We start from the raw sequence: 115,343 nt of genomic DNA on the forward strand, positions 1-115,343 counted from the left end.
ACCAGTTTGTCCGGGCGGTCTCTGGCCTTCTTGACGAACACTGAGCGCGCGATGGTGATGCTGCTCGAAGAAGGGCGATCCCGGCGAGCATGCCGTGGACCCCGGGGCTCAGGGAGCGAGCGACGGGTTCGTCCTCTCCAACGGGCAGGACAACGAATACCCGGATGAGGACACCGTCCCCATCCGTGAGGCGTTCAGGCTCGTGAAGCAGATCGTTGATACGGGATCCTGGCCGACGGACGCGCGCTGGGTGGTCGATCACTGAGTGGGCTATCGCCGTGCCCAGACAGGGATGGCGGCGAGGTGGAGTGCGGCCTGGTGGGCGATGGCGAGATTGTCGGTTCGCACGGCCAGCCCGCGCCACTGCTTGAACCGGTTGATGCATCGCTCGACCGCGTTGCGCTGCTTGTATGCCTCGGAGTCGAAGGCTGGTGGGCGACCGCCGGCGCGGCCTTGCCGCAGGCGGTGGCTGATCTGGTCGGAAGGCTGGGGGATGACAGCGCGGATCCCGCGTCGGCGGAGAGAGGCCGAGGTGCGCCGGACGCTCACCGGCCTGGACCTCGATCCGGCGATCCGGCGATCCGGCGATCCGGACCGAGGTGGCGACGGAAGGCGACCGCGTCGGCGTTCCCCTGTCGCCGAAGGGCAACGGCTTCGACCCGCAGGACTGCGTGATCGCCCGCGTGGGCGCCGGCGCCACCGAGGTATGGGCGCCGCCCCGGATCCAGCGGATGCCCGGAGAGGGGGGCTGCGACATCAGCTACGCCCTGAACGCCGTACCGCCACCGCATTGAGCACGGTACTTGCCCGCGACGGGCGCCCATGGCTCCCGCGCGCGTTCCCCCCGGCCGAACTGTGGCGTCCCACCACGGCTCAGCAGGCGATGGTGCCCCTGCGCAGCGCGTGGCCGCCCGTGTTGCTGTCGTCGGACCAGTACACGGGCTTGGTGCCGGCGACGCACTCGTCGGCGCCGGCCACGGCGAAGCCCTCGTTGTTGAGGTCGGGCATGCCGCTCGGGCGCTGGTAGGAGGCGGTGGGGGCGAAGGTGCCGGCGCTGCCGATCTTCATGGTCTTGTGCAGACCGCCGCAGGTGTCGTCGCAGACCATCCACAGCCGGGCGGCCTGCGGCTCCCACTGGAGCTCCATCACGCCGGCCATGCCACTGGCGATGGTGGCGACGCGGGTGGCGGCGCCACTGTCCTGGAGGACGTACGCGTGGACCGCGCCGGTGCCCTCCACGCCGAGGAGGAAGACACCGCCGGTGTGCGCGCCGTACCGGTTCGGGTCATAGGCCGCGCCGGTCGACTCGTCCTTGAATCCGGCCGCGACGAGGGTGGTGTCGGGGATCCAGGTGATCGCCTCGAAGCCGAGGTTGGAGCCCACGGCCGGCAGACCGGCGGTCAGGTTCCACTCCTTCGTGGCGGTCAGGGTGCTGCCGGTGCCGGTGGCGACCTCGTAGCGGAGCACGGACAGGCGGCTGGTGCCGGAGGCGTCGCCGTTGCGCTCGGTCGCGACGTACGCGCCGCCTGCGGCGCCGGCGGCGGTCAGGGTGACGGCCTCGCCGTCGGGGCTGCCGCTCCCACCGGGGTAGCGCAGCGACTTGCCGGAGGTCCAGCCGTTGGCGGTGTCCGGCCGCCAGCCGCCGGAGCCGTCGCGGACCAGGCGCCACAGCTTGCCGGAGTTCTGGGCGGCCCAGAGGACGGAGCCCTCCTGGTACAGGCCACTGAGGTCCTCGCCGAAGACGTCGGCCCCGTCGGCCGTCGTCACCGAGCTGCCGCCGGGCCAGGGCACCGGGTTCGTACCACCGCCGGAACCGCAGTCGTTAGGCGCGCCCAGCGTCAAAGCCGCCTTCCCGAAAGACCCCGTGCCGTCGGGGCAGCGCGACCAGGACGGGGCGGAGTGGGCGCTCCAGCTGAAGCTGTCGACGAGGGTGCTGCCGCCCGGCAGGTAGAGGCGGGCCTTGTCACTGGAACCGAGACCGAACGCCGCGGCCACGTCGAACGCGCGCGCCGTCCCCGGAGCGAGCGTCGCCCCCGCCGGAACCGTGAAGGTGTGGCTCGAGTCGTCGTCCTTGAGGACCCAGCCTGAGATGTCGACCGCGGCCGCGCCCTTGTTGAACAGCTCGATCGAGTCGTCGACGCTGCCGGTCGTCACCACCTCGTTGATACGGATGTCGTCCACCGGAGCGGCGTGCGCGGCCGGTGCGGCCAGCGTCGCGGCGGCGAGCAGCGTGGCACCGGCGACGGCGAGGCGGATCGGGGCGAGGCGGCGACGCCCCCGGGGAGCACGAACTTCGAGCACGGAGTGTCCGTCCTGAGAGAGTGGCGAAGGGCGTCACGAGACTCACGCCCGCCGCCGAACGCCGGTCGGCGTCGGACCCGTTGTCGCATGAACGCCCGTCGAACGACAGGCCGCACGCCACGGCCCGCCCCGGCATCGGGTCGGGCCGTGGCGGGCCTCGTCGGCTACGCCGGGTCGATACGGGTGATGTCGCCGCCCAGCGCGAGGACGTACAGCTCGCCCGCGCGGCCTTCCACGAACGAGATGACCTCGCCCCCGTTGACGACGAGGTCGTTCACCCCGGTCACCCTGCCGTTCTTCAGCGCGAGGGAGCGGATGGTGCCGTCGCAGTAGTCGCTGAACACGTACTGCCCCCTGAGGGCCGGGATCGCGCTCCCCCGGTAGACGAACCCGCCGGTCACCGCGCAGCCGAGTCCGGTGCGGGCGTACTCGTGGATCGGGCGCACGTGGTTCGCCGGCTCGGTGCCGCCCCGGAAGGGGTGGTTGCCCTCCATCTGGGACCAGCCGTAGTTCTCGCCTCCCTTGCTCCTCGCGGGCGCCCGGTCGATCTCCTCCCAGTCGTTCTGGCCGACGTCGCCGATCAGCAGGTCACCCGTGCGCGAGTCGAAGGAGAACCGCCACGGGTTGCGCAGCCCGTACGCCCAGATCTCATCCCTCGCGTTCGGGTCGCCGACGAAGGGGTTGTCCGGGGGGATCGCGTACGGCGTGCCTCCGCGCGGGTCGATCCGCAGCAGCTTGCCGAGCAGCGTGTCGAGGTTCTGCCCGTTGCCGTGCGGGTCGCCGCCCGCGCCTCCGTCCCCGAACGCGATGTAGAGGTATCCGTCGGGACCGAACTTGATGTCGCCGCCGTTGTGGTTCGCGTACGGCTGCGTCTGGGTGAGGACGGTACGCCGGCTCTCCGGCCGGATCTTGCCCTTCCGTACGGCGAACTCGTCGACGGTGCTGGTTCCTTCGAGATTCGTGTACGAGATGTAGAGGTGCGCGCGTGCGTTGTCGAACGCGATGCCGAGGAGGCCGCGTTCACCGTCGGTGGTGGTCTCGGCGGAGATGTCGAGCACCGGCTCACCGAGCCCTTGGGAGCCCAACACCCTTACGGTGCCGGCCCGTTCGGCGATCCAGACCGTGCCGCCAGGACCGGCGGCACCGGCGATCGGATTGCGCGCCGTGGCGACACGGGTGAGCGAGATCTTCGCGACTTTCGCGGCCTCGGCGGCCGTTGCGGCCTCAGCGGCCGTAGCGACCTTCGCGACCGGCTGCCGGGCGTCACCACCCTCCGCGGAGGCCGTGGCGAGAGCGAGGAAGGTGACGAGACCGAGGGTGCAGATGATGGCCGAGCTTCTCGTGCGAACGTTCACCGTGATCCTCCTGGAGGCGGCGAATGGGGGGAACCCGGCTGCTCGGGGCAGTGTGAGGGTCGGCGTCGCCCGCGCCAGCACGCAACCGGGGTGGGGGAATGGGGTGTACCGCTGGCCACGGAGGAGACTACTGGGACTCACGCAATTGGTATAGGCCAAGCGCGCCCCCGTACGGGCGACGGGGGCGCGCGACGGCGGATCCGGGTCCCCGGATCAGGCCTGCGGGCGGGTGGCCGTGACGATGTAGTAGTCGAGGTTGCGCTGCTCGTAGGCCTTCAGGAAGTTGCGCGGCCAGGTTCCCGGCTTCCACTGGTCCGACAGCCAGCGGTCCCAGCCCTGCCACACCTCCGGCCCGATGGACACGGCCCGCGCGTCCGTCAGGCCCGCCCGGGTGAACGCGTCGGTCACGAGCGTGACGGGACGCGCGATGTCCAGCCCGTCGGCGAACGTCTCCAGGTACGACGCGAGCCGCGCTCCGTGGTCCGGGTCGTCGTCCGGGGTGAAGAAGCTCGCGACGACCACCCGACCGCCGGGCCGCAGCACCCGGGCCGCCTCCCGGGTGAAGGCGATCATGTCGTCGAAGTGCTGGGCGGCCTCGACGCTGTAGACGCAGTCGAACTCGCCGTCACCGAACGGCATCTCCTCCGCCGCACCGCGGACGAACCGGAGCGCCGACGGCGAGGTCTCCAGCAGATCCGCATTCGCCCGGCGGGCGCGGTCCAGCTGCTGCGGATGGATGTCCATACCGGTCACCCGCTCCGGCCGGTATTCGCGCAGGGCGAGCGCGCAGCCGACACCGAGCCCACAGCCGACCTCGACGATCTGCCGACCGGCGAGCGGACCGGCGGCGTCGAGCACCTGCCGGTACATGTCCTCCTGGCTGCGGACCCGGTCGTCGACCGTGAGCGGTCCGGCGAGGTCGATCGAGTGCCAGTACCCGAAGTTGATGAACCCCCCGGCGAACACCGGGACCGAGCTGAGGTCGGCCGGACCGTACGTCTCCCGAACAGCGGCCCGCATTTCCACCGGTTCCACCACCCGCGTCACCTCCGCGAACAGTCTGACGTCCGGACCCACCCCTGTCGACGGCGCCCCGCCCCACTCGACCCGAAAGGGCGCACGTGCCGAGGCACGCGCCGGGGGCGCGCGGGGCGGAGACCCGCGCCTCACCCCTCGCTGAGAGGTCGATCCTCGCGTCGTCGAGTGGTAGCCCCCGGCGTCAACGATCGGGGTGATCACGTTCCGCACCGCCTGGGACCGGTGCCGAGGTAGCCTCCCGCCCTGCCGGGACCGGTGCCGAGATACGCCTCCCGCACCGCCGGGTCCGCGTGGATCTCGGCCGGCGCCCCTTCGGCGAGAACCCGGCCGAGGTCGAGCACCACGACGCGTGAGCACAGCTCCATCACGAAGGCCACGTTGTGCTCGACGAGCAGCACCGCGCAGTTCTCCTCGTCCGCCATATGCCGTATGACGGCGGCGAGTCCGCGACGCTCCTCGGCAGTCGTCCCGGATGCGGGCTCGTCCAGGAACAGGACACGGGGCGGATCGGCGAGCGCGCGGGCCACCTCGACCATGCGCGCCTGTCCGACGGGCAAGCCGCCCGCGTACGAGCCGGCGAGCGCGTCGAGCCCGCACTCATGGAGCACGGCGGCGGCCCGCTCCCGATGGCATGGACGAAGGTCGCCCACTGGGATCTGCTTCAGCAGCACCTGTACGACGCGGAGCTGCCCCTGGACGTAAGGGCTGCGGGTTCCCTGGTGCTGATGTTCGGCCAGCACCTCAGCCGCATCGTCGCCCTGGCCACCGGGCACCTGGGCCAGGCCGGCGGTCACGTCACTCTGCGTTTCGACGACACCCCGATCCGCCGTCCCGGTCCACTCGCTGCCCTGCTCAAGCGGGTCGTCGACGAACAGCCGAGGCACGGCTGGAACGCCAATGCCCCCAGAACCTTGGCTCTTCCCGGTAAACGGCCAGGCGCCCACCGTTCCACGGTCCCGATCGCGCGTGCTCTCACCGCACACGGAATCCTGTGCTCCGTCAACCTCCTGGACGCCTGTGACGAAGACCTCGCCAACCAGACCTCCGGCTCTCTTCGACATCACCCCCGGTCCGGACGGCAACATGTGGTTCACCGAATACAACAGCCACAAGATCGGGAAGATCACCCCGGCCGGGGCCGTCACCGCGTACCGGTGCCCACCGCGGGCTCGCGCCCGGACCAGATCACCACCGGCCCGACGGCAAGATGTGGTCCCACTTCAGCACCACCAAGATCGGCAAGGCCACCACCAGCAGTTTCGTCGACGAGGTCAGCGAGACAGTCCAGCTGGCCCGGACGTCGCGTCGCTTCTTCGATCCGCCCGACAGGGATCAGGCCGTCGAGGACGTCGACGACGAACTGGGACGCGGGGCATGGCTTCGAACTCGTCTCGTGAGTCGTCGTTCAGCACCGTGTGCGGATCAGGTGACGGATGCTCAGCGATGGCTGGGCCCGCCGGTCAGTCGATGCCTTCGATGATGCGGAAGTCGCGCTCGACGCCGTCGGGGAGGGCCACCAGCGCCTTCTGGTATGCCTCGCTCTCGTATGCCGCGACGGCCTGTTCAAAGCTGTCGAACTCGATCAGAACGACGCGTTGCGTGATTCCGGCCTCGTGGGCGACGACTCGACCGCCACGGGACGGGATCCGGGACAGGACGCGCCCGCCCCCAGCCTGGACAGCCGGACCGGCCAGCTTGTCGTAGACAGTCAGCCTCTCAGGGTCGGAAATGGCGGGGTAGACACTGACCCAGTAGCCCTTAGCCATGGAAACCTCCTGTGTTGGGCCGGACACGTCCGACTTCGAATTGACACTCAGATCGATCGATCCCGGCGACGGGTACTGCGGTCAGTTGAATCGTCATAATGCGCAGGTTAGGGCTTGATGTGCGGTCGAGGGAAAGACCGGTACGGGATAGACTCAGAACGGATCGTTATCAATCGGCAGGGAGGGCACGTGGCGCCGGATACGGTGAGCCTGCGGTACTTCCTGGTGCTGGCGGAGGAGTTGAACTTCACCCGCGCGGCCGCACGGATCGGTATCGCACAGCCCGCACTCAGCACCCGGATGCGCCGATTGGAGGCGGAACTCGGTACGGCCCTGCTGGTCCGCAACACGCGCAGCGTCGTATTGACCACGGCCGGTGCAGCTTTGGCGGAGTCCGCGCCGCCCGCGCTGGCGGCGCTGGACCGGGCATGGGACACCGCCCGGAGCGCGGCGGCCGGTGAACTGGGCACGCTGCGCATCGGATACAGCCTCAGCGCCGGGGCCGAGACGACACCGGCCCTGGTGGACAGACTGATTCGCGGCAACAGCGGACTCGAGGTCGGCGCGGTCCCGATGGCGACACCGGAGATCTCCCCCGCGGTCGCCGACGGCCGCATCGATGCCGGGATCACCCGCGGTGAACAGCCGGGCCGTGGCGTGCGCCGGTTCCTGCTGCGGCGTATGCGCGTCGGGGTCCAGCTGGCGCAGCACCATCCGCTGGCCGAACACCCGGAGATCGAGATCGCCGACGCGGCCGCGTATCCGCTGCGACTCCCGGACCGTGCGGCCAACCCCGTGATCCACGATCAGCTGTCCGCACTGTTCCGAGACACCCGACCACACCCCCGATTCCACACGCCCGCAGTCGCTTTCGACATGTCTCAGCGCGACCTGCGCGACGGGGTCACCCTTGCCCCGGCCGGAGAAGCCGCGGTCACGGCACAACCGGCCGGTCTCACCTGGCGACCGCTGCGGGGCGCGCCCAGCCTGACGATCCACCTGGTCCTCCCACGCGAGCAGTCGCCGCTACACCGCCGCATCCGTGCCGTCGCCAAAACCCTGGCGCACGAGCTGCACTGGCTGCCGGACTGACGCGCAAGAGGTCAAGCGAGACGGACGCCTGCGGTGGCGAGGCCGAAGACCTTGCGCCCGGCGGACTTCGCGGTGATGACGACGGCGGTCTTGCTGAATATCCGACACGACCTCGCTACGCCGGCGGATCAGCATCCGATGACGGCCCCGGGTCCGGTCCGAGTCGTACGCCGCGGCGACGTCCTCGCCCAGCCCGAGATCTCGGCGGATACCGCGCCTTCGCCGACCCCGAACCGGACAAGCACGGGCAACCGTCGGGAACGCCCGCCGTCAACGGCATCCATGACGTCGGTCAATGCTTAACGCCAACCACCGTTCCATTGCTCCCCGAGGCCGGAAATGGCCACGCTCCTGAGACAGAAGCATGGCCATCGGCGTGAGAATGAGCAGAGAGCCGCAGGCCACAGCGTCGGCATGTGACGCGCGTTCTGAGATCCCACAGCTCCCAGGTTATGCAGACCCGCCCCGTGATCGCACGCCCTACGGCTACCCGGTGACGCGTACCCGGAGCTCGTACGGCGCCCCGCTGCTTATCGCCTGTGCCTGCTCGACCAGGTCGGATCCGGTGAAGCCGAGGAGCGCACGGTCGGCGGCCGCACGGAGCAGGGGCACGATCTCGGCGACCGGCCGGCCCCGGTGCGTACGGGCGAGGGCAGCGTACGCCTGCTGGTGGACGTCCGCCGCAGCCATCAGCTCCACACCGTTCACCTGGAAGGTCTGACATACAGCCTCGCCGCCGAATGGCTCACCGAGCGCCATCGCCGCTGGCCGTACTCCGGCAACCCTCACCTGCTGGTCAGCCAGCAGACCGCGCTGGATGCCAATCACCCGAGCGTCGTCGTCAGCACCCTGAAGGGAGCATGCCCATCACTGGAGCTGTCTCTGTGGCAACTACGCGAGGACCGCATCCTCGACGAAGCCCGCCTCTCGGCGGATCCCCTCCGCCTGATGCGGCTGTTCGGGATCAGTACCGGCGCCGCGATGCGCTACGTCGCTGCCGCACATCCGGAAAGGTGTGTCCGGCCCCTTCGTTGAGCACCGCTTTCGAGTAGGTGGCCTGCCCGCTGACCTGCTGCCCTTGTCGGCTTACTCCTCTGAGTGCTCCGCCAAGTACAGGTATACGTCCACCACTCGGTAATCGATCAAGAGGCATCCCCCGGCTCGGGGGCGCCCTCGGCGGGGTGACCGGAGGTGGCGATGAAGAACACGCCCGCCGGATCCTCCATGAGCACCCCTTCCGTCACCAGCGTCTTCAAGCGGCCCCGGGTGGTCTCCACCCGGGCAGCCGTCGACACGTCCTCCCCGATCGCCTCGGCGATGGCCCGGGCACGCATCTTCCTGCCGGACGTCGCCAGCAGGGTGACTGCCCCGCGCCGGGCCTCCTCCGTGTCAACGGGCCCCGGCGTGCTGCGGTCCCAGCCCGTGACGACGGCTTCGGCATCCTCTTCTTCGCCTCCGGCGGCGCCGCCGTCCGGCCCCGTCCCATCAGCCCCGGGATCGACAGGCTCTTCCTCCGGCCCTGGGCAGGGGGCGGGATCCTCCACGAAGAGCTGTTGCAAGATCGCACGAGCGTCAGCGACGCGCTGCAGGTTCGCCTCCACCGCGTCCTGGCGCCGACTGATCTCGGCGGACTCCTTGTCCAGGACCTCCGCCTCGGCGCGCAGAGCGCGCTCCTTCCGGTCCAGCAGCTCGAACTCGGACACTCCGACCGTTTCCCGCCCTCCTCCGGAGCGACCGGCAGGCAACCGCCCACCCGGCCTCAGCACACGGTAGAGACCCGAAGGGCAGCAGCACGCAGCATGTTCAGAGATGACCGCAAACGCCACAATCACTCGGCCTTCAGTCCAGCCGTGCTCCACCGGAGAGCGGTACTGATTCCCGCGATGAGCACAGCAGGGTTTCGACGAGCCTGTGCCAGCGCAGGGGCGGGGGTGTGCACAACCGAGTTCCTTCACGTCGTTCTCGGGTGGGCGGGCCAGGGGAGCAGGCGGGGAGCAGAAGCGGGTACGCCCCCGGGGAGCGGACTCCCAGGGGCGTACGCCGTGCCGAAGACTCAGCTTTCGCCGTTCCACGACCGCCACAGATCCGAGTACGGTCCGCCCGCGCCGACCAACTCGTCGTGGGTGCCCAGCTCGACGATGCGGCCGGACTCCATGACGGCGATGCGATCGGCGTCGTGTGCGGTCTGCAGCCGGTGGGCGATGGCGATGACGGTGCGGTCCGACCGGACGGCGGCCACTGCCCGCTCCGCCTGCCGGGCCGTCGTCGGGTCGAGCAGCGACGTGGCCTCGTCCAGGATCAGGGTGTGCGGGTCCGCCAGATGCACCCTGGCCAGGGTGAGCTGCTGTGCCTGGGCGGCCTCCAGTTCGACTCCGCCTGAGCCCAGCGGGGTGTCCAGGCCCTCCGGCAGTTCGGCCACCCAGTCCGCTTCCACTGACCTCAGGGCCGCGAGGACGGCCTCGTCGTCGGCTTCGGGCGCGGCCATGGTCATGTTGTCGCGAAGGGTGCCCATGAACACGTGGTGCTGTTGCGTGATGAGGACGATGCGGTTGCCCAGTTCGCCCGCCGCGGCCTGGTCGGCGACGGGCACGCCGCCGACCAGGACGTGGCCGGTGTCAGGGACGTCCACACCGGACAGCAACTTGCCGAGGGTGGACTTGCCGGCTCCTGACCGGCCGACCACCGCCAGCCGTTCACCGGGACGGACCAGCAGCTCTACGTCCTTGAGGATCTCGTGCCCGGGGACGTAGGAATACCCCACGCCCTTGACCTCGATGAGGTCGTCCACAGGGGCCGACACAGGAGCGTCAGCTGTGTGCGACACCAGCCCGACACCCTTGATGCGGGCGAACGAGGCGCCGCTGCGCTGCAGTTGTTCGACCCAGATGAGCATCTGGTTGAGCGGGTCGACCAGCTGCCACATGTACAGGCTGCCCGCCACTACGACTCCCAGGGAGATCGCGCCGTTGAGGTAGCCGAACCCGCCCACGAGCAGGATGAGCGCCATGGGCAGCGTGTGCGCGAACTCGGTGACCGGGAACAGCACCGTCCGTAGGGAGAGGGTGCGCATGCCGGCGCGGTAGGTGGTGTCGATGGCCTTGTCGAGGGTGCTGTTCTGCAGTTCGCGCAGCCCGTAGGCCTCGACGGTACGGGCGCCGTGCGCGGTGGAGTTGAGGATCTCGGAGACATCGCCGGCGGCCGCTCCCTCGGCGAGGTAGGCGTCGCGGGAGCGCGCGAGGTACCAGCGGCTCACGCCCCACACGAGTGGCAGTCCCACGACCGAGCAGAGACCGAGCAGCGGGTCGAGGAGGAAGACCGCGGCGAAGATGAACACGACCTGGATGCCGGAGATGAACATGTCCGGAGCCGCATTGCGCAGCGTGGCCGCGACGGTCGAGACGTCCAGGGTGGTACGGGTGACCAGATCACCGGTGCTCGCCTCGTCCGCGACACGCCCCGGCAGCGAGAGGGTGCGGTCGACGACCTCCTCGCGGAGCCTGGCGAGCGCGCGCTCGCCGAAGCGATGGGAGAGAGCTCGCGCATAGCGCGACAACACCAATCGGGCCGCCGAGAAGCCCAGCACCGCCGCGGCCAGTCCGTCGACTGCGGAGACGGACAGGTCACCGGACTCGACCCTGGTCACTATGCGGCCGAGGAGCCAGGGACCGGCCGCGCCGGCAAGCGCGGCAAGGCACGTCAGCAGCAGCATCGCGCAGACGGCGCCCGAGTCGTCCCTCAACAGCTGCCAGCCGGCCTGGCGAACCGTCCTGGCATCGGCGATCGGCAGGCGGGGCGTCTTGTTGGACCTGCTCATCGGGACTGTCCTTCCACGGGCTGTGCCACGGCGGCTTCGCCAGGGATCTCGGTGCTGCCGCGGAACACCAGTGCCGCGTATCCCGGCTGGTCGGCGAGGAGCTCTCCGTGCGTACCGGTCGCCTGCACCTTTCCGTTCACGAGGTAGGCGACGTCGTCGGCCTGGCCGAGCACGAGCGGCGATGTGCTGACGACGAGGGTGGTCCGCCCGTGCCGGTGCGCTGCCACCCGGGCGGCAACGGTCGCCTCCGTGTGCGCGTCCAATGCCGACGTCGGTTCTACGAGCAGGAGCACTGCCGGATCCGCGAGCAGGGCCCGCGTCAGCTGCAGCCGCTGGCGCTGTCCTCCCGAGACGTTGCGGGCCTGATTCTCCAGGCGGGTGTCGAGCCTGTCGGGGAGCGCGTCGATGATGTCCTCCGCTGCGGCGGCGTGCAGCGCCCGCCGGATGTCCTCGTCGCAGCGGCCGGTGCTGCCGGAGACGACGGAACGCAGGGGGCCCGGGAACATATAGGCATCGTTGTCCGTGAGCAGAATGTGCCGCCTGAGAGCCGTGCGGTCCCAGTCGGACAGCTTGAGGTCCCCCCAGGAGGCCTCGGAGTCCGTGTAGCCGGCCAGCCGGTCCACCACGGCGCGCGGCTCGTCGGGACGGGCACCGACCAGAGCCGTCACTTTCCCCGGGGCCACCACCAGGCCCGATACAGGGTCGTGCAGCAGGCCGGGAGCGGCTGGGGGGGCGAGCCGGGTCCGGTGCTCCTCGGGAGCCGGCGCGAGCGCCAGGATGTCGACCACCCTCCGTGCGGAGACGAGCCCGCGCGGCAGGTCATCCGCCCCTTCGATCAAGGATGAGACGGGTACCAACAGAGCGGCAACATATCCGTAGACCGCCACCAGCTCACCTACGGTGATGGCTCCACTGGCCGCCATCCGCGCGCTGATCCACGTCACCACGGCAAGGAAGGCCATGGGCAGGCACGCGGTGAGTGCCTGGACCCAGCTGGTGATGGCAGCGACGCGGTATCCGAGGGGGACCAGAGCCTGGGAGCGTTCCCGGTACCGCCCGGCGAACAGGGGCTTGCCGCCGATCCCGTTGAGGACGCTCAGGCCGGCCACCATGTCGCCGGCGAGAGAGGTCAGAGCACCCTGGTCCTCCCGGTAGCGGCTTTCGGCGCCGTGCAGCTTTCCCAGCAAAGGGCCGACGGTCAGGGCCAGGGCCGGGGCGCCGAGAAGGACCACCACGGCGATGACGGCCGAGATCCGGACCAGCAGGACTGCAGTTGCGGCATACGCGATGACCGCACCTACGCCGGGTCCGGTGATGGTCAGCGTCTGGGCGATCCTGCTGATGTCGCCGACTTGGAGGTGTGTGAGCTCACCCGCAGACACCTGTCGGGGCAGCGCCGACCCCAGCCGGGTGACGTGGCGCGTGACGACCTGGACCGTCCGGTAGGCCGCGTCCACACGGATGCGCGTCATGGTGCGGTGCCGCAGGATGCCGAGGATCGCTGTCCCGGCCCCGGTGACGACCACGGCTCCGATCCAGAGGAGCAGCATCCCGGTGTCCCGCGCCTTGAGCCCCTCGTCGATCGTCTTCGACAACAGGTACGGCGGAAGCATGAGCGCACACATCCACGTACTGCCCCATAGGGTGCCGAGCAGTACCCGCCTGTACTGACTTGTCGTCAGCCACCACAGGAACCGCAGCGGGCTCCGATGATCCGGCAGGCCCGGGGACTCGTAAGGAACCCGGCGCGCGCCTTCGGGCAGGTCTGGTCCATGTATCATCTCGGCCGTCCTTGCGTGGGATCGAGGGGCGTCAGCGAATGATCCGGCTGCGGTACTGCATGCGCCGTACGCAAGAAAATGCCATACGGCCGAAGGGCCATACGATGTGAGGTCCCAATGCGCCAACGAAGGTGACAACGTCGAGCCCTTCGCCTCGGCGTATCGCCATCCGCTCGGCCTCATCGGGTAAGCCGGAGCGAGGTTCCTGGCCGAGTGCGTCGACTGACTGCAGTTTGTTGGGGAACGATCACTCGCCCCACGGGAAAAGATCTTCACAGGGGCGAGTAGCGCCTGGTCAGACACACTCGTGAACGCCCGGAAGTCGCCCGGAAGTCGACCGGAGATGCGACACCGCACACCGCCCCGGCGGACAGGAACAGCCCGACTGGATCGCCCTGCTGACGGCCGCCGCCCAACTCGCCGGCCAACTGCAGGCACTGGCAGACGACCTGGTGGAGGACTACGTCGAGCGCTGCCGGATGCACGGCAACTCGTGGACAGACATCGGCACCGCCCTGGGTGTGACCCGGCAGGCGGTCCAGCAACGCTTCCATGCACCTCACAAGCGCTACAGCCCCGAGATGACGACCGACGACCTCCGCCAGGCGATGGTCCACGTCAAGCGGGCAGCAGTGCACCACCGCAACAACGACATCGGCACCGAGCACCTGCTCTGGGGACTGACCGCAGAGGACAACAGCGCCACCCGACTCCTGCAGACCGTCGGCGTGTCACCGGAGGCGGTCCACCAATCCGTTGGAAACCGGCTGAACATGGGAGCTTCCCAGGCGGCCGAACGGATCGCCTGGACCCCTCACTCCCGTAAGGCCATCGACATCGCGGAGGCACGGTCAGAGCAGCACGGATCTGACCGCATCGACTGCGAGGATCTGCTGATCGGCCTTGCCCGGGTTGGCCGCGGAGTGGCCGCCACCGTCCTGACCGAGGTCGGCTTCGACCCGGCAACCCTCGACCTCGCGCCTGTCGATACCTGAGCCGAGCAGAGCCCGGGAGAAGTAAGTCGTACAGCCGCGGTGCGGGCCGGAACCCGGACGCCAGCCTCCCCAGAAGCGGAGCCAACGCGCGGGTTCTTGGCGGCCCGGCTCCAGGATTCTGCGAACTCACGCGCTTCGAACAGGGCGAAGGCGGACCGGGACCCGGCCGAGTGGATGCCGCCGCTGCCCGACGCCCACTGCCGCTACATCGGCGAGTGGACCACGACGAAGCTGCGCTGGGGCCTGGCCGCCGACCAGGCGGAGGCGGACGCGCTGACGGTGAACGCGGAGGCCTGCGAGACCACCGTCGTCCACTACACCCCCGCCCCGTAGCGGGGAACGCGGCCCGGGCTTGCCGAAGGCAGCGGAGGTCCCGGGCCGGGGCTAACTGATCGTTTCAGAATGGATTGAGCTGCAGGTCTTGTGCTTGGCGATGTTGGTCAGCAGGGTGTCCAGGGTGCGTGTTGATCTTGTCCATGCCGCTCTGTGGGAGCGGCTGGCCCCACTGCTGCCGCCTGCTCCCGAGCGACGCCGTCGCCACCCCGGGCGGCTGCGTGTTCCAGACCGGGTGGCACTCGCTGGCGTCATGTACGTGCTGCGGACTGGTGTCGCGTGGCGTGACGTCCCGGCGGAGACGGTGGGCTGCTCCGGTGCGAAGGCCTGGCGCCGACTGCGGGACTGGACCGAGGCCGGCGTCTGGCCGTCTGCACGCGGCCTTGCTGGTCGAGCTGCGCCGTGCCGGCTTGATGGACCTGGACGACTGCTCCGTGGACGGGTCACACGTCCGAGCTCTCAGGGGGGGATCACGTCGGCCCCTCACCCGTGGACCGCGCGCGGCCAGGCTCGAAGCACCACCTGATCGTCGACCGTCATGGAACCCCACTTGCCGTCACCCTCACCGGTGGCAACCGGCACGACGTCACCCAGCTCATGCCGCTACTGGACGCCATCCCATCGATCCGGGGACTACGAGGGCCTCCGCGCCGCAAGCCCCGGCGCCTGTACGCCGACCGGGGCTATGACTTCGACAAGTACCGCCGCCTGTTGTGGAAGCGTGGCATCAAACCCGTGATCGCGCGACGCGGCGTCGCCCACGGCTCCGGACTGGGCAAGGTGCGCTGGGTGGTCGCGCGCACCTTCGCCTGGCTGCACCAGTTCAAACGCCTCCGAACCCGCTACGAACGACGCGCCGATCTCCACCGGAGCCTGCTTGAACTGGCCTGCAGCCTGATATGTCTGCGCCGGCTCCAGAGGACGGTCAATCGCTGTGCCAGTAGCGGAGACGGGCCTCAGGCCCGTTGATACGCACCATGCAGTCCTTGAGGAGCTGCAACGGAGGCTGCCGGCCGTCAACCGGAGCCAGCGTGAGCCCCAAATCCTGCAACGGCTTGGCCAGGGCGACGAACCTGAACCCATCTGGGTCAGGGCCCCTGTAGGCCGCCCATGCCTCGAACAACGACCTCACGCTCTCCCAGCCCGGTCCCGGGGTGAAGCGCGCCAGGAAGAACGGCTGATCACAGCCGTACTCACTGAGCTCACCGACCAGGACATCTCCCCGCAAGAGCTGCCACCGCGTCATCTGGTGCCCCCGTCCCCCACCGTCCAGTCGAGTTCGCATCTTCGCAGCGCGTAACTCTCTGGCCAAGCACTTCATTCAAAACGATCAGTAAGTCGGCGTGCCGCCGGTCGGTCGCGCCCAGGAGCTCAGCCAGGATGTAGGGCGGCACCTCCCCGCGGGCTCGGCCCGCCTCACGGTCGACCAGCCCGAGCTGGAGGCCCTGGAGGTGTATGCGGAAGCGTGCGAGACCACCGTCGTCACCCACACCGCGGCACCGTGACGGCTGTGCCCGGGCAGTCCGCGGGTGCGGTCTGCCCGGGCACATGTCCGATCAGAGCCAGGCCGGTCCCAAGCAGGTCGCACGGGGCGGCCAAGCCGTTTCACGGGCGGATCAGAAGGCGGTGGCGCCTTTCAGAGCCCACCAAGATCCGTTGTAGTTGTCGACCTTGCGCAGGCCGCCGGTGGCGAGTCCTTGGTACTGGTAGAGCGAGAAGCCGTCGGACGCTTCCAGGTCGGGTCGTCCGTCGCCGGAGGTGTCGCCGACGCCGAGGATGTGGTCCATGGAGTTCCAGCCGCCGGTGCCGATGAGCTTGCGGGTGCCGAGAGTCCGGGTCGAGGTGCCGGGGTAGAGCCACAGCTTCCCTGTGGCCTTCTCCCGGGCAACGAGGTCGGCCCGGCCGTCGCCGGTCATGTCACCAGCGCCGACGAGGGCGTTCATGCCGTTCCAGCCGCCGGTGCCGATGAGCTTGCGCGCGCCGAGGCCCCCGCTGCTGGTGCCCGGGTACAGCCACAGCTTGCCGGAGGCCTTCTCCACGCCGAGAAGGTCGGAGCGGCCGTCGCCGGACAGGTCGCCGAACGCGGCGAGCAGGCCCATGGTGTTCCAGCCGCCGGTGCCGATGAGCTTGCGCGCGCCGAGGCCCCCGCTGCCGGTGCCCGGGTACAGCCACAGCTTGCCGGAGGCCTTCTCACGGACGATCACGTCCTCGCGGCCGTCGCGACTGAAGTCACCGTGCCGCACGAGGGCGTTCATGGCGTTCCAGCCGCCGGAGCCGATAAGACGCCCGGTGCCGTTGCCGGGCATGAACCACAGGCGCCCGGCCTCGTCGCGCAGTACGGCGTCTGCCCGCCGGTCGCCGTTCATGTCGCCGAACCCGCCCGCCTTCGGCGACGTCGCCGTCTCCCAGTAGGGATACGGCTCCGACTCGCACTCGCGCAGCGTGGGCACGATCTTGATAGAGCTGGTCTCAGCGCTACCGCCGGTGGTCGGATAGTCCTGAGAGGGGGTATCCCATGAGTACCCGCCCGCGAGTCCGTAGTTCTGCTGGTCATACATGCAGACGTTCAAGCCGGTGCGGTTGTATCGCATCCGGATCTTGTTGTCCCAGCTCCCCAGCGTGGACACGCTCGTCCTCGTCTTGAACATCGAGCCCGTACCGTCGCTGTTTGCCCAGGCACAGAAGTAGCCCGTGGGGCAGTCGCTGATCGCCGCCTGCGCGGGCGTCGCGCCCGCCGCGAGCAGACCCAGCGATGTGAGCCCCAGCGTCGTGGCCAACGCGGCCGCGCGCTGAGGCAGAGTGTTGCGCATAGATTCCCTCCCTACACGGCACGGAGAAGAGTCTCGACGTGCCGCGCCAGGAAGATATCGCGGCCTACGGACAGCTGATCAAGCGCCCCGGAAGTGGTCACCGGCTTTGTGACCGCGTCGTCCACCAGTCGGCGACTGGGCGCGGCCTGGGGGCTGGCTGACGCCCGCCGATGCGGCCGGCAAGCTCTGCCCCCTCCCCGAGTACGACTCGAACCGTGTCAGTGGCAGGGGGGATGCTTTCCGCATGACGACCCAGGATGAGTACCCGATCTCCGGTCAGGCCGAGGTTGGCCGACTGCCTGATCCGCGTTCCGTGATCGAGAGCATCGACTGGGCTGCGCTCGAGCATGCATACGGGTCGGCGCATGACACGCCGCTGCGCCTGGTTCAACTGTTGGACGAGGACCCGGAGGTTCAAGCGGGAGCGCTGGGGCTGCTGGACATGTCTGTCCTGCACCAGGAGTCCTTGTACAGCGCGACGGCGCCGGCCGCGCTGTACGTAGCCGCTGTGCTGAACGGCCCCCGCACTCTGGCCTACCACGAGAACTACTCGGCCTGAGATGGCCGGCCTCGGCCACTGCGTGCTGCCTTGCTGGAATGGCTGTGCCAGATCGCGGATTCGGCAGCCTACGGCGAGACCACCGAAAAGGAGGACGGCAACGATCCGGGCGCCACGGATGCGGTCCGCTCAGTCCGCGGCACGATCCACGATGCCGTCTGTGCCCGCCTCCTGGCCCCGGACCCCACCGTCCGAGAGGCAGCCCTCAGCGCCACCGCCGCGCTCCTTCAATCACCCGAACTCGCCGGTCGAATATCCGGAACCACCCAGATCCTCCGGCGGCTACTCGACGTGAGCGCCGGGCGCCGCGAACGCGCCAGCACCATTCTGACCATCGGCGCCTGGGGCGAGGACACCACCTGCTGGCTCGCCGACCCCGACCCCGCCATCCGTGCCTGCGCTGCTCTGTCACCGGGATGCGCCGGCAACACCAGGGCGACCCAGACCATCCTCCACGCGCTGCTCGACCCTGCAGCCATTGACTCCTGGTTCCCCGAACCCAGCGCCGTCGACCCTTGGGCCGGGGACCCGCTGCCACACGTCGAAGGCCGCCTGCGACGTGCCCTTCTCTCCGCGGCCATCGAACGCGCTGCCGACTTCGAGGAACTCCTGCCGCCGCCATGGCCTCCGTACCGCTCTGCAGCAACCTCACCATCGCCGAAGACTGGGGACCGCTGCTCGCCGCGGCATTCCCTTCCGGCTATGACCAGGGTGCCAAGCTCACTCTGGCCCAGCACCGTTACCTGGGCGTTCTCGCCGACCGTGACGTGTGCTGGCGATACACCCAGCACGTCACGTCGTGGTTCGACGACCTCGACCTTCCCGCAGACCGGAATGCCATCAGGGCACTCCTGGGCCGGCCTCAGCCACACCAGTAGGGATGCCGGCTCTGTCCCCTCAATCACCAGCGCCAGGTAGGAATACCGCACGGTTCGAATGACGCCCCCCACCAGCTGGCGCGAGCGCCTGGAACCCGGCGCGCCGGGAGGCCTACGCCGATGACCAGGACGCATCCGCTTCTCTCGTCGCGGTCACCGACCGGGTCAACCAAGCGAAGGCAGACCGCGACCCGGCCGAGTGGATGCCGCCGCCCCCCGACACGCACTGCCGTACGTCGGCGAGTGGGTCGCGACGAAACTCCGTTGGGGCCTCGCTGCAGACCAGGCCGAGGCCGACGCGCTGACCGTGTACGCCGAGACGTGCGAGACCACCGTCGTGTACTACACCCCGCCCCGTAGCGGTCACCAGTGGCTGATCCGCCGAACCCAGATGTCGATGACCCGGGCGAACGACAGCGCGCTGCGGCATTGACAGGTTCGGTGACGACTCGGTCGACTTCGGCGTACACGCTCTACGCGCCGGGTCCGACGGATCCGGCGTACACGCTCTACGCGCCGGGTCCGACGGATCCGGCGTACACGCTCTACGCGCCGGGTCCGACGGATCGCCGCCGGTGTGGCCCCACAGTCTCCGCGCAGGTCTTGTGCGACGGTACGCCGTCCTCGTCACGCAGATTCGTGGCGACCGAGCATTACCGGCACGGTCGCTACTCGGACGACCAGTGGACGCTCGACCACCAGTCCAGCAAATGTTCATCGGAGCGGTCGTCCGGTCCCGGTTGCCGAGGAATCGCAGGAGCTCCGGCCGTTGGGCCCTCAGGACGCGGCACGGGCTGCGGGAGTGTGGCCTGCACAGTCGGCCACACCCTGACCGGACGGGCGGGTGCGCTCGGCTGGATCGGGATCGGCGGCATCATGGCGACGGGTTCGACGGGGCGGCTGGTCGCGGCCTGGACGAGCGTGCCGGTCTGGATCCACGACCGCGGCCCCACGCTCGTACGCACCTCGACGTCCGCGGCAGATCCATCATTCTCGGCCGTACGGACGATCCGCTCCTGATATGCCTGTACGGCGTCCGAAGGGTTCCGCCGTACCACCCCGGGCGCGGGATGCCAGCCGGTACCGTTGAGGCAGAAGTCAGTACACGGGGGTCTGATATGCGTGTGCCTCTTGAGGCTGGGCTGGTCCGGATCTGGGACGGTGACGAGCCTGTCGGAGCCGGCTTTCTTGCCGGCCCCCGGCACTTGGTGTCGGCCGCGCACGTGGTCGCCGGAGTTCTCGGGCTATCCGCCACCGAGCCCCCACCCGAGGGGGCCTCGGTCAGTCTTGATTTCCCGCTGCTGGCTCCCGGCAGACGGCAGCTCGCCGACATCGTCGCCTGGCGGCCTCCCGTGCCGGGGCAAGGGATGGACGTCGTCGGGCTGCTGTTGCGGGAGCCACCGCCTACGGACGCCCGTCCGCTCGTCCTGAGCCGGCGGCACGGGGAGTTGGACGGTTCGCTGGTCATGGTGGGCTTTCCCCGAGGTCTGGAGCTCGGCACCTGGGTGCACGGGCGCCAGGGCGGTCCCGTCGCCACGGGCTGGGTGGAGATCGAGAGCGACCCGGCGCGGCAGGCCATGCTTGCTCCCGGTTTCTCCGGAGCGCCGGTGTGGAGCACCGACGCGGACGCCGCCGTGGGCATGGTCGGCTACCGGGTTACCGGCGCCGGCACGAAGATCGGTTACATGCTCCCGGTGGACATGCTGCTGGAGGCGTGGCCCGAGCTGGCCGAGGTGATCGAGCGGCGCGTCCCGTACCGGGCGCTGCGCCCCTTCACCGAGCAGGACGCTGATCTTTACTACGGGCGCGAGGAGCTGGCCGGCCAGGTCGCCGACCGCATCCGCTCTGGAGCACCGCTGATCAGCGTCATCGGAGGATCGGGCATCGGGAAGTCCTCGCTGTGGCACGCAGGCGTGGTGCCCCGGCTGCGTGCCACCGACTCCTCAGGCACCGTCCGGCTCACCCTGGCGTTACGCCCGTCCGACGCCGCCACCCCGCTGACCGCGCTGGCCTTCGCCCTCGACCGGCTGATGCGCCCCGACATCACGGCGTCGGCCCGGCTGGAGTCGGTCGCCGCGACCGAGGTCTGGCTGGCCGGCGGACAGCTGCCCGACATCGTGGCCGCTGTGCTGGAGCAGCACCATGCGGACCAACTGGTCATGTGCGTGGATCAGTTCGAGGAGGTCTTTGCGGCGTCGGACAGCGATCGCTCCGCGTTCGTCCGCGCTCTGCTGCCCTGCCTGTCCGCCGGGTCCCGACTGTGTGTGCTGGTGAACCTGCGCGACACCTTCCTGGGGGTGGCGCTGACCGATCGCGCCGCCGCCGATCTCGCCCGGACGTGGCTGCCGGTCACCGTGGGCGAGATGACCGAGGCCGAACTGCGCCGGGTCATGACCGGGCCGCTGGAACGTGTCGGCACGGTCGCTTTCGCCGACGGGCTGGTCGAACGCATCCTGGACGACCTGACACACACACCGAACCCCCTGCCCCTGCTCGAATTCACTCTCGCCGAACTGTGGCAGCGCCGGCGGGCGGGCCTGCTGACCCACGCGGCGTACGAGGAACTGGGCGGCATCTCAGAGGCCCTCGCCCGCTACGCGGACCGGATCTGGGCCGGCATCGACCCGGCGACCCGGGAGGTCGCCGACCGGCTCCTCATCCAGCTGGTCCGGCCCCTGCCCGACGGCGACCTCGCCGTACGCCGCACCGCGTTGCGCGACGAGTGCGACGAGAGCCAGTGGACTGTCGGGCAGCGCCTCGCCACCTCACGGCTGCTGGTGATGCACCGGATCGGCGGCGACCCGAGCGGCGCCGCCGGTATCGAGCTGGCGCACGACTCGCTCCTGCTGCACTGGCGGCATCTGCGCGAGCTCTGCGACGAGCACCGGGCGTTCCGCCTCTGGCAGGACAACCTCCGGCAGCGCATGGCCACCTGGTCCGAGCGGGGCCGCCCGGGCAGGCGGCTCCTGTCCGGTGCTGAGCTGAGGGACGCCCTCAGGTGGGGGCGCACCCATGCTGCCCATCTCTCGGCCCAGGAGCGTGAGTACATCCTGGGCGGTCGTGTGCGCCGCTGGCGGGTGAACGGCGCGGTCTCCGTCGCCCTGGCCCTCGCACTGGTGGCGGGGACGCTGACCTACCAGCACCGCAGCGAACAGGTGGCACAGTCCCTCGCGGGGACCCTGCGCACCAAGGCAGAGGAGCTGGTCGCCTACGACTCCTACGGCGCGATGCAGCTGGGTCTGCGCTCCTACCGTACGCACCCGGGCAGCGGTCTGCCGGACGTCTTCGACGGGCTGGGCCCCGTCGACCGGATAGTGCCGAATCTGGATGCGGTGACCACGGCACCACGCGACGAATCCCCGGCTCCGACGCCGACCGCGCAGAAGCCCCCCACGTTGTCGTACGCCGACCAGAGCGTACTCCAGAACCTGACCCATCTGGTGGCGGCCGGCGGCCGGACCCTGGTCACGCGCGCCCCGAACAGCCAGATCGTCCCGTGGCGGGACACCGGGCGCGGGCTGGCGGCTGAACCCCTTGACGGGGTGCTCATGGAGAACGACATGGCCGGCGATGCGGCGATCAGCCGCGACGGACGGTACGTCGCATTCCCGGACCAGCCCTTTCCGGACCTGGAGGGAAAGCGGGGTGTCCCCGGCTCCTGCCCCGTGCCGGACATCATGAGCACCACTACCAAGTTGTGCCTGGTCGTCTACGACACGGTCGCCCATCGGGTCGTCCTCGGTGAGGAGTTCCCCCCGCTGCCCCGGGTCGGCCGGGTCTCCATGAGCATCGATCCGAACAACCGGGTACTCGGGCTGGTGCTGCCGGACAGCGTGACGCCCACGACCGCCGCGGGCCAGCGCAACACCCTGTACCTCCTGGACCTGAAGACCGGCAGGCTCCTCCGCAAGGCCGTACTGCCGTGGCGGAGCGCGGTGTTCGACTTCTGGCTGGGTCCGAACGGCGAGTCCGCGATCCTGGGCGAGACCGAGGCAGACGAGTCCTCGATCCGTACCGACATCACCTTGACCCGGGTGAGGGTGGAAGCCGACCGGATCACCCGCACCGCGCTGGCCGATCCGACCCGGACCCAGAGCTTCATCACCAGCCTGGACGGCCGGACCGTCGCCGCGGTGCTCAAGGGCGCGCCCGGCGCGCCCGCCGAGCTGAGGGCATGGAACATCGCCACCGGCGCGCAGACGGGGTACGTCCCGCGTCTCGATCCCGAGGAGGCGGACGGGACGCTCGCCCTGAATTCCACGGGGACCGCCGCCTGGTTCTCCATCCTCCCCGATTTCGACGCCATCAACGACAACGCCGACATCACCGACTTCATCTCCGCCAGCCGGAGCCGCGTGTCCATCAGGTCGCTGGCCACGGGAAAGCCCGTCGGCGGCTCCTCCTATCCGGGGGCATGGTCGACGCTGATGCCGCTGGGTGACTCCCAGGACGGCCCGGTCATGCTCGTCGCCGGCACGGCGCTGGGCGTCGTGTCGGCGGCCTCCGGCGGGCGGAGCCCCCTCCAGCGGGTTGCGGACGCGGCCGAGGCCGGCCCACGCGAGGCCATCAGGAAGCCACCCGGCGTCGACCGCGTATGCGCGCTCCTTGGCCCCCAGGTCAACGATTCGCGCAACATCAAGAAGTTGGTCCCCTCCGGGGCGTACGACGGGTCCCTGTGCCCCTGAGCCGGGCGTACCTACGAAACACGCACATCACTCATGGATGAGGTATCACATGGCTGAGCTCGCTCGCTGGTCGCTGGACAACGGCGGAGAGGTGTTGGTGGAGATCGCGGAGGGCGGCCCTGAGATCAGCCCGGTGTCCCGCTCGCGGGATGTGGTCCGGTCCGCGGCGACCTCGCTTGCGTCCGCACTGAGCAGTGTGCGGGACGCCTCGTCCACGATCCTCGCCCAGTTCCGCGATGCGCCCGTATGCCCGGACAAGATCGAGGTGGAGTTCGGGGTGCGCCTGAGCACCGAAGCCGGTGCCGTCATCGCCAAATCCAGCCTCGACGGCCACTTGACGGTCAAGCTCAGCTGGGAGGGCGGACGAGCCGCCCAGGAATGAGCCTTCAGGTATTGGTAGGTCGCGCACCGCACTTCCCAGCCTCCGCCGAGGCCTTGCCGAGAGACCCGCCGACAACCACACCGAGCACTGCGCGCAGCAGACCGCGAACCGATCCTCCACACCACTCCCTTCCGGCTGCGCACCAGGCCCATGCGAGGCGTCGGCGGGTGGTGCGGCCGCCGGGCGACGCCGAGACGGCGGCGGGGACGTGGCTCGGCCGGTCTGGCGGGCGGGGCGGGTGCGAATCCTGAGCCTAACCGTAGGGGGCCTACGGCGAAATCCGGCCCCCGAGTGCTGTCGGCACGGCCGGCCCGCAACGCCGGGCCTGCAGGCCAGGACCTGCCGTCGATCGCGGAAGCGGCCTTGAACGGACAATCGCCCGCAGGTCCCTGCGCGGAGGCGGCGAAGGAGTCCAGCATCGGTGCGTGAAGACAGAGTTGCTGGGAAATCCGCGCCGATATCCACCAGGCCTTCCTCACCCTCGGCTGCGCAACCGTCTGCCGGCGGCGCCTCGAAAAGCAGTGCTGATCTAAGCCCTCAGCCCGAACCGCCGACCAGCGCCTCGCCGAGCGGGGTGCGCCGGTAGAGCACCGACCGTCCGGACCGGGCGCGGACGAGCAGCCCCGCGCCTCGCAGGATGGCGAGGTGGTCTCCTACCGCGCCGGGTGCCATGGCGAGGCTTCGGGCGAGGTGGCTGGTACTGGCCGGGGCGTCCAGCGCCAGCAGCAGCCGGGCTCGGGACCGGCCGACCAGAGCGGTCAGCGCGTCCGGTTGGGGGACGGTCTCCTGTTCGCCCCACAGGGCGGCGGTACCGCGGGCACGGTAGACCAAGGTCCTGGGCCAGGGGTCTTCCAGGTGGGCGGCGATCTGCCCGACGAAGACCGAAGGGATCAGCAGTAGCCCGTCGCCGGCGAGGCGGACTGTTCCGCCTCGGAAGAAGCCGATCTCGATACCGCCGGCGCGCCAGGCGATGCCCGGGTGCAGGCTCTCGATGGTCGTGGCCCAGCCGTGTTCGCCGATCACCCCCACCCGGTGCACGACATCGCGCTCACAGATCGCGCGCAGTTGCGGCCAGTCCGCGGCGAGCAGCTCGTGCCACGCCTGGTCCATCGCCTCGGCGATCCTGGAGACGACGTCCGTCGAGTCCAGCACTGCGCGTACGCGGGGATCACGGGCGGACGGGCCGGTCGCGGTGGTGGCGAATTCGTGGCGGGCCGCTTCCAGCGGCGTGGCCCGGATCATGGCCAGGTCGTCTGCCCAGGTCTGGTTGAAGCCGCGCGGGGGCGGGGCGACGAAGTTCGGTCCGCCTTGCGGGGTCTGCAGGGCGAGGACGGCGTTCAGATCGGTCTCGCGGCGAAGCCGTTCAAAGACCGGCAGGAGCCGGGCGGCCCAGGCTCGCGGCAGCGGCCGCTCTTGGCCGGCGAGCGAGCGCAGCAGGAGGACGAGGTCCATGGCGGGCGACAGTGCGAAACGGCTGCGCAGCAGGTCCTCGACGGAGACTTCGAAGCGCAGCACCCGGCCATGCTACCCCGGGACGTCTGTTCCGATTCGTCCAGCGACGAATCATTGGTGAGTGGCGTGGGCGCACGGCGAGGCTGGGCGTCATGACCCCACCCGCCGAACCCGCGCAGGTCAACCACCGTGCCACCTACCGGGAGGTGCTGGCCGAGCCGCGATTCCGGCTGCTCTTCTCAACCCGCACCGTCGCGATCACCGCGGACGCGATGCGGATCACCACGTTCTCGGTTCTGGTCTTCGCGGCCACCGGCTCCGCGCTGTTGAGCGCACTGGCCTTCGGCATCGGCTTCATCCCGCAGCTGTTCGGCTCGCTGCTGCTGGGCTCGCTGGCCGACCGACTGCCGCCCCGCGCGCTCATCGCCGGCGGCTACGCCTTGACGTGCGCCGCCGCCCTGCTGATCGCCCTGGTGCGGATGCCGGTCGCGGCAAGCCTCGGTGTCGTAGCGCTGGTCGCCCTCGCCACACCGGTGTTCAGCGGCGCGTCGAGTCGGCTGGTCGCGCAGTGCCTGGAGGGCGACGCCTATGTACTGGGCCGTTCACTGAACAACATCGCTGCCTCCGGCGCGCAATTGTTCGGTCTGGCGCTGGGAGGTGCGGTCGTCGCGGTACTCGGCCCGCACCGGGCGCTCGCGGTAAGCGCCGCCCTTTACCTCGGCTGCGCGCTCGCTATCCGCATCCGGCTACCCCGGCTGCAGCTGGAAGAGTCCGGCGGCACACCCGGCGGCGCTCGGGGCGATGGCGGGGCCGTCCGGGCAAGCCTGCACGGTGCCGGCCTGCTGTTGCGCGGACGCACGGTGCGACGACTGATGCTGGCCCAGTGGCTCCCGCCAGCGTTCGTAGCGGGCGCGGAAGGCCTGGTCGTCGCCTACGCCGGAGGACGCCACTTCGCGCCCGGCTGGTACGTGGTGCTGATGGGCTGTCTGCCGGTCGGCATGCTTGTCGGCGACCTGCTGGTGGGCCGACTCCTCCGGCCACTCACCCGGGAGCGACTGGTAGTCCCGCTGATTGCGCTGATGGGACTGCCGCTGGTCGGCTTCGCTGCCGAGCCCGGAGTGGGCGTCTCGTCCTGTCTGCTGCTGCTCTGCGGCTTCGGATTCGCCTACGGTCTCGGCCTGCAACGGCCGTTCCTGGACGCCCTGCCGCAGGATGGCCAGGGCCAGGCCTTCGGTCTGCTCGGATCCGGCGGCATGACGCTGCAGGGCGTCGGGCCGGCCTGCTTCGGCTCGGTGGCCGCAGGCATCGGGACAGGCGGCGCAATCGCCCTGGCAGGCGGCGCGGCGGCGCTTACCGCCGGCTGGATTCTCACCTGGCACCAGCCCACCTCCCCGGTCCCCGTCCCGAACTACTCAACGGCATCAGAGAACCGCACCGAACAGCATGCGTGTGGCTCTCCTGCGCAGTAACCGTCGCAGGTCGGTCGGCCGTGAGCCGTCACGCACCCCACTCCCACGTCTCTCTGACAGACAGTCATTCCCGGTAGCTGATTGTATGAGGGGTCCTAAGCCTCGGCTCTGCCGGCCGTTGCGAACCACGTACGGGATCTTGAGACCACGAACAGCCATGGAAGGTTCATGCCGCATGATCGATGAATTCGCGAAGGACAACCTGCACGGGAGACTGCGGCGGGACCGGGAGGCGCTTCTCTGGAAACTCGACGGCTTGTCCGAATACGACGCCCGCAGACCTTTGACGGCGACCGGGACCAACCTCCTCGGCCTGGTCAAGCACGTGGCCACCGTCGAGGCCAGGTACTTCGGCGAGGTCTTCGACCGCCCTTCCCCGGAACCGCTGCCCCGGTGGCAGGACTCCGACGGCAGCGATCAGTGGGCGACCGAGGACGAGACCCGCGATCAGATCATCGGGTTCTACCGGCGCACGTGGGAACACTCGGACGCGACGATCAACGAGCTTCCCCTCGACGCCCCCGGCCACGTGCCGTGGTGGCCGGAGCCTTATTCCAGCACGAACCTGTTCGCCGTCATGGTCCACGTCCTCGGCGAGTCCATCCGGCATGCCGGGCACGCCGATATCCTGCGCGAGGGCCTCGACGGCCGGACCGGGTTGCGCGCCGAACACGAGAAGCAGATCGACGAGGAAGCCCGTGCAGCCTACTGCGCGAAGATCGAGCAGGCCGCCAGGTCGGCCGCACCAATCAAGGCTTAGAGGTTGTCTCACGTGACTTGATATTCGTGCGGCATGATGCCGGTCGTGGGTGCTGTACACGACAGCCTCGCCCTCAAACCGCTCATCCGCGGCATACCCGCCGTCCGGTCCCGCCGGGGACCGCGGCGGCGCCGACCCGTCAAACTCCGCGCGGACAAGGCGTACTTCTCCGCCGAACGCTTGGCCTGGCTGCGCGAGCGCAGGCTCGTCGCGCGCATCGCGCGGCCCGGCATCGAGTCCGGCGAACGCCTCGGTCGGCACCGCTGGAAGATCGAGCGGTCGATCGCCTGGCTCTTCGGCTACCACCGCCCCACCGTCCGATACGAACGAAAGGGCTCGCACGTCTGGCTCTGACCGGAGTTTCGTGATGGCGTCGTTGCACGAGGAGCGGAAGACATGGACGAGGGGGCGCGGGCGTAGGTGCTGAGTACCGTTCGGGGAAGCCTTCGCTTCCATGCGCGGGTCTGATAAGAGTTGATCATGGATGCTGAAACTCTTGGCCCGATGGAACGCTTGATTGCCGAGCGGGCATGTGAGCGACTGATCATCGAGTTCGTCCACCAGCTCGACCTCGGGGACCCGAGTTCGGTGGCCGACCTGTTCACGCCAGACGGGATCTGGGAATGGCCCGCCGGGGATCGCCGCATAGCGGGCCGCGAGGCTCTTCGTGACTACTTCGACGGCCGGCCCGCGGACCGGCTGTCGCGTCGCATGTGCACCAACATCCTTGTCACCGTGACCTCTCCGGATACGGCCGCTGCCACCACCTACTTCGCCACGTACCGAGTCGACGGCTACTCCGAGGGCATGGTGCCGCCCCGGCCCCCGACTCAAGTGGGGCATTACGAAGACACGTTCCGCAAGGTGGACGGAATCTGGCTGCTCGCCAACCGGACCCTGTTTCTGTCCTTCGCCGGTCCCACGGAACACCTCACCCATCCCGGCCAATCGTGACGATGACCTGCCGAGCTCTGAGCGTGATGCTCTGACCGGAGTTCGTGAGGGGCACGTTCGGGGTGAGGATGCGGGTCCGCAGAAGATCGAAGGAGGCCCGGCCGTACATCACTCGCTTAGGTGTTTGACGCGGTTGACGTGGCCTTCGACGACGCCAGAGCCCCGGGTCAGGGTGAGTCAGGCGGTGACGGCGTCGAGGTCCTGGCGGAGGAAGCCGGCGAAGCCGCTGATCGGCTTCGGGGCGTCTTGCTCGACCTGACGGATCCACTGAGTGAGCAGGAACCCACGCCGGTGGCGGAGGAACTCGGCGAAGGCGCGGGCGAGATCGAAGGCCCGAGCCGGGCCCGTCCGACGATCTGCGTCCGGGGCAGTCCGTGGAGCGGGAGTTGCATGCGTAGTGGCGCCGTTGGGATGCGGCCGGTCGCTTTCGTCGGCGCGTTTGCGCAGGCAGGCGCGGTGCTGGTGGCAGGTGTTCTCCACCGCGGTGGAGAACACCTGGAGCAGGTGCCTGCCGCAGCGCGAGGCAAGCCTGGGCTGCGGTGCCGAAGATGACATGGTGGTGCCAGCCACGCCAATGCGGCATTCACAGCGGTCCACACTCAAGCCGTACTTGACTTCGCGATAGGCGCGTTCGATGCGCCAGCCCGTGTTCGACCGCCTCACCAGGTCGGCGACCGGTGTGGTGGCGGACAGGTTGGTCTTCCAGCTCAGCAGGCATGCGTGTCGGTCTTGGCTGCGCTGCCTGCCGGGTGGAGGGAACTCACGAGCGGCCGAAGCGGCGGAAGTACGGCATGGCAGCCAGTGCGGACGAGGAGGTACACGCTTCCCCCTCAAGGAGCATCGGTCCGGGGCCTGTTGGATCCGAAATCTCCTCGTACGGCAGGTCGAGACCCGAGCCGCCGTCCTCCGGTGCGTCCTGGACGGGGCAGCCAGGTCCGACATGACCGACCGTCGACCTCCCCGCTGTCGATGGTCAGCCGACGCCGGGCCATCGCCTGCTTCGGCGCGGTTGCCTTCGCAGGCACATATTGCCCGCGCCCCTCACGGGTATCTCTCCCCCACGGCCGTCGGTGACTTTGCCCGCACGCCTCTGACCTGCGCGACAATCACATGCCGGTGCCCCGTCCTCTGCTCGTGGACGCGCGGAGGACGGGGCACCGGTGGGTGGGGTCAGCGGCGGTGGTGGTTACGGCCCCAGGACTCGGTGTCGACGGTCCGGCCGTGGTCGTCGCGGAGGGTTGCGGTGTCGGAGTGGTTGTCCCACACGTAGTTGCGGCGGTCCTGGAACAGGTCCGTGCGGGTGTCGCGGCCCTCACCGGTGTGGATGCGGACGGTGGAGCGGCCTGCGAGACGGTAGTCGTTGAACGTGTAGCGGTGGCCGTCCTCGTCCTTCAGGGTCCAGCCGTCAAGGTCGACCGAGTGGCGGGTGTTGTTGGTGATCTCGACCCACTCGGCGTTCAGCGACCGGACGGTGCGGTTGTCGCGTCCGGGGCTGTCGGCCTGGACACGGCTGATCTCCACCTTCGGCGTCCGGTGACGGTCGCCGTCGTGGGCGGAGGCCGGCAGGGCGACGACGGACACCATGGCACCGGCCGCAAGGACGGTCGCGGCGATACGGCGGGCGGTCGAAGAAGCAGACATGGGTGATGTCTCCTCAAAAACGGTGCTCCACGAGCCGGTTACGGCTGGTGAGAGCGGTGCGGGTCCCGGTCCGGAGCGGGCCGAGGACCCAAACTCTGCAACCCCGGCGGCCCCGCCGGAACGCCGACCGGAGCCCGTTACCAGGTACGGACATATCCGTAACTGTCGCCTGTATCCGGCACACATACGCGTCAGACGTGGCCCTGACATTCGCTGACGGCTACACCCACCCGTTCAGTGATCAACCACAAGCCCTTCCATGCTCAGGCGCGCAACCGGCCGCGCCACCCATCGCACTCCGCCAACCGCGCGACCAGACCACGTAACAGCCGTTCTGCACCTTTTTCGCACAACCAGGCCATGCATCGCACACGAATACGACGAAAATCGGCGTCTGCGACGCATGGCGCCGGTGGCCCACCACGCCGGGATTCAGCAAGTTTCAGCGCTGGTGTCCAGGCCAGGCCGCGGGGGGGCCGGTGACGTCAGGCGGCGGTCAAGAGGGTGCGGCAAGCGTCCCGGCCAGCCCGTTCTCGTGGGTGTCGGCGTTCCAGCCGCGGCCGGTGGTGAGCTGGGTGAACAGGTGCGGGCCTGTCAGGACCCAGCAGGACTCGGCCAGGTAGGCGGTGTCGATGCCGGCAGGCAGGGCAGCGTTTCTCCGGTGCACCGCACTCCCCCACACGTCTGATGAACCGCCCGGTTCTGGCGCATGCCCGTTCTCACCGACGATCGGCCGCAGCAGTGTTGTGTCAACGAAGCTTGATCGAGATGTCCCGCTGAGAGCCTGATGCCGTGGAAGACGTTACAGAGCAAGGCCTTCACGACTCGATCGCTGAAGCGGACTCTCCGGTCTGGTCCGTCAGAGCCGCTGCAGGGCGACGGCTGGCGGCGGCGCCTCGGATCGAGAGCATCACTGGTGTCCTGCATCGCCTCCTCCTGGACGCTCGCGACACCGGAGTGACCTCCGATACCGCGGCGGCTCTGCTGGCTCGGAGGGACCTGGCCGGCCTACGCGCCGTGCTAGGCTCTGTCTGACAAACGATCTTGGGTGGGTTCGCGGAGCCAGAGGATGAGCGAGGCGAGGTGGACTCCGGCCTTGTAGCGGGCGGCCAGTTTGTCGAAGCGGGTGGCGATCGCACGGAACTGTTTGAGGCGGTTGAAGCAGCGTTCGACCACGTTGCGTGCCTTGTAGAGCTCGCGGTCGAAGACCGGCGGCCTGCCGCCGGTCTGCCCGCGCCGCACACGGTTGGCCTTCTGATCCGACCGCTCAGGGATCACCGCTCGGATGCCCCTGCGCCGCAGGGTCTGACGGATCGCCCGGGAGGAGTACGCCTTGTCCGCGATGACCACGTCGGGCCTGCGGCGGGGCCGCCCGGCACCGGTCCGGGGCACCCTCAACTCGTCCATGACCGTGTCGAAGACGGTGGAGTCGTTGACGTTGCCCGGCGTGACGACAACGGCCAGGGGCAGGCCCCTGCCGTCGCAGGCGAGATGGACCTTGGTGGTCAGCCCGCCGCGGGACCGACCGAGCGCCTGGCCAGCCGACGGACGTGCCGGATCTTCCAGTTCGTCCCCCGCCGCCGCCCCTTTTTGCGGGCGCCGGCGGCGTGCTGGTGAGCTCGGTTGATCGTGGAGTCGACCGACACGGTCCACTCCACGGCTCCGACGGAGTCGTCCCGGACCTGGGCCTGTTCGAGCAGACGGGCCCAGGTTCCGTCCGCCTCCCAGCGAGCGAACCGCTCATAGGCCGTCTGCCACGGCCCATAGCGTTCCGGCAGGTCACGCCACGGCGCACCGGTCCGCAACCGCCACAACACCCCGTTGATCACCTGCCGATGATCTCGCCACGGCCGACCTCGCCCATCAACACCCGGCAGCAGAGGCGCTATCCGCTCCCATGCCGCATCCGTCAGCTCACCACGACCCACCACAAGATCAATTATCAGACAGGTCCTAGCGGCCCGTGCAGTCGCGGCCGACCAGGGAACGGCTGATCAGCTCTCTGCGGAACTTGACTGTGATCCACGCTGGACGACCGGAGAGAACGGCAGCGAGCTGGCCACGCAACTCCGAACGCTGGCGTCGGATACGGACCCCGAGGTCCGAAGCGAGGCCCTGTTGCGACTTGCACGCCTGTGCTGACCGGAATGTCGACGGTCACGCAAGTCCGCTCTGACCAGGCCCGCCGGCCCAAGAACCTGACCCTCTGCGTCAGCTGACCCACCCCGACCCGACCCGACCCGCCCCCCGGCAGCACCTGCCGGGGGGGCGGGTCGGCGTTTCCCGCCCGCCTTCGTGGCCGGCGGATCCGGGCTCGCCGACTACGGCCTCGACTGTGCGGGCGGCGCGGGAAGGTCGAGAACGCGGGCGAGGGCAGCTGTGACGGAAGCGGAGTGGTCAGGCAGGTACCGGGAGGCCCAGCCGGCTGCCAGCCCCAGGAAGTCGGCCAGGTCGCGCCCGGCACCATCGAGCAAGTGTCGAAGCTCGGTGACGGAAAGCTCGATCACCGGGCTGTCGTTCTGCTCGGCGTTGACAGTGAGCCGGACGGTTTCGCCGAAGCGCTCCGCAATCGGTGACACGGGATCGTGGCCGAATCCGAGCAGGCTGCCTTCCTCGATGAGGTGGTGCCAGTTGCGCCAGTCCTCAAGTCCGTCGCAGCAGCCGGGAAGAAAGACGACGCCTGTGGAATTGTCGCTGACTCGTAGGCCACCAGCCGCAATGGGGTCGTCGAAGGTCAGCAGTCCGTGAAGGAACGAGCCGAACGCATCGGCCGGACGCGGCGGGCGATCGCCGTCGGGGTCGCTGTCGTTGCAGTCGGCGATGCGCATCATCGCCGTCCCGACCTCGGCGGAAGAGAGCGCGCCGTGGAGCGGCAGGAAGCCGAACGGGTCGATCTCGGCGACAGGCCAGAGGTCGAAGCCGTCAGGGGTGTAGATCTCCAGGACGGGCTGCATGACGATCATCCGGCGAAGTGTTCCTCATCCCCTCTCGCACCGCTTCCCAGTTACGCCAAGCACCCTGGCCTCACCCGTGGAAGCCGGACACCTGTGGTCGGCTTCCACGGGCCTGAGCAGAGACTGGTGTACGCCGACACCGCCACGAGGACCTGTCTTCCGGATCAGGCCGTGGGGCGGCGGGCGCGGAGCAGGCGGACACCTTTCATCGCGTAGATGGCGGCCATGAGCACGAAGCCGGCAAGGGCGAGCCAGAACCAGGATTCCGCCACCACGAGACTCAGTAGCAGGCCGCCGGCCGACAGCAGCCGCCCGACCCTTCCATCGACCTCGCCACCCGACGGAAACGTTGCCCCTCTCGCCGACAGACTGCGACGCTCTTTTGCGTAGTACGCGTCCCAGTCCTGCGGCGGGTACGTCGCCTGCGGGCGGCGAGCCTCGTTGGTGGCTCCGACCCGTAGGAGGCCCTGCCCTGGGAGGAGCACCATGGAGCACCGGAGAGCGATGGACCTGGAGGCGTACGAGGAACGGGCCCGGCGTGGGCCCTGCTTCGTGTGCGCTTTCCTCGACGGGCACCCGGACTACGAGCACCACCTGGTCTACGAGGACGCCGACCACATCGCTTTTCTCGACCGCTGGCCCACCGTGCCGGGCAAGGTGCTGGTCGCCCCCAGGCGGCACGTCGAGTGCGTCGTCAGCGGTTTCACCGAGGACGAGTACACCCGCATCATGCTCATCGTGCGCAAGGTGGCCTTGGCCGTCGAGAAGGTGTTCGCACCCGAGCGCATCTACCTGCTGTCCCTGGGCGCGCAGAATGGCAACTCGCATGTTCACTGGCATGTCGCGGGCCTGCCGCCCGGTGTGCCGTACGAGCAGCAGCAGTTCCACGCTCTGATGTCGGAGAACGGCGTGCTGGACGTGACGCCCGAGCGGGCCGCAGCCGTCGCCGCCCAGCTCCGCGCGGCACTCACCTGAGCAGATCCGTGCGCGGCGCCGGAGCGGGGACCGGCCGGTCTCCGTGTGGTCGACCGGGGCCGGGCGCCGGCCCGCGCGTGGGCAGCAGGCCGGCTGTAGGTACGCTGCCCAGTGGATCATGAGGCCTCGACGGCCTCGGCGATGCCGCTGCGGCCCCCTGGAATTAGGGATGTACAACAGCGGATCAACGGGTCGAAGAACGTAAGGCCCATATCACCCCATGATCCCCAAGTGCGCGAGGTCCGACCAGGCTGCGAAGGACCTCTACGGGCCCCGCGCGAAATGCGGCTGAATACTCTGCGTGAGATCGAGCACCGCCACAGCGGCCTCTCTCCCCCAGGGCCGCCGCCACCTGGGCACGGAGGAGAAGCGAGTGTGCGATGTCTAGTACTCCAGCTGTAGATCGCGATCTTCATGTCTGGGCGGCTTGTCGCTGATAGTGGCTGGCCTGGGATCGGGCCTGGTGGCGGCGTCGCCAGTGGGACCAGTCGACCCGGTGGGCCGCGCCGTGGACGAGCCGGACGACGAGCGCGTTGAACAGGCGCTGGATCTCGTTGCAGGTGAGCGGTATCAGCCCGTCCGGCTTCGGGTGACGCGCGTGTTCGTCGGCGCGGACGACTGCGAGGAAGGCATGGGCGAGCATCGCGAGGGTGACCCAGCGGTGCCAGGACGCCCAGCGCCTGACCTGGTGTTCGTCCAGTCCGGCCAGGCCCTTGCCGGACTGGAAGGTCTCCTCGACCGTCCATCTGCGTCCGGCGACCCGCACCAGGGTGGACAGCGACGCCGGGGCAGCTGAGTAGCAGCGGTAGAAGGCGAGTTCGCCGGTGCGCCGGTTGCGGCGGACGAGCAGCTGGTGGTGGCCGGGCCGGTCGTCGGCAAGGTCGGCCAGGGCCCAGCCATAGAACCGGTGCCCCTTGGCTCCGGCGCCGGCGGAAAGTTCTTGCCAGGCCCTCTTCGGCAGCTTCTTGACCAGGGCGTCAGCGCGGAACGTGCCCGCGCGGGTGGTGATCTGGTGGTCACGGGCGACGGTGAGTACGTAGCCGACCTGCCTTTTCTCCAGCTCGGTCCGCAGGTCCGGGTTACCTCCGTAGACCTCATCGCCGGCCACCCAGGATGCGGCCACGCCGGCGTCGAGGGCGCGGCCGATCATGCGCGCGGCGAGGGCGGGTTTCGTGGCGAAGGCGACGCTGTCGGGTATCCCGGCGGCCCGGCAGCGGGCGGTGTCCTCGGTCCAGGAACGCGGGACGTACAGCTCCCGGTCGATCGCCGCGTGCCCGAACGGGGTGGAGTAGGTGAGGTAGACAGCGACCTGGCTGTTCTCGATGCGTCCGGCGGTGCCGGTGTACTGGCGCTGCACGCCCACTGTGTGCGTACCCTTCTTCAGGTCGCCGGTCTCATCCACGACCAGCACCGCGTCCTCGTGGTGCAGTCGCTCGACAACGAAGCCGCGGATGTCATCGCGTACCGCATCGGCATCCCATCTGGCCCTCGACAGCAGGTGCTGCAGACCGTACGGGTTCTCGTCCCCGACATGCTCGGCGAGCGTCCAGCAGTTCTTGCGCGGCAGGTCCGACAACAACCCGAGCACGAACGCCCGTGCCCGGCGCCGGGGTTCCACCCGGACGAATCGTCCCGCGATACGGCCGATTAGGACCTCAAACGCTTCCTGCCAGCGGGCAGGATCTGTGCTGTGACCTGCGGCTACCGTCTGATCTTCTGTCTTCACACACCGATGATCACCGGTGGCCGCACCCGTTCCCGGGCCGACCTCCAGCAAGATCGCGATCCACAGCTGGAGTACTAGTGCGGTCCTCACGGCAAATTTGATTGCGGCCCCGCCTGTGCCCTGGGTACGGTCCGCCCATGTTTACAACGCCCCGTGTTTCTTAGCTCGGACACAAGCTTCGACGTCACCCTTGTGCCCCTAAGCTATTACGGAGCGTAATAATCATGAATACCCTTCGCGGTCCCAGCCTGTTCCGGGACCGAGACTTCTCGCTGCTGCTGAGCGGTCAGCTGATCTCTGCCATCGGCAACCAGGCTCAGAGCATGGCCCTGCCGCTGCTCGTCCTGGCCCTCACCGGGTCGGCAACCCAAGCCGGGTTCGTTCTCGGCCTCAGTACCCTGTCCTACTTGGTGTTCGGGCTGATCGCCGGCGCACTCGTCGACCGGTGGGATCGTAAGGCCACCATGATCTGGTGCGAGCTCGGCCAGACCGTGCTCACCGCCGGCGTCGCCGTCGCGCTGTGGCTGAACAAGCTCACCGTGCCCCAGCTCTACGCGACGGCCGTGCTTGCCGGGATCCTCACCACCCTCTTCCAAGTGGCGAACACCGCGGCACTGCCCAACGTGGTCGGCCCGCGACAGCTGTCCGCTGCACTCGGCTACTCGCAGTCCGCCGCCAGCGCCGTGAGCGTCATCGGGGCTCCGCTCGCCGGTGCACTCTACGCCGCCGGGCGGACCGTGCCGTTCGCCGTCAACGCGGTCTCCTTTGCAATGTCCGCGGCATCGCTGCGTCTGATGCGCGCTCAGTTCCAGCTGGACCGACAGGACACGCGGACGACGGCCCGGCTCACCACCGAGATCCGTGAGGGGCTCGGCTGGCTCTGGCACCAGCCGGTCATCCGCTTCCTCACCCTGGTCTCGGCCGCTGACAAGGTGCGCTACGGCGCCGGGTATCTGCTGATCATCACCCTCGCCCAGCAAGTCGGCGCCTCGTCCGTGTGGATAGGCGTCATCTTCAGTGGCGGTGCGGTCGGCGCCATGGTGGGGGCCCTGGTCTCGGACCGGGTCACGCGTCGCTTCCCGCTCGGCCGCATCGCCGTGGTGATGCTCTGGTTGGAGGCGCTGATGTTCCCGCTGTACGCACTCGCCCCCAATCCGCTGCTGCTGGCAGCTGTGGCGGCCGCCGAGTCGCTGGTGGCTCCGGTCTACGCGGTGGCCATGACCACCCACCAGTTGGCCATCACCCCCGATGAGTTGCGGGGCCGGGCGACGAGCGCCGTCTCGACGCTCACGACGGGAGCCTTGTCCATCGGCACACTCGCAGGCGGCGCGCTGATCACCGCACTCGGTGCTAAGCCTCTGGTCTGGCTCTGCGGGGCATGGCTGCTCGCCCTGGCCCTCCTCACCACGGCCAACCGGGCCGTGCGACAGGCACCGCCGGTAGGCGCGATCCCACAACAGAAGGCCACCAGCTCCGCCGAGACCGCGGACGTGGCCAGCTAGCTCCCGGGCTGCGGCCACCATCTCGTCGTTTGTCTACAACTCACGGTGATCGACGGTGGCCGCACCCATCCCTGTGCCAGCCTCCACCTGCAAGATCACGATCTACAGCTGGAGTACTAGGGAGAACGCCCTGACGAGCTGCTTTACCGCCGGGGCGGTCTCCCGGACTGCAGGCTCTGGTGGGCGCGCTGTGACTCGTCTCGTTCGCGCTGGACGATCTCGAACTGGTCGACGACCCTGGGGCAGGCGTCGGCATCGACGTCGTACAGGCGAGCCATGCAGCCCGGCACGAGCCAGCGGGTGCCGTCGGGCCCTGAACCCAGTGGCAGGCCAACAGGGGTTGGGCATGGCCGTCTCCTCCGGTGTGCTCACGTGCTTCTTTCCGTGTCGTCCGGGTAGTTCTTGCCGTTCTCCGCCCGGCCCACGCCACCGACGGGGGCGGGCCTGACAAGCAGCGGTCATGGCGTCGGTTCAGCGCGAGCGGCTGCGGCCGATACGCGGATGTGCGGGGCACCTGTGATCGCTTCTCGGGACTGTGGGTCAGGTGCGGCCCGTGGCAGGCGGCTTGTCCTCCTGGACCTCCTCCTCGCCCGCCTGCCGGGCGTCCGGTGCGCCCTGCCACTTCTGCGGGTCGTGGTGGCCGTTGCCGCCCGCCGATCGTTCGGGCAGCTTTTGTGCCCTGAGATCTGCCCCAGGGGGTCTGGCAACGGGCACCTGCAGAGCGGTTGTTTAGCGGTGACCGATCGTCGAAAGGCACGTCCGTTGTCGCAGCATGAACACCGCCCTGAACAAGCCGAAGCTCAGTCGGCCGCCCCCCGCAGACCAGCGCCCATGGACGACGCGGCAGGGCTCTTCGCGCTCCAACGAAGCTCGGGCAACAGCTCCGTAGTACGCATGCTTCAACTCGCTGGCCACCCCTACGCGCAACCATCCATGCAGCGACAGGAACAGCACCAGCACGGCGCCGGCTGCGGCCACCGGCAAACCACCCGGGAGAACCAGGAACAGGCTCCTGTGCAGCGCTCCGCCGTGCACGATGTCCTGCAAGGCAGCGGCCGCCCGCTGGACGCCCCGGTCCGCGAGGAGATGGAGGCCCGCCTCGGGTCTGACTTCTCCGACGTCCGCGTCCATGACGACGGCGCCGCCCGCGCGTCCGCCGCTGAGGTCGGCGCTCGCGCGTATACCTCCGGCAGCCACGTGGTGATCGGGGACGGAGGAGGCGACAAGCACACCCTCGCCCACGAACTCACCCATGTCATCCAGCAGCGTCAAGGTCCCGTCGCTGGAACCGACAACGGCAGCGGGCTCAGGGTCAGCGACCCCGCAGATCGCTTCGAGCGTGAAGCCGAGGCCAATGCCATACGGGTCATGCGTTCACCAGCGCCTGAGGCATCCGCACAGAACCAGACACAGCCGAGAGCCCCACAAGCCGACCTGCTGCAAAGGGCACCAACCCTGAGGAATGTAAAACTTACACGGCAGGTCGGCCCCTCATGTTGGATATTCGTCATCGAGGCAATAGCAAAAGCATACGGATTCCCCACCAAAGCCCTCAACGCAGCCATTCGCACTTCACCGCTTGCGGGAGAACGGGACGCGCTCGCGAAAACCAATGGAGATACCAACAAGCGAAAAGCTGACGTCATCATCATGCGGCAAACCCTTGAGGCCATAAAAGCCAAAATCGATGCCCACGGCGAAGACGAGGTAGGACACGACAGGGTTCTGGAGATAATAAGGGAGGTTATGGCGGTCCCATCGAAGACGGGCCCACAGAAGGCGGGAGATACCGAGGGGTTTGCGCAGATGTACGCCACCAGCCTCTGCCCGGCAGGACAGGCCGTCACGAGGGTCAGTCTCAGCGGAATCTTCGGAGAAGCAATCGGGCGTGTGGAAATCCTCAGGCAATTCACCGAGGCCGGTGGCAATGAGGCGAATACCGCCCTCGACGCAAGCCCGATAAAAATCTCAGCAGCCGAAGGCGTTGATTCCGCCAGGCAGAAGCTCGCAGCGATTCCAGATTTCCCTCAGTTCCTCAGCGTTGCAAAGAGGCTCGGGAGTGCCGCATTGAGCTCGGTCCTCAATCCTCATCTAGCCGAGATTAAAAAGAAGAGGGCGGCAGAAGGACAGGACGCAGTTGTAGAAGTCGACTGGTCACAACTCGCGGCGAAGGCCCAGGCCAGCCCTCACGCCCTACTCCTCACCGAATACAGGGCATCGGAAGACTGCATTGTCTTCAAGGACCCTAATATAGTCGGAACCGCAGTCAAGCTGAGTATCGCAAGCTTCCTTCTGCTGGCCGGGCAGGACGAGATCACCATCAGGACGTACACACCGGGGCAGGCAGGCTCCGCCCTGGAAAGCCTCGCCGACGGGCCCGCCGCCGGCCCGGCATAGTCCACGGCCACCCGGGCCGGTGGCCACACACGCGCTGCACGGTCCCCGTGCAGCAGCTCGAGAGGACGATAGAGCATCCGACACAGACGCCGGTGGTGGCAATCCGGCACACCATCCAGGAGAAGACCGACAGCCGGGCCGCCTGCGCAGAGGCTCACGCGGCAGACGGCTACCGGGTTTCGACGAGGAGCGGTACAAGAAGCGCAACACCGTTGAACGCGCGATCAACCGTTTGAAACAACACCGGGCGGTCGCCACTCGCTACGACAAGCGCGGCTTCCTCGGCACCGCGACAGCGGGAGGGAGATGCTTGGGACTGCTCGTTCGGCCCAGTCGGCGGCCGAGTTCACGACACCTCGGCCGAAGCAGGGCAGCATGGTGAGTGGAGCCCGCCTGGGAGTCCTTCGCACGTCGACCGGGCGGGCTGTGAGTTCGGCTGGTAGGGATGTGGCAGATCGGTTCATCTGAAATCAGATCAAGGAAATGCTTCCTGCTATTCCGTTTCGCCGGATTGCGGTCCGATCCGACCCTCACAGCTACCGTCGAGCGCGGCGTCGGGCGATGATCAGGCCGAAGAGGACCCCGAAGAGCAGGGTGACGGTCAGTACGATCCACAGAGGAAGCGTCACTGTGGGTATCCAGAGCTTGATAGTGACTGATCCCGTGTTGGCTGCGATGAACCAGATGGCCAAGCCTGCCAGAACGACGAAGCCGATGGTGCGCAGCCGCATGTCCCGCCCCTTGACCGTCAACGTGGACGGCCTGTGCGCCTTCTCGGTTTTCTGGGTCATGAATCCAATTATTGGCGCCATGGTCCGGGTAGGCGACCGGGGTGCGGACCGCACTTCGGGGCCCAGCGACCTCGACTGGCAGCTCCTGCGGCTGTATCGGGCGAGAGTCCGGAGGCTCGTCCTTCTACGTCGCGAAGAGTGACCGTTTGCTGACAGCCGGGCGCGTCGGGACGCCGCCCGCTCGACCGGTCGGGCTTGGCCGCGCTCACGCCTGGAGGCACGATCAGGTCGTGTCCCTGAGGATCTTGGCGGCGGTGTCGATGGTCAGCCCGGAGCCGAGGTGCGGTCCGCCGCCGACGTTGTAGACGCCGGAGATCCGCTGCGGGGAGGAGCCGGCGTCGGATACTCGCCTGCGACCATCTGTCGAGGTGCTCCAGCAGCTCGTCCAGGTCGTCACCGAGGGCGGCCGACAGCGTTCGTTCGAGTTCGTCGGTGCGGACCTCGATCCCTTCACAGAACGTGCGGCTGGCGTCGGTGAGCCGTTCATCGGACGCTCATCAGTCCGCGCTGGCGCAGCCGTGTCGAAGCCGGCGTCCGTGTCCGCGTCCCATCTGCAGTCACGAGCCCGGACGGGCCGGTGCGGGTGTCAGTCGGCGGGTTCGACTTCGGTGGGACGGCAGGTCCGGTCGAAGAACGGTCGGCCGGGGCTGTAGAGGCGCAGGATCGCGAACCAGCCCTTGCCCGGGACGGTCTGGAACCAGTTGCTCTCGACGACTCCGCCGGGGCGGGTGAGCGCGAAGTGGATGCTAGTGGTGCCTCACCGTTAGCGGATGCCGATGAGCGCCGCCGCGGCGGGCGGCGCCCCTCCAGCCGCACTGGGCGTACACAGGCGTGATCTTCGAGCCGTCCGGTGTCGACCACTCGTCTGCCGCGGGTGCTCTGCCGGTGCTCTCCTCACGCGACTGCATCCTTTGGACTACTGCGCTTTCGGCCCTACGGAGGACGATCTTGCGGCACCGCCGCGAGAGGGTCGATCCGTGCGAACAACCATCGGATACACCATCGAAAGCATCGGCTACGTCGTAGGAGCCCAGGGGCTTGTCAGCTTCGCCTCGCAGACCTTCTTCGGCGCGGAGTGGGGCTGGATGCACAAGGTCGTCGACCTTCCGTCCACCGCATACCTCGGCATCGTCGCCGTGGGGCTGGCGCTCATCGTCGGCGGGGTGAGGACGCGGAAGACGCCCCAGCGCCAGAAGATCGCCTGACCAGCGCGCCTTTCATCCCGCAACGCCAAGACCAAACACGGCTGCCTTACACAAGCCGAGGGACCATCCCCGCAGGCACGGGGAGCACCTCGTCGTCACCGACGTCGCCGTCGAAGCCTGGGGACCACGACGCCCTCGGCCTCGGGTCCGCGGGCCCCAGATCCGTGGCCAGCTCGGGCACTCCCTACCTCCTCGCCCCGTAAGCCGCGCCCTCACCTTCGACGACGTCTTCGGCACGCCCCGTCACAGCGACCTACCGGATGCGGCGTAATTGCTGGAAGTGATCTGTGGGGTGCGCAAGGCGGTCGTGGTGCCCCTTGAGGGCGTATCCACGGAGATCGGCCTGTACCACGTTGACGACGAGTCCGGCCCGGGGCCCGACTCGCTCCCGATGCGTGCGAGTGCTGTCATACGTACTCAGCCGAGCACCTTCACCTGTACGCCGTAATCCGCGACAAAGGCCCGCCTACGCCTTCGAATCCAAGACTCCGGGGCGCGGCGGCACCTTCAATTGATGCAGCTCCCGGTCCGTGGTCCGTGGTCCGTTCAGAACGTTCTCAATCCCTCTGTGTGCAGGCAAGGGCACTGCGGCGGAGGCAAGGCGTGTTCCTCCCGCCGCTACCTGCGCAAACGCCGGATAGAGCACACCATCCCGGAGCCGCAGAACCAGCGGGCCCCACAAACACTGTGGCAGCCAAGGCGGCCAGCGCAACGGATTCGACAAGATGATCTACAAGGGGAGAATCGAAGTCGAGCGAGGAACGAATAACCGCTTCAAGAACCTCCGGTCCATGTCCAAGACGTAGGACAAGCGGGCCTACATCTTTCATTGCGCCTCACCGTCGCCTCGATCCGCCTCTGACTTCTCTCCTGACCCACGCAACCCCGTCTCCGCAGCTGAGTCCGGGCAGCTTTCCATGTACTCAGCCTCCGGTACGTGCTCTCCCCACTCCTCCCGGGTGAAGCCACCGCCCGTGGCACGGCAGGCCATGCCGATGGTGTCGGCCGCGATCTCGGGGTAGTCGCCGATGTCGATGACGAACGCGTAGCCCCCACTCGACGTGATCATCGTCCGCCCGTGCGGTCCGCCCAGGACCACCTCGTCGACGCCCTCGCGGTGGCCGCTGAACATGAGTGCCAGGTGCGGTCGTTCGGGGTCGATGACACTCCAGACGCGTACGGCGCCGTCCTCCCCAGCGCCGGCCAGTAGATCGCCGTCGGGATGATAGGCCAGGCGGTTGAGCTTCTCGCTGTTCGACTCTGTCGGTTCGGTCTCTGCCAACGGGCTTCCGCCCTCGGCGTGTTCGGCGTCCCACAGATGGACGCCGGTATCGGGTTCCGTGGTCGAGGGCACTGCGGCGACGGCTGCCACCACGTTCCCTCGGGGAGAGAACGCCGCCCTCGAGCCGCCTTGGTAGAGGTGATCGCCGGACAGAAGCACCGTCTTCCCGGTGCGCAGATCCCAGAGAGTCAGGCTCGTCCCCGCGAGCAGGAGTCGATGGCCGTCCGGGCTGAAGACGACGTCCCTCAGGCCGCGAACGACGGTGCGGGATGCGGTCAAGACGGGGCGGGCGGGGTCGGACACGTCCCAGACGTGTATCTGTTTCAGATCATTGACGGCGAGCAGCCGCCTGTCGGGAGCGAAGGCGAGCGAAGGTCCCAGTGCGCCTTCGTCGTTTCCGCGCAGGGTGCCGGCGATGCGTGGGCGGGCCGGGTCGGAGATGTCCCAGAGGGTGACCCTCCGGTCGTGGCTCATGGTCGCGAGCAGGGTGCCGTCGGGGCTGAAGTCGATATCGGCGAGGACGTCACCGGAACCGATGAGGGTGCCACCGCCGACCTTGTCGTAGCGATCCTTCACCGGGTTGCTCAGTTCTGCCAGCCGTCGTGGCGCGGCAGGGTCGGCCAGATCCCAGAGGCCGATCCGAGCACCCCGGGCAACGGCGAGTGTCGTGCCGTCCGGCGTCAGCGCGAGGTCATCCCCGTCCGGCAGCACCTTCAGGGCTCGGGGCTGGTGGACGTCGGCAAGGTCCCAGTGGATGACCTCGTCGTAGCTCACCGAGACCAGCGAGTGTCCGTCGGCGCTGAACCGAGTCGCCTGGACGTACGCAGAGTGCCCGTACAGGCGGGAATCCTCGGTCATGTCCCGCGGATCGCTGACGTCCCAAACAACGACAGTCTTGTCCCAGCCTGCGCTGGTCAGACGCCGGCCGTCCGGGGAGAAGTCGAGGGAGCTGACCCTGTTGGTGTGGGCTGTCTGCTCGTCGCGGACTGTCGGGTTGCGGGGCGAGCGGACGTCGATCAGTTTGACCACGCGGTCGTCGCTCGCTGCCAGCAGATCGCCGTCCGGGCTGAACGCCAGGGCCCCGCCGGCGTCCTCCACCAAGCCGAGGGGCCTGGGTTCACGGGGGTCCGAGACGTCCCACAGCCGCAAGCCACCGTTCGTGTCGGCGGTGGCCAGCAGGTGTCCGTCCGGGCTGAACACCGCCCGGCCGCTCTGCAGCAAGTCCCGCTGCGTCGAGGTGTCCTCGACGAGCGGAAGCTGTCGCGGCTTGCGCGGATCACGGACGTCCCACCGGACGAGTGTGCTGTGGCCCGTGTACCGGGACCAGCCGATGGTCGCCACCGTGTTTCCGTCCGGGCTCAGGGTGACCGCGCTCGGGCCTTCGGTCCGGTCTTTGAGGCCCGTCGCCCGCAGCGTAGCCACCGGACGCAGCTCCCCGACTCCGGGCGGATCGGCGAGGTTCCACAACCGCACCTCGTCGTCGTCGCCGCACGCGGCCGCGAGCATGCGCTCGCCAGGGCCCCCGAACGCCACCGGTGCTTCCACATGGTCCGGCAGGCGACAGGGCAGCCGGGCGAGCGGGGTACGTGGAACCGGATCGCGGCTGGTGTCCCAGACCATCAGACGGTCAGGTTCCGATGTCGCCAGCATCCGCCCGCCACGCGCGAGCACCGGATCCAAAGCCGTCGTAGGCAGCTCGGAAACGCCGCGGAACGCGCTGTCGGCCAGCGTGTCGAAGAGCGTGCGGCGGGCTTCGGCGCTGGGACGCAGGGCGTACGCGGCAAGCCCGAGCCGCAGGGCGCCGCGGGGGTCGGTCGTGCCCAGGTTGTTCGCCTCGGCCAACAGGGCACGGGCCGTGGCAACTTGCTGTTGCGCCTCCGCGTTGCGCTGTTGCCGCACCGCCACGACTGCGGCGACGATCGTGAGGCACAGGGCGACAGCGACTGCGGTCAGCGCTCTCTTCAGCACCTTGGTCCGGCGCTGCTCCCGGCGCAGTTCACTGGTGGCCTCCGCTTGCCCCGCCGTCAGGAACTCTCTTCCCAGTTCGGGGAGTTCAGACTGCTCTGCAAGTTCTGCCGACGCCTGGAGCCGACTTCCCCGGAAGAGGAAGGCCACGTCACGGCCCGCGGTGTCCCATTCTTCGGCGGCACTTTCCAGCTGCTGCCGCAGCAGCAGGGCAGCGGCGTCTTCCTGGATCCACTGGCGCAGCAGGGGCCAGGCCCGCAGCAGTGCCTCGTGTGAGATCTGGACGGTTTCCTGGTCGACCGTCAGAAGTCTTTCCGCGGCCAGCTGGTCGCGGATCCGGCTGGAGCCGGCCGGCAGCGAGGCGAGAGGGACGCGGTGCCGCAGGACGGCGGCACCGCCGTCCGGGGGGAGATGGACCAGACGCAGCAGCAGCTCACGCATCGTCGCCTGCCCGTCGTCGTCCAGGGACTCGTAGACGCTCCGGGTCGTGGTGGCCACCGATTCCCAGATGCCTCCCGTCGCCTGGTATCCGGAGAGGGTGAGCCGGACTCCGCTGCGGCCACGCCAGGTCTCCCGCAGTGCGTGGGCCAAAAACGGCAACGCCGTGGCCGCGTCGTTCGCGGAGCGGCCCGACCGGAGGTCGTCCAACAGCCGGTCGGTCAGGCCCGGCTCGATGGTCAGGCCCACGGCGGCGGCCGGGCCCTCGACGGTGGCGCGCAGCTCCTGCTCGCGCAGTGGTGGGACGGCGAGCTGAGCCCGGGCCAGCGCACGCTCGAGCCCGGGGTGCTCCAGGCAGCTTCCGTAGTGGTCCGCCCGCAGGCCGAGGACGACGCGGGGCCGCCGGACCGGTCCGTCTCCTGTGAGCAGGGAGACGAACGCGGCACGCTCCTCGGGCGCGTCGCACCGCGTGAAGATCTCTTCGAACTGGTCCACCACCAGCAGCCCGCAGGCGGGGCGCTCGTGCCGCGGTGCCGGGAAGGACCCGTGTTCCAGCTCCGTCCTCACCTCGTCCGAGTCCCGTCCGGTGGCCCGGGCCCACGCCTCCGCAAGGGTCCGCATGGGATGTGGTCCCGGGGCCGGCAGGAGAAGCGCCGGGCCCGGCACAGCGGTACGGGCCTCGCGGCCGGCAAGCAGGCCGGCACGCAGCAAGGACGACTTGCCCGCGCCGGAGGCACCCACCAGCACCACCTGGCCACCTTCCGGGATGTCGTCGACCAACTCCATCAACCGCGCGGTGAGTTCCTCGCGTCCGAAGAAGTGCGCGCTATCCTCCGCTCTGTACGGCTGCAGCCCCGGGTAGGGGCACGGCAGGTCCGCGGGCTGCTCGGCCGCCTCGGCCCCGGTGGGGCGCGTCCGGTAGGCACGGTTGCGCGCGAGGGTCAGCGAGCCCAGCGTGCCCTCGCTCTGCCGGGCAGGATTGACCCGTCCGTCGTCGGCGAACCGCTCGTCCAGCGCGGCATGGAGGCGGTCGGCGGTCAGCCACAGTGGTCCGGCCGGGTCTCCCTCGTTGAGCAGTTCGAGCAGCCGGCCGGTGAACAGGGTGTGCCGTTCGCCCTCGGGCGCGAAGGAGAGCGCGTAGTGCGAGGCCGACGTGAGCAGGAAGCTCCCCCGTGGCCCGGCGGAGGCGAAGGCCCGACGCACCCCGCCCTCCGACGGCGGTGCGCCGGCACGTCCGGAGAAGCAACAGTCGAGGACGACGAGACTGCCGTCGCCCGCGTTGCCCAGCAGGTCACTGATCGTGCGGTACGAGACGGACTGTGCGACGTGCCGGGCGGACCGGCTGGCCCGGGTGGCGAGGTACAGGTCGTCGCGCGGACCGAGCAGTCCGTGCCCGACGTAGTAGAAGAGAACGGGTCCGCCACCGGCACCCGCCGCTTCCTCGACCGCGCCGACCACTTGGGCGGCATCGGCGTGGGCCGGGACTCGTACGACGTGTCCGGACGCCATGCCGCACACATCGAGCAGAGTGCGCTGCAGATCGTCGAGTGTCGTGTCGACGGAGGGGAGATCAGGCAGTTCCGACTCGCGGACGTGGCTCTCGGTGCCGAACAGCACCGCGCGTGCGCCGGACGCCGCGAGGCCGCCACCCGTCATGTCGTCCGGGAGTCCGCCGAGTTCCCGTCCCGCGGGTCCTCTTCGTGTGTCTCCTCCTGCGTCCCGCCGTCCTGTGTCCCGTCCCGTGGGCCCTCGTCGGCCGGTCGGCGTGCCAGGCGCTCGGCGAGGTCGGCCGCATCCTGCGGGCTCAGCGCGCGGGCCTGGCGGGAGGAGAGGGTGATCTGGGTACCGTCGGGGCGGGTCACACTGATCGTGTGGCTGCTGCGGCGGGTCTGCAGCCATGCCACCAGCGCCCCCGCGAAGACCGCGGCGACACCTCCGGGCTCCAGGACCGCCACCAGGGAGTCCATGGCCGGACCCATCGTCCCCGCCGGGGCGCCGTCCCGTTCGGCGCGGTCGACCCGTCCCCTCAGCTGCTGTACGTCCCTCAGCCAGGTCCCGAGTTCCGCGACACCGCCGTCGGCGTTGTCCTCATCGCCGCGTACCGTCACGACAAGCCGCATGGTCCCCCCAGGGTCAGACGTCATTTCCGGGCGAGGAAGTTCGGGTGTCCCTCACATACCCCTCCTCACCCTGCCGACAGCATGCCGCACCCAGACCACGCACGACACACATTCCTCGGCATGGTGGCCGACTCCGCACCGTTGGACCGGCTGGGAGCGTCAGCGTCGTAGCGCCGGAGCTTCGCGTACTCCTCCCTCGCCCAGATCCCCGCGGGTACATCGCGCCGACAGGGACACAACCGACGTCCGCTTCCACGTAAGGCGGTTACCGAACCAAGCGGTCAAGCACGACCCACCGTTCGAGGAGCAGCTTCTACCGGCGGCGTAGTGATCCGGGCCCGCAACGAGTGGACCAGTCGCCGGCCGGCGACAGCCGCTCTCCACCGGCCCGCACGACGACAAGCCTGCCGCCCTCGAAAACGATTCGATCACTGGCGGCCAGGAAGAGCGGGCCCGCCAGCTCGAAGGCATATCCGTCGTCGGTCTCGAGGTCCTTCACCAGTACGAACCGCGAGGTCGGCGTGGCTCCGTCAGCTACCAGGCGCATGCCGAAATGGTCCCACGCGACCTGAGGCCACCTCGACCCAATTCAGCAGCTGACCAATGACCTCACCGATGAAGATCAAGGTAGGGCGGGACTCGCTCTGCTCTGTTCGGTCGTCGCTTCCAGGCCCGTGGACCCGGCCCGCGATACTCGCTGGCCGGGTCCACCGAGTGGCCGCGCCGGCCCCTCACGGGTGGCTAGCCGACGCCCTTCCACGCGCCGCAGTACGCGATGCCGCTGCTGGGCACTCCGCAGTACTGCATCTCCGTGACAGGCGAGGTGCCGTAGTGCGAACCAGCCCCGGATGCAGACCCGTTGGGGTCCTTCACGACCCCGGTGCTCCCGTTTGCGCGCTTCCAGTACACCCAGGCGCCGTAGCCGTCGGCGTTCCTGTCGGTGGCGAACACCGTCAGGTGGCTGGAGGACACCGAACTGGTCCCGCACAGCGTCCAGGGCAACTCAAGGCCGCCGCACAGCCCGTACGCCTCGAACGTCACGGTGTGTGCCGAAGCCGGCCCCACCGAGAACGCCACCACCGCCACCGCAGCCCCCGCCAGCGTGGCCAGCCGGCCCTTCACCCTTCGCGACATCCCTGTCGCCTCCTCCCCGATCGGACGGTCGACGCCCCGGACATCCCGGCAGCGCCGCTGCCCGCAAAGTCTGGGCGAGCCCGCCCGCGTCGCGTACCTATGACCTCATAGGGACCGACCCGCCGGCCGCGATGCGCTGAGAGCCCGGTCAGGGGAATTGGTCATCGCAGCCGTCGCCGTAGGCGGGCTGATGGGCAAGGAACTGATCCACGGTCTGATCGGCATCTGTTCTCCTGGCCGAGCGCGATAAGGGGCAAACCAGATGGGGCGCACTTGCGGCGCCCTGGCTCAGCCGCCTTGCCCCGCCTGGTCTACCTTTCACGCCGGGAGGGATCGTGAGTCGCATCGGTGCGTTGCTGAAGCGGACCTGGCTGGACTGGGCTGTCTTCGTCTACATGGTCGTGACTGCGACCAGGTGTAAGAGCCCAATCCTGGTCGTCTTCTTTACGGTCATCGCGCTTGCTGTTGCAGTCGTCTGTGTACGCAAGACCTGGCGACTGGCTCGGCTGGCCGGCATCTGGGCGTCATCTTCTACGAGCGAGGCGGGGGCACACCACAGAAGTTGAGCCAGAGCCGGTTCTCGCGAACGAAGCCACGGACGGCGGCCGCCGGGCCGACTCCCCGGAGGAGATCCGCTTCACGGACATCGAACACCTGGAGTTCGACCTGTAGGGCCCGGACCCCGAGCAGTCGGCGAGCCCCGGACCGAATGGTTCGGGGCTCGCTCACGTATCGCGGGTGTCGTCATGCGCGCCAGGGAGGGCGCTCAGTGGCTCCGGCGGTAGTGGCCGGCGATCAGGGAGATCGAGAACATCGCGGTCATGACGCCCACGGCCAGGGTCAGCGTGCCCGCCTTGCCGCCGCTCATCGACCAGCCGTTGCCGAGCAGGAGGGCGGTGCCCCCGATGCGGGCGAGGACGGCGTACCCACGGTTGCCGATGCGGCTGAAGTGGCGGGCCAGGACGTAGCACGCGGCGATCATCGAGATGAAGGTGATCGAACCGGCGGCGAAGTGGGCGTAGCTGTGCCAGGTGAGTGTGGCGGGCATTCCGTAGGGGGTGCCGACCGGGAAGCCGTCGGCCGGGTCCATGACGAACACGCCCGCCGCGATCATGCCGATGCCGGCGACCCGTACCAGCCGCGGCACCCAGGTGCTTCCGGGGGTGCCGTGCAGGGCCCGGCGCAGGCCGGTCGCCCCGAGGGCGAGCAGGGCTCCGACGGCCAGGAAGTTGGCGATCTGGAGCCAGCCGAGGGAGCCGTTGCTCAGAGCGCTCAGGGGGTGGCGGGTGATGTCGAAGCCGTCTCGGGTGGCGGCCTGGGTCAGGGCGACGACCGCCCACAGCGGAGACGCCACGACCGCGCAGGTGAGCAGGGAGCGGGTGGCGCCCTGGGAGGCCGGGGTGCCGGTGGCAGCGGCGGCGGAAACGGTGCTGCGGTGGTCAACAGTGGTCATGGCGGGTGTCCTCCGGGGCTCGTCGTGTTCGGTTCTCGCTGACACGTCGATCCAGTCATGTGACAGGGAATCCATGCATTCCCTGTCACATGCCCCTGCTCGACGTATAGGCAGACAGTGGCCACTGCACCGCACGGTCACCGCACGACGAGAAGAGGGAACTCCATGCGCTACCTGATGACGACCAGGCCTTCCGACAACGCCCCCGACGAGATGCTGTACGTCGAGATGGCCAAGTTCGTCGAGGAGCTGACGGCCGCCGGTGTACTGCTGGCCACCGGCGGCCTCGAGCCGGGCGGCATCCTGGTGAGCTCCGCCGGTGACGAGATCACGGTGACGGACGGGCCGTTCGCCGAGGCCAAGGAGGCCGTGGCCGGCTTCGCGCTGATCGAGGTCCGATCCAAGGAGGAGGCGATCGAGCTGGCCCGTCGCTTCCGCAGGATCGTCGGCGACGGCGAGAGCGTGGTTCAGGAGGTCTTCGGCTCCTGAACCGTCAGCCCCCGGAACCCCGGGCTCTGAACAGCGAGGAAACCTGCCCCGGCTTGCGAGCGAGCCGGGGCAGGTGCTGTCATCGTGCCTGTGCAGGATGCCCATCGCACCATTGACGCGGTCTGGAAACTCGAATCGGCCAAGATCATCGCCGGGCTCACGCGGATGGTGCGCGACGTCGGGCTCGCCGAGGAGCTGGCTCAGGACGCGCTCGTCGCCGCGCTCGAACAGTGGCCCGGCACGGGCGTCCCGGACAACCCCGCGGCGTGGCTGACGACCACCGCCAAACGACGCGCCGTCGACCACATCCGGCGCTCCGAGCGGCTGACGCGCAAGCAGGAGCAGCTCGCCCACGAGCTCGAACAGCAGCAGAACCCCGAGCAGGAGCCTCCCGAGCAGGACGACGTCCTGCGGCTGATGCTCATCTCCTGCCATCCCGTACTGCCGACCGAGGCCCGGGCCGCACTGACACTCCGACTGCTCGGCGGTCTGACCGCCGAGGAGATCGCGCGGGCCTTCCTCGTCACCCCGGCGGCGATCACCCAGCGCATCGCCGCCGCCAAGCGGACGCTGGCCGAGCAGCGCGTGCCGTTCGACCTGCCGGATGACGCGGAGCTGGCCGAGCGCCTCTCGTCCGTCCTCGAAGTCATCTACCTGATCTTCAACGAGGGGTACTCCGCGACCTCCGGCGACGACCTGATGAGGCCCGGTCTCTGCCTCGAAGCACTGCGACTGGGACGGCTGCTGGCCGAGTTGGCACCTCAGGAGGCCGAGGTGCACGCGCTGGTCGCGCTGATGGAGATCCAGGCCTCACGCTCGGCCGCGCGCACCGGGCCGTCCGGCGAACCCGTCCAGCTGCACGAGCAGAACCGGGGGCGCTGGGACCAGCTGCTCATTCGCCGTGGCTTCACCGCGATGCTGCGGGCCCGAGAGGCCGGTGGAACACCGGGCCCGTACCTGCTGCAGGCGGCGATCGCGGTGAGCCACGCCCAGGCGCGCACCGCCGAGGACACCGACTGGGTGCAGATCGCGGATCTGTACGAGGCGCTGGCGCGGTTGCTTCCGACGCCGATCGTCCAGCTCAACCGGGCGGTGGCACTCGCCATGGCACACGGACCGCAGGCGGGCCTCGACCTGGTCGACTCCCTGATCACCGATCCGGCGCTGCGCGACTACCACCTCCTCCCCAGCGTCAGGGGAGATCTGCTCGTCCGCCTGGACCGGCGCCAAGAAGCGCGGCTGGAGTTCCTCCGGGCCGTGTCGCTCACCGGGAACGCCTCCGAGCGGGCCTTCCTGCGTCGGCGCGCGGAGGAGATCACTGTCGCCGGCCCCTCCCTTCCGACACTCGGGCAGGCCGCGCACGACTTTCTGAGCCGTGACGCTCTGGACGCCGCGACGCGCCACTCGTACGGACAGACCCTCCGGCGTCTGTGCCTCTGGCTCGGCGAGCAGATGCCGCTGGCCGACGTGACGGCCGACCAGGTGTCACAGACGTTCGCGACCGCCTGGGGAGGGACAGCGGCCAGTACCTGGAACCGGCACCGCTCGGCCGTCCGGTCGTTCAGCACCTGGGCGTCGCTGAACGACCTCGCGGCGAGGCTGGACCGCCGTACCGAGACCCGACCCCGCACTCGGGCACTGGCTTCCGCGCAGCTCGACGCGCTCTGGAACCAACCGGACCTGCCGTTGCGCGAACGGACGCTTTGGTGCCTCCTGCACGAGTCGGCAGCCGGAGTGAAGGCCGTCCTGTCGCTCGACATCGAGGACCTGGACCTGGACGACCGCCGGGCCCGCACCGGCCGCGGCTGGGTGAGCTGGCGCTCCGGAACCGCCCGGCTCCTGCCCCGGCTGCTGGCCGGCCGGACCCGCGGCCCGGTCTTCCTCTCCGACCGGCGGCCCGGCCCGGCCCGGACGCCCGCGTCGGCAGATCTCTGCCCGGACACGGGCCGTCGGCGCCTGTCCTACGAGCGGGCCGAGTACCTGTTCAAGGAGACGACCAAATCCCTCGACCCGACGCACAACGGCTACACCCTCCGCCAGCTCAAGCCCCCACCGGAACCGACCTCAACCGGCTCCGCCCCAGCGCGGTCCCGTACTCCGTCGGCGTCGGGCCCGTGATCGTGGGGTGGGCGCCCGGCGGCAGCATCGGCTTCAGGGATGGGTGCCGCCGGGCCCGTACAGAGTCACACGACGCACTGACTCTGCAGGCAGGACTGCGTGCGAGGGATGGTCTGGGTACAGGCGCGCCTGTGGCCTCCCGGTGGGGAGCCGGGAGGCGGGCCTCGGTCGTCCGTCCTAGAGGATGAAGACGCTCTGCGCGGTCTCGGTGTTGTACGTCTCGCCCGGGTACACGAGCCACTCCACCTGGCCGGTGCAGTCGGGGCCCGAGTGGACCTCGGCGATCGCATCGGTGTTGTTGGTCACCGACGTGGGGAACCAGTCGATCGGGTAGCAGCCACTCGGGTCTTCGTACGCGGTGCCGTTCACGGTGAGGACGCCTTCCGCTGCTGAGGCGGAAGCGGGAAGGCTCACTGCGAGGAGTGCTGCTGCGGCGAGCGCGAAGGTCATGCGGCGGGTTTTCATGATCAGCTCAACGTCTGGCCCCGTCTGCGGTCACGGTTTCGTCAGGGAGAAAGGACGGTTCGGAGCACCCCCGACGTCGATCTCCTGACGGCTGCTGGCTCCCGCCCGGTTGCCTGAGCGTTGCCTCATGGCGATGTCGGTGACTCTTGTTGTTGGGCAGCAGCAGCGTGCCGTCGGTCCGATCTGGGCGATCTGGTTCTCGACCTTGTCGTCGCCGTACTGCAGATCAGTCGCGTACCCGGCCCGCTGGAACTGTTTCGCCATGTTCTCGCCGTCGGCGATCCACCGCTCCGAGGCCTTGGTCGGCATCGAGAGGCCGATGGTGCCGCCCTTGCCCTTGTCGGGGTTCTAGCGGCTGCCGCCCGCGGGCCTCCTGGCCGCAGGCGGTCAGGGCGGTGACCAGCAGGAGGGAGACGGCTGCCAGGGCGGCGGGCGGCGTGTGCGGGTGCGCCTGTCAGGTCCCTTCGGGGGCGGGGAAGCGGCGAAGGGCTCCGGGCAGTCGGGAGCCGAGAGGGGACATCCCGCCGTCCGCGCCGTGGCGGGCGAGCAGATCGAGGACGAGACGGCCCCGCCGTACCCGCTCACGCGCGGTGGCGAGGGCCTGCTCGCGCATGTGGGCGCCGTACGGATAGATCCCGGCCGACCGGCTGAGCCCGAACTTCAGGTACAACGGGGCTCCCCGCCGGATCAGTTCGGCGGCCTCGTACATCCGGACGTAGCCGCCCAGGTCGTCCGGAGCCTCCACGTAGAGGTCCATCGGCGCGCGGCTCACCCGGCGTATCTCGGTGAGGTGGGTGAGCGTGAGGTCGGAGGGGACATTCAGGGAGTCCGCCCCGAGATGTTCGTGGACGGCGTACCCGGCCGGGTTGACGGGGCCGATCAGCGCCGAGACCTTGAACGTGGTGTCGGCGGGCAGTATGCCGGTCTCGCGGAGCCGGTGCAGGGTCCACAGCACGCCCTCGTCGGCGACGAGCAGGCAGCGCACGCCCAACGCGGTGGCGCGCAGGGCGTCCTCTACGCATCCTGCGAGCGCGTCGTGGCCGCGCGCCCGCAGCCCCGCGCCACCGGAGTCGGTACGGGTGGCGGCGCCGATGTCCCACGTGCCGCGCGGCCCCGTGAACAGGCAGAGCTCGACGGAGCGTTCGGCGCAGCCCTCCACCATCTCGGTGATCTCGTCGTCGGTCAGCATCCAGACGCCGCTGCCCTGGCTGACCCGGTGCACCGGGACGTCGAGCCGGGTGCTCTCCTTCAGGACGACGGCGAGTGCCTCGGGCCCCTCCACGGAGGGGATCTCGGTGCGCCACGTGCCACCGTCGGGAAAGGTATGGGGGGAGGCGTCGGCCGGCTCGACGGCCGGCGCGGGATGACCGATCCGCGCAAGCGCGTCGGCTCCGGGACGGCGGGGGACGGCGGAGTCGGACACAGGAATCCCCTGTTCGATATCTCGGACACTGTTCGGAAAGGTGGGTGTGCGGCAGAAGGCGGGCGTAGGAGGGTGGGCGTTAGGCAGAGGGGGGATGTACGGCAGGACGGGCCGCCAGGGACCCCGTACCGCCGTACGGCTCCGAGGGCGTACGGGACGACCAAGGGCCCTGCGCTGCCCGACGGCTTCGGGCACACCCGGTCAGGGGCGCGACTGCGCCCCGGCTTCGGGCGCACCCGGTCTGGGGCGCGACTGCGCCTTGCCGGTCTTCGGATCTCCCCCGTCGGCCGGCGCGACGGCCTCGGCGAACCGCTCCGGCGGGAACTCGTGGGTGATGAGCGGTGCCGGGTCGAGCAACCCGAGGTCGAAGGCGCGCACGGCGTCCGACCAGGGGGCAGCCCGGCGTTCACTTCGGTTGCCTCTTCTCCCAGCCCTCGGCCCACAGGTCGAACCGGGCGTGCTGCTGGGGGAATTCGGCGGCGGCGTCCGCGTCGAACTCCACCCCGAGACCGGGCTCGTGGGAGACGGTGAAGCAACCGGTCTGCGGGTCGACCTCGGGGGCGCCGCGTACGATTTTCTTGATCTCCGCGTCCGCGAAGTCGTTGAAGTGTTCCAGGATCTTGAAGTTGGGTGTGCAGGCGGCGAGTTGGAGGGTCGCGGCGGTGAGGACCGAGCCGCCGACGTTGTGCGGGGCGACGAGGACGTAGTGGGTCTCGGCGGTCGCGGCGAGCTTCCTGGCTTCCAGGATGCCGCCGATGTGCCCGACGTCGGGCTGCACGATATCGGCGGCCTGTGACTCGAAGAGCTCCCTGAACTCGATCCGGTCGTGGATCCGTTCACCCGTCGCGATCGGCAGGTCCACCTTCTCGGCGACCTTCGCCAGGGCCTTGAGGTTCTCCGGCGGCACCGGCTCCTCCAGCCAGGCCGGCCGGAAGGGGGCGAGTTCGCGCGCGAGGCGGACCGCGGTCGAGGGCGAGAACCGGCCGTGCATCTCCACCATCAGCTCGGTGTCCGGGCCGATCGCGTCCCGTACTGCCTCGATGAGCGCGACGGCCTCCCGCGACCGTGCGGCGTCCAGTTCGTAGTGACCGGTCCCGAACGGGTCTATCTTCAGGGCCCGGTAGCCGCGTGCCACGACCTCACGCGCCGCCGCGTGATAGGCCTGCGGGGTGCGCTCGGTGGTGTACCAGCCGTTGGCGTACGCCTTCACCCGATCGGTCACCTGGCCGCCGAGCAGCTGCCAGACGGGCACGCCGAGGGCCTTGCCCTTGATGTCCCAACAGGCCATCTCGACGACCGCGATGCCCGACATGACGATCTCGCCGGCCCGCCCGAAGTCCCCGTACTTCATGCGCCGCACGAGATCCTCCACCGCGAACGGGTCCGAACCGGCGATGTGACGGGACTCCGCCTCACGGAGGTAGCCCACGAGCGCGTCGGTGTGCCCGAGCATCCGGGTCTCACCGACACCGGTCAGACCCTCGTCGGTGTGGACCAGGACGTAGGTGAGGTTGCGCCAGGGCGTGCCGACGACATGTGTGGTGATTCCCGTGATGCGCACGGTGGTTGCTCCCCGGGGACGCGGACGTGTTGTTCGAGATTTCGTCACGTGTTCGAAATCGTGGCGTGACCGTAAACAGCGCCCCCTCGGGTGTCAATGGCCCGCGAACCCGCTACCGAAGTCACGGCCCTCGACTGGACGATGAATACGCACGTCGGGCCTCATGGCGGCAGGTGCGCACCCCATCGGCCGCGCCGGATGCGCGCGACCTGCCGCGGCCCTCATGCCGTACCGCAGCGGGCGGAACCGGGAACTCGACCCGACCGAGACTGTTCACGTACATGACTGGAAGTCATGGGCAAGTCTATTGACGCGTTCACGGCAAGCCTTCTAACGTCCACTCGAAGAAAGCGCTTTCCATATCACGGCGAGAGGGGTCCGGACTCGGGGAGAGCCGCACGACAGAGCTCCCCGTCCCCCGCACGCCCCCTCCCCGGATCTCGGTCGGACGAGCCACCCTCTGGAGAATTCCATGCAATTACGACCCTTCATCGTGTCCGTCGGCCTGCTGACCGGCACGCTCGTCGCGGCGTCCGGTGCCACGGCGCAGGCCGCGTCCACCCGCTACGAGGCGGAGAACTCCGCCGTGGCGATCTGCACCGGCAGCGTCGACTCCGACTGGGCCGGCTACTCGGGCAGCGGTTTCTGCAACTCCGACAACGCGGTCGACGCCTCGGCGCAGTTCACCGTGACCGCCCCTGCCGCAGGCACCGCGACCCTGCGGGTCCGCTTCGCCAACGGCACGACCACCGCGCGGTCGGCGACCCTCACGGTGAACGGCTCGTCCGCGACGTCGGCGTCGTTCGAGAGCACCGGCACCTGGACGTCGTGGACGACGAAGACGTTCACGGTCCCGGTGGCCGCGGGCGGCAACACGATCCGTCTCAACCCCACCACCTCCGCCGGACTGCCCAACATCGACTACCTCGACGCCGAGGTGGCCGACGCGCCACCGCCTTCGTCGGGTTCAGTGCTGTACGTGGCACCGAGCGGCAGCGATGGTGCTGCGGGAACAGAGGCGGCTCCGACGACGCTCGCCTCGGCGATCACCCGCATCACCCCGGGTGGGACGATCTACATGCGTGGTGGGACGTACCGCTACACGCAGACTGTCACCATCCCGGTGGGCCAGAACGGCACTTCGGGCGACCGTACGGAGTTGGCCGCCTATCCGGGCGAGACTCCCGTCCTGAACTTCTCGGCTCAGACCGAGGACCCGGCGAACCGCGGCCTCGCGGTCAACGGGTCGTTCTGGCACGTCCGCGGCCTGGTCGTCGAGCGCGCCGGTGACAACGGGATCTTCGTCGGTGGCAGCAACAACGTTTTCGAGCGCACGGTGACGCGCTTCAACCGCGACACGGGACTGCAGCTCTCGCGGACGGCCTCGACCACCCCGCGGGACCAGTGGCCGTCCAACAACCTCATCCTGAGCGCGGAGTCGCACGACAACGCCGACTCCGACGGAGAGGACGCCGACGGCTTCGCCGCGAAGCTCACCGTCGGCTCCGGCAACGTCTTCCGCTACGCCGTGGCCCACAACAACATCGACGACGGCTGGGACCTCTACACCAAGACCGACACCGGACCCATCGGTGTGGTGACCATCGAGGACTCCCTCGCCTACGACAACGGCACTCTCAGCGACGGCTCCCAGGCCGGTAACGGTGACCGGAACGGCTACAAGCTGGGCGGCGAGGACATCGAGGTCGACCACGTCGTCCGTCGCAGCATCGCCTACCGCAACGGCAAGCACGGGTTCACGTACAACAGCAACCCCGGCTCCATGTCGGTCACGGCCAACATCAGCGTCGACAACGCCCAGCGGAACTTTTCCTTCGACGCCGGCACCTCGGTGTTCCGGAACAACGTCTCCTGCCGGGCGGGCAGCGGGACCAACGACCGGATCATCGGCGACGCCGACAGTTCCAACCAGTTCTGGTCCGGCGTCAACGGCTCCAAGTGCTCGTCGTACTCCGGCGCCCTGAAATGGTCTTTCGCCACCGACGGCCGCCTCGTCACGACCTTCGGGGGGACGACGGTAACGCCATGACCCTCCCGGCCGACTCCTCGCCAGCGCCGTTCACGACCGGCTGTGCGGGGAGTCGGCTGCCGGCTTGTCCGGCTTGACTACGGGCGGCGCACCATCCTCCTCGCCGCACCCTACGGACTCGCCGGCCTCACCTATACGGGCCGAATTCATGATCCGCGGACGACAAGGGAAGTTGAGGTCGTCGAGATTCACGTGATGCAGGGCGGGGTTCTGCCGGTGAGGCCGGTCGGCCCGGTCGTCCGGCAAGTCCCAGTCGCGACGGACATGTGAGTCAGGGGCAGATGATCTCACTGTTGGAGTACACACGGCCGTCGTCGTGTTGGATGAACCCGGAGATTTCGGCGCAGCGTCCCTCCATACCCCCGACGTAGATCGCTCCGGCATACCTGTCGTAGAACCCGATGTCCCACCAGGACGTCTTCCAATCTGTGCGCCGGATAGTGACCCCCATGCTGTGCCGTCCGTTTGCCACGTCGTAGGTCATCGCGCAGAGTTGGCCGCTGCCTCCGGAGATCCAGTAGACGTCGATGTAGGCATGACCGTCCCCCAGATGGATGGCGTCGTATCGGCTGCCCTTGCAGTAGGAGAAGGGACCCGCGTAACCGGGGGGCGCGTCGTTGGGATCGGTCGCCGACGCCACACCCGCCCCGCCCGATACGATGCCGGCCGCCACCACGACAACCGTGACCGCGGACATGATCCGCCTCGCTCTAGTGCCGAATCTGCTCATTACCCACCCCTGGGTCGACAAATTCCCGGTTCGAGCCAGGATAGCGTCGGCCGTATCCCCAGAGAACTGAGTTCGCCTCAAATTCCGATTGCCTTGCCCACGCTGCCCCGCGATCACGAGAGCAGGGCCTTTGCCCTCACTGCGGGCGGGCGCGCGAAGGAGGTTCGACGGCAGGGTGCCCCAGAAGTTCCTCGCTCCACTGATCGTCCTGGCCTCCCCCGAGGCAGGGCCGTACCGTGTTCCGGTCTACCCCCTCAGACACAGGGCTGGAGGCAGGGTGGGGGCACCGGCTCTGGCGTACAGGGACGCCGCGTCATCGGCCTTCGAGCTGGACTTTCTTGACCGCGGGCATCGGCGGTGCCAGCCCGTGGGCAGGTCGGGAGTACGCCGTTCGAGGCTGTACAGCCAGTTGGCGACTTCCCCTGGACCAAAGGCGTGGAAAAACGGCAGCCGCTGGGCCCATCCCCGCAAGCGCAAAGGAGCACCAAAAACAGGTCGGCCTACTCTGACGTGATCTGGGGACCATCCCCTCAGTGCAGCGTGATCCTGCCGGCGACCGGCAGGTGGTCGCTGCCGGTGGCGGGCAAGGTGCGGATGTCGCCGACGGTCGCCGAGCGGGCCATGACCTGGTCGATCCGGGCCAGCGGGAAGGCGGCCGGGAAGCTGAAGGCGAGCCCCCGCTCCGCCACGTTCAGCCGTGAGGTCAGCGGGGCCAGCCCGCGGTCATCGACCGTGCCATTGAGGTCGCCCAGCAGGATCACTGTTTTCACCTTCTCAGCCGCGACGGCCTTGCCCAGCAGACCAGCGCTCTCGTCACGCCGGGAGGATGCGAGGCCGCTCGCCCGAACGCGGACCGAGGGCAGGTGGGCGACGTACACCGCGATCTCCCCACGCGGCGTGTGGACCACGGCCCGCAGCCCGCGACTCCAAGGCCCAGCAACTCCCCGCGGTTTGACGTCCAGCAGCCGGGCACCGGTCAGCGGATACTTCGACCACAGACCGACGGTGCCCCGGACCGCGTGGTGCGGGTAGGCCGGGGCGAGAGTCTTCTCGTAGACCGGCAGCGCCGGGGGCACCAGCTCCTGCAGCGCAATGAGATCGGGCTCGGCGTCAGCCAGGGCAAGGGCCGTGCCCGCAGGGTCGGGGTTCTCGTCGCTGACGTTGTGCTGCACCACGACCAGGTCGTGCGCGCCAGGCTTCCCGCCAGGCAGGAGCAGCCCGCCGAAGAGGTACATCCAGGCCGCCGTCGGCAGCAGCAGGGCCACCAGCACGGTGGCCGAACGGCGCAGCAGCGCCAGGCCGAACAGGGCCACGACAGCCAGGCCGAGCCAAGGCAGGAACGCTTCCAGCAAACTGCCCAGGCGGCCCGCGGAGTTGGGCACCGCCCGGTGGAACGTCAGCAGCCCGGCCGTCAGCACAGCGAATGCAGCAGGCACCCGCCCCCGCGTCCAGACCGATCGGCTCCTCGCATCCCGTTTCTCGCCCGCACCCGGAACCCACTGCCAGGCCCAGCGCGGCACCCACCAGGGCACCGCTGCCTTCGCCGTCGACGTCACACCGCTGCCCGCCCGCTCCACCTGGCTTCCCATCCGCTCGACCTCGTCTCCCAAGACGAGTCACCAGGTGAATCGGTTTCCGCTTCCCGTCAGCGCGTGCCCCCTCCTCCACCCGCAGACCATCCCCACGTGAACGGGGAGCAGGTTGAGGGCAAGATCCGGCGCGTAGGTCCCCACGTGTGAAGGGAGCGGTCAAGGACACCGCGCGGGCGGGCTCCAGCATCGGACCGTCCCCGCAGGCACACGGAGCAGACGAGGCGGGGCGCGGCAGGCTCGGGGTCAGGCTCCGATACCGACGGAGGCGACGTATGCGTAGGCCGCGTAGTCGGAGTCGAGGTCACTGATGACGTCGTCCCAGATCTCGTCGACCAGGTTCTGGTCGCGGGCAGCCCACGCGTTCACAAGGTCTGTCCAGATGTAGCGGACGGTGACGGTGCGCTGGCTGATGTTGGGGCGCTGGTACTTGGCTTCGACGTGGCTCTGGTCGACGGGGTAGATCTCCATCCGGCGGCCGCGGCCCTGGTTGTCGAGGTGGCGTGCGAGCCAGCCGGACTTGATCAGGTTCTCGCGGCGTCGGTGCCAGTAGGCCGCGTCGATCTTCTCCTGGCTCGCGGGGGTCGGGGTCACCTTCCCCTTGGACTTCATCCAGGTGCGGATGGTGCGGGGGGAGACGCCCTGTGCCTTCAGTTCTTCGCGGCCGGCCTTGCTGTCGAGGTAGCGCAGGCGGGCGGTGAGGCCTCGCTTGGAGGTGACGGGTGAGGCGATGCCGGAGGTGTGGACGATCCGGTTCAGCTCCAGGATGAGGGCCTCGCCGCCCTTCATCCCGTCCGCGTTCGACTTCCGCCACTCACCCCAGCGGGACCACAGGTCCGGAGAACCAGCCATCAGCGCCTACCCCCGAGCATGTAGGTGTCCTTCTCCTTGACCTGATTCAGGTCCCGGCCCTCCGGGAACACCGCACGCCAGTCACCGGCGACGTGAAGCTCGTCCGTTCCCGAGATCTCCACGACCTCGAGGCCGGCACGGCGTGCCTTGTTGGCTTTCATCCACAGGTTCGCGAAGGCTTTCGCGCGGATGATGTGCATCCAGTCCGGACGGCGGATTTCACGGTTCGCACTGGACTCGCCGATGGTCGACACAAATTTAGAATACATGGCCTTTACATAAGCCACGGCCAATTCGTCACCCTCCGCAAGCGCGTTCTTCCGTGCTTCGGCCAGAGCGCGGCGGAGCTTTTCCAGCAGAGCCTCGGAAGCACCCGAGACAAGCGACCGGTGGATCACCGGGGCGTCGGCGAGACCCTGCCGGGCACAGTCCAGCAGGAGACGGAGCGTGGACTCACTCACCCACAACTCCCCCGGCTCCATACGGTTTCCGAGCGGGTTGGGGAGGCCGGTGTGGTCCCAGTCGGCCGGGGTGACGAGGTGGACGCCGGCCTTCCTCGGGTCATGAACGCCGCTGGTGTCCTCGCGGAGCTGACCGATCGGCAGCCACGCCTTGAGTGCGGACAGGTAGGCGGCGTTCATGTCCAGCACGGTCACCTCGATCTCCTCGCCGCGCTTCGCCGCCGCGAGCAGCTCGCTGTTACGCCACTTCGGGCGGCCTTCCCAGATCTCGTCAGCACCCTTCTGAGACTTCTTGCGGAGGATCTCCTGAGTCGGCGGGAATTCCGAATGCTCGTACCGGCCACCCACCCGGGAAGCCTTGAACAGTGCCATCACGTCCGGAATGGCGGCCTTGATGAGCGTGGCCTGCGCAGCGTCGACGTCGCCGCCGGACTCGGCCAGCACCCCCTCCACCCGGCCGGCGATCTGCTCCACCAACGACCCGGAGGCATACCCCGGCGCACCCCGCCGCGGCGCGTCCGACGCCACCGCAGGTACCACCACCGCGGGTGCCGCCGACACAGACGGGGCGGGCGAAGCACCTGAGGCCGCAGCGGCAGGACCCTCCGGGCCGGCCACGGACGCGGAGGTGACCGGAACACCCGGCGTCGGCTCGACCAAGGCCGGCACGGACAGAGCGGCGGGACCCGGCTCTTCCACCGGGGCCGGGACGGCGACCCGCGGCGGCATGCTCGCCGCGACGCCGGCCTCTGCGCACTCCTCGGTGCTCAAGTGCTGTGGGAAACCGTCGAGTTCGACGTGGGCCGGCTTCCCGCACAGCACACAGAGACCCACCACCACCTCCAGGTCCGCACGGACTGGCGGAGAAGCCGGGCCGGACGACCCGGACGAACCGGGCGACCGGTCAGAGGCGGGGGGCAGCTGCACGCGCGGTTCCGGGGCCGGCCCGACCACGGGAACAACAGGAGCAGCCGGGACAGCGGGGACGCCGGAGGCGGCGGAGGAGGCGGAGGCCTGCACCCCGGAAGGAAAAGCGAACGACTGCGCACCGGCCTGCTGGAGGCTCGGCGTCACGCCGTGGAGGACACCGACCGCATGCGTAGGCCCGGCAAGCAGATCGAGCACGTGCAGGTGGTAGTGCGCCGCGAGGAGGTCGACATCCTCCAACGACCAGTGCTGACGACCCGACTGCTTACGGGACACCTGCGCCTGCGACTGCCCGATTCCCGCCGCCAGATCACCCTGACGCTCGCCCGACCGCGCCATCAACGCGGCAACCGTAAGCCTCAGGACCTCCTCGACACCCATCACAGACACGAACCTAACATTCAGAATACTGATTCCGTATACAGGATACGAAAACCGGCACCCTCACAGCCCACACCTGCCCACAGTCATCGGGCCCGACCGCTGGGAGGACCCTCCCTGGCCCAGCACCGCTACTGACCCACCAAACCGCACAGCGCTCCCTCCCCACCGGCCAGGCTGCGTCGCGAGATCAGCGACAGAGGCTCTCAACGTGCTCAGGTCTGGCGCTGGCGGATCAGCTCTTGCGCCGGTACCCGCCGGGTGCGGTCCCGTGCGTGCGCTTGAACGCGTTGGCGAAGGCGAACTCGGATGTGTAGCCCACTTGGGCGGCGATGGATCTCAGCGGTGCGTCCGATGTCCGTAGCAGGCGCGCTGCCGTGGTCATTCGCCACCAGGTCAGGTAGCCGAGGGGCGGTTGGCCGATCAGCATGGCGAAGCGTCTGGCGAAGGGTGCCCGGGAGAGCCCGGCCTCCGCGGCGAGTTTCGCCACGCTCCAGGGTGCCGCCGGGTCTCGGTGGATGGCGTGGAGGGCGGCGGTGACAGGCGGGTCGTTCAGTGCGGCGGCCCATCCCGTGGCGCCTTCTCGGGCAGGCTGTTCGTTGAACCAGATGCGCAGGATGTACAGCAGCAGTGTGTCCAGGAGCGCGGGGACGGCCGCGTCCGTGCCCAGGCGCGGGTTCTCCAGCTCGGCGGCCAGGAGTGCCACGGCTGCGCGCAACTCGGGATGACGGTCCGAGTGTGCCGGCAAGTGGATCAGGTCCGGGAGAGTCAGCAACAGCGGGTGGGTGCGGGACGGGTCGAGCTGGTAGGCCCCGCAGAGCACCACGGTGACCGGACCGCCGCCTCCGCTCCGATCGACGCTGTCCGAGGCGTAGGCGTCGTGCAGCCCATGGTCGTCGGGGCCACAGGCAGGGGCTGTCACTGGGGTTCCGGGGCTGTCGGTCAGGGTGTGCCCGCTGCTGTGGGGAAGGAACACCACGTCCCCCTCGCCCAGTTGGACGGGCTCCGCGTCGGGAGGCAGCAGCCAGCAGGAACCCTGCAGGATCACCTGGAAGCCCGCCGACCCCGGGACGGAAGTGAACTCCTGTCCCCACGGGGCATGCCACCGCACGTGCGCCGACCGGGGCCGGCCGGTCCGTGTCACCGCGACCACGTCGCTGAGTACATCCATGTGCTGAGCGTAGGGGTGGGTGCGAGACGTACGCGTATGAACTGGGCGGCCTGACGCATGGATCGTCTCCATGTGCGGTCCGTAGATTCGCGGCATGACGATGATGAAGACCGCGCGTATCCACGAGTACGGCGACACCTCCGTGATCCGCCACGAAGCCGTTCCCCGTTCCCAACCCGCCTTCGGTGAAGTGCTCATCCATGTCGCAGCGACCTCGTTCAATCCCACCGAGGCCGCTCTGCGCGCCGGAATGCTGCGGGCTTTCTTCCCCGTGGACCTGCCCTACACGCTCGGCTGGGACGTCGCCGGCACCGTGGCCGAGATCGGCGCGGGGACGGAGGGCTTCGCCATCGGCGACCGGGTCATCGGGCGGCTCGAGAGCGGGGGTGCGGCTGCCGAGTACGTCCGGGCGCCCGCCCACGTGCTGGTCGCGGCGCCGACGTCCATCCCTCTCGCACACGCCGCGGCCCTTCCCCTGGCCGGCCTGACGGCCTGGCAGGCGGTGTTCGAACACGGGAAGGTGGCCGCCGGTCAGCGGGTGCTGGTCAACGGTGCGGGTGGCGGCGTCGGAGGCTTCGTGACACAGCTTGCCAAGCACGCGGGGGCTGAGGTGATCGCCACGGCCGGTCCGCGGAGCACCGAGGCGGTCCTGAGGCAGGGGGCGGACCGAGTGATCGACTACACCGCCGGGCCGGTGGGCGCCACGCTCGACGACCCGGTGGACACTCTGCTCAATCTGGTCCCGTTGAGCCCATCGGACGCCGCTGCTCTGGCGCCTCTGGTGCGGCCGGGCGGGAGGATCATCTCGATCGCCACCCCGATCGAACCGGCTGCCGATGCCGAGGTGAGCGCGATGCACATCGTCGCCCGCAACGACGTCGCACATCTCACGGCGCTCGTGGAACTCGTCGACGCGGCCGCGCTCAGCATCGACATCAGCGAGTCACGTCCACTGGCAGACCTCGCCGACGTCCACCGCCTCAGCGAATCCGGCCGGATCCGCGGCAAGGTCATCGTCATCCCCTGAGCCCGGCCGGCGATCTCGACTCCCGCGAGTCACCACCAGGGCGAGCCCCCACACACAGCCGCGGGCAACAGACCGTGTTGTCGCCCGAACCACATCGAACGGGGAACCGTTTCCACACCGGTGGGAAGCGCCCCGCCGCGAGGGTGGGGAACAGCCCGCGGCCCAGCAGCTGTTCAGCGCAAAGTCGAGGCCATCCCCGTGGGTGCGGGGACCAGGAGTGTTCTGGTCCTGTTCAAAGCCCGCTTGGAGTGTGTCTGGTCAGTCACCAGCGAGGATCGCGGAGAGACTCACTGCGGGGCAGCCGAATATCGCTGCCAATGTGCGCTGCTGGCGCTCGGTCATGGATGCCACGAAGATCACTGCGTCAGCGTCGGCCTGCTCGCAGGCATGAGCCACCTCACGGACCTTCCCATAGCTCAGCAGAGTCCGAGAGGAAAAGGGCAAACCCATCTTCTGAACCCCACCGTCCGAAACGCCCCGTCGTTGCACGATCTGCCCGACGACCCGAGCGCCACGCGCTGCCAGCTCTGTGGCGGCCGACGCCATGAGCGCTACGAAGTCCTTCTCCTTCGCGGAGAAGTACCCGACCACCACGACATCAGCCCCCGCGACAGCGAACTGCGAATCCTGGCGTCGGGTCCGCTCCGGTGGCACACGGCGAGCAAGACGCCGGTCGCGCCTTCGGGGCTGATGCATGCGCCACAGGTTAGATGCGCGGTCAGCTGCAGAGACACGCATTTCCCCACGCGCTGTGGGGACCATCCCCACCGCGCGCAGGGGAGCAGGCTTCCCGAGCTCGCGCCGAGGAAGCGGCCAAGGCCAGGCCTCACCTTGCCCTGGAACTCCGGTGTCATCGAAGGCCACGTCAACCGAAGACAGGGCCTGCTCACCCACCTTGAGGTGGGTGAGCAGGCCCCGTCGAAGTGCCGCTGTCAGGACGGCAGGGAGGTGATCTGCCAGGCGACCATGCCCGTGGCTCCGGCCACCGCAGCGATATGAACCGGCAATTGCGCTGGAGCGTTTTCGACCCGCTGCCCTGCAGATACTCCGTCGCACGGCACGGACTGCGGCGCCTTGTCCGCAATGGAGACCTTCACGGTTCCCGTGCCGACACAAACCACGGAGACCTTGTAGGCCCCGCGCTTCTTGAGCGGGGAGACAGTGTGCATGCCTTCCCGAACCCGCTCCAGTCCGGATGCCACGAACTCTGGGTCATCCGGCGAGACCGTCTCCAGCGCGGCCTTGGCACGCTTGCCGAGGTCTTCCTCGCTTTCCCCTTGGGGTGACTGCGTCGCCGTCGGCTTCCCCGTCGCCGACTCCGACGGATTGCCCGACGGCGTCGCGCCGTCGGTACAGCCGGCCGCCAGGAGCGAACAGAGGGCGAGGGGGACGATCGCGGTCAGTGGCTTGCGTAGCGCCGTCACGAGCTCATCTCCCAGCAGCGCCGCCCGACCTCCGCCGGAGTGGTCATGGGCCCCGGTTCCGCGCTTGCCGCGTGGGCCGGAGAAGCCAAGCTGCTCAGCAGAGCCAGAGCGAACACCGGGACGACAGCCCCTTGTGCTGTAAAACGCATATCTCCCCCGCGTTAAGACTGATTGTGAGTCCACCTGTCAGGTCAGTGAGGTGGCTGCGCGCACAGAGACCGTAACCTTGTTCACGGTTGACAAGGGAGAAATGAGCCTTCTTCTGAGCAAGAATTGAGGAGGATGCATATCGGCCGTCACCAGCGTCAACTGATGGCCTGCGCTCCACAGTTGTAAGTCGCCTGTCTCTTCCCGTGAGGGGGAGGGCGGCCGCCGGCTGCCTCTTCCCGTGAGGGGAGGGCGGCCGCCGCAGAACCACCTCACAGGTGTGGAGGGAGTCGATGTTCGGCTGGTGCAGGAGGTATACGCCGAGTCCTGCAAGACCGCAGCCCCGCCCCGTGGCCTCTGGCCTGGGAACGCGCTGTGCCCCACACCGGGGTGTGGGGCACGTGGAGGGCGTACCACCGACCGGGCGACTCAGCTGGGGGACCGCCGAGTCTGCCAAGCCGACCGTCACCGCCTCGACGAGCGACCGCATCGCGACCAGGGTGAAAGCCCGGGTTGACGACGGTTGGTTCCGGGGGGTCAGCGGCGTGAGGTGAGGATGCTGAGGACGTTGGCACCGACTACGGCTCCGATGGCGGCCCCTTCGGTCCAGCCGAGGCCCTGTCCGAGCCCGATCCAGCCGACCAGGGCCGCGAGCACGGGGTTGACGCTCATGAACAGGCCGAAGGCGGCGGCCGGCACGTGGCGCAGCGTGAACAGGTCCACCAGGTACGGCACGGCCGAGGCGAGGACGCCGGCCGCGACGGCGTATCCGAGGGACGCGACTGTCGGCGGGTGGCGCAGCACGACGTAGAGCCCGACCGGCAGGAACATCAAGGCGGACAGCAGCGCGGCGGCCGCACTCCCCTGCGCGCCGGGGACGCGGCTGCCGACCGTCCGGTTGAGCAGGATGTACGACGCCCAGCAGACGGCCCCGAGCAGGCCGAAGCCCATCCCGACGTAGTCGGTGGAGGGCTGCGGGCGCATGAGGGTGACGACCCCGGCTGCCGCTATGACGGCGCACAGCGCGTCGGCCCGGCGGCGGGTGGCGGCCAGGGCGATGGCGAGCGGGCCGAGGAACTCAAGGGTCACGGCGAGCCCGAGGCCGACGCGGTCGATGGCGGTGTAGAGGGAAAGGTTCATCGTGCCGAAGACGACCGCGAGCAGGATGACGGGCCGCCACTGCCGCCAGGTGAAGCTCCGCAGTGCGGGCCGGCCGACGGTCAGCAGCACGGCGGCGGCGACGTACTGGCGGACCGCGACGACCCCGACGGGTCCCAGGACGGGGAAGGCGAGGGAGCCGGTCGCGGCGCCGATCTGGTTGGACAGGCCGCTGCCGAGCATGGCGGCCACACCGGCCGGGGAGGTGCGGTGCGTCGGCTCGGTACGCGTCGCCGGGGCAGGTCCGGCCGGGGCTGTTTGCATGGGCCGATCGTGGCGCCGGACGGTTCTTGCACAAAATGCATGTGCGCATGAGATCTATACGCTGGAGTCATGGATGTGGAACTGCGGCAGCTGCGCTGTCTCGTCGCGATCGTCGACGAGGGCACCTTCACCGACGCCGCTCTGGCGCTCGGCGTCTCGCAGGCGGCTGTCTCCCGGACCCTGGCGTCACTCGAACGAGCGCTCGGTGTACGGCTGTTGCGGCGCACCTCCCGGTCGGTGACCCCGACGGGTGCCGGGGTGCGCGTGGTGACACACGCGCGGCGGGTGCTCGCGGCGGCGGACGAGCTGGTCCGGGAGGCGGCGGCGGGGCAGCACGTCCTGCGGATCGGTTACGCCTGGTCGGCCCTCGGCCGCCACACCCCGGCCTTCCAGCGCCGGTGGGCGGCGGCGCATCCGGAGACCGAGCTGCACATGGTCCGGGTCAACTCGGCGACCGCCGGGCTTGCGGAGGGCTCGTGCGACCTGGCCGTGCTGCGCAGACCTCTGGAGGACCGCCGCTTCGACTCGGCGATCGTGGGGCTCGAACGGCGGCTGTGCGCGATGGCCGCCGACGACCCGCTGGCCAGGCGCCGGTCTCTGCGTCTGGCGGACCTGAGCGGCCACACGCTGCTGATCGACCGGCGCACCGGCACCACGACACCAGAGCTGTGGCCGCCGGACTCGCGCCCCGCGACCGAGGACACGTACGACGTGGACGACTGGCTCACCGCGATCTCCACCGGCCGCCGCATGGGCATGAGCGCGGAGGCCACCGCCAGCCAGTACCGCAGGCCCGGCGTGGTGTACCGCCCGGTGCGCGACGCCGAGCCGGTCGCCGTACGGCTGGCCTGGTGGCGGGACGACCCCCACCCGGCGGCCCAGACCGTGATCGAACTGCTCACCGCCCTCTACCGCGAGGCGTGACAGGACCCCGGACACGGACGAGGGCGGCCCGGGACGTCACCGACGATGACCGTGTGCGCCTCCGCCCACACGCCGAGCCTGAGCAGGGAGCGACCCCGCGGCGACCTGTACAGAAACCGGCACACCAGACCTTCCCCCGCCGCCGACATGGACACCGTCGGCCGCAACACGCCGGCTCCCTTCAGCGGCCTCAGGCAGAGCGGGGCGGGGCTGGGACACCGCCTCGTACACGCGATGTACGCCTGCAGCGAGTCGCGGGCGATCGTGCGGCCGGGGTGAGAGCCGCCGGCCGCACGGCGACCGGCGGGTGCGAGGCATGCTCAGTGGAGCACTTCGCGCTCCCACTGGCCGTGCGGCTGGGCGTGCAGACGCCAGTAGTGCTCGGCGATGTCGTCGGGGTCGTACGCCGTCCCGGGCGCGACGGCTCCGCCGACGGTGACCGTGGCGACGTGCACACCCGACGGCCCGTACTCCGCGTCAAGCAGTTCGACCAGAGCCCGCACCCCGGCCTTGCCCAGCGACAGACTCACGTACTGCGACTTCATCTCGGGCATCCCGCCGGTGACGACGAAGGTTCCCCTCCCGCGCCGTGCCATCCCGGGCAGGATGTGCGCGGCGGCGGTGAGGGCGCCGAGGACGTTGACCGCGTAGGTGTCCAGGTGCTCGCGGAGCGGGAGTTCACCGACGGTGTCGGGCCGGATGACGGCCGCGTTGTAGACCACGACATCAGGTTCGCCGAGCTCACCGACGGCAGTGTCGAGAGCGGCACGCAGGGCAGCCTCGTCGGCAGCATCGGCGGTGAGGGACACCACCCGCACGCCCAGAGAACCGATGAACTCAGCCGCCGCCGCCACCGTCTCCTTCGTCCGCGCGATCACGGCGACCGGCAGCCCCTCCCGCGCGAACCGCCGGGCCACTGCCTGCCCGATCCCCGGCCCCGCCCCCACGACCACCACACCCGCCATGACCACTCCCTCTCCCTGCAGTGCAACGACAGGAAGGTCAACTCCCTTCAGCCGCCATGTCTTCCCCCCCGGGGGGGAAGACACTCTCGACCAGTTCCAGCCACCGGACGAGCTCCTCCGGCACGTTGTAGGGGAACTCTTCGTCACGCGGCCATCGACGCCCTGGCTCCGTCTCCACGGCTCTTCCCCGGCGGCCGGCCCGGACGCCCGATCAGCACCACACCGCTGACGCAGCGGCTGAACGAGCTGGGCATCCGACCCGACCAGGCCCGCAGCACCGCACTCGTCCAGCTCGCTACCGGATCCCCGCCGCGATCCCTGCCCGCGCCCTGGGCATCCACACCGACGTCGCCGTCGTCGGGCAACGGCTCTCCGCAGGCGACTGGGCCACTTACGACAACGACTGCAGGGAGCTGCACTCGCACGACGGCACCCTCGGCGACGCACGCGAGATCCACATCGGGTATTGCAACCTCAGCCTGCGGCTGACCGGGGTACGAGGTGCCGGTTCGGCAGCGGGACGATCGTTTTGAAAATTTCCATTCAGGATCTTGATACCTGTTCAACCCTATGCGAGATTCGGCGCACGCAGCACGGGTCAGCGTCTGCGGTTCGTCCGGACAGACCGGAATCGCTGCGGGGAGAGGTCTCCACCATGCCAGTCCAGCACGCCCCCGGGGAGCGACTCTCGATGGAGACGCGCACCATCGAGGTCATCCCTGACGCCGAGCGGCACGGCACGCCGCGTAGCCAGTTCACGCTGTGGTTCGGCGCCAACATGCAGATCACCGCGATCGTCGACGGCGCACTGTCCGTCGTCTTCGGCGCCGACGCGCTGTGGGCGATACCCGCGCTGCTGCTCGGCAACCTGCTCGGGGGCATCGTGATGGCGCTGCACTCCGCGCAAGGACCGCGGCTCGGCGTCCCCCAGATGATCTCCAGCCGCGCGCAGTTCGGCGTCCACGGAGCGGTCCTGCCGCTGCTTCTGGTGATCCTCATGTACCTCGGCTTCGCCGCGACCGGCAGTGTCCTGGCCGGCCAGGCGCTGTCCGAGATGCTGCACATCGACAACACGGACGCCGGCATCCTCGTCTTCGGCGCGCTGACCGCCGTGGTCGCGGTCACCGGCTACCAGCTCATCCACATCGCCGGCCGCATCGCCACCATCGTCGGCGTACTCGGCCTCGGCTACCTGCTGGTGCGGCTGTTCACGCAGTACGACGTCGGCGCGCACGTCGGGAACAAGGGCTTCGAGACGGCCACCTTCCTCCTCGCCGTAGGGCTCGGCGCCGGATGGCAGCTGACCTTCGGCCCGTACGTCGCCGACTACTCGCGCTACCTGCCACGCGACACCAGCACGCGTGCGACGTTCTGGTCCACGTTCGCCGGCTCCGTCATCGGCTCCCAGTGGGCCATGACGCTGGGGGCGCTCACCGCCGCCGTCGCCGGAAAGACCTTCCTCAGCGACCAGGTGGGCTTCCTCGGCGACCTGGCCGGGCCCGCGGTCCTCGCCTTCCTCATCTACCTGGTGATCGTGGTCGGCAAGCTGACGGTCAACTGCCTCAACGCGTACGGCGGCTTCATGTCGATCCTGACCACCGTCACCGCGTTCGACGGCCGCTCGCGCATCTCGGCCGCCGCCCGTGCCGCCTACATCGTCGGCTTCACCGCGGTGTCGATGGTCATCGCGCTGGCAGCCAGCGACGACTTCCTGAACAACTTCAAGAACTTCGTACTCCTGATCCTCATGGTGTTCACCCCGTGGAGCGCGATCAACCTGGTCGACTACTACCTGGTCTCCCGCGAACGCGTCGACATCCCCGCCCTGTACGACCCGAACGGCCGCTACGGCCGATGGAACGTCACCGCTCTGACCTGCTACGTCGTAGGCGTCGCCGTCCAGATCCCGTTCCTGGCCACCAAGCTGTACACCGGCGCGATCACCAAGAGGCTCGACGGCGCCGACATCTCGTGGATCGTCGGGCTCGTGGTGACCGCAGCCCTGTACTGGCTGTGGGTGCGGCGCACCGCCGATCCGCCCGCCGAGACCGTCCACCCGGTCGTCGCCGAGGCCGGTGACACGGCTGCGCCCGTCGGCTGACCCGTACTCATCACAGGCACGACATCCGCCCACAGGGCGGGGGCGTCGGGCGAGAGCGGTGCGACCGCTCGGCCCGACGCGTCGTCGTCCAAGTCCCACCACACGCCCTGGCGCGGCGGGAGGGTGGCGCGCTGACACCGAGTCAGCGGGGGCATGGCGGGACCAGCCCGGCCTCGTACGCGGAGATCGCCGCCTCCACCCGGTTGCGCGCGCCCAATTTCGCGAGCACCGCGCTGACGTGCGCCTTCACCGTCCCTTCGACCAGGTGGAGCCGGGTCGCGATCTCCGCGTTGGACAGCCCCGTCCCGAGTCCGGCCAGCACCTCGCGCTCCCGTTCCGTCAGCCTCTCCAGCGAGCGGTGGGGATGCGCCGCCCGGTGCGCCCGCAACCCTGCGATGACCCGGCCGGCCACTCGCGGAGACAGGTAGGCCCCGCCGGCTCCCACCGCCCGTACCCCGTTGAGCAGTTCCCTCGGGTCGTCCGCCTTCAGCAGGAAGCCGTCGGCGCCCTCTTCCAGGGCGCGGGTGACGTATTCGTCCTGACCGAAGGTCGTCAGCATGATCACGCCGACCCCCGTCAGCTCTCGGTGAAGCCGCGTCACTGCCGCCAGCCCGTCCATGCCGGGCATCTGGATGTCCAACAGGACCACGTCCGGCCGGTGTCGGCGGGTCAGCGCGATGGCCTCGTGCCCGTCACCCGCCTCGGCGACCACGTCGACGTGCGGGTCCCTGGCGAGGATGGCCCGCACACCCGCCCGGACCATCGCCTCGTCGTCGGCCACCAGGACCCGGACCGGTCGACCGTTCGCTGTCGTCGCTTCCACGCGGCGAGCCTACGGCCGACGCACCACCGTGCGAACGGCGAGCTCCACAGATCAGCCCCAGGTCGGAGCACACCCCTGACGAAGGTCAGGATGCCGCTGCCGTTCGACCGATGGGCGCCGGCTCCGCTGACTTCTAGCGTCGCTTCCGTACGGGAAACGCGGTGGCCGCCCCCGGGCCGAGCACCGTCCGTCGGTCGGCACGCCCCCGCCGTCGACCTCCGCGTTCCGCGACCGACACGAAGGAACTCCGTGATCACCCTTCGAGGACTGACCAAACGCTACGGCGACACCCTCGCCGTCGACGAGCTGACATTCGACGTCCGGGCCGGCCGCGTGACCGGTTTCCTCGGCCCCAACGGGGCCGGGAAGTCCACCACGATGCGCATGATCCTGGGCCTGGACCACCCCACCCGAGGGCGGGCCCTGATCGCCGGCCGGCCTTACGCGGACCTGCGACGGCCGCTGTGCGCGGTCGGCGCGATGCTGGACGCCCGGGCCGTCCACCCTGCCCGTTCCGGCCGCGCGCACCTCGTCGCCCAGGCCCGGGCCAACGGCATCCCGGTACGCCGCGTGGACGAGGTGCTGGAGACGGTGGGTCTGACCAAGGCGGCCCGCCGGCCGGCGGGCACGTACTCGCTCGGCATGAGCGGGCGGCTCGGGGTGGCGGGCGCCCTGCTCGGCGATCCGCCGGTGCTCGTGCTGGACGAGCCGGTCAACGGCCTCGACCCGGACGGTGTGCGGTGGATCCGCCGGCTCGTCCGCGACCGGGCGGCGGAAGGACGCACCGTGTTCCTCTCCAGTCACCTGATGAGCGAGATGCAGCTGACGGCCGACCATCTCGTCGTCATCGGACGGGGCCGACTGCTGAGTGACACCTCCATGACGGAGTTCCTCGCCGCCGCCTCTCCCCCGTCGGCGCGCGCCGTGGTGCCCGACCCCGGGGAGCGGGCGACACTGGTCCGTCGCCTGATGACTGCGCCCGGGGTGAGTGTCGAGACGCTCGCGTCCGGCGAACTCACCGTCGAGGGCCGTACCGCTGCCGAGATCGGCGACCTTGCCCACAACTGCCAGGTCCGGCTGCACCGACTGAGCGACGTACGGGTCTCGCTGGAGCAGGCGTACATGGACCTGACTGCGACCAGCGTCGAGTACGCGACGGGCAGCGGCACGGACACGACCGACGTGGCTGCCGCGCCGCACGAAGGGGGACGACAGTGACCACGACCACGACACCCGGCGAGCGGACGGACCTGTCCAGGGTCGTGCCCGACACCCCGGGCCGAGGCACGTCCGGTGGCTTGGCCGGGGCGGTCGCCTGCGAGTGGACCAAACTGTGGTCCGTCCGGGCCCCCTACTTCTGCCTCCTGGCGGGCCTCGCGATCACCGGAGTCTTCACCTTCTACTACGCCTCGATCGCCCGCATCAACGGGCACCCCGTCGAGCCCGTCGGGAACGCGGCGGCCTCCTCCGCCGTCCTCGTCCAATTCGCCGTCGTCGTCATGGCCGCTGTCACGGTGACCTCCGAGTACTCGACGGGGAGTGTGCGGGCTTCACTGCTGTGGGTGCCCCGGCGTCATCGGGTCCAAGCGGCGAAGGCGCTGGTGGCGGGGGTGGTCGCGTTCGTCGCCGGTACCGTGTTCGCCGTCGTGGGCACGGCGGTGGCCTGGGGGCCGTTCGGCGGACGAGCCTCCTTCGAGGCCGCCACGGCCCTCGGGCAGGTCCTGGCCGTCGGCGTCTACCAGGGCCTGGTTGCCGTGCTGACCGTCGGGGTGGCCTTCGCCACGCGCCACCCGGCCGGTGCGCTCGCGGTGCTCGTCACGCTCCTGTGGGCACTGCCGAGCATGCTCCTGGGGCTCGGCAGCCCGACGCTCGCGGCCGTCAACGACCAACTGCCGCACGGAGCGGGAGACCACTTCATGCGCGTCGGCGCCGAGGCCCCGCACACGCCGGCGACGGCGGTCCTGATCGTGGCGGCGTGGGCCGCTGCGGCGCACCTGGTCGGCCTGTACGTGCTGCGCCGCCGGGACGCCTGACCCTGCGTCGGAACCGGCCCGGACGCCTCCCGGTACACACCGCATCGTCGGGCGTCCGGGTCCGTCCCGCAGAATCGACCGGGCGAGGTCAGGACATCCATCGGAAGGATGGTCGACGCACCATGCCACACAGGCGCATACCCCTGCCCCCGGCCAGGTCCGTGTTCGGCGACGTGGCCCTGTGGGGCGTCCTCGCCGCCGCGACCGGTTACGGGTTCCGGGACGCGGGCGCTGCCTCGCCGCCCTTGGACCTGTTCCTCCCGTTGGCCGTCCTGGCGGTGGCCGTGCCGCTGTCCCACCGTCGACCGGGGGCCGCCGTCGTCCTCGTCAACGGGCTGTGCGCGCTGGGCCTGGCCGACTCCGCGACCCCCGCCAACGCCCACGTCCTGTCGCTGGCCGTCCTGAGCTGTCTGCTGGGCGCCCGGGTCGCCGCGGCACGGCGCCCGCTCCTGGTGCTCTCCGCGTGCCTCGCGGTCGATCTCGTGACGTGCGCCGTGCTGCGGACGCAGGCCGTGTGGTGGTTCTACGCGCTGACCGTGCTGCCCGCCGCCCTCCTGCTTCCGTGGCTGGCCGGACGCCACTGGCGAGGCCGACGCGAACTCGTACGGGACGGATGGCGGCTGGCCCGGAGCCTGGAAGAGCGGCAGCACCTGGTCGCGGAGCGGGCACGGCTGACCGAACGCGCCGACATCGCAGCCGACATGCACGACTCCCTCGGCCATGCCCTGAGCCTGGTCGCCCTGCGCGCCGGGGCCCTGGAACTCTCCCCCGACCTCACCGACCGCGACCGCACCGACCTCGCCGAGCTGCGCGGGACGATCGCGGACGCCGTCGAACAACTGCGGGAGACCGTCGCCGTCCTGCACGATCCACCAGGAACGGGCGCGGCCCTGCCCGTCGGGGACACGGTCGAGGACCTCCTCGGCCGAGCCATTGCCTCGGGGGTCCCGGTGCGGTGGGAGAGGCGCGGGCAAGTGCCCGCGCTCTCGCCCTTGGTCGAACGCGGGATGTACCGCGTGGTGCAGGAGGCTCTCACCAACTCCGTGAAGCACGCGCCGGGCGGATCCGTGAAGGTCGGGATCACGCACGAAGCCGACCGAACCAGGGTGAGCATCGTGAGCACAGCCCCGCCGGCCGACGGGCCGGCGCACCCGGCGGAGGGTCCGTCGCCCCGTGCCGGTGGGCGGGGTCTGACGGGTCTTCGGGAGCGGGTCACGGTCCTGGGCGGTTCGTTGCGGACCGGCCCGTACCAGGGCGGGTTCCACGTCACCGCCGTCCTCCCGCACCAGCCCCCATTCCGCTCCGCCTCATCGGCGCCGACGACCCGAACGGGGCTCAGGATGCCCGTATGGACCCGGGGGACGCACGGCCGGTCCCCCGAGCCGGCGGAGAAGGCTCCCCATCCGCACACGGACACCGTCACGACCCTGGAGTCCGCCCGGCGGCTCGCCGCTGCCCGCCGCGACGCCCGCCGACGTTCGGTCGCCGCCTTCGCGGCCCCCGTGGCCGCAGCCGCGTTCCTCGTGCCCTCCGCCGTCTACCTGGCCTGGCAGCTGACGACGAGCGTGCTGCCGCCCTCCCGGTTCGACGAGCTGCAGCCCGGCCGGCCCCGCACCGAACTCGCCCATCTGCTCCCGGCCCACGCCTTCCCCTACCCGCCCGGCCACGCCCGTTCCGCGCCCCGGCCGCCCGGCACCACCTGCGAGTTCTACCGATCCAGCCGCGCCCTGCTGGACCAGGTCGACCTCTACCGGCTCTGCTGGGCCCGCGACACGCTGGTGGCCAAGGACACGGTGCCCGCGAACCGGCCTTGACCGCAGATGACGCCGAAGCGGCAACCGCAGCCGTCACGGTTTGGCGGCGTGAAGGATGTGCATGGCTCGGGGCCCCGTCTCGTCGTGGCGGATGACGAGGCCGGCTGCGCGGCACCGGGATGCTGCGACGCGGTTCAGGCTACGAGCAGGCGGAGGCCGAGATCTGCCGCGTCGAGGTCTGTCAGGTCGCTGTTGCGCTCGGCCCACCGGCCGGAGTCGAGGTCGTCGCCGAGGGTTCGTACCGCCCGCTGCTCGGCCTCCGGACCGACCCTCGTCCACACCGACATCGCACGGCGCACGTGATCCTCCAGATACGCCCCCGGTCGGCGCCAGTACGCCTCGAACAGGCCGTCAGCGCAGTCCCACGGGATGGGCACCGGCTCGGCGCGGGCGCCGATCGCATCGGCCATCCCGGCAAGCGAGGGAAATTCTGCGAGGACGGCGGCGAACTCGGGCAGGTAGTCGCGGGTGAGCCAGAACCGGTCCTGCCATCCGGGCTCGTCGGTGTCGAACGTGAGCACCACCACGCGGCGGGCCACGCGCCGCATCTCGCGCAGCCCCGCTATCGGGTCCCCCCAGTGGTGAACGGTGGAGACGGCCATCGCGACGTCGAAGGAGCGGTCCTCGAACGGCAGGCTCTCCGCGGCGGCGGCCACGCACGGCGCCGAGCCGGCAGGCCGCTGCCCCCGCATGACCGCCGATGGCTCCACCGCGGTCACGTCGCGATCGGCCGGCTCGTAGGAGCCGGTGCCGGCCCCGACGTTCAGCACCGTCTGCGCGTCCCCGAGCGCGTCCCAGATCTGTGCGGCGATCCGTGGCTCGGTACGCCGTGTCGCGGGGTAGGCGCCGCCGATCGCGTCGTACAGCCGTGCACCGAGCATCTCCAGTTGCTCCTCCGGTGTCACCTTCAGTCCCTTCGCCCGCGCCTCGAGTTCCCTGTCGATGGCCGCCACCATGGCGTCAGCGCGATCACGCCGCTCCAGCAGCAGGCCGCGCAGTCGGCGCAGGTGCTCCACCGCGTCGGTGGACGGGTCGCCGACCAGTTCCGCAACCTCTCGCAGCCCGAAGCCCAACCGCCGGTAGGCCAGTACCTCCCGCAGCCGCTCCACGTCGCCCGCCGAATAGGCCCGGTACCCGGCCCCGGTCCGCGCCGACGGCCGAACGAGCCCGATCTCGTCGTAGTGATGCAGCGTGCGGACGCTCACTCCGGCCAGCTCGGCCACGCGTCCCACGGTCCAGTGATCTTCCACGGCACCGACTATGCAGCCTGACGCCACGTGAGGGTCAAGAGCCTCACGCGCGGCAGCCGGCGCCGAATGCGAAGCAGCAACACTCGTTGATCATGGGATACTTGATCATGCCTGTGACAAACCCGTGGCTGGCCGGCCCGTCTCCGAAGAAGCGCCTTGATCCAGAGCGTTTGGAGGAACGGATACTCAACCTGCTGTCGTCGCAGAACATGTGTGTGATCGCGACGGCAGGACCGGAGGGTCCGCTCGCGACGCCGGTGCGGTACTTCCACCTCGACTTCGCGGTGATGTTCAGCACGGCTCCCGGCTCCCCGAAGATGAGGAATCTCGCCGCCGACCCCCGTGTGTCGGTGGGGATCTTCGCTCCGCTGGTCGGACAGGCCAGCAGCCGAGGGGCTCAGCTCTTCGGGCGGGCTCGCGTACTGTCCGAGGACGACCCCGATTTCGCGCACTACTGGCCGGCATTCCGCTGGCAGTCCGACCATGTCGAGCGGTCACGTTCTCTCGACGAACCCCAGTCGGGCCCTCTCGTCGTGATCGAGGCCGAGCGGATCGTCTATACCGAGCACTGGCTGCGGCGCGAGGGTTTCGCGCCGCGTCAGTTCTGGACCAAGCCGGGCCGGTAGTCCGCCACGTTTGGTCGATTCTCCGGGCGGTCAGCCGGCCTTGGCGGGTTCCTTCGACCATCTCGTTCAGCTCGGGGACCTCGGGGACGGGCATGGAGTGCTTGCGGCGGATGTAACCGATCCGACCCTCGACTCCGCCCTCCTCGTGGGCGCCTTCGACGCCCGGGCGGCAGTAAAGCTCTCGATGCCGAATTGGAGGAGGCCCCAATCGGGGTCGTCACTCGGCTCCCGGGCCCTCGGTGAAGAACTCGATCATCTGCTCCAGGCCCCGCTCGGCGAACATGGTCTCCAGTGCGGCGGCAGACGCGGCGGCGGATTCCTCGCTGCGGGGGAAGAGCGCCGCCTCGTACGCGGCCAGGGCGGCCTCCGTGTCTCCGGGGTGGGCGGCGAGTGCCTGGCCGAGTTCGGCTCCGTCGAGCATGGCCAGGTTGGCGCCCTCGCCCGCGAAGGGGGACATCAGGTGGGCCGCGTCGCCGAGGAGCGTCACGCCCGCCACTCGGTCCCAGCGGTGTCCGATCGGCAGGGCGTGGATGCGGCGGGGCACGAGCGCGCCGTCGGCGTCGGCGACCAGGCCGCGCAGATTGTCGTTCCAGCCCTCGAAGTGGGACAGGACCACGGCCTTGGCCGCGGCGCTGTCGTCGAAGTCGATCGTGTCGAGCCAGTCCTCTCCGGTCCTGAGTGCGGTGTAGACGTGGAGGCTGCCGTCGGCCTCGCGGTGGGCCAGGAAACCGCGTCGGTCGCCGAGGCAGATGAAGAATCCGCCGCCTACGACCGCGGCGCTGCGCGGGTGACGGTTGTCGGCGTCGAGCAGGTCGGCCTCGACGAAGGAGATGCCCGTGTAGGTGGGTTCGGCGGGCGATACCAGCGGCCGGACGCGTGACCAGGCGCCGTCGGCACCGATCAGGAGGTCGGTGGTGACGGTGGATCCGTCGGCGAACGTCACCTCGTGGCGTCCGTCGTCGAGTCGGTGGGCGCCGTCGGCCTTCTTGCCCCAGCGGATCGTGTCGGCGGGCAGCGAGTCGAGGAGCAGGTCGCGCAGTTCTCCCCGGTCCACTTCGGGCCGGCCCCCGGAGCCGTCGTCCTTCTCTGACAGGTGGACGGTGCCGTCGGGGCCGACCAGGCGCATGGCCTGGCCGCCGCCGTGGATGATCCCGCGGAAGCCCTCGTGGAGCCCGGCGGCGTGCAGGGCCTTCTGTCCGGTGTCCTCGTGGATGTCGAGCATGCCGCCCTGGGTACGGGCTTCGGCTGATGCCTCGAATTCGAAGAGTGCTGCCTCGATGCCGTTGACGTGCAGGACCCTGGCGGCGGTGAGGCCGCCCAGGCCTCCGCCGATGATCGCGATCGGTACGTGGGTGCTCATGCGGTGCCTCCAGGGGTTCGTGGGAAGCGGGCCGTCCGGTGTCCCGGGGTACCTGGGCGCCCGCATCGTGTGTGCGGAGAACGTCGGCCGCTCTTCTCCGGGCCATGTGCTCTCGTGCCACTCCCTCCAACGTAACGAACATGTTCGTTACGAACAAGTTCGACGCATCGCAGGCCTGTCCCGACCGGACGCTTGTGTGGCTGAACCAGGGGCTCTACCTGCGACGAACGTGTTCGTTACGATCGAGGGATGGACGTCGAACGAGAACCGATCAGCCGCCGGGAACGCCCCGCCAAGCCCGCCCTGACCCGGCGGGGGATCGTCGACACCGCCGTGCGGGTCATGCGTTCCGAAGGGCTGGACAAGGTGACCATGCGCCGTCTGGCGCAAGAGCTGGACACCGGTCCCGCCTCGCTGTACGTGTATGTGGCCAACGCCGCGGAGCTGCACGCGGCTGTCCTGGACTCACTCCTGGGCGAGGTCGATCTGGCCGTCGAGGATGCGGAAGCCGGCTGGCGCGATCAGCTCGTCGCTGTACTCACCTCGTACACCCGCGTCCTGTTCGATCACCCGCAGCTGGCCCGCTCGGCTCTGGTGGCGCGGCCCAGCGGCGAGAACTATCTGAACCTCGTCGAGCGCGTTCTGGGTCTGCTCTCCCGCAGCGGCGCGGCCGCCGACCAGGTCGCCTGGGGTGTCGACAACCTGCTCCAGCACGCCACGGCGGGCGCCGCGGAGCACGGAACACAGCATCGTGAACCGTCGACCCAGGACGACTGGGACGCGCTGACACGCGCCGTGCACGCCGTGGACGGGCGCACCCACCCGATGATCAAGGCTCATCTGCCCGCACTGCTCTCCGGCACTCCCGAGGACCGGCTGTCCTGGGGCTTCGACGTCCTCATCAACGGCATCACCCGAACCCCCCTCCCCCGCGCCGCAGACTGACCGGCCGGGCGGGAGACCACGTTCAGGGGGACACCCGGTCCTGGAGGGCCGACTTCCAGGCGGGGGCGGGGGCGGCGGGCTTGCTCTCGGGCCGTCGGCCTCCCTGGGCGAAGAAGTCGACCAGCGGCAGCAGGGCAGCGCCGACGGTGACCGCCTCCGGGCCGAGGGTGCCAAGGCCGATGCCGGTACGGCTGGCCGGGTACCGGAGCGCGTACTCCCTCGCGTAGCCAGACACGTTCTCCAGGAAGCGGGCGCCGAGCTGGAGACCGGCCCAGCCGCCGACGAGGATCCGCTCGGGCTGGAAGAGGTTGATCAGGTCGGCGAATCCGGCGCCCAGGTACTCGGCGGTCTCCTCCAGGACGGCGAGCGCGGTCGCGTCGGGATCCGCCGTCGCCTCCGCCGGATACGCCGCCGCCAGCATCGCCGTCAGGGCGGTTTCCTCGTCCGTGTCGGCCGGGGGCTGCCCGCCGGCCTCGCGCCACCGTTCCAGGAGGGCTTCGGCGCCCGCGTACGCCTCCAGACAGCCCTGGGCTCCGCAGCGGCAGCGCCGACCCCGGACCCGTACCGTCAGATGACCCCACTCGATCGCCCGCCCCGGCCCCATCGGGTCCGTCAGCACGCAGGCGCCGACGCCCGAGCCGAAGAGGACGACCACGGCGCTGCGCGCGCCCCGCCCGGCGCCGAACCACATCTCGGCCTGGCCCAGCGTCTTGGCGCCGTTGTCGATCCAGTACGGGACTCCTTCGGGCAGGTCGACGGCGGCGCGGAGGAGGCGTTCGAAGGGGACGGCGTCCCAGCCGATGGTCTGGCCGTGTACGACGGCGCCGTCCTCGGCATCGCGGGCCACGATGCCGGGGACGCCGACGCCGACGCCGATGAGGCGGTCGGCGGGGACGTCCGCGGCGCGCAGCACCTCGGCGATGCCGTCGCGGAGGTGGGCGACGACGAGGTCGACGTCGTAGCGGGCGGTACGGGGTCCGGAGCTGGCCAACGCGCGTTCGGTGCGGGCGAGTTCGGTGAGGGTGAGGTCGAACAGCTCGATCCTGATGCGGGTTTCGCCGATGTCGACGCCGATCATGAAACCGCTGGCGGGAGTGATCCGCACGAGGGTGCGGGGGCGTCCACCGGCCGAGTCGACACTGCCCGCCTCCTCGACCAGGCCCTCCGCGACGAGTTCCGCGACCACGTTGCTGACCGAGCCCGAGCTGAGTCCGGTCGCCGGGCCGAGCATGAGCCGGCTCATCGGTCCGTCGAAGTACAGCCTGCGCAGAACGGCGGTGCGGTTCTCGCGCCGCAGGTCACGCACCGTACGGCCAGTTCTCGCGTGCACTTTGGTCCCCGTCTCTGAAGTCGTTCGTTGCAACATACCCGCAGTACAAGCCTTGACGCGACCTTCTCATGGGGTTTAACTCACATCCTAAATTAAGCCGATGTTACGGCGAGGCCTCCAGACGCTCACCGCATCGGCAATCCCCTCGTCCCCGAAAGGGCCCAGGAGCCATGCGCAGAATCAGAGCCGCTGTCACCGGTGCCGTCACGCTCTCCCTCACCTTCACCGCCACCGCCTGCGGCGGGGGTGAAGGGAGCGAGGCGTCGCCGAAGACCCTCACCTACTGGGCCACCAACCAGGGCTCCAGCCTCGAGGTCGACAAGAAGGTCCTGCAGCCCGAGCTCGACCAGTTCGAGAAGGAGACCGGGATCAAGGTCAAGCTGGAGGTGATCCCGTGGTCCGACCTGCTCAACCGGATCCTCACCGCGACCACCTCCGGCCAGGGCCCCGACGTCCTCAACATCGGCAACACCTGGAGCGCCTCCCTGCAGTCCACCGGCGCGCTGCTGCCGTGGGACGCGAAGAACTTCGAGGCCATCGGCGGCAAGGACCGCTTCGTCGGCTCCGCCCTCGGCTCCACCGGCGTCTCCGGCCAGGACCCGGCCGCCGTCCCCCTGTACTCCATGGCGTACGCGCTCTACTACAACAAGCAGCTGTTCAAGGACGCAGGCATAGCCAAGCCGCCGACCACCTGGGACGAGGTGATCGCCACCGGCAAGAAGATCAGCAAGAACGGCAAGTGGGGCATCGGCGTCGAGGGCTCCAACCTCTCCAACAACATCCACCAGGTCTTCGTCCTCGGCAAGCAGCACGGCGCCGACTTCTTCACCGCCGACGGGAAGCCGGACTTCACCTCCGACGGGGCCGTCGCCGCCGTCAAGCAGTACATCGACCTGATGGGCGCCCAGAAGATCGTCGCCCCCGGCAACGCCGAGTACGCCCAGAACCAGTCCCTCAGCGACTTCGCCAAGGACAAGACCGCCATGGTCCTGTGGCAGACGCCGCAGCAGACCTTCGCCTCCCAGGGCATGGCCCCGGAGGACTGGGGTGTCGTCCCCGCCCCGGTTCCGTCGGGCAAGCCCGGCGCGGGCACCCAGACCAACTCGATGGTCGCCGGCATCAACATGGCCGTCTTCAAGAACACCAAGAACCTCGACGGCGCGCTGAAGTTCGTGAAGTTCATGACCAGCGACGAGGAGCAGATCCTCCTCAACAAGGCCTACGGCTCGGTCCCGCCGGTCAAGGACGCCCAGAAGGACCCCGTCTTCGCCGACCCGTCGCTCACCGTCATCCGCGACACCCTCGCCAACAGCGCCGCGGCCCTGCCGCAGGTTCCCGAGGAGTCACAGTTCGAGACCGTCGTCGGCACCGCGGTCAAGGAACTCTTCGCCGACGCCGCCGCAGGCCGGCCGGTCACCACGGAGTCCGTGAAGGCCAAGCTCGAAAAGGCCCAGCAGCAGATGCCCAAGAAGTAGGCCGCCCCACCATGACCGAAACCGCCGTCACTCCCCCGAGTGAGCGGACGGTGCGCAAGGCCACACCCGGAGAGGCGCGCGCACCACGCCGCTCCGGGCGTCGCCGCATCGCACTGCCGTACCTCCTGCTCCTGCCCGCCCTGCTCCTCGAACTCCTCGTCCACCTCGTCCCGATGCTCATGGGCATCACCATGAGCTTCAGGGAGCTCACCCAGTTCTACATCCGGAACTGGTCCGAGGCGCCCTGGTCGGCGCTGGACAACTACACCGTGGCGATCGACTTCGACGCGCCCGTCGGCCAGGCACTCCTCAAGTCCTTCCTGACGACGTGCATGTTCACCGTCCTCTCCGTGGGGCTGTGCTGGCTCCTCGGAACGGCCGCCGCGATCTTCCTCCAGGAGAACTTCCGGGGCCGCGGCTTCCTGCGGACGCTGTTCCTCGTCCCGTACGCGCTGCCCGTCTACGCCGCCGTCATCACCTGGGCCTTCATGTTCCAGCGTGACAACGGCGTCATCAACCACGTCCTCCACGACCAGCTCGGCATCGGCGACAGCCCCGCCTTCTGGCTCATCGGCGACAACAGCTTCTGGGCCCTGCTGGTCGTCTCCGTGTGGAAGGGCTGGCCCTTCGCCTTCCTCACCGTCATGGCGGGACTGCAGAACATCCCCCGGGACATGTACGAGGCGGCGGCCCTCGACGGGGCCGGCGTGTGGAAGCAGATCCGGCACATCACCCTGCCGTCACTGCGCTCCGTCAACCAGGTGCTCGTACTCGTCCTCTTCCTCTGGACGTTCAACGACTTCAACACGCCGTTCGTGCTCTTCGGCAAGGCCGCACCCGAGGCCGCCGACCTGATCTCGCTCCACATCTACCAGTCGTCCTTCCAGACGTGGAACTTCGGCGCCGGCTCGGCCATGTCCGTGCTGCTCCTGCTCTTCCTCCTCGTCGTCACGGGCGTCTACCTCCTGCTCACCACCCGCGGAAGGAAGACCTCCGATGTCTGAGCACGCACGCGGGCAGACCGTCCCGCACCCGCCGTCGGGGCAGACGCGCCGGCGCGGGACACCGCGCTCCCCCATGGCGGCGCCCCGCTCGTTCCTCTGGACCCGGCGGATCTTCCTCACCCTGCTCACCGGCTTCGTCCTGCTGCCGGTGTACGTCATGGTCTCCAGCTCCCTCAAACCGCTGGAGGACGTCTCGGGCAAGTTCGAGTGGATCCCCTCCGGTCTCACCGTCCGCCCGTACTTCGACATCTGGGAGACCGTCCCGCTCGCCGACTACTTCGTGAACTCGATCGTCGTCGCGGGCGCGGCCACGGTGCTCTCGGTGGCCGTCGCAATCTTCGCCGCCTACGCCGTCAGCCGCTACACCTTCCACGGCAAGCGGGTCTTCACGGTGACGGTCCTCTCCACCCAGATGTTCCCCGGCATCCTCTTCCTGCTGCCGCTCTTCCTCATCTACGTCAACATCGGCAACGCCACCGGCATCGCCCTCTTCGGCTCCCGCGAAGGCCTGATCCTCACCTACCTGACCTTCTCGCTGCCCTTCTCCATCTGGATGCTGACCGGCTACTTCGACTCGATTCCGCGCGAACTCGACGAGGCCGCCAAGGTCGACGGCTGCGGGCCGATCAGCGCGCTGTTCCGCGTCATCGTGCCGGCCGCGTCCCCCGGCATCATCGCCGTCGCCGTCTACGCCTTCATGACCGCCTGGGGTGAGGTCCTCTTCGCCTCCGTCATGACCAACGACACCACGCGCACGCTCGCCGTCGGTCTCCAGGGGTACGCCACCCAGAACGACGTGTACTGGAACCAGGTGATGGCCGCCTCTCTCGTGGTGAGCGTCCCCGTCGTCGTCGGCTTCCTGCTCCTCCAGCGCTACCTCGTCGCCGGCCTCACCGCGGGTGCGGTCAAGTGACGCCCTTCTCCACACCGATCACGAAGAGGTTCCCTGTGTCCGAATCGACCGACTCCCGCACCGCGCTCGACCTGGAGGCCTTCCCTCCGGACTTCGCCTGGGGCACGGCGACCTCCGCCTATCAGATCGAGGGCGCCGTCGCCGAGGACGGCAGGGCTCCGTCCATCTGGGACACCTTCTCCCGTGTCCCCGGCGCGATCGACAACGGCGACCACGGCGACACCGCCTGCGACCACTACCACCGCTGGCCCGAGGACATCGCCCTGATGAAGGGCCTCGGCACCGACGCCTACCGGCTCTCCGTCGCCTGGCCGCGCGTCGTCCCCGGCGGCGACGGACCCGTCAACGCGGCCGGGCTCGACTTCTACGACCGGCTCGTCGACGGACTCCTCGACGCCGGCATCACCCCGTCCGTCACCCTCTACCACTGGGACCTGCCGCAGACCCTCCAGGACCGGGTGCAGGACAGCCACGGCGGCTGGACCGAGCGGGCCACCGCCGAACACCTCGCCGCGTACGCCTCCGTCGTCGCCGAACGCCTCGGCGACCGGGTCACCCAGTGGGCCACCCTCAACGAGCCGCTCTGCTCGGGCTGGATCGGACACCTGGAGGGCCGGATGGCGCCCGGTCTGACCGACCTCACGGCAGCCGTCCGCGCCTCCTACCACCTCCTCCTCGGGCACGGCCTCGCCACCCAGGCGATTCGCGCCGCCGCCCCCGGAGCCCAGGTCGGCCTCGTCACCAACCACTCCACCGTCGAGGCCGCCTCCACCCGTCCCGAGGACATCGCCGCCGCCGCCCGCGCGGACGGCCACACCAACCGCTGGTGGCTCGACCCGGTGTACGGCCGCGGCTTCCCCGCCGACATGCGCGAGCTCTACGGGGTCGAACTGCCGGAAATGCCGGGGGACTTGGAGACCATCGCCGCCCCCCTCGACTGGCACGGCCTCAACTACTACTTCCCGGTCACCGTCGCCGACGACCCGACCGGACCCGTCCCGCACGCGCGTGAGGTGCGCCTCCCCGATGTGCCCCGCACCGGCATGGACTGGCAGATCGACGCCGGCGGCCTGGAAGCCTTCCTGCTGCGGCTCACCGAGGACTACGGCATACGGAAGCTGTACGTCACCGAGAACGGCTCGGCCTTCCCCGACACCGTCGGCCCCGACGGCGCGGTCCACGACCCGGAGCGCACCCGCTACCTGGAGCAGCACCTCGCCGCCTGCGCGCGCGCCCTGCGCAAGGGCGCCCCGCTCGCCGGGTACTACGCCTGGTCCCTGCTCGACAACTTCGAATGGGCCTACGGCTACGACAAGCGGTTCGGCCTCGTCCACGTCGACTACGCCACCCAGCGCAGGACCGTCAAGACGAGCGGGCGGCGCTACGCGGACCTCGTCCGCGCCCACCGGGAGGCGACCTCCGGCTGACCGGGAATCCGTCGTGAGCCTCCGGAAGGCCGCCCCCGGCACCACCGGGGCGGCCTTCCGGAGTCGAGCAGCGCCGCACCACCCTCCCCGTCCTCCCCCGGCTTCTCGTGCAGGAGCGCCCCCATGGCCGTCGCGGCCTGGCTCGACACCTGGTCGGCCGGCCGCATCACGGAACAACTCGCCGTCCTGGACGCTCTGGAGGCATGAGGGACGGGGCCGATCGGCTTGGTCGGCCTCCGTACCCACCGCCGAGAGGGTCAGGTGGACTCGCGTACGACGAGCAGTGGCTCGAACACCTTCGAGGCCGGTTCGGGCCGGCCACCGTCGAGCTCCTCGACCAGGAGTCCGGCCATGGCGGCGGCCATCCGCTCCACGGGCTGGCGCACGGTGGTCAGCTGCGGCCGCGCCTTCCGTGCGGCCACCGAGTCGTCGAAGCCCACGACGGCCACCGTGCCGGGGACGTCGACCCCCTGTTCCCGCAGGTACTGGCAGGCGCCCTGAGCCATCAGGTCGTTCGCGGCGAACACCGCGTCGATCTCCGGGTGGTCCTTCAGCAGCCTGGCCATGGCGCGCCTGCCGCTGTCGACGGTGAACCGCCCCCGCACGACGGGAACCGACGTCACTCCGTGGGCGGCGAGCGCCTCCCGGAAGCCGTCGAGGCGTTCGCCCGCCGTGGGGGCGGTGACCGGTGCGGCGATGGTGGCGGGGCGCCGTCGGCCGGTGGCCCACAGGTGCTCGGCCGCCAGACGGGCGCCCGCGGTGTTGTCGAGGTCGACGAAGCCGCACCGTTCCCCGTCGCGGGGGCGGCCGAACAGCACCGTGGGGAGACCCGCTGCCACCAGCATCGCCGGCAGCGGGTCGTCCTCGTCGAGCGGCACCACCAGGGCTCCGTCGGCGCCTCCCTGCCGCAGGTACTCGACGAGTTGGGCCCTGGCCTGCTCCGACTCCGCGACGAGGAGCACCGGTTGGATCGCGCGCTTGCGCAGCACCGGCAGGATGCCGTCCACCACCCGCCCGAAGAACGGGTCGGAGAACACCCGGGCGGCGAAGGCCCTGCCCGTCGCGGAGAGCACCAGGGCGACGGTTCCGGTGCGCCGCGTCACCAGCGAACGGGCGGCCTGGTTGGGCGCGTAGCCGATGCGGGCGATCGCGTCGCGCACGCTCCGCTGGATGTCGGGAGCCACGTTGCGCACGCCGTTGACGACGCGTGACACCGTCGCGCGCGATACCCCCGCCTCGCGTGCGACGTCTTCCAGTGTCGGTCCTCGATTCCCCACCCAGGCACCTTAACGGTGCCGCGTGTCCGGTGGGAGGACGGTCCACGGCCGGGCCCGACTCCTTGTGGTCGACACTTAATGAAAGCCAAAAGAAAAGTCATGTCATACGCCTTGCCCGTCAACTCGCCCTGCGTGCAAGGTTTCGGAGAGCGCTCTCCCACATTTCCCCCATGTATCCAGAGGAGACCCCATGTCTTCCGTCGGGTCCCCGCCGGTCTTCCGGCGACCCGCCTCAGCCGTCCGACGGGCCACCGTCGGCGCACTCGTCTCGTCGCTGGCCGGCAGCCTGCTCGCGCTGGCCCCCGCCACGACAGCGCAGGCCGCCCCCACCCTGCTCTCGCAGGGCAAGACGGCCACCGCCTCCTCCGCGGAAGGCGCCTCCTTCTCCGCGGGTGCCGCCGTCGACGGCGACCTCACCGGAACCCGCTGGGCCAGCTCGTGGAACGACGCCCAGTGGATCCAGGTCGACCTCGGCAGCAGCGCCACCCTCAGCCACGCCGTCCTCACCTGGGAAGCCGCCTACGGCAAGAGCTACGACATCCAGGCCTCCGAGAACGGCACCGACTGGCGGACCGTCACCTCCGTCACCGCCGGCGACGGAGGCACCGACAACGTCACCCTGTCCGGGACCGGCCGCTACATCCGCATGAACGGCCTCACCCGGGCCACCGGATACGGCTATTCCCTCTGGGAGTTCCAGGTGTACGGATCCACCGGCGGCACCGGTCCGGCCCTGCCCGGAGGCGGCGACCTCGGCCCCAACGTGCACGTCTTCGACCCGTCCACGCCCGGCATCCAGGCCAAGCTGGACCAGGTCTTCCAGCAGCAGGAGTCGGCCCAGTTCGGCAGCGGCCGCCACGCCTTCCTGTTCAAGCCCGGCACGTACAGCGGCCTCAACGCCCAGATCGGCTTCTACACCCAGATCGCCGGCCTCGGTCTGCGCCCCGACGACACCACCATCAACGGTGACGTCACCGTCGACGCGGGCTGGTTCAACGGCAACGCCACCCAGAACTTCTGGCGGGGCGCCGAGAACCTCGCCGTCGCCCCGGTCAACGGCACCGACCGGTGGGCCGTCTCGCAGGCCTCCTCCTTCCGCCGCATGCACGTCAAGGGCGGTCTCAACCTCGCCCCGAACGGCTACGGCTGGGCCAGCGGCGGCTACATCGCCGACTCCAAGATCGACGGCCAGATCGGCAACTACTCGCAGCAGCAGTGGTACACCCGGGACAGCTCCATCGGCGGCTGGTCCAACAGCGTCTGGAACCAGACCTTCTCGGGCGTCGAGGGCGCTCCGGCCACCTCCTTCCCCGAGCCCCGCTACACCACGCTCGACACCACCCCCGTCTCCCGCGAGAAGCCCTTCCTCTACCTGGACGGCAACGAGTACAAGGTGTTCGCGCCCGCCAAGCGCGTGAACGCCCGCGGCACCAGCTGGGCCAACGGCACCCCGCAGGGCGAGTCCATCCCCCTGAGCCAGTTCTACGTGGTCAAGCCGGGCGCCACCGCCGCGACGATCAACCAGGCGCTGGCCCAGGGCCTGCACCTGCTGTTCACCCCGGGCGTCTACCACGTCGACCAGACCATCGACGTGAACCGGGCGAACACCATCGTGCTCGGCCTCGGCCTCGCCACGATCATCCCGGACAACGGCGTCACCGCGATGAAGGTCGCCGACGTCGACGGCGTCCGACTCGCCGGCTTCCTCATCGACGCCGGCCCGGTCAACTCGCCGGTCCTGCTGGAGCTCGGACCGCAGAACGCCGCCGCGGACCACGCCGCCAACCCCACCACCGTGCAGGACGTCTACGTCCGCATCGGCGGCGCCGGCGCGGGCAAGGCCACCACCAGCATCGTCGTGAACAGCGATGACGCGATCATCGACCACACCTGGGTCTGGCGCGCCGACCACGGCGAGGGCGTCGGCTGGGAGACCAACCGGGCCGACTACGGCGTCCGCGTCAACGGCGACGACGTACTCGCCACCGGCCTGTTCGTCGAGCACTTCAACAAGTACGACGTCGAGTGGTACGGCGAGCGCGGCCGCACCATCTTCTACCAGAACGAGAAGGCGTACGACGCCCCCAACCAGGCCGCCATCCAGAACGGCGCGACGAAGGGGTACGCCGCCTACCGGGTCGACGACTCGGTGAACACCCACGAGGCCTGGGGCCTCGGCAGCTACTGCAACTACAACGTCGACCCGAACATCCGCCAGGACCACGGCTTCAAGGCCCCCGTCAAGCCCGGCGTGAAGTTCCACAGCCTCCTGACCGTCTCACTCGGCGGCAACGGCCACTACGAGCACGTCATCAACGACACCGGAGCATCCACGGTGCCCGCCGGCACCTCGACCGTTCCGTCCACGGTGGTCTCGTTCCCCTGATGCCCTCTCCCCTCTCCCCCGGTCTCCGATAACCCGACGGAGTCGGCCGTAGCTCCCCCGGGCTGGTGAACCAGACCCCGCGCCCAGCCCGGGGGTCGCGCAACCCGACCAGCCGAGAATCCCGACTCGAGTGGGTCCGAGTACGTGGCAGGGCCATGCCCGTCGAACACACCGAGAGCGCTGTCCCGCGGGTGAGCCGCTCTTCCCGGGAGAGCTGGTCGTCCCCACCGCCATCGACACCTGGAGCCGCAATGTCCCATCCCCCCTCCACCTGTGCCCCACCCCGCCGCACGCGCGGCGCGGCGGCTGTTGTCACACTCGGAGCGCTTCTGGCCTCTTCCTTCACTCTGGCCACCGCTCCTACCGCCGGGGCCGCAGAGTCCCTGTTGTCCCAGGGCAAGACGGCCACCGCCTCTTCGAACGAAGGCGAAGCCTTCTCCGCGGCGGCCGCCGTCGACGGAAACCTCACCGGTACCCGATGGGCCAGCCAGTGGCGTGACGGCGAATGGATCCAGGTCGACCTCGGCGCGAGCCGCAACCTCAGCCGCGTGGTCCTCACCTGGGAGGCGGCGTTCGGCAAGGACTACGAGATCCAGGCCTCCGACAACGGCACCGACTGGCGCACCCTGAAGTCCGTCACCGGCAGCGACGGCGGCACGGACGAGATCGCCGTCTCCGGCACCGGCCGCTACGTCCGGATGCAGGGCGTCACGCGCTCGAACGGCTATGGATACTCCCTGTGGGAGTTCCAGGTCTACGGCGACAGCGGCGGCACCCCGCCGGCCCCTGGCGGCGCTGTCCGTGTATCCGGCTCTCAGGGCAACTGGCAGCTCACCGCGGGTGGCCAGCCGTACACCGTCAAGGGACTCACCTGGGGTCCGTCCATCGCGGACGCTCCGAAGTACATGCCGGACGTGAAGTCCATGGGCGTCAACACCATCCGCACCTGGGGCACGGACGGCTCGACGAAGCCTCTCCTCGACGCCGCTGCGGCGAACGGCGTCCGGGTGATCAACGGCTTCTGGCTCCAGCCGGGCGGCGGCCCCGGATCCGGCGGCTGCGTCAACTACGTGACGGACACCGCGTACAAGAACACCATGCTCACCGAGTTCGCCACGTGGGTCGGGACCTACAAGTCCCACCCGGCCACCCTCATGTGGAACGTCGGCAACGAGTCCGTCCTCGGCCTGCAGAACTGTTACGGCGGTACCGAGCTGGAGGCCCAGCGCAACGCGTACACGACCTTCGTCAACGACGTCGCCAGGAAGATCCACTCCATCGACCCCGACCACCCCGTGACCTCCACGGACGCGTGGACCGGCGCCTGGCCGTACTACAAGCGCAACGCACCTGACCTCGACCTGTACTCGATGAACTCCTACGGCAACCTCTGCAAGGTGCGTCAGGACTGGATCGACGGTGGCTACACCAAGCCCTACATCATCACCGAGACCGGACCTGCCGGCGAATGGGAGGTTCCCGACGACGCCAACGGCATCCCCGACGAGCCCACCGACGTCCAGAAGGCCGACGGGTACACCAAGGCCTGGAACTGCATCACCGGCCACCAGGGCGTCGCCCTCGGTGCCACGATGTTCCACTACGGCGTCGAACACGACTTCGGCGGTGTCTGGTTCAACCTCCTCCCGGACGGCCTGAAGCGCCTGTCCTACTACGCCGTGAAGAAGGCCTACACCGGGTCGACGGCGGGCGACAACACTCCGCCCGTCATCACCGGCATGACGGTCGCCCCCGCCGGGTCCGCCCCGGCAGGCGGCGAGTTCCAGGTCCGCGCCGACATCCGTGACCCGGAGAACGACCCCCTCACCTACAAGGTCTTCCTCAGCGGCAACTACGCCAACGGCGACAAGCGCCTCGTCCAGGCCCCGTACCGTCCCCTCGGCAACGGCACCTTCGCCGTCACCGCGCCCGAGAAGCTCGGTGTGTGGAAGGTCTACATCCAGGCCGAGGACGGCCACGGCAACGCCGGCATCGAGACCAGGTCCGTCAGGGTCGTCGCCCCGCCGGTCAGCGGCACGAACGTGGCGCTGAACAAGCCGACCACCGCGTCCTCCTTCCAGCCCCAGTCCGGCGACTGCCCCTGCCCGGCTGCCAACGCCACCGACGGCAACGCCGGCACACGCTGGGCCAGTGACTGGAGCGACCCGCAGTGGATCCAGGTCGACCTCGGCGCCGCCACCGCGATCCGCAAGCTGCAGCTGGTCTGGGACCCGGCGTACGCCAAGGCCTATCAGGTGCAGGTCTCCAACGACGGCACCGACTGGCAGACCGTCCACACCACCACGACAGGCAACGGCGATGTCGACACGATCGATGTGTCGGCCACGGCCCGTCATGTACGGCTGAACCTGACCGCGCGGGGCACTGCCTGGGGCTACTCGCTCTACGAGTTCGGCATCTACAGCTGACCGCAGCCCTCGTGACGGTGCGACCCACGCCGACGGCTTCCGCCGACCACGGCGGGAGACCCTCGCAGCGCTGACTCCGGCCGCCCTGTGCGGCCGGGCTCGGGGTGGCGGGAGCCGACCGCATCCCGCCACCCGTCCACCAGCGCCCACCCGTTCATCCAACTTCACAGAACCGGCAGGAGATCCCTCATGAGATCAAGTCCTCAACGACTCTCCGCGCTCCTCCTCGGCTCCGCTCTCATTGCCGGCGTCCTGGGCGTGGGCACCATCGCCGCCGCGGCGGATCCGGACAACGCTTCGCCTTCGTCGGCTGTCGCCGGCCACACGGGGCACACGATGGCCGTGTCCACGCAGGCATCGGGGGACGACCCCGACGGCGACGGCTACATTCCGGCGAACCCGCAGGTCACCGGAGTGACGCCGTCCGACGTCGAGCCGCCGAGCGCGTACTTCCACGAGTTCCAGGCCAACTGCTCCGTCACGCACACCGCGCCGGACGACCCGATCGTCTACCCGGGACAGCCGGGGAAGTCCCACGACCACACGTTCATGGGCAACACGTCCACGAACGCGAGCAGCACCACCGACTCGCTCTTCGGTGGGCAGACGACGTGCAAGGCACCCGGCGACAGCTCCGGCTACTGGATGCCCTCACTGTTCAAGGGCGACACGAAGATCCTCCCGGTGGGACCGCAGGTGATCTACTACAAGGCCGGTGTCACCGACTACACCAGTGTGCGTCCCTTCCCCAAGGGGCTGCGGTACGTCGTCGGCAACCCGATGCAGTCGGCCGAGGAATTCCAGAAGCATCCGGGCTTCGTCGAGGGATGGGAGTGCGGCGAAAGCTTCAAGAACGTCGACTTCCCGCAGAACTGTCCGGTCGGCTCCCAGCTCAACATCCGCATGCAGGCACCGAGTTGCTGGGACGGCAAGTACCTCGACACCCCGGATCACCGTAGCCACATGGCCTATCCGGGTGTGAAGGCGGGCACGAACAGGAACGTCTGCCCGTCCACCCACCCCGTCGCGCTGCCCATGATCGAGTTCAAGATGGCCTTCCCGGCCGACGGCGACATGTCGCAGGTCAGGCTGGCCAGTGGCCGCGGCTACTCCTTCCACTACGACTTCTTCAACGCCTGGGACGAGCGCACCCTCAAGGCGATGGTCGACCACTGCATCGTGGGCGGCCTCCAGTGCGACCCGCGCGGCTACGACCAGAACCAGCCGAACCGCGGGGCGGTTCTGAACGCGGACTACCGGCTGCCCTGACCCGGCCGGCACCTCCGTACGGGCCCGGTTCGCCCCTCCTGCGCGCTTGGGGCGGCCGGGCCCTCTCTGCCGCCATCAGCTGCCGCCGTCTGCCACCAGCTGCCACCAGCTGCCACTCAAAGATGACTTGACGAACTACCCGCCGCCGCACACGAAAGCGCGGGAGAGCACTCTCCCGAAGTGGGGCAGCGGACGATGTGATGGGGGTGGGGAATGACCGACGACACGCTCGACCTGATACTGAGGAAGCTTGATCTGGTTCAGAAGGTGCGGTTGCTGACCGGCGCCTCGACGTGGCGAACCGTCGACGAACCAGCCATCGAGCTGCGCCAGATCGTCACGTCCGACGGCCCCGCAGGCGTGCGGGGAGAGGCATGGGACGAGCGGCGTACCTCCGCACTGCTGCCCTCGGCCTCGGCGATCGGTGCACTGTGGGACGAGGAGCTGACCGAACAACTGGGCGGTCTGCTTGCTTCGGAGGCAGCGCGCCAGGGTGTGGACGTCGTCCTGGCCCCCACGCTCAACCTGCATCGCACTCCGCTGGGAGGCCGGCACTTCGAGTGCTTCTCGGAGGATCCTGAGCTGACGGGCCGAACCGGCGCCGCGTTGATCCGGGGTATCCAGGCTGCGGGCGTGGCGGCCACAGCCAAGCACTACGTGGCCAACGACTCCGAGACCGGGCGCATGCATGTGAACGTGCGGGCTTCCGAGCGGGTGCTGCGGGAGGTGTACCTGGCTCCGTTCGAGGCTGCTGTCGACGCGGGCGTGTGGCTCGTCATGGCCGGGTACAACAGCGTGAACGGCGCGAGCATGACGGCCAGTCCGCTCCTTGCCGAGCCGTTGAAGGGCGACTGGGGCTTCGACGGGGTGGTGGTCTCGGACTGGGGTGCCGTGCGTTCCACCGTGGAGCCGGCCCTCGCCGCACTCGACCTGGCGATGCCGGGGCCGCAGGGGCCTTGGGAGGAATCCCTCGTACGGGCCGTGCAGGAAGGCCGTGTCCCCGAGGCCGCGATCGACGAGAAGGCACGGCGTCTGCTGAGGCTCGCCCTGCGTGTGGGAGCGCTCGGACCGCACCGGTCTCCGCGTACCCCGGGGATCGCTTCGCGTGACACGCGGGCGTTGCTGCGCCGTGCGGCGGCAGCCGGATCTGTGCTGCTGCGCAACCGCGAGGTGCTTCCGCTGGATCCGTCCGGCTTGTCGACCGTCGCGGTGATCGGTGTCCATGCCGCCTCCCCGCGAGTGCAGGGCGGCGGCAGCGCAGGGGTTTTCGCCTCAGGTGTCGTCACGCCACTCGATGGGATTCGAGCCCGGCTACGCGGGCGGGCTCGGGTCGTCCACGTGCCCGGCCCGTCGCTGGGTGTCCCCCCGGCCCCACTCGACACCGGTCGATGCAGCAACCCGCGGTCCGGGGCGCCCGGTGTACTGCTGCGGCTCCTGGACTCGGAAGGTCATGAACTTCACTCGGAACACCGCCTGTCCGGGCTGCAGCTGGAGCCGCCTGTCGTTCCAGGCACGCACACTGTCGAGATCAGCACAGTGATCCGCCCGGAGGCGGCGGGAGAATGGACCTTCGGCATCGGGGGCTTCGGCCGCATGACGCTCACGCTCGACGAACAGACCGTTCTGGACGGCGAGTTCCCGTGCACCACGGACGACCCGGCCATCGTTCATGTGACCCCTCCTCTCCACACGGCACGGGCGACGATCAGCACAAGACAGCCTGTACGTCTGGTCGCCCGACGTGAGCTGATCCCCGGAGCCGGGCGTGCCACGATCGTCGCGGCAGCGCCCCCGGAGCGCGAGGCGGCCGCGGCGCTTACCGAAGCGGTGGAAGCAGCCCGTGACGCCGACGCGGTGATCGTGGTCGTCGGCACGACCGAGCACACCGAGACCGAGGGCCACGATCGCAGGGACCTCTGCCTCGGGGGCCACCAGGACGAGCTGGTCCGCTCCGTGGCGAAGGTCAACCCGCGCACGGTCGCCGTTGTCAACAGCGGTGGTCCGGTGGAGCTTCCCTGGCGCGATGAGGTGGGCGCGGTGCTGCTCACCTGGTTTCCCGGGCAGGAGGCCGGCTCCGGCCTTGCCGATGTCCTGTTCGGGGTCGTCGAGCCGGGCGGCCGGCTCCCCACCACCTGGGCGGCGTCGCTGCCGGACGCCCCGGTCACCCGCTCTCAGCCGATCGAGGGCCGGCTCGACTACGAAGAGGGTCTGCACATCGGGCACCGGGCCTGGCTGCGGACGGGCGGCGAGCCCGCCTATTGGTTCGGACATGGCCTCGGATACACGACCTGGGACTACACAGCGGTCCACGCCCCGGCAGAAGTGACGGCGGGCAGCCCGTTCACGGTCCGCGTGCGGCTGCGCAACACAGGCACGCGGCCCGGCCGTGAGGTGGTGCAGGTGTACCTGGCCCGCCCGCAATCGACGGTGGAGCGGCCGGCGCTCTGGTTCGCCGGCTACGCGGCGGTCCACGAGGAGGCCGGTGCGACGGCAACGGCTGTGGTGGAGGTTCCGGCCCGGGCACTGCGGCATTGGTCCGAGGACGAAGGTGCCTGGCGCACCGAACCCGGGGCCTACCAGATCATGGTCGGGCGGTCCGCCGGACGCCTGATGTGGGGCGGGGAGCTGGTGGTCCAGGAAGGCCCCGGTCCCGCAGGCGTGCCCGGCCGCGAACCGGCTGCCGAAGGGCAGGGCCGGCTGGGGCTGTTCGGCGGCTGACCCGGCGGGCCGGGCCACGCCGCCGTCCTTCGGGTGGTCCCGGCGCAGGTGGAGAGCCTGATGTCCTGGCCGGCCCGCCTCACCGCGCGGGGGATGATGGGGGTGGAAAGACGGAACACGAGGTCAGGAGCCTCCATGGCGAAGCGGATTCACCAGCCCCGTGAGGACGCGGAGTTCGACTTCATCCTCAGAATGAGCGGAGTCCCGGTCCTCGCATACTTCACCGGGACATGGCCCAAGGCGATCGAGCCCTGCCGGGCGATGGATCTCGTCGTGGGTGCCATCGCCGACGAGTACGCGGGACGCCTGACGGCCGTCCGCACCGACATCACGCGCTGCCCGGCGGCTACCGAGCGGTACGGAATCACCGGAGCCCCCTCCTACGTCCTGCTCAAGGACGGAGAGGCAGTGGCGCACGGCGCGGGCCCTTTGACCACCGCCGAGGTCCGGGAATTCCTGGACGGCCACCTCTGAGACCGGACATCCGAACCGGCCGTCGACGGTCGACGGTCGACGGTCGACCAGGATCCGTAGCGCCGAGGTCTGTCCCGCCACGGACTCCCGGTTCGGAACCACCACATCGCCGCGTCGAACTGCCGCTCGCGGTCCTCGGCCGAGCGACCTGCCCCTATGGTCAAATCCCACCCCTGTCACGTAAGGTTCATTTTACGCTACTGACTATTACCACCCAGGGGGCGGGCGGCGATGCCGGACACCAGGATCAGTGAGCTCGTGCGGATGTGGATCGACGGCTGGGTCGTCTCGCGCGGCAGCTCGGACCCGATCGACGAGCCGTGGGGGTGGACGATCGACGTCGGGCAGCCCAAGCACGTCGCCCGGCACGTGCTGCCGGAGCCCACCGAGGCCGACGTGCGAAAGATCGTCGCCGCGACGAGCGCGCCCGGGACGTGGCTGAAGCTGTTCGCCGAGGACCAGGTGGTCCTGCCCTGGGTCGGGCCGGGCTGGCGGCTCGACAGTCCCGGCTTCCTGATGACATGCCACCTCGAACCGGAGCGCACCGAGGTGCCGGCCGGTTACACGCTCACCCGTTGGACCCGGGGCGGCGTCAGCCGAGTGCTGGTCCGGACGCTCGACGGGCACTTCGCCGCCCGTGGACAGATCGCCCATGTCGGCGACCAGGTCGTGGTCGACCAGGTCGAGACCGCCGCCGAGCACCGGCGGAAGGGCCTCGGCGGCCTGGTGATGCGGACGCTGCAGAGCACCGCGTACGAGGCCGGCGCGAGAACAGGCATCCTGGTCGGCACGCCCGAGGGCCGGGCGCTCTACTCCTCGCTGGGCTGGACCATGCACTTCCCGATGGCGAGCCTCTGGTACGAGCCGTCCGGTGGCGCCCAGTGAGCTGAGTCCGATTCACCGGACCGCCCGAGCCTTGCCCTTCGACAGGGCGGCGGCATTCCGTGGCTCGGCAGCCTGCGACCCACCACGTGATGTCGACGTGACCCGGCCCTGAAGGACCGGGGATCGACCAGCGCACGTCGGCAGTCGGATACGCGGAGGTCGGGGAGGGCCGCCTACACTGCGTCGGTGGGCGCACCGCCGTCGACGGCCCGCCCCACCTCGACACGGCCGCCGCCCTCCGGCGCAAGTGCCGCCGCCCGGTGGCGCCGCTCACCTGTGATCCGTACCCATACCGCACGCACCTCAGGAGCCCGCCCATGCGCCACTTCGATGTCGAGACGCTGACGCCAGGTCGGTGGCGCAACGGCGGCGGCGCGACCAGGGAGATCGCCTCCCGGCCGACAGGCGCCGAGGAGTTCGGGTGGCGCGCGAGCGTCGCTGACATCGACGGGGACGGGCCGTTCTCGGCGTTTGCCGGGGTCGACCGGACACTCACCCTGCTCGCGGGCAACGGTGTTCGACTGACCTGTCCCGGGGCGTTCGAGCGGCTGCTGGCACGCGCGGGCGAGCCGTTCTCGTTCTCCGGCGACCTCGCACTCTCCGCCGAACTCCCCGGTGGCGCCTGCCGGGTGCTCAACATCATGGTGCGGCGCGGCCGCTGGACGGCTCGGGTGGAGCGGGTCGCCGGTCGGGTCGTGCCGCCGTCCGGGCACGCCGGGGTGTTCTATGTCCTGCGCGGCCGTTGGCAGACAGACGAGGACGGGCATGTCCTGGCTTCCGGCCAGGGCGTGTGGTGGGACGAAGCCGACAACGCGCCGGGCGAAGCGGTCGCACCGCTCTCGCCCGACGCTGTGGCCTTGTGGACGGATGTCACGCCGACGGGGTGACGTCCGGTCTGCCGGCCGGCGCTGTCTGACGGGTCGGCCGCCCTGGAGCCCTTGTTCTTCCGGTTGGCGGCCTGGTCCCTGTTCTCCGGGATGACTGCCTTGATGCGGCGTCTGCGCAGGTGGGTGCCGTTGCCGAGGGACGAGTAGGCCTTGTCCCCGGCGACGCGTCGGGTCAGGTGCGTGGACGGCCGACCGGCCCGCGGACCCGTACCTTCTTCAGCACGGGGATGAACTGCGGGCTGTCGGCGGGCTGCCCGGCGGTCAGGATGAACGCCCGCGGGCGACACTTCCGGTCGCCGGCGACGTGAATCTTGCTGGTCTGCCCGCCCCGGGAGCCTCCCAGGAGGGCGGCCTTCGGTCGCAGCTTTCGGCGACGCCGGATGCGGCGTCGCTCCTCCCGCTCGGGGTCTGCGTTGGCTCCCTGCCCGTTTTGTTCGTCGAGGCCGCCCCCTTTGGCCTGGCCTTCTCTTCCTCGGCGGTAGCCTTCTCCAGGGCGACGAGCGCGTCTTCGCTCAGACGCATCCCAGCGGCGTCGTGGTGGGCGCGCGCGGTGGTGGAGTCGATGCTGACCAGAGACAGGCCCGCCATGCCCCGTTTTGCGGCTTCCGCGATCAGGCCCTCCAGCAGGGCCTCGAACACGTCGGCGTCACGCCATTGCCGGAAGCGATTGGAGACGGTCTGCCAGGCGTCGAACTCCTGCGGCATCTCCCGCCACTGCCCGCCCGGCTTGAACCGCCAGATCACGCCCTCGAACTGCTGGCGCAGCCGCTCGGGGTACGGGCCGTACTCGCCAATCGGCAGGTATGGCCCGATGAACTCCCACGCTTCGTCTGTCAGTTGCACTCGCGTCACGCAAGATGATCTACCGGATCAGGCCTCGGGGCGAGGACAAATCCCACAGATTGATCACGGCTCAATACGTGCCCAGTAGGCGCGGTCGCAAGTATTGGTCGGAACTATGCGCCAAATCGCCTACCCGTTTGATGGGCATTCACGCGCGCAAAGCCCGACGCGCTCCTGGTCCGCATCGCCGACCGCGAGCCGCACGTCCGACTCGCGGCCTAACGACCAGAATTTCCGGCCGCGTGTAATAGGATCCGCCTCTAGCATCACTCGATCGACCGTTGCTCACCCAATCGATAGGAGGCCCGATGATCGGCGTGCTCGTGACTTTCACGCAGACTCAAAAGTTCGATCGTTCAACTCTCGCAAAGATTGCCGGCGAACTCCGAGGACCGTTCGAAGGCATGGCTGGCCTTCGCTTCAAGAGCTTCATGCTCGACGAAGACGGCTTTCAGGCAAAGAACTTCTACGTGTGGGATGACGAGGACACAGCCCGTGCCTTCTTCACGGAGGAGCTCGTCGGCAAGGTGACGGGGATTTATGGCGTCCCGCCCAAAATCGAATACCTCGATATCGTGGGGTTCGTCGATAACTCTGGCACCTGATTCTCAAGGGGGCTGTCGCGCAAACCCCTGCCGTCCGGGCCGTTTTGGACCATCGGGGCATGCCACAGAACTCCCTCACATGCGATCGAGACCAACCGCTGCTGCGGCCCTCCAGTCCCCTGACCTGAGTGACTGGCTACCCAAGGAAATCTTCCAAGGCACCGTCACCGTCGCCTCGATCCGACTCTGGCTCTGCCCGTGATCTCCGCCGGATCTAGTCGCCGGTCTGGCCGTCGAGCATCTCTCGCAGGATGTCCAGGTGGCCGTTGTGGCGGGCCGTCTCCTCGGTGAGGTGAAGGAGGATCCAGCGCAGGTCGACATGGAGACCGTCGCGGATGGTTCCCTCGGCCTGCTTGTCCAGGTCGTTCCCGGCGACGAGTTCGCGGTAGCGGGCGCTCTGTTCGGCGTATTCGTCGAGCAACTGCGTGAGCGGGAAGTCGACGGCGATACGCATCTCGCGGTCGGGTTCCTCATCGGTCCAGGGGCCCTGGTCTTCTCGCCGAGGAAGACCACCTGGAACCAGTAGTACTCGACCCAGCGCAGGTGGTTGATCAATCCGCTCGTGGTCATCAGCGGTGAGCCCGGCAGGAGCGCCTTGCGGGCGTTCTCCGCGGAGACGCCATCGCACTGGGCGCGGGCGGTGCCACGTGTGTAGTCGAGAAATGCGGTGAGCTGGGCGCGCTCGTCCCACGCGGGCGGTGTGTCGTCGATTCTGGTCATCGCGCGAACGTCCCCGATCACCCGACCGATGTCGAAGTATTTTCGACGGGCCCGACCTGTTCCACCTAGCTCCTTGTCCGGCGGGTCGCCACAGCGATTCAGCGCCGGTGGGCCGCCCGGCATGATCCGCCGGACAGGCCCTGGGCGAAGATGAGGCGGAAGATGTCGTTGTAGATGAAGAAGCCGCCGGACTGGCCGGGGATCGGCGCCAGCGTGAATGTCCGGGCGCAGTGCAGCGGCTTGTCGAAGGCGTTGTCGATGGCGAGGGTGCCGGTCCCGTGAACTCGACCAGGTTCACCCCGGCCGCTCAGCGGCCACCTGCCTCTGCGACGCCGGACAGCCCGCCCCGGACCTGACCCGTCAGCCCTTCGCTTCCGCAGCAACCGTCGGCTGCGGCCGGGTCCGTATGCCCCAGCGGGCGAGAGGTGGGCCGGCGGCGCCCAGCGCCGCGAAGAACGCCCCAAGCAGCAGCCAGCCTGCCGTGCCGAGGCCGAGCACCACCGTGGTGAGGATCGCGGGGGCGACGGCCTGGCCCGCGGTGAAACCGAGGCCGAGGAGGCCCTGGTACTGGCCCTGGGCGTGGTCGGGGGCGAGACCGAAGCCCAGGGCGAAGCCCGCCAAGGATTCCCAGATCTCCCCCAGGCTCTGCACGAAGATCGCCGCGACGATCAGTCCCGCTGCCGCCCAGACAGGGGTGTGCGCAGCCAGCGCCATCATCGGGCAGCTGACGAGGAAGAGGAGTCCGGCGGTGCGAAACGCCCTGCCGCCGTCGTGCGGGGTTTCGATGCGGGAGCCGATCCTGGTCTGCAGGAGCACGCAGAAGACGGCGTTGACGGCGAATACCGCGGCCACCGTCCAGCGCGGCGCTGCGGTGTGTTCGGAGATCCAGATCGGCAGAAGCAGGGACACCACCGAGTACTGCAGCCGCATGGCCCCGAAGAGGGCGGTGAACGTCAGGAACGGGCGGTCCGCGAAAGCGAGCCAGCGATGGTGTCGGGGCGGTGCTGCCAGCACCGGATAGCCGGCAGCAGGAGCAGAAGCGCCGCGCAGAGGGCGAAGCTCGCCGCGTTGCCCAGGATCAGCACGACATAGGCGCCGCGGGTGTCCGCCGCCACCGCCAGCCCGGAGCCCACCGTTCCGAGAACGACGCCCAGATTGACGAACGTGCGCAACTTCGCCCGGAACACCGCCGGGCGATCAGCCCCGACCCGGACCACCAGAGCACCCCAAGCCGCCCCGCCGGCCGCCGCGACGATCTGATCGACCGTCGCGATGGCCGTGAGCGCGGCCCAGCTCTCGACAAGGACGAGAGCCGACATCGACACCGCCTGGACCACGAGGGCCAGCATCATGATCGTGCGAGCCCCGCGCCGATCGGCGAGATGACCCCCCGGTATCCCCGCGAACAGGCCTATCAGTCCGGCTATGGTGAGCGCCGCACCGACGTGCGCCGCCGGCAGGCCCACGATCAACGTGAAGTAGAGCGCCGACGCCGCGTTGAACAGACCGTTGCCGACCCGGTTGACGAAACTGGCGGCGATCAGCACGCGCTCCGGCCCGCTGTCCCCCGCCATGCGGGCTATTCGGCCGACCGAGCTGCCTTTGATCATGCGCAGCAAGCCAGCAGCGGTCGCGGACACCACCGCGGCCGCACAAAGACCGCGTGCCCTGCGGACCGGACTGCGTACCCGGTCCGCAGGGCACCCGTCAGGACGGGAGCCACGTCCGCCAGGTGGCCTCGTTCTCCTTCACCCAGCGGCCCGCCGCCTCCTGCGGCGACAGCTTCTGGTCCGCGATCATCAGGGCGACGTCGTTCTGCATGTCGGTCGTCCAGCGGAACTTCTTCAGGAAGGCGGCCGCGTCGCCTCCGCCGTCCGCGAAGCGGGCGTTGAGGAACTTCTGCAGCGGCGTATGCGGGTACGCGCAGGCCACCTTCTCGGGGTCGGCGTCGCAGCCCTCCTTGTAGGCGGGCAGCTTCACCTCCGTCATCGGGACCTTCTCGAACAGCCACTGGGGCTTGTACCAGTAGCTCAGGAACGGCTTCTTCTCCTTGGCGAACTGCTTGATCTGTGTGATCTGCGCCGCCTCCGAGCCCGCGAACACGACCTGGTAGTCGAGGTCCAGGTTGTTCACGAGCGCCTTGTCGTTCGTCACGTACGACGGAGAGCCGTCCAGCAACTGGGCCTTGCCGCCGCTCTCCGCGGTGCGGAACTCGTCGGCGTACTTGTTCAGGTTCTTCCAGTCGGTGACGTCCGGGTGCTGCTCGGCGAAGTACGTCGGCACGAACCAGCCGATGTGGCCGGTCACCCCGAGATCGCCACCGCGCTTGATCGTCCCCTTGTCGTCGATGTACCGCTTCTCCTGCTCCGGGTGGCCCCAGTCCTCCAGGATGGCGTCCACCCGGCCCTGGCTGAGCGCGTCCCAGGCGGGTACCTCGTCGATCTGTACGGTGTCCACCCTGTAGCCGAGCTCGTGCTCCAGCAGGTACTGGGCGACGGCGACGTTGGCCTGCGCGCCCACCCACGACTGCACGGAAAGGGTCACCGTGCGGGAGCCCTTCGCATCGGCGTACGGGGAGGCCTGGCGGGTCATGTCGGCGGCGCCGCAGCCGGTGAGGGCCGTCAGGGCGACGGCGGCAGCAAGTGCGGAGCCACCGAGTGCGGAGCGGGTGCGAGCCATCTCAGGCCCCCTTTCCGGCGAGGTCGCGGCGCCCAGTCGGCTGGGTGACGCGGTCGAGCATCAGGCCGAGGCAGACGATCGCCGCGCCGGCGACCAGGCCGGTCGCCAGGTCGCCCTGGGCGAGGCCGAAGACCGCGTCGTAACCGAGCGCGCCGCCGCCCACGAGACCGCCGATGACGACGACGGCGAGGACGAGCACCACGCCCTGGTTGACGGCGAGCAGCAGTGCGGGCCGTGCCAGCGGCAGTTGGACCTGGAACAGCTGCTGCCGCCCGGTCGCGCCCAGTGAGCGCGAGGACTCCATGACGGCCGGGTCCACCGCGCGTACCCCCTGAGCCGTGATCCGTACCACCGCGGGCAGCGCGTAGACCACGGCGGCCGCGACGGCCGGGGCGCGGCCCACACCGAACAGGGCGACCACGGGGATCAGATACACGAACTGCGGCATCGTCTGGAAGACGTCGAGGACCGGACGCAGCACGCGTCCCAGTCGGGTGCTGCGGGCGGAGGCGACTCCGAGTGCGAAGCCGAGCAGCAGCGTCACGGCGACGGCGGCCAGGACCTGGGACAGGGTGTCGAGCGCCGGGTCCCAGACGCCGAGCACGCCGATCGCGGCCATCGCGAGGACGGCGGTGGCGGCGGTGCGCCAGGTGCCGATGAGCAGGGCCAGGGCACCGACGGTCAGCAGGACCGCCCACCAGGGCAGCCACTGCAGGCCGTCGCGCAGGGGGTTGAGGACCCAGGTGGTGAACCGCCCCGCCCAGTCGGCGGTGCCGCCGACGAGGGGCACGCCGGAGTAGAGGTGGGTGGTCATCCAGTCGACCGCCCCGTTGACGGGCTCGGCGATGTCGACCGTCCACGTGTCGGGCCAGGAGAGTCGGTCGGACAGGCGGCCGACGACGGCGACGACTGCCGTCGCCACGAGGGCTACGGCCCAGCCGAGCCGGGACCTGTGGGCGGGAGCCGTACCGATCCGCTCTCCCGCCGCGGCGGTGACCCGGTCCAGGACGACGGCGAGCAGCACGATCGGCACGCCGGCGCCGAGCGCGGCACCGACGTCGACGGAGGCCAGAGCCTGGTAGACGCGGTCTCCGAGACCGCCCGCGCCGATGACGGACGCGATGACGGCCATGCCGAGCGCCATCATGATCGACTGGTTGACGCCGAGCAGGAGCTCCTTGCGGGCCAGCGGCAGCCGGGCCGTCAGCAGCCGCTGACGGCCGGTGGCGCCGAGGGACGCGGCGGCCTCCAGCACGCCGGCGTCCGCGCCGCGCAACCCGAGCGCGGTGAGCCGGGCCATGGGCGGGGCGGCGTAGACGACGGTCGCGAGGACGGCCGCGGGCACGCCGATGCCGAAGACGAGGACGACGGGCAGGAGGTACGCGAAGGCCGGCAGCACCTGCATGGTGTCGAGGACCGGCCGCAGGATCCGGTCCATACGGTCCGAGAGGCCGGCGGCCAGGCCGAGGAGACCTCCGAGCAGCACGGACGCGGCGACGGCGACGACCATCAGGGCGAGCGTCTGCATGGTGGGCACCCACATGCCGAGCAGCCCGCACACAGCGAAGGCGGCGACGGAGGTCAGCGCGAGCCGGACGCCCGCGACCCGCCAGGCCACCAGCCCGGCGGCGGCGGTGACGCCGGCCCAGCCGAGGGCGAGCAGCAGCAGGTACACCGCGCGGACGGAGACGACCACGACGTTGCTGACGTGTCCGAGGAAGTAGAGGAACAGGGGGTGGCCGTCACGGTTGTCGATGATCCAGTCGCTGGTGCGCCCGAGCGGCTCGGACAGATCGACGGCGAGCGAGGCGGGCCAGCTGCCGCCGCCCAGCAGCACGGCGCCGAGAACGAGTACGACGGCCGCGCCGGCGCCGATCAGCCGGACGCGGTGGCGCGCGAGCGCGCGCGGCGCACCGGGCCCGGTGTCGGAGGCGGTCGTGGGGCGGGGAGAAGCCGGGGTGACGGTGGCGGTCATCGGCCCCACCGCCGCATGGCGTCGGGGCCGGTCGTGCCGTACCGCGGCGGCCTGGTCACGGCACCGGTCGTGCCACCATGCCGCGGCCAGGTCACGGCACCCGTCGTGCCGCCCGGCGGCGGCCAGGTCGTATGGGCGTACATCAGGCCACCGCCTTCCCCGTCGCGGCCGGGACCCCGGCGACGACACCGAGGAGTCCCGCGTGGTCGACCACACCGAGGCAACGGCCGTCCTCGACGACCCGCGCGTTCGCGCCCGTACGGGCGACGGCCTCGATGGCCTCGTGGACGGTGGCGCTCGGGGCGAGCGCGGGGCCGGCCTCCCGCTCGTCGGCGAGCGCGGGGCGCATCGCCGAGCGGACGGTCAGCACCTGCTCGCGCGGCACGTCACGTACGAAGTCCCTGACGTAGTCGTCGGCGGGGGCGCCCACGATCTCCTCCGGCGTGCCGAGCTGCACGATCCGGCCGTCGCGCATCAGCGCGATGCGGTCGCCGAGCTTCAGCGCCTCGCTCAGGTCGTGCGTGATGAAGACCATCGTGCGTCCCTCCTCCCGGTGCAGGCGGATGACCTCCTCCTGCATGTCCCGGCGGATGAGCGGGTCGAGCGCGCTGAACGGCTCGTCGAACAGCAGGACTTCGGGGTCCACGGCGAGCGCGCGGGCCAGTCCGACCCGCTGCTGCTGGCCACCGGACAACTGGCTCGGCCTGCGCTGCTCCATGCCGTCCAGGCCGACCTTGGTGACGAACTCGGCCGCACGCTCGCGTCGTTCGCCGCGTCCCATGCCCTGGATCTCGAGCCCGTACGCGACGTTGTCGAGCACCGTCCGGTGCGGCAGCAGCCCGAAGTGCTGGAAGACCATCGCCGCCCGGTGCCGGCGCAGCTCGCGGAGCCGGCCGGTGTCCATGGACAGCACGTCCTCTCCGTCGATGGAGATCGTGCCCGAGGTCGGCTCGATGAGCCGGGTCAGGCAGCGGACGAGCGTCGACTTCCCCGAGCCCGACAGGCCCATGACGACGAAGACCTCACCCTTGCGGACGTCGAAGGAGACATCGCGGACGGCGGCGGTGCAGCCGGTGCGCTCGCGCAGCTCGTCGGCGCCGAGGGAGGCGAGCTCCCGGTCGGCGGGCACGCGGTCGGCCTTCGGACCGAAGACCTTCCACAGCTCGCGTACGGAGAAGACGGGTTCGGCGGTGTCGTGCGCCAGGTCGTTCATCGTCGGGTGCCTCCCAGCAGGTCCACGCATTTCTCGCCGACCATGAGCACGCCGATCATCGGGTTGACGGCGGTCATGGTCGGGAAGACGGATGCGTCCGCGATCCGGATGTTGTCGAGCCCCCGGATCCTCAGATCGGGCGCCACGACGGCGAGTTCGTCGTCGACGGCGCCCATCCGGCAGGTGCCGGCCGGGTGGTACACGGTGTGGGCGACGTGGCGGGCGTAGGCGCCGAGTTCCTCGTCGGAGGTCACCTCGGGCCCCGGGCACACCTCGCGCTTCAGCCATCCGGCCAGGGGGTCGCTCGCCGCGATCTGCCGTGCGATGCGAATGCCGTCGACGAGCGTCCGGCCGTCGTAGTCGTCCTCGTCGGTGAAGTACCGGAAGTCGAGCGCGGGCTTCACCTCGGGATCGGCGCTCGTCAGGTAGAGCCGGCCGCGGCTGCGCGGCTTGGGGATGTTCGGGGTCATCGACACGCCGTGCGCGGGCCGTTCGTAGCCCAGGCGCTCGGGGTTGTCGGTGAAGGGCATCTGGTAGAAGTGGAACATCAGGTCCGGCCCCTCGGCCTCCGGGTCCCGGCGGACGAACAGCCCGGCATCGGAGTCCATCGCGGAGTTCTCGGGGATGGGGCCGTGCGTCTCCCACACGATGACCGACTCGGGGTGGTCGAGCAGGTTCTCCCCGACGCCCGGCAGGTCGTGCACGACGGGGATGCCGAGCTTCTCCAGGTCGGCCCGCGGCCCGATGCCGGAGTGCAGCAGCAGCCGCGGGGTGTCCACGGCCCCCGCACACACCAGGACCTCGCGCCGGGCGCGTACGACGTGCTCCGCGCCCTCCTTGGTGCGGATGTGCACGCCGGTGGCGCGGGTGCCTTCGAGTTCCAGCCGGAACGCCCAAGTCTCCAGGGCGATGTGCAGGTTCGGCCGGTCCAGGAACGGGTGCAGATAGGCGACCGAGGCGGACGACCGCTTGTTGTTCTCCGGGTGGTAGGCGAGGTCGAAGAAGCCGACGCCCTCGTGGAAGGGCTGCCGGTTGAAGCCCTCGACGCGCGGGACACCGAGCGTGGTCTGCGCGGCGTCGACGAAGTCCCGGGCTATCGCGTTCCGGTCGGCCTCGTCGACGGGGACGATGTTGTTGCGCAGCCGGGCGAAGTACGGATCCATGGCCGCCGCGTCCCACCCGTCGGCACCCGCCTCGGCCCACTCGTCCCAGTCGGAGGGCAGGGGCTTGAACGCGATGAGGGTGTTGTGCGAGGAACAGCCGCCGAGCACCCGCGCACGGCTGTGGCGGATGTACGAGTTGCCCCGGGGCTGCTCGGTGGTGGGGTAGTCGTAGTCCAGCTCACCGCCGAGCAGGCCCATCCAGCGGCGCAGGGTCAGGACGTCGTCGCGGCCGACGTCGCTGGGGCCGCCCTCGATGACGGCGACGGTGACGCCCGGGTCCTCGGTCAGCCGGGACGCGATCACGGAACCCGCGGTGCCGCCGCCGACGACGACGTAGTCGTACACATGCCGGTCGTTCATGCCTGGTCCTTCTCCGTCGTGCCCGCGAACCAGCGCACGGGGCGCGGAGCGAGGTTCTGGTAGATGTGCTTGGCCTCGCGGTACTCGGCGAGCCCCGTGGGGCCCAGTTCGCGGCCGATGCCGGACCTTCCGAAGCCGCCCCACTCCGCCTGCGGCAGGTAGGGGTGGAAGTCGTTGATCCAGACGGTGCCGTGGCGCAGCCGGGCCGCGACCCGCCTGGCACGGTCTCCGTCGGAGGTCCACACCGCTCCGGCGAGGCCGTACTCGGTGTCGTTGGCGAGGGCGACGGCCTCCTCCTCGGTGCGGAAGGTCTCCACGGTGAGGACGGGGCCGAAGATCTCCTCGCGGACGACCCGCATGCCTCGGTGGCACCGGTCGAGGACGGTGGGCCGGTAGAAGTAGCCGGGGCCGGCGGGCCTCTCGCCGCCCGCACGCAGGACCGCACCCTCGCCGAGGGCGGAGGCCACGTACTCCTCGGTCCTCGCCACCTGGGCAGCGGAGACCAGCGGACCGCACTCGACGCCCTCGTCGGTGCCGCGGCCGAGGCGGATCAGTTCGGCCCGGCGGGCGAGCTCGGCGACGAAACGCTCGCGCAGCGGCTCCTCGACGATGAGGCGGGAGCCGGCGGAGCAGACCTGGCCGCTGTGGATGAAGGCGGCGTTGAGCGCCTGGTCGACGGCGGTGTCGAACCCCTCGGGCGTCGAACAGGCATCGGCGAACACGACGTTGGGGTTCTTGCCGCCCAGTTCGAGGGCGACCTTCTTCACGCTGTCGGCAGCCGCCTTGGCGACCTTCGTGCCGCTGACGAGACCGCCCGTGAACGAGACCAGGTCGACATCGGGGTGCTCGGCGAGCCGGGCGCCGACGGTCTGGCCGGGGCCGGTGACGATGTTGGCCGCGCCGAGCGGCAGTCCGGCCTCCAGGAGCAGCTCGACCAGCACGACGGTGCTCAGCGGGGTGATCTCGCTCGGCTTGATCACGAACGTGTTGCCGGCGGCGAGGGCGGGCGCGATCTTCCAACTGGCCTGGAGCAGCGGATAGTTCCACGGCGTGATCAGGGCGCACACCCCGACGGGCTCGTGCACGACGACACTGCGGATGTCGTCCGAACCCGCGTCGACGACCCGTCCGCCGTCCTCCTTCTCCACGAGGTCGGCGAAGTAGAGGAAGGCGTCGCGGACGCAGTCGACGTCGACGCGGCCTTCCTCCAGCGTCTTGCCCGCGTCCTGGCTCTCCAGGGCGCCGATCCGCTCGCGGTCCCGCTCAAGGAGGGCGCCGACCCGCCGCAGCAGGGCGGCCCGCTCGGCGACCGGCGTACGCGGCCAGGAACCGTCGTCGAACGCGGCTCGCGCCGCGGCCACGGCGTCGTCGGTGTCCTGGACACCGCCCTCCGCCACGACCGCGAAGGCGGTCGCGTCGACGGGGTCGATGATCTCGCGCGTGGCGCCGGACAGGGCTGCGCGCCACTCTCCGCCCACATGGATGGTCTGTTGTGCTGCGGTCACGTCGCGTATGGCCTTTCGTTCCTCTGAGTCCCCCTGCCGGTAGCACCGGCGGTTCGGCCGCCTGCCCTGGCTTCTGGGATCCATGCGCGATGCGTTGCGGAGAGTGTTCTGACTCACGCTTGAAGTCGGTAAAAACCGGAACATGTCGTACGGATTGCGCGAGGGGGGCGATGCGTCCGGGCACAGTCCGGGCCGGTGCGCGCCGGTGCGGTGCGCGCCGGGCCGGTGCGCGCCGGTGCGGTACAGGCCCGTACAGGCCGGCCCGCACCGGACTGAGCACAGTCCGGTCCGTGCTCGGACGAACGTACGGCTGGCGTCACTTCCAGATCTCGGCGACCCATTCAGGGTGGTCGACGAAGGGATTCCGGTTCTTCTGGATCGTGAAGATCCTGTCGTTGCGGGACTTCTCGAACGTGTCCGGCGGATCCTGGTCGTTCCACTGCTTGAGGACCGAGAGACGGCCCATCGCCGGCGCGGAACCGTTGTCGACCTCATCGTTGGGTTCGAGGTCGGGGAAGCCGTCGCTGCCGTCGTAGCGGACGGCCATGTAGAGGATCATGCGGGCGACATCGCCTTTGACCGCGTCTCGCGGCTCGAAGGAATCACCGTCGGAGCGGCTGCCCGGGGCCTCGTCGACCGCGTCTCCCCCCTTGTCGAAGTCCAGGTTCCCCCTGGTCGAGTTGACGGTGACGTCCTCGGGGCGCAGGTGGTGGATGTCGGTGCCGGGACCCGTGGCGGTGCCGAAGTCGCCGTGCGACTTGGCCCAGACGTGCTCACGGTTCCAGTCGTTCGCTCCGCCGCCGTTGGTGTCCTTGGCCTGCGAGCGCCCGGAGTAGAGCAGGACGACGTTGTCCGGGTTCTCCGGGTCCTCGTCGGTGGCCTTCAACGCGTCCCAGACATCGTCGTACGAGAGTTTGGTCTGCTCGCTGATGATCCTGTGGAGGGCGTTCTTCAGCTCGGCACCGGTCTTGCCGATTGCGCCGTCGTAGTACGTGTCGTCGTAGTACGTACCGTCGTAGTACGTGCCGCCGTTCGCGCCGCCCCTGGCCGATGGGGGCTCGGCGCCGGAAGCGTACGCCACGGTGGATGCGGCGACTGCGGCGATGACGACGACGCTCAGGACGGGGCGCCGCCAAGGGCGCTGCCTGTGGTGAGCGGACATGGGTGGGGGGTGTCCTCTCGCTCGGCGGGCACGTCCTCTCGTGCCGGCCGAGCGGCAGGCCCGGACGGTGCCCGACAGACGGATCACGGTGGGGGTTCCGGCCAGAGCTTGGCATGTCCCGACCATCAGGGAGTGGACACCGCGCACCCGTCCTGTGGCGACACCGTGGAGAGGGCAGGTCTCGTGCGGCAAGGCGGATGCCGCGGCCGCACGGTCCGGCGCTCGACGAAGAAGGGGTCTACGCCGGGTCCGGCGGCGGCTGTGACCTCTCCTGTGACCTCTCCCGCCTGAGTGGCGTGCAGCCTCGCCGCGGCGGGCGCGGGGCGACCGCCGTGGGTGCCGGGGCGTGGATGCCGGGGCGTGGGGAGTGGGCGATGCTTGGAGTATGGGTGCCGAGCGTGGTGGGTCCGTCCGAAAGGGATTGCGCAGAGGCCGGGGCTCCCGCTGGGCTCAGGTCGCTGTTGTCGCCGCAGTGGTCGCGGCCGTCGCCGCGCCGGCCGGCTGCGCGGGCGGTAGCGGTGCTCCCACGGGAGTGCACGGACCGACGTCGCTGGTCCCCTCGGCCGCGCCATCGACACCCTCGACCATGGCCCCACCCCTCACGCTCTCTGTCACCCCGGCCACCCCGGCCACTCCGGCCACATCGCCGGCTCCCTCGCCCCGCGAGTCTGTGGTCGCCGAGATGTCCATACCGTCGATCGGTGTCGAGGACCTGGACGTCATGCCGTACGAGGGGACGACCGACGACCGCGCGGGCACCCGTATCCAGGACCGTGGTGTGGCGGCAAGTCCCTACGGCGAGCGCGGTGGCGTGGGGCCGGGCGAGATCGGCAACTATCTGGTGACCGCCCACCGGCTCTCCGCCGGCGGGCCCCTGCGTGAGCTGCCCTCGGTCGAGGTGGGCGACCAGGTCCACGTCACCGCTGGGGGCACCGTCTACACCTACGAGATCGTCGAGACCCGGACCACGTCCTTCCGCTCATCCCGCTCACTCGCCGAGCAGCGAGCCGCAGTGCCGGGCGAGCCGGGCAAGAAGCCCACCCGGGCCATGATCACGCTCTCCACCTGCGCGACACCGGAGGACAACGCGGCGGGCAACTTCTGGCGGGACGCCCAGCACAACCCCGAGCACCGCATCGACAAGATCGGCGTCCTGACCTCGACACGGCCCGCGTAGGGCCTTCGGAGACCGGCGGCCTCGCCGGCCAGGACAGCGTGCGTGAGCCTGGGCCCCGGACGTCGGCGTCGGGAGCGGTGGTCGCCGCGCCAAGACCGGTGGTCGCCGCGCTTTCTGAAGCGGCCGCCGCGGCGGGACAGTGCCAGTTCTGTCGAATCCGGGGGAGGGCAGGTGCGGCGGCCGGGCTCATGCGGTTCAGGCAGGCCTGCGGCATACCCGACCTGGCGGCTCGCGACGCACAACGGCACCCGAGGTGGCCCCAGCCCCTCGACGGTATGGCGACCGTGCGACAACTCGCCCATAGTTTGCTGCAGTTGGGTGCCTCGGGACGGGGGATTGGCGTATGGCCGCAGGTAGGGACGAGAACAGGGGCGCCGGGGCGGGTGACGGCGCGAACGCGGCTACGGACGGGGCGCATTCCGCGCCGGGAGCCGTGCCGGAACCTGGAGCCGGCGGCGGCCCGCAGCAGGGGCCTGTTCCCCCGGCCGGTGGCACCGACGGCGTCGAGCCGACGGAGCCCGTGACGGAGTCCGGAGCCGAGCGGGGCGCCGCACTGGAGGCTGTGTCCAGGGCACGCACCACGGACGACGCCGCCACCGCACCGGCCGTCTCGCCGGAGACGGCCGGGGACCCCCCTCCGCCCCGGCCCCCTGGCCGGCTGCGCCGCCTCAGGGAGCGCTTCAACGCGGCCAGCGCGACCGACAAGATCGCCGTCGCCGGGCTGGTCCTGGCGCTCGTCCCCCTGCTGACACCTGTCGCCGCGGCCGGGTACGAGGCGGTCTTCGGGGACGAGGATCCCGTGACGCTGCTCGCCGCTGCCTACAACGACCCCTGCCTCTCCGAGTGGATCATCACGCCGGGCCACGAGGAGCTCGGCAAGGCGTTCGGCTCGGTGACCAGCGAGCTACCCGAGTCGCTCGACAGGTGGGAGCTCGAGGGCTCGATCACACACCACTCAACCGTGAAGGCCATGATGTCCGCACGCGGCAACACAGGCCGAAGCGTCCAACTACGGGACATCTCCATCACGGTCACCCGCCGCACCGCGCCCCTGCCCGGCACGCTCGCGCCGCGCATCCCCTGCGGGGACAGCTTCAACGTCGGGCTGTACGTGGACCTGGACACCTTGCCGGTCGGCCTTCCGGTCTCCTACCGCCACCTGCAGTCCAGCCCGCAGCAGGGGGCCGCCCGAGCCGAGGCCGCGAAACTCAACGGCGAGGACATCTCGTTGCCGTACGACCTCTCGGACGACTCGTTCTTCGCCATGGTTCTGACCGGCCGCTCCCTGGCCCACTACACGGAGTGGCACGCCACCCTCACCTGGTGGGACGGGGACGCACTGCACACGACCGACATCACCAACGGCAAAGGCCCCTTCCGCGTCTCGGCGACGGCGTCCGGGCCCCCGGCAGGGACGCCGTGACGCAGCGCCTCCCCACCCTGGGCCGAGTCCTTCGCAGCGCACTGCGCGAGCCGGTCGCGGTGGCCGCTCTCTGCGTCGTGGCGGTGCACTGCATCGGGCTGTCGGCCTCCGTGCAGAGCTGGGCGAACCGCCGGGTACCGGCCCTCCTCCCGTTCCTGGCAATGGACGGGCGGACAGGCGGACGGGCTGGACGGCGCTGCGCGCCGAAGCCCGCTGGATGGTGTCGTTCCTGTGCGTGCTGAGCGGGCTCACGGCCCTGCTGCTCGGCAAGGCCCTGGCGGACACCTTGGCCAACGCCACAGCCAAGCGGACTTGGTTGTTCCAGGAGGCTTTCGCCTGGGGCGGTCACACCTTCCTCCTGGACCTGATGGGCGGGGTCGCCGCCGCGCTCGCTGCATCCCCGGCATCCCGCGGCTCCAGACCGGCGAAGGCCACCCGAGCGAAGGGCCGGGAGTCGCGTCTCCTCGCCCTCTGCGAGGTGCTCCCACGCCGGATGAGCGGCTCAACCCGGCGCCCTGTATCCGCCGCATACGCGTTCGGTTAGGCTGACCTTGCCTGGCGTGCAGACCCGGGTGTGCGGGTTCGGGCGCTCCGGTGCCGCAGGTGGGAACCAGCGGACGGAACGGGCAGAGGCAGGGCACAGGTGAGAGACGACGGTGACCGGGCTCGTGCGCGTCGTGCGCCCGGTGGGGCGGGAACGCCCATGCGGGTGACGGCGGACGCGGGTTTCGGCCCGGCGCTGGGGACGAGGCCTCGTGGATAAGATCGCGCTCACGGCCGGAGCGCTGTACGTCATCGTCCTGCTACGCGCCGGAGGGACGTTCGCCGTCGGGTGGCTCGCCGGCGCCGGTGCCCGGCGCAGCAGGTTCGCCGGGCGGATCTCTTCGGCGAAGTTCCGGCGCGCCGAGCGGGCGATCCAGCGGTGGGGCGCGCCGGTGGTGGCCGTCTCCTTCCTGACT

Annotated in this window: 101 protein-coding genes and 7 pseudogenes (1 of these 108 running past the window's edge); 50 read left to right on the forward strand and 58 right to left on the reverse strand. The window is 69.6% G+C overall.

All coding sequences use genetic code 11. From position 1 onward, the window contains the following. Nucleotides 1-270 precede the first annotated feature (270 nt). Nucleotides 271-525 (reverse strand): annotated as a pseudogene (locus OG462_RS03440) (IS5/IS1182 family transposase); the annotation flags it as partial. 74 nt (nt 526-599) lie between these two features. Between OG462_RS03440 and OG462_RS03445 the strand changes: the two are divergent. Next, complete coding sequence (locus OG462_RS03445) at nt 600-794, forward strand: hypothetical protein (RefSeq protein ID WP_406054296.1); 195 nt, start codon at nt 600-602, stop codon at nt 792-794. A gap of 79 nt (nt 795-873) precedes the next feature. Here the strand turns inward: OG462_RS03445 and OG462_RS03450 are convergent, their stop codons facing one another. The 5 genes from OG462_RS03450 to OG462_RS03470 form a co-directional block, all read right to left on the reverse strand. After that, the gene (locus tag OG462_RS03450) at nt 874-2,301 is read right to left on the reverse strand and encodes a lamin tail domain-containing protein (protein WP_406054298.1); all 1,428 of its coding nucleotides are present in this window, start codon (nt 2,299-2,301) and stop codon (nt 874-876) included. A gap of 164 nt (nt 2,302-2,465) precedes the next feature. Next, nucleotides 2,466-3,656, reverse strand: coding sequence for a PQQ-dependent sugar dehydrogenase (locus OG462_RS03455; protein ID WP_406054300.1), 1,191 nt, complete (start codon nt 3,654-3,656; stop codon nt 2,466-2,468). A 213-nt stretch (nt 3,657-3,869) separates the two neighbouring features. Further along, nucleotides 3,870-4,694: a class I SAM-dependent methyltransferase gene (locus tag OG462_RS03460; RefSeq protein WP_406054302.1), complete on the reverse strand. Its 825-nt coding sequence runs from the start codon at nt 4,692-4,694 to the stop codon at nt 3,870-3,872. A 197-nt stretch (nt 4,695-4,891) separates the two neighbouring features. Continuing rightward, nucleotides 4,892-5,839: an ATP-binding cassette domain-containing protein gene (locus OG462_RS03465; protein WP_406054304.1), complete on the reverse strand. Its 948-nt coding sequence runs from the start codon at nt 5,837-5,839 to the stop codon at nt 4,892-4,894. Nucleotides 5,840-6,154: 315 nt separating this feature from the next. Continuing rightward, a complete protein-coding gene (locus OG462_RS03470) occupies nt 6,155-6,460 on the reverse strand; it encodes a DUF1330 domain-containing protein (protein ID WP_406054306.1) in 306 nt (101 codons plus the stop codon). Nucleotides 6,461-6,649: 189 nt separating this feature from the next. Between OG462_RS03470 and OG462_RS03475 the strand changes: the two genes are divergently transcribed. Continuing rightward, nucleotides 6,650-7,552 (forward strand): LysR family transcriptional regulator, encoded by a 903-nt coding sequence (locus OG462_RS03475; RefSeq protein ID WP_406054308.1) that lies wholly within the window; start codon nt 6,650-6,652, stop codon nt 7,550-7,552. A 486-nt stretch (nt 7,553-8,038) separates the two neighbouring features. On the opposite strand, the gene OG462_RS03480 is transcribed toward OG462_RS03475, so the two are convergent. Next, nucleotides 8,039-8,242: a hypothetical protein gene (locus tag OG462_RS03480; RefSeq protein WP_406054310.1), complete on the reverse strand. Its 204-nt coding sequence runs from the start codon at nt 8,240-8,242 to the stop codon at nt 8,039-8,041. Between OG462_RS03480 and OG462_RS03485 the strand changes: the two genes are divergently transcribed. Next, nucleotides 8,222-8,587, forward strand: coding sequence for a hypothetical protein (locus OG462_RS03485; RefSeq protein WP_406054312.1), 366 nt, complete (start codon nt 8,222-8,224; stop codon nt 8,585-8,587). The two genes, OG462_RS03480 and OG462_RS03485, sit on opposite strands and share 21 nt — an antisense overlap. 107 nt (nt 8,588-8,694) lie before the next feature. Here OG462_RS03485 and OG462_RS03490 read toward each other — a convergent pair whose 3' ends face one another. The 3 genes from OG462_RS03490 to OG462_RS03500 all read right to left on the reverse strand — a co-directional run bounded on the left by OG462_RS03490 (nt 8,695) and on the right by OG462_RS03500 (nt 12,979). Then, the gene (locus tag OG462_RS03490; protein ID WP_406054314.1) at nt 8,695-9,255 is read right to left on the reverse strand and encodes a hypothetical protein; all 561 of its coding nucleotides are present in this window, start codon (nt 9,253-9,255) and stop codon (nt 8,695-8,697) included. A gap of 350 nt (nt 9,256-9,605) precedes the next feature. After that, nucleotides 9,606-11,366, reverse strand: a complete 1,761-nt coding sequence (locus OG462_RS03495) for an ABC transporter ATP-binding protein (protein WP_406054316.1) — start codon at nt 11,364-11,366, stop codon at nt 9,606-9,608. After that, nucleotides 11,363-12,979, reverse strand: a complete 1,617-nt coding sequence (locus OG462_RS03500) for an ABC transporter transmembrane domain-containing protein (RefSeq protein ID WP_406054318.1) — start codon at nt 12,977-12,979, stop codon at nt 11,363-11,365. Before OG462_RS03500 ends, OG462_RS03495 begins: the two co-directional genes overlap by 4 nt. A 620-nt stretch (nt 12,980-13,599) precedes the next feature. Here OG462_RS03500 and OG462_RS03505 point away from each other — a divergent pair. From OG462_RS03505 to OG462_RS03520, 4 genes and pseudogenes are all read left to right on the forward strand, one after another. Next, nucleotides 13,600-14,142, forward strand: a complete 543-nt coding sequence (locus OG462_RS03505; RefSeq protein ID WP_406054320.1) for a Clp protease N-terminal domain-containing protein — start codon at nt 13,600-13,602, stop codon at nt 14,140-14,142. A gap of 174 nt (nt 14,143-14,316) precedes the next feature. Then, nucleotides 14,317-14,475 carry a hypothetical protein gene (locus OG462_RS03510; protein ID WP_406054322.1) on the forward strand — a complete coding sequence of 53 codons (159 nt, stop codon included), beginning with the start codon at nt 14,317-14,319 and terminating at the stop codon, nt 14,473-14,475. A gap of 100 nt (nt 14,476-14,575) precedes the next feature. Further along, nucleotides 14,576-15,444 (forward strand): annotated as a pseudogene (locus tag OG462_RS03515) (IS5 family transposase). Between the two features lie 374 nt (nt 15,445-15,818). Then, nucleotides 15,819-15,980 (forward strand): hypothetical protein, encoded by a 162-nt coding sequence (locus OG462_RS03520; RefSeq protein ID WP_406054324.1) that lies wholly within the window; start codon nt 15,819-15,821, stop codon nt 15,978-15,980. A gap of 111 nt (nt 15,981-16,091) precedes the next feature. Here the strand turns inward: OG462_RS03520 and OG462_RS03525 are convergent, their stop codons facing one another. Next, entirely contained in the window at nt 16,092-17,285 is a 1,194-nt protein-coding gene (locus OG462_RS03525) for an FG-GAP-like repeat-containing protein (protein ID WP_406054326.1), read from the reverse strand. A 244-nt stretch (nt 17,286-17,529) separates the two neighbouring features. On the opposite strand from OG462_RS03525, the gene OG462_RS03530 reads away from it, so the two are divergent. From OG462_RS03530 to OG462_RS03555, 6 genes and pseudogenes are all read left to right on the forward strand, one after another. Continuing rightward, nucleotides 17,530-17,844, forward strand: coding sequence for a hypothetical protein (locus tag OG462_RS03530; RefSeq protein WP_406054328.1), 315 nt, complete (start codon nt 17,530-17,532; stop codon nt 17,842-17,844). Nucleotides 17,845-18,464: 620 nt separating this feature from the next. Continuing rightward, the gene (locus tag OG462_RS03535; protein ID WP_406054330.1) at nt 18,465-18,722 is read left to right on the forward strand and encodes a hypothetical protein; all 258 of its coding nucleotides are present in this window, start codon (nt 18,465-18,467) and stop codon (nt 18,720-18,722) included. A gap of 74 nt (nt 18,723-18,796) precedes the next feature. Continuing rightward, nucleotides 18,797-19,074 (forward strand): annotated as a pseudogene (locus OG462_RS03540) (HNH endonuclease); the annotation flags it as partial. 452 nt (nt 19,075-19,526) lie between these two features. After that, on the forward strand, nt 19,527-19,742 hold the full coding sequence (locus OG462_RS03545; protein ID WP_406054332.1) for a hypothetical protein: 216 nt from the start codon (nt 19,527-19,529) through the stop codon (nt 19,740-19,742). 98 nt (nt 19,743-19,840) lie between these two features. Beyond that, entirely contained in the window at nt 19,841-23,407 is a 3,567-nt protein-coding gene (locus OG462_RS03550; protein WP_406054334.1) for a trypsin-like peptidase domain-containing protein, read from the forward strand. A gap of 49 nt (nt 23,408-23,456) precedes the next feature. Next, a complete protein-coding gene (locus OG462_RS03555; RefSeq protein WP_406054336.1) occupies nt 23,457-23,789 on the forward strand; it encodes a CU044_2847 family protein in 333 nt (110 codons plus the stop codon). A gap of 537 nt (nt 23,790-24,326) precedes the next feature. On the opposite strand, the gene OG462_RS03560 is transcribed toward OG462_RS03555, so the two are convergent. Further along, nucleotides 24,327-25,304 carry an ArsR/SmtB family transcription factor gene (locus OG462_RS03560; protein ID WP_406054338.1) on the reverse strand — a complete coding sequence of 326 codons (978 nt, stop codon included), beginning with the start codon at nt 25,302-25,304 and terminating at the stop codon, nt 24,327-24,329. 89 nt (nt 25,305-25,393) lie between these two features. On the opposite strand from OG462_RS03560, the gene OG462_RS03565 reads away from it, so the two are divergent. From OG462_RS03565 to OG462_RS03580, 4 genes are all read left to right on the forward strand, one after another. Further along, the gene (locus tag OG462_RS03565; RefSeq protein ID WP_406054340.1) at nt 25,394-26,710 is read left to right on the forward strand and encodes an MFS transporter; all 1,317 of its coding nucleotides are present in this window, start codon (nt 25,394-25,396) and stop codon (nt 26,708-26,710) included. A 175-nt stretch (nt 26,711-26,885) separates the two neighbouring features. Next, nucleotides 26,886-27,470 carry a DinB family protein gene (locus tag OG462_RS03570; RefSeq protein WP_406054342.1) on the forward strand — a complete coding sequence of 195 codons (585 nt, stop codon included), beginning with the start codon at nt 26,886-26,888 and terminating at the stop codon, nt 27,468-27,470. A 45-nt stretch (nt 27,471-27,515) separates the two neighbouring features. Then, nucleotides 27,516-27,824 carry a transposase gene (locus OG462_RS03575; RefSeq protein ID WP_406054344.1) on the forward strand — a complete coding sequence of 103 codons (309 nt, stop codon included), beginning with the start codon at nt 27,516-27,518 and terminating at the stop codon, nt 27,822-27,824. Nucleotides 27,825-27,950: 126 nt separating this feature from the next. Continuing rightward, nucleotides 27,951-28,424 (forward strand): nuclear transport factor 2 family protein, encoded by a 474-nt coding sequence (locus OG462_RS03580; protein ID WP_406054346.1) that lies wholly within the window; start codon nt 27,951-27,953, stop codon nt 28,422-28,424. A 177-nt stretch (nt 28,425-28,601) separates the two neighbouring features. On the opposite strand, the gene OG462_RS03585 is transcribed toward OG462_RS03580, so the two are convergent. The 6 genes from OG462_RS03585 to OG462_RS03610 all read right to left on the reverse strand — a co-directional run bounded on the left by OG462_RS03585 (nt 28,602) and on the right by OG462_RS03610 (nt 33,507). Next, complete coding sequence (locus tag OG462_RS03585; protein ID WP_406054348.1) at nt 28,602-29,087, reverse strand: hypothetical protein; 486 nt, start codon at nt 29,085-29,087, stop codon at nt 28,602-28,604. A 507-nt stretch (nt 29,088-29,594) separates the two neighbouring features. Then, nucleotides 29,595-30,065: a lamin tail domain-containing protein gene (locus OG462_RS03590; protein WP_406054350.1), complete on the reverse strand. Its 471-nt coding sequence runs from the start codon at nt 30,063-30,065 to the stop codon at nt 29,595-29,597. A gap of 496 nt (nt 30,066-30,561) precedes the next feature. Further along, a complete protein-coding gene (locus tag OG462_RS03595) occupies nt 30,562-30,732 on the reverse strand; it encodes a hypothetical protein (protein WP_406054352.1) in 171 nt (56 codons plus the stop codon). A 353-nt stretch (nt 30,733-31,085) separates the two neighbouring features. Continuing rightward, a protein-coding gene (locus OG462_RS03600; protein WP_406066283.1) for an IS5 family transposase occupies nt 31,086-31,993 on the reverse strand; the annotation gives its coding sequence in 2 pieces (ribosomal slippage) (nt 31,086-31,648 and nt 31,648-31,993; 909 coding nt in all). 393 nt (nt 31,994-32,386) lie between these two features. Then, nucleotides 32,387-33,028, reverse strand: coding sequence for a hypothetical protein (locus tag OG462_RS03605; protein WP_406054354.1), 642 nt, complete (start codon nt 33,026-33,028; stop codon nt 32,387-32,389). 155 nt (nt 33,029-33,183) lie between these two features. Continuing rightward, nucleotides 33,184-33,507 carry a hypothetical protein gene (locus OG462_RS03610; RefSeq protein WP_406054356.1) on the reverse strand — a complete coding sequence of 108 codons (324 nt, stop codon included), beginning with the start codon at nt 33,505-33,507 and terminating at the stop codon, nt 33,184-33,186. Between OG462_RS03610 and OG462_RS03615 the strand changes: the two genes are divergently transcribed. Continuing rightward, nucleotides 33,506-33,994 (forward strand): HIT family protein, encoded by a 489-nt coding sequence (locus OG462_RS03615; protein WP_406054358.1) that lies wholly within the window; start codon nt 33,506-33,508, stop codon nt 33,992-33,994. The two genes, OG462_RS03610 and OG462_RS03615, sit on opposite strands and share 2 nt — an antisense overlap. Before the next feature lie 412 nt (nt 33,995-34,406). On the opposite strand, the gene OG462_RS03620 is transcribed toward OG462_RS03615, so the two are convergent. Next, nucleotides 34,407-35,642, reverse strand: a complete 1,236-nt coding sequence (locus OG462_RS03620; RefSeq protein ID WP_406066339.1) for an IS701 family transposase — start codon at nt 35,640-35,642, stop codon at nt 34,407-34,409. A gap of 302 nt (nt 35,643-35,944) precedes the next feature. On the opposite strand from OG462_RS03620, the gene OG462_RS03625 reads away from it, so the two are divergent. The 3 genes and pseudogenes from OG462_RS03625 to OG462_RS03635 form a co-directional block, all read left to right on the forward strand. After that, nucleotides 35,945-37,222, forward strand: a complete 1,278-nt coding sequence (locus OG462_RS03625) for an MFS transporter (RefSeq protein ID WP_406054360.1) — start codon at nt 35,945-35,947, stop codon at nt 37,220-37,222. Between the two features lie 1,029 nt (nt 37,223-38,251). Continuing rightward, the gene (locus OG462_RS03630) at nt 38,252-39,619 is read left to right on the forward strand and encodes a DUF4157 domain-containing protein (protein ID WP_406054362.1); all 1,368 of its coding nucleotides are present in this window, start codon (nt 38,252-38,254) and stop codon (nt 39,617-39,619) included. 124 nt (nt 39,620-39,743) lie between these two features. Beyond that, nucleotides 39,744-40,001: pseudogene (locus OG462_RS03635) on the forward strand (IS5/IS1182 family transposase); the annotation flags it as partial. Between the two features lie 154 nt (nt 40,002-40,155). Here the strand turns inward: OG462_RS03635 and OG462_RS03640 are convergent. From OG462_RS03640 to OG462_RS03650, 3 genes are all read right to left on the reverse strand, one after another. Then, a complete protein-coding gene (locus OG462_RS03640; protein WP_406054364.1) occupies nt 40,156-40,410 on the reverse strand; it encodes a LapA family protein in 255 nt (84 codons plus the stop codon). Between the two features lie 8 nt (nt 40,411-40,418). Then, complete coding sequence (locus tag OG462_RS03645; RefSeq protein ID WP_406066340.1) at nt 40,419-40,856, reverse strand: hypothetical protein; 438 nt, start codon at nt 40,854-40,856, stop codon at nt 40,419-40,421. Nucleotides 40,857-40,996: 140 nt separating this feature from the next. Next, nucleotides 40,997-41,155, reverse strand: coding sequence for a hypothetical protein (locus tag OG462_RS03650; protein ID WP_406066342.1), 159 nt, complete (start codon nt 41,153-41,155; stop codon nt 40,997-40,999). Between the two features lie 232 nt (nt 41,156-41,387). On the opposite strand from OG462_RS03650, the gene OG462_RS03655 reads away from it, so the two are divergent. After that, complete coding sequence (locus OG462_RS03655) at nt 41,388-41,615, forward strand: hypothetical protein (RefSeq protein WP_406054366.1); 228 nt, start codon at nt 41,388-41,390, stop codon at nt 41,613-41,615. 826 nt (nt 41,616-42,441) lie between these two features. On the opposite strand, the gene OG462_RS03660 is transcribed toward OG462_RS03655, so the two are convergent. From OG462_RS03660 to OG462_RS03680, 5 genes are all read right to left on the reverse strand, one after another. Further along, on the reverse strand, nt 42,442-46,956 hold the full coding sequence (locus OG462_RS03660) for a caspase, EACC1-associated type (protein WP_406054368.1): 4,515 nt from the start codon (nt 46,954-46,956) through the stop codon (nt 42,442-42,444). Continuing rightward, nucleotides 46,953-47,420 carry an effector-associated constant component EACC1 gene (locus tag OG462_RS03665; RefSeq protein ID WP_406054369.1) on the reverse strand — a complete coding sequence of 156 codons (468 nt, stop codon included), beginning with the start codon at nt 47,418-47,420 and terminating at the stop codon, nt 46,953-46,955. Before OG462_RS03665 ends, OG462_RS03660 begins: the two co-directional genes overlap by 4 nt. Nucleotides 47,421-47,485: 65 nt before the next feature. Further along, nucleotides 47,486-47,659, reverse strand: a complete 174-nt coding sequence (locus OG462_RS03670) for a DUF6283 family protein (RefSeq protein WP_406054371.1) — start codon at nt 47,657-47,659, stop codon at nt 47,486-47,488. Nucleotides 47,660-47,733: 74 nt separating this feature from the next. Next, on the reverse strand, nt 47,734-47,967 hold the full coding sequence (locus OG462_RS03675) for a hypothetical protein (protein WP_406054373.1): 234 nt from the start codon (nt 47,965-47,967) through the stop codon (nt 47,734-47,736). A 194-nt stretch (nt 47,968-48,161) separates the two neighbouring features. Beyond that, complete coding sequence (locus tag OG462_RS03680) at nt 48,162-48,554, reverse strand: hypothetical protein (protein ID WP_406054375.1); 393 nt, start codon at nt 48,552-48,554, stop codon at nt 48,162-48,164. Nucleotides 48,555-49,151: 597 nt separating this feature from the next. Here OG462_RS03680 and OG462_RS03685 point away from each other — a divergent pair. Further along, a pseudogene (locus tag OG462_RS03685) lies at nt 49,152-49,226 on the forward strand (XRE family transcriptional regulator); the annotation flags it as partial. 94 nt (nt 49,227-49,320) lie between these two features. On the opposite strand, the gene OG462_RS03690 reads toward OG462_RS03685, so the two are convergent. Then, on the reverse strand, nt 49,321-50,007 hold the full coding sequence (locus OG462_RS03690; RefSeq protein ID WP_406054377.1) for a DUF998 domain-containing protein: 687 nt from the start codon (nt 50,005-50,007) through the stop codon (nt 49,321-49,323). A gap of 165 nt (nt 50,008-50,172) precedes the next feature. Between OG462_RS03690 and OG462_RS03695 the strand changes: the two genes are divergently transcribed. After that, nucleotides 50,173-50,496, forward strand: a complete 324-nt coding sequence (locus tag OG462_RS03695) for a YciI family protein (protein ID WP_406054379.1) — start codon at nt 50,173-50,175, stop codon at nt 50,494-50,496. Between the two features lie 84 nt (nt 50,497-50,580). Beyond that, nucleotides 50,581-52,614, forward strand: a complete 2,034-nt coding sequence (locus tag OG462_RS03700) for a sigma-70 family RNA polymerase sigma factor (protein WP_406054381.1) — start codon at nt 50,581-50,583, stop codon at nt 52,612-52,614. A gap of 177 nt (nt 52,615-52,791) precedes the next feature. Here OG462_RS03700 and OG462_RS03705 read toward each other — a convergent pair whose 3' ends face one another. From OG462_RS03705 to OG462_RS03725, 5 genes are all read right to left on the reverse strand, one after another. Then, nucleotides 52,792-53,079, reverse strand: coding sequence for a hypothetical protein (locus OG462_RS03705; protein WP_406054383.1), 288 nt, complete (start codon nt 53,077-53,079; stop codon nt 52,792-52,794). Nucleotides 53,080-53,109: 30 nt separating this feature from the next. Further along, a complete protein-coding gene (locus OG462_RS03710) occupies nt 53,110-53,388 on the reverse strand; it encodes a hypothetical protein (RefSeq protein WP_406054385.1) in 279 nt (92 codons plus the stop codon). A 145-nt stretch (nt 53,389-53,533) separates the two neighbouring features. Then, a complete protein-coding gene (locus OG462_RS03715) occupies nt 53,534-54,502 on the reverse strand; it encodes a hypothetical protein (RefSeq protein WP_406054387.1) in 969 nt (322 codons plus the stop codon). A gap of 201 nt (nt 54,503-54,703) precedes the next feature. Beyond that, nucleotides 54,704-54,880, reverse strand: a complete 177-nt coding sequence (locus tag OG462_RS03720) for a hypothetical protein (RefSeq protein WP_406054389.1) — start codon at nt 54,878-54,880, stop codon at nt 54,704-54,706. Nucleotides 54,881-54,908: 28 nt separating this feature from the next. Beyond that, nucleotides 54,909-56,063 (reverse strand): mandelate racemase/muconate lactonizing enzyme family protein, encoded by a 1,155-nt coding sequence (locus OG462_RS03725; protein WP_406054391.1) that lies wholly within the window; start codon nt 56,061-56,063, stop codon nt 54,909-54,911. 472 nt (nt 56,064-56,535) lie between these two features. On the opposite strand from OG462_RS03725, the gene OG462_RS03730 reads away from it, so the two are divergent. Then, the gene (locus OG462_RS03730; RefSeq protein ID WP_406054393.1) at nt 56,536-58,113 is read left to right on the forward strand and encodes a CBM35 domain-containing protein; all 1,578 of its coding nucleotides are present in this window, start codon (nt 56,536-56,538) and stop codon (nt 58,111-58,113) included. Nucleotides 58,114-58,384: 271 nt separating this feature from the next. On the opposite strand, the gene OG462_RS03735 is transcribed toward OG462_RS03730, so the two are convergent. From OG462_RS03735 to OG462_RS03755, 5 genes are all read right to left on the reverse strand, one after another. Continuing rightward, complete coding sequence (locus tag OG462_RS03735) at nt 58,385-58,810, reverse strand: hypothetical protein (RefSeq protein ID WP_406054395.1); 426 nt, start codon at nt 58,808-58,810, stop codon at nt 58,385-58,387. A gap of 563 nt (nt 58,811-59,373) precedes the next feature. Continuing rightward, nucleotides 59,374-60,279, reverse strand: coding sequence for an endonuclease/exonuclease/phosphatase family protein (locus tag OG462_RS03740; protein WP_406066344.1), 906 nt, complete (start codon nt 60,277-60,279; stop codon nt 59,374-59,376). A 399-nt stretch (nt 60,280-60,678) separates the two neighbouring features. After that, nucleotides 60,679-61,284, reverse strand: coding sequence for a hypothetical protein (locus OG462_RS03745; RefSeq protein ID WP_406054397.1), 606 nt, complete (start codon nt 61,282-61,284; stop codon nt 60,679-60,681). Beyond that, entirely contained in the window at nt 61,284-63,053 is a 1,770-nt protein-coding gene (locus OG462_RS03750) for an acyltransferase (protein ID WP_406054399.1), read from the reverse strand. Before OG462_RS03750 ends, OG462_RS03745 begins: the two co-directional genes overlap by 1 nt. A gap of 235 nt (nt 63,054-63,288) precedes the next feature. Further along, the gene (locus OG462_RS03755; protein WP_406054401.1) at nt 63,289-64,224 is read right to left on the reverse strand and encodes an AraC family transcriptional regulator; all 936 of its coding nucleotides are present in this window, start codon (nt 64,222-64,224) and stop codon (nt 63,289-63,291) included. Between the two features lie 94 nt (nt 64,225-64,318). Here OG462_RS03755 and OG462_RS03760 point away from each other — a divergent pair, with 94 nt between their 5' ends. Continuing rightward, nucleotides 64,319-65,251: an NADP-dependent oxidoreductase gene (locus OG462_RS03760; RefSeq protein ID WP_406054403.1), complete on the forward strand. Its 933-nt coding sequence runs from the start codon at nt 64,319-64,321 to the stop codon at nt 65,249-65,251. A 258-nt stretch (nt 65,252-65,509) separates the two neighbouring features. On the opposite strand, the gene OG462_RS03765 is transcribed toward OG462_RS03760, so the two are convergent. From OG462_RS03765 to OG462_RS03775, 3 genes are all read right to left on the reverse strand, one after another. Then, nucleotides 65,510-65,947, reverse strand: coding sequence for a hypothetical protein (locus OG462_RS03765; RefSeq protein WP_406054405.1), 438 nt, complete (start codon nt 65,945-65,947; stop codon nt 65,510-65,512). 236 nt (nt 65,948-66,183) lie between these two features. Continuing rightward, the gene (locus OG462_RS03770) at nt 66,184-66,675 is read right to left on the reverse strand and encodes a hypothetical protein (protein WP_406054407.1); all 492 of its coding nucleotides are present in this window, start codon (nt 66,673-66,675) and stop codon (nt 66,184-66,186) included. Nucleotides 66,676-67,359: 684 nt separating this feature from the next. Next, entirely contained in the window at nt 67,360-68,244 is an 885-nt protein-coding gene (locus tag OG462_RS03775) for an EamA family transporter (RefSeq protein WP_406054409.1), read from the reverse strand. A 69-nt stretch (nt 68,245-68,313) separates the two neighbouring features. Between OG462_RS03775 and OG462_RS03780 the strand changes: the two genes are divergently transcribed. Further along, nucleotides 68,314-69,168 carry a LysR family transcriptional regulator gene (locus tag OG462_RS03780; RefSeq protein WP_406054411.1) on the forward strand — a complete coding sequence of 285 codons (855 nt, stop codon included), beginning with the start codon at nt 68,314-68,316 and terminating at the stop codon, nt 69,166-69,168. 320 nt (nt 69,169-69,488) lie between these two features. Here OG462_RS03780 and OG462_RS03785 read toward each other — a convergent pair whose 3' ends face one another. Continuing rightward, a complete protein-coding gene (locus tag OG462_RS03785) occupies nt 69,489-70,133 on the reverse strand; it encodes an SDR family NAD(P)-dependent oxidoreductase (protein ID WP_406054413.1) in 645 nt (214 codons plus the stop codon). Between the two features lie 691 nt (nt 70,134-70,824). Between OG462_RS03785 and OG462_RS03790 the strand changes: the two genes are divergently transcribed. Continuing rightward, nucleotides 70,825-72,234, forward strand: coding sequence for a purine-cytosine permease family protein (locus OG462_RS03790; protein ID WP_406054415.1), 1,410 nt, complete (start codon nt 70,825-70,827; stop codon nt 72,232-72,234). A gap of 142 nt (nt 72,235-72,376) precedes the next feature. Here OG462_RS03790 and OG462_RS03795 read toward each other — a convergent pair whose 3' ends face one another. Beyond that, nucleotides 72,377-73,057, reverse strand: a complete 681-nt coding sequence (locus tag OG462_RS03795; RefSeq protein WP_406054417.1) for a response regulator — start codon at nt 73,055-73,057, stop codon at nt 72,377-72,379. Nucleotides 73,058-73,306: 249 nt separating this feature from the next. Between OG462_RS03795 and OG462_RS03800 the strand changes: the two genes are divergently transcribed. The 3 genes from OG462_RS03800 (at nt 73,307) to OG462_RS03810 (ending at nt 76,904) form a co-directional block, all read left to right on the forward strand. Beyond that, nucleotides 73,307-74,275, forward strand: a complete 969-nt coding sequence (locus OG462_RS03800; RefSeq protein ID WP_406054419.1) for an ATP-binding cassette domain-containing protein — start codon at nt 73,307-73,309, stop codon at nt 74,273-74,275. Further along, nucleotides 74,272-75,090 (forward strand): ABC transporter permease, encoded by an 819-nt coding sequence (locus tag OG462_RS03805; protein WP_406054421.1) that lies wholly within the window; start codon nt 74,272-74,274, stop codon nt 75,088-75,090. Before OG462_RS03800 ends, OG462_RS03805 begins: the two co-directional genes overlap by 4 nt. A 122-nt stretch (nt 75,091-75,212) precedes the next feature. Next, nucleotides 75,213-76,904 (forward strand): sensor histidine kinase, encoded by a 1,692-nt coding sequence (locus OG462_RS03810; RefSeq protein ID WP_406054423.1) that lies wholly within the window; start codon nt 75,213-75,215, stop codon nt 76,902-76,904. A gap of 134 nt (nt 76,905-77,038) precedes the next feature. On the opposite strand, the gene OG462_RS03815 is transcribed toward OG462_RS03810, so the two are convergent. Next, nucleotides 77,039-78,136 (reverse strand): MerR family transcriptional regulator, encoded by a 1,098-nt coding sequence (locus tag OG462_RS03815; protein WP_406066345.1) that lies wholly within the window; start codon nt 78,134-78,136, stop codon nt 77,039-77,041. Nucleotides 78,137-78,246: 110 nt separating this feature from the next. Here OG462_RS03815 and OG462_RS03820 point away from each other — a divergent pair, with 110 nt between their 5' ends. Next, a complete protein-coding gene (locus OG462_RS03820; RefSeq protein WP_406054425.1) occupies nt 78,247-78,780 on the forward strand; it encodes a pyridoxamine 5'-phosphate oxidase family protein in 534 nt (177 codons plus the stop codon). A 217-nt stretch (nt 78,781-78,997) separates the two neighbouring features. Here OG462_RS03820 and OG462_RS03825 read toward each other — a convergent pair whose 3' ends face one another. Next, nucleotides 78,998-80,140: an FAD-dependent oxidoreductase gene (locus OG462_RS03825; RefSeq protein ID WP_406054427.1), complete on the reverse strand. Its 1,143-nt coding sequence runs from the start codon at nt 80,138-80,140 to the stop codon at nt 78,998-79,000. A gap of 249 nt (nt 80,141-80,389) precedes the next feature. Between OG462_RS03825 and OG462_RS03830 the strand changes: the two genes are divergently transcribed. Further along, a complete protein-coding gene (locus tag OG462_RS03830) occupies nt 80,390-81,085 on the forward strand; it encodes a TetR/AcrR family transcriptional regulator (protein WP_406054429.1) in 696 nt (231 codons plus the stop codon). A gap of 22 nt (nt 81,086-81,107) precedes the next feature. Here the strand turns inward: OG462_RS03830 and OG462_RS03835 are convergent, their stop codons facing one another. Then, on the reverse strand, nt 81,108-82,415 hold the full coding sequence (locus OG462_RS03835; RefSeq protein WP_406054431.1) for an ROK family protein: 1,308 nt from the start codon (nt 82,413-82,415) through the stop codon (nt 81,108-81,110). 170 nt (nt 82,416-82,585) lie between these two features. Between OG462_RS03835 and OG462_RS03840 the strand changes: the two genes are divergently transcribed. The 4 genes from OG462_RS03840 (at nt 82,586) to OG462_RS03855 (ending at nt 87,234) form a co-directional block, all read left to right on the forward strand. After that, nucleotides 82,586-83,890 carry an ABC transporter substrate-binding protein gene (locus tag OG462_RS03840; RefSeq protein ID WP_406054433.1) on the forward strand — a complete coding sequence of 435 codons (1,305 nt, stop codon included), beginning with the start codon at nt 82,586-82,588 and terminating at the stop codon, nt 83,888-83,890. An 11-nt stretch (nt 83,891-83,901) separates the two neighbouring features. Then, nucleotides 83,902-84,894 carry a carbohydrate ABC transporter permease gene (locus tag OG462_RS03845; protein ID WP_406054435.1) on the forward strand — a complete coding sequence of 331 codons (993 nt, stop codon included), beginning with the start codon at nt 83,902-83,904 and terminating at the stop codon, nt 84,892-84,894. 73 nt (nt 84,895-84,967) lie between these two features. Beyond that, complete coding sequence (locus OG462_RS03850; RefSeq protein ID WP_406066346.1) at nt 84,968-85,807, forward strand: carbohydrate ABC transporter permease; 840 nt, start codon at nt 84,968-84,970, stop codon at nt 85,805-85,807. A 35-nt stretch (nt 85,808-85,842) separates the two neighbouring features. Next, on the forward strand, nt 85,843-87,234 hold the full coding sequence (locus OG462_RS03855; RefSeq protein ID WP_406054437.1) for a GH1 family beta-glucosidase: 1,392 nt from the start codon (nt 85,843-85,845) through the stop codon (nt 87,232-87,234). Between the two features lie 257 nt (nt 87,235-87,491). Here OG462_RS03855 and OG462_RS03860 read toward each other — a convergent pair whose 3' ends face one another. Then, nucleotides 87,492-88,511 (reverse strand): LacI family DNA-binding transcriptional regulator, encoded by a 1,020-nt coding sequence (locus OG462_RS03860; protein ID WP_406054439.1) that lies wholly within the window; start codon nt 88,509-88,511, stop codon nt 87,492-87,494. A gap of 190 nt (nt 88,512-88,701) precedes the next feature. Here OG462_RS03860 and OG462_RS03865 point away from each other — a divergent pair, with 190 nt between their 5' ends. The 5 genes from OG462_RS03865 (at nt 88,702) to OG462_RS03885 (ending at nt 97,787) form a co-directional block, all read left to right on the forward strand. Next, on the forward strand, nt 88,702-90,897 hold the full coding sequence (locus OG462_RS03865) for a discoidin domain-containing protein (RefSeq protein WP_406054441.1): 2,196 nt from the start codon (nt 88,702-88,704) through the stop codon (nt 90,895-90,897). Between the two features lie 251 nt (nt 90,898-91,148). After that, entirely contained in the window at nt 91,149-93,326 is a 2,178-nt protein-coding gene (locus tag OG462_RS03870; protein WP_406054443.1) for a discoidin domain-containing protein, read from the forward strand. A gap of 189 nt (nt 93,327-93,515) precedes the next feature. Then, nucleotides 93,516-94,595 (forward strand): DUF1996 domain-containing protein, encoded by a 1,080-nt coding sequence (locus OG462_RS03875; protein WP_406054445.1) that lies wholly within the window; start codon nt 93,516-93,518, stop codon nt 94,593-94,595. Between the two features lie 213 nt (nt 94,596-94,808). Beyond that, complete coding sequence (locus OG462_RS03880) at nt 94,809-97,313, forward strand: glycoside hydrolase family 3 C-terminal domain-containing protein (protein ID WP_406054448.1); 2,505 nt, start codon at nt 94,809-94,811, stop codon at nt 97,311-97,313. A 135-nt stretch (nt 97,314-97,448) separates the two neighbouring features. Continuing rightward, nucleotides 97,449-97,787 carry a thioredoxin family protein gene (locus OG462_RS03885; RefSeq protein ID WP_406054450.1) on the forward strand — a complete coding sequence of 113 codons (339 nt, stop codon included), beginning with the start codon at nt 97,449-97,451 and terminating at the stop codon, nt 97,785-97,787. Here the strand turns inward: OG462_RS03885 and OG462_RS03890 are convergent. Then, nucleotides 97,694-97,951, reverse strand: a complete 258-nt coding sequence (locus tag OG462_RS03890) for a transposase (RefSeq protein ID WP_406054452.1) — start codon at nt 97,949-97,951, stop codon at nt 97,694-97,696. The genes OG462_RS03885 and OG462_RS03890 overlap by 94 nt on opposite strands. A 67-nt stretch (nt 97,952-98,018) precedes the next feature. Between OG462_RS03890 and OG462_RS03895 the strand changes: the two genes are divergently transcribed. Both OG462_RS03895 and OG462_RS03900 read left to right on the forward strand, forming a co-directional pair. Next, nucleotides 98,019-98,672 (forward strand): GNAT family N-acetyltransferase, encoded by a 654-nt coding sequence (locus OG462_RS03895; RefSeq protein ID WP_406054455.1) that lies wholly within the window; start codon nt 98,019-98,021, stop codon nt 98,670-98,672. A 317-nt stretch (nt 98,673-98,989) separates the two neighbouring features. After that, complete coding sequence (locus tag OG462_RS03900) at nt 98,990-99,559, forward strand: HutD family protein (protein ID WP_406054457.1); 570 nt, start codon at nt 98,990-98,992, stop codon at nt 99,557-99,559. 29 nt (nt 99,560-99,588) lie between these two features. Here OG462_RS03900 and OG462_RS03905 read toward each other — a convergent pair. Next, nucleotides 99,589-100,411, reverse strand: a pseudogene (locus tag OG462_RS03905) (transposase); the annotation flags it as partial. Nucleotides 100,412-100,710: 299 nt separating this feature from the next. On the opposite strand from OG462_RS03905, the gene OG462_RS03910 reads away from it, so the two are divergent. After that, on the forward strand, nt 100,711-101,007 hold the full coding sequence (locus OG462_RS03910; RefSeq protein ID WP_406054459.1) for a hypothetical protein: 297 nt from the start codon (nt 100,711-100,713) through the stop codon (nt 101,005-101,007). A 214-nt stretch (nt 101,008-101,221) separates the two neighbouring features. Here OG462_RS03910 and OG462_RS03915 read toward each other — a convergent pair. The 9 genes and pseudogenes from OG462_RS03915 to OG462_RS03955 form a co-directional block, all read right to left on the reverse strand. Then, a pseudogene (locus OG462_RS03915) lies at nt 101,222-101,727 on the reverse strand (DinB family protein). Between the two features lie 360 nt (nt 101,728-102,087). After that, on the reverse strand, nt 102,088-102,657 hold the full coding sequence (locus OG462_RS03920; RefSeq protein WP_406054461.1) for a hypothetical protein: 570 nt from the start codon (nt 102,655-102,657) through the stop codon (nt 102,088-102,090). A 23-nt stretch (nt 102,658-102,680) separates the two neighbouring features. Next, the gene (locus OG462_RS03925; RefSeq protein ID WP_406066347.1) at nt 102,681-103,337 is read right to left on the reverse strand and encodes an MFS transporter; all 657 of its coding nucleotides are present in this window, start codon (nt 103,335-103,337) and stop codon (nt 102,681-102,683) included. Nucleotides 103,338-103,434: 97 nt separating this feature from the next. Beyond that, nucleotides 103,435-104,406: an ABC transporter substrate-binding protein gene (locus OG462_RS03930; RefSeq protein ID WP_406054463.1), complete on the reverse strand. Its 972-nt coding sequence runs from the start codon at nt 104,404-104,406 to the stop codon at nt 103,435-103,437. 1 nt (nt 104,407) lies between these two features. Then, entirely contained in the window at nt 104,408-106,381 is a 1,974-nt protein-coding gene (locus OG462_RS03935) for an ABC transporter permease (RefSeq protein WP_406054465.1), read from the reverse strand. Between the two features lie 142 nt (nt 106,382-106,523). Next, entirely contained in the window at nt 106,524-107,594 is a 1,071-nt protein-coding gene (locus tag OG462_RS03940; protein WP_406054467.1) for a glycine betaine/L-proline ABC transporter ATP-binding protein, read from the reverse strand. Next, complete coding sequence (locus OG462_RS03945) at nt 107,591-109,117, reverse strand: GMC family oxidoreductase (RefSeq protein ID WP_406054469.1); 1,527 nt, start codon at nt 109,115-109,117, stop codon at nt 107,591-107,593. The genes OG462_RS03940 and OG462_RS03945 overlap by 4 nt, the downstream gene beginning before the upstream one ends. Continuing rightward, nucleotides 109,114-110,622, reverse strand: a complete 1,509-nt coding sequence (locus OG462_RS03950) for an aldehyde dehydrogenase family protein (protein WP_406054471.1) — start codon at nt 110,620-110,622, stop codon at nt 109,114-109,116. Before OG462_RS03950 ends, OG462_RS03945 begins: the two co-directional genes overlap by 4 nt. Before the next feature lie 316 nt (nt 110,623-110,938). After that, nucleotides 110,939-111,784, reverse strand: a complete 846-nt coding sequence (locus OG462_RS03955) for an endonuclease I family protein (protein ID WP_406054473.1) — start codon at nt 111,782-111,784, stop codon at nt 110,939-110,941. Nucleotides 111,785-112,205: 421 nt separating this feature from the next. Here OG462_RS03955 and OG462_RS03960 point away from each other — a divergent pair, with 421 nt between their 5' ends. The 4 genes from OG462_RS03960 to OG462_RS03975 all read left to right on the forward strand — a co-directional run. Then, nucleotides 112,206-112,961, forward strand: coding sequence for a class E sortase (locus OG462_RS03960; protein ID WP_406066349.1), 756 nt, complete (start codon nt 112,206-112,208; stop codon nt 112,959-112,961). Between the two features lie 343 nt (nt 112,962-113,304). After that, the gene (locus OG462_RS03965; RefSeq protein ID WP_406054475.1) at nt 113,305-114,384 is read left to right on the forward strand and encodes a hypothetical protein; all 1,080 of its coding nucleotides are present in this window, start codon (nt 113,305-113,307) and stop codon (nt 114,382-114,384) included. 217 nt (nt 114,385-114,601) lie between these two features. Beyond that, the gene (locus OG462_RS03970) at nt 114,602-114,928 is read left to right on the forward strand and encodes a hypothetical protein (protein ID WP_406054477.1); all 327 of its coding nucleotides are present in this window, start codon (nt 114,602-114,604) and stop codon (nt 114,926-114,928) included. Between the two features lie 211 nt (nt 114,929-115,139). Further along, nucleotides 115,140-115,343: the 5' end (the start) of a DedA family protein gene (locus OG462_RS03975; RefSeq protein ID WP_406054479.1), read on the forward strand. It continues 279 nt past the right edge of the window; 204 of the gene's 483 nt are visible here — the first part of the coding sequence; it begins with the start codon at nt 115,140-115,142; the stop codon falls past the right edge of the window.

This window comes from Streptomyces sp. NBC_01077 (assembly GCF_045162855.1).
GTDB lineage: Bacteria > Actinomycetota > Actinomycetes > Streptomycetales > Streptomycetaceae > Streptomyces.

Coding starts and splice junctions, on each gene's coding strand:
- OG462_RS03785 (WP_406054413.1), bottom strand. CDS start 70,133: ATGGCGGGTGTGGTGGTCGTGGGGGCGGGGCCGGGGATCGGGCAGGCA.
- OG462_RS03885 (WP_406054450.1), top strand. CDS start 97,449: ATGGCGAAGCGGATTCACCAGCCCCGTGAGGACGCGGAGTTCGACTTC.
- OG462_RS03735 (WP_406054395.1), bottom strand. CDS start 58,810: ATGTCCGCGGTCACGGTTGTCGTGGTGGCGGCCGGCATCGTATCGGGC.
- OG462_RS03565 (WP_406054340.1), top strand. CDS start 25,394: ATGACCCCACCCGCCGAACCCGCGCAGGTCAACCACCGTGCCACCTAC.
- OG462_RS03780 (WP_406054411.1), top strand. CDS start 68,314: ATGGATGTGGAACTGCGGCAGCTGCGCTGTCTCGTCGCGATCGTCGAC.
- OG462_RS03665 (WP_406054369.1), bottom strand. CDS start 47,420: ATGCGGCTTGTCGTGACGGTACGCGGCGATGAGGACAACGCCGACGGC.
- OG462_RS03470 (WP_406054306.1), bottom strand. CDS start 6,460: ATGGCTAAGGGCTACTGGGTCAGTGTCTACCCCGCCATTTCCGACCCT.
- OG462_RS03690 (WP_406054377.1), bottom strand. CDS start 50,007: ATGACCACTGTTGACCACCGCAGCACCGTTTCCGCCGCCGCTGCCACC.
- OG462_RS03930 (WP_406054463.1), bottom strand. CDS start 104,406: ATGGCTCGCACCCGCTCCGCACTCGGTGGCTCCGCACTTGCTGCCGCC.
- OG462_RS03605 (WP_406054354.1), bottom strand. CDS start 33,028: ATGATCGTCATGCAGCCCGTCCTGGAGATCTACACCCCTGACGGCTTC.
- OG462_RS03840 (WP_406054433.1), top strand. CDS start 82,586: ATGCGCAGAATCAGAGCCGCTGTCACCGGTGCCGTCACGCTCTCCCTC.
- OG462_RS03615 (WP_406054358.1), top strand. CDS start 33,506: ATGGAGCACCGGAGAGCGATGGACCTGGAGGCGTACGAGGAACGGGCC.
- OG462_RS03495 (WP_406054316.1), bottom strand. CDS start 11,366: ATGAGCAGGTCCAACAAGACGCCCCGCCTGCCGATCGCCGATGCCAGG.
- OG462_RS03945 (WP_406054469.1), bottom strand. CDS start 109,117: ATGAACGACCGGCATGTGTACGACTACGTCGTCGTCGGCGGCGGCACC.
- OG462_RS03850 (WP_406066346.1), top strand. CDS start 84,968: ATGGCGGCGCCCCGCTCGTTCCTCTGGACCCGGCGGATCTTCCTCACC.
- OG462_RS03525 (WP_406054326.1), bottom strand. CDS start 17,285: ATGCGCAACACTCTGCCTCAGCGCGCGGCCGCGTTGGCCACGACGCTG.
- OG462_RS03845 (WP_406054435.1), top strand. CDS start 83,902: ATGACCGAAACCGCCGTCACTCCCCCGAGTGAGCGGACGGTGCGCAAG.
- OG462_RS03810 (WP_406054423.1), top strand. CDS start 75,213: ATGCCACACAGGCGCATACCCCTGCCCCCGGCCAGGTCCGTGTTCGGC.
- OG462_RS03820 (WP_406054425.1), top strand. CDS start 78,247: ATGGGATACTTGATCATGCCTGTGACAAACCCGTGGCTGGCCGGCCCG.
- OG462_RS03765 (WP_406054405.1), bottom strand. CDS start 65,947: ATGCATCAGCCCCGAAGGCGCGACCGGCGTCTTGCTCGCCGTGTGCCA.
- OG462_RS03755 (WP_406054401.1), bottom strand. CDS start 64,224: ATGGATGTACTCAGCGACGTGGTCGCGGTGACACGGACCGGCCGGCCC.
- OG462_RS03910 (WP_406054459.1), top strand. CDS start 100,711: ATGATCGGCGTGCTCGTGACTTTCACGCAGACTCAAAAGTTCGATCGT.
- OG462_RS03775 (WP_406054409.1), bottom strand. CDS start 68,244: ATGCAAACAGCCCCGGCCGGACCTGCCCCGGCGACGCGTACCGAGCCG.
- OG462_RS03500 (WP_406054318.1), bottom strand. CDS start 12,979: ATGCTTCCGCCGTACCTGTTGTCGAAGACGATCGACGAGGGGCTCAAG.
- OG462_RS03680 (WP_406054375.1), bottom strand. CDS start 48,554: ATGTCGCGAAGGGTGAAGGGCCGGCTGGCCACGCTGGCGGGGGCTGCG.
- OG462_RS03660 (WP_406054368.1), bottom strand. CDS start 46,956: ATGACGGGTGGCGGCCTCGCGGCGTCCGGCGCACGCGCGGTGCTGTTC.
- OG462_RS03935 (WP_406054465.1), bottom strand. CDS start 106,381: ATGACCGCCACCGTCACCCCGGCTTCTCCCCGCCCCACGACCGCCTCC.
- OG462_RS03610 (WP_406054356.1), bottom strand. CDS start 33,507: ATGGTGCTCCTCCCAGGGCAGGGCCTCCTACGGGTCGGAGCCACCAAC.
- OG462_RS03825 (WP_406054427.1), bottom strand. CDS start 80,140: ATGAGCACCCACGTACCGATCGCGATCATCGGCGGAGGCCTGGGCGGC.
- OG462_RS03790 (WP_406054415.1), top strand. CDS start 70,825: ATGGAGACGCGCACCATCGAGGTCATCCCTGACGCCGAGCGGCACGGC.
- OG462_RS03710 (WP_406054385.1), bottom strand. CDS start 53,388: ATGCCGACCAAGGCCTCGGAGCGGTGGATCGCCGACGGCGAGAACATG.
- OG462_RS03955 (WP_406054473.1), bottom strand. CDS start 111,784: ATGTCCGCTCACCACAGGCAGCGCCCTTGGCGGCGCCCCGTCCTGAGC.
- OG462_RS03870 (WP_406054443.1), top strand. CDS start 91,149: ATGTCCCATCCCCCCTCCACCTGTGCCCCACCCCGCCGCACGCGCGGC.
- OG462_RS03965 (WP_406054475.1), top strand. CDS start 113,305: ATGGCCGCAGGTAGGGACGAGAACAGGGGCGCCGGGGCGGGTGACGGC.
- OG462_RS03705 (WP_406054383.1), bottom strand. CDS start 53,079: ATGAAAACCCGCCGCATGACCTTCGCGCTCGCCGCAGCAGCACTCCTC.
- OG462_RS03895 (WP_406054455.1), top strand. CDS start 98,019: ATGCCGGACACCAGGATCAGTGAGCTCGTGCGGATGTGGATCGACGGC.
- OG462_RS03535 (WP_406054330.1), top strand. CDS start 18,465: ATGGCCTCCGTACCGCTCTGCAGCAACCTCACCATCGCCGAAGACTGG.
- OG462_RS03760 (WP_406054403.1), top strand. CDS start 64,319: ATGACGATGATGAAGACCGCGCGTATCCACGAGTACGGCGACACCTCC.
- OG462_RS03875 (WP_406054445.1), top strand. CDS start 93,516: ATGAGATCAAGTCCTCAACGACTCTCCGCGCTCCTCCTCGGCTCCGCT.
- OG462_RS03830 (WP_406054429.1), top strand. CDS start 80,390: ATGGACGTCGAACGAGAACCGATCAGCCGCCGGGAACGCCCCGCCAAG.
- OG462_RS03530 (WP_406054328.1), top strand. CDS start 17,530: ATGACGACCCAGGATGAGTACCCGATCTCCGGTCAGGCCGAGGTTGGC.
- OG462_RS03555 (WP_406054336.1), top strand. CDS start 23,457: ATGGCTGAGCTCGCTCGCTGGTCGCTGGACAACGGCGGAGAGGTGTTG.
- OG462_RS03570 (WP_406054342.1), top strand. CDS start 26,886: ATGATCGATGAATTCGCGAAGGACAACCTGCACGGGAGACTGCGGCGG.
- OG462_RS03925 (WP_406066347.1), bottom strand. CDS start 103,337: ATGATCAAAGGCAGCTCGGTCGGCCGAATAGCCCGCATGGCGGGGGAC.
- OG462_RS03590 (WP_406054350.1), bottom strand. CDS start 30,065: ATGTCTGCTTCTTCGACCGCCCGCCGTATCGCCGCGACCGTCCTTGCG.
- OG462_RS03865 (WP_406054441.1), top strand. CDS start 88,702: ATGTCTTCCGTCGGGTCCCCGCCGGTCTTCCGGCGACCCGCCTCAGCC.
- OG462_RS03625 (WP_406054360.1), top strand. CDS start 35,945: ATGAATACCCTTCGCGGTCCCAGCCTGTTCCGGGACCGAGACTTCTCG.
- OG462_RS03750 (WP_406054399.1), bottom strand. CDS start 63,053: ATGGGTGTCGAGGAGGTCCTGAGGCTTACGGTTGCCGCGTTGATGGCG.
- OG462_RS03550 (WP_406054334.1), top strand. CDS start 19,841: ATGCGTGTGCCTCTTGAGGCTGGGCTGGTCCGGATCTGGGACGGTGAC.
- OG462_RS03580 (WP_406054346.1), top strand. CDS start 27,951: ATGGATGCTGAAACTCTTGGCCCGATGGAACGCTTGATTGCCGAGCGG.
- OG462_RS03640 (WP_406054364.1), bottom strand. CDS start 40,410: ATGACCCAGAAAACCGAGAAGGCGCACAGGCCGTCCACGTTGACGGTC.
- OG462_RS03940 (WP_406054467.1), bottom strand. CDS start 107,594: ATGAACGACCTGGCGCACGACACCGCCGAACCCGTCTTCTCCGTACGC.
- OG462_RS03920 (WP_406054461.1), bottom strand. CDS start 102,657: ATGCGGCTGCAGTACTCGGTGGTGTCCCTGCTTCTGCCGATCTGGATC.
- OG462_RS03675 (WP_406054373.1), bottom strand. CDS start 47,967: ATGCGCCTGGTAGCTGACGGAGCCACGCCGACCTCGCGGTTCGTACTG.
- OG462_RS03900 (WP_406054457.1), top strand. CDS start 98,990: ATGCGCCACTTCGATGTCGAGACGCTGACGCCAGGTCGGTGGCGCAAC.
- OG462_RS03730 (WP_406054393.1), top strand. CDS start 56,536: ATGCAATTACGACCCTTCATCGTGTCCGTCGGCCTGCTGACCGGCACG.
- OG462_RS03745 (WP_406054397.1), bottom strand. CDS start 61,284: ATGGCTGGTTCTCCGGACCTGTGGTCCCGCTGGGGTGAGTGGCGGAAG.
- OG462_RS03880 (WP_406054448.1), top strand. CDS start 94,809: ATGACCGACGACACGCTCGACCTGATACTGAGGAAGCTTGATCTGGTT.
- OG462_RS03510 (WP_406054322.1), top strand. CDS start 14,317: ATGCCGCCGCTGCCCGACGCCCACTGCCGCTACATCGGCGAGTGGACC.
- OG462_RS03970 (WP_406054477.1), top strand. CDS start 114,602: ATGGTGTCGTTCCTGTGCGTGCTGAGCGGGCTCACGGCCCTGCTGCTC.
- OG462_RS03480 (WP_406054310.1), bottom strand. CDS start 8,242: ATGGCTGCGGCGGACGTCCACCAGCAGGCGTACGCTGCCCTCGCCCGT.
- OG462_RS03695 (WP_406054379.1), top strand. CDS start 50,173: ATGCGCTACCTGATGACGACCAGGCCTTCCGACAACGCCCCCGACGAG.